The organism is Hymenobacter glaciei, from assembly GCF_039539585.1.
In the GTDB taxonomy this organism is placed as follows: domain Bacteria; phylum Bacteroidota; class Bacteroidia; order Cytophagales; family Hymenobacteraceae; genus Hymenobacter; species Hymenobacter glaciei.
The window spans coordinates 57,672-173,014 of record NZ_BAABDK010000033.1; the positions used below are offsets into that span (position 1 = coordinate 57,672).

The window sequence follows — 115,343 nt, forward strand, 5'->3', positions numbered from 1 at the left end:
AAACGAGAAAATGCTGGCCGTGCCGGCCCTGGCCGACCTCGACGAGCGCCGGTACGGGGTGTTCCTGCGCTCGGTGCGCCGGGCTTCGGAAATTTACCGAGCCGAGAATATTCCGCTGAAAACCGACATCAGCACCAAGCAGCAGCAGTACGCCGCTACCGTGGGCGCTATGAACGTGACCATCGACGGCGAAGAGATGACCTTGCCCCAGGCTGCCGACCGCCTCAAAAGCCCCGACCGCGCCGTGCGCGAAGCCGCTTGGCGCGCCATTCAGGCTCGCCGTCTGCAGGATGCCGAGCCGCTCGACGCCCTGTTCAGCGAGCTCATCGGCTTGCGTACCCAGGTGGCGCTAAACGCGGGCTTCGCGAACTTCCGCGACTATATGTTTGCAGCCCTGGGGCGGTTCGACTACACGCCGCAGGACTGCTTCGACTTCCACGCCGCCATTCGTGAAACAGTGGTGCCGCTGATTGACGACTTCGACCTGGAGCGCCGCCAGGACCTGAACCAGCCCGCGCTGCGGCCCTGGGACCTCGACGTGGACCCCAGCGGCCAGCCCCCGCTCAAGCCCTTTGGTACTGGCGAAGAGTTGCTGGAAAAGACCATTGCTGTTTTCCAGAACCTCGACCCTTATCTCGGCGACTGCCTGCGCACCATGCGCCACATGGGCCACCTCGACCTCGAAAGCCGGAAAGGCAAAGCGCCCGGTGGCTACAACTACCCATTGGACGAGACGGGCGTGCCGTTCATTTTTATGAACGCCACCAGCTCGCTGCGCGACGTGGTAACGATGCTGCACGAGGGTGGCCACGCCGTGCACAGCTTCCTCACGCGCGGCCTGCCGCTGGGTGCCGACAAGCACCCGCCGTCCGAAGTGGCCGAGTTGGCCTCGATGAGCATGGAGCTGATGAGCATGGACCAGTGGGACGTGTTTTTTCCGAACCCCGATGACCTGCGCCGGGCCAAGAAAACCCACCTCGAAAGTGTACTCGAGACCTTCCCGTGGGTGGCCACCATCGATAAGTTTCAGCACTGGATTTACGAAAACCCGCTGCACACCCACGAAACGCGCCACCAGCGCTGGGTGCAGATTTTCGACGAGTTCAACCAGCGCACCGTGGACTGGCGCGGGCTAGAAAGCTTCAAGCCCTATTTGTGGCAAAAGCAACTGCACCTCTACGAAGTGCCGTTTTACTACATCGAGTACGCCATGGCGCAGCTCGGAGCCATTGCCGTGTGGCGCAACTACCGCCAGAACCCGGCCGAGGGCCTGGCTGCCTACAAGCGCGCGCTGGCGCTGGGGTACACTGCGCCCATTGGTCAGATTTATGCTGCCGCCGGCATCCGTTTCGATTTCAGCACCGAGTACCTCCGCACCCTCGCCGACTTCGTGCGCGCCGAAATGGAGGCGTTGTAGGTAGCAATTGATTCAGTAAACAAAAAAGCCCCCGACTCTATTAAGTCGGGGGCTTTTTTGTGAATCGTGTGGCTGCTATGAATGGCTGCCCGATGTAGAGGTTGTGGTGGTCGGATTATTGTTACCGCACTTGCCACGCGGGCGCGGGTCGTGGTCTTTGGAATGTTCGCAGGATGCCAGTGCCAGGCTGGTGAGCAGCACTGCCGGCAACAGCCGGCGAAAAAAAGTAGCAGTGAGCATAAGGCGAAGCGGTTAAGTGAAAGCCTGATTGGCTGCGACTTAAAGATAATCCCAGGTCTGATTTTCTATCCGCTCTGGCAAATAAATATTTGCTGGCTACTTCGCGCCAATCGTGAACAGGGGCAGTGGCTTCATCTCGGCGTACTTGCCGCCCAGCGACTGCAACTCGGTCTGGTGCAGCTGTAGGTAGTTGTTGTAGCGTTTGGCCGCGTCGTCGTAAATAACCCGAAACCCGACTACGCCCGCGTCGAGCTGCTGAATGCCCTCAACAAAGTTGCGGGCGTTTTCGGTAGGTGCACCGCCATCGGGAGCGGCTACGGGATAAAGCGCATTAAGCAGCGAGTCCTGGGCCGTGTCGTACTGGTCAATCAGGGCGGAATTACTCATGGTGGCCTGGTCGTAGCGCCGGGCTTTGAGGCGGGCATTGGCAGCTTCCAACGCTTTAAGCTGGGGCTCGGCGCGGCCAGGCTGGCCGTGCAGCTCGCGCAGCAGCAGGCGGGTGAGGGCCAGCTTCTGGTCGTCGCTTTCCACCATGTTGCGCCATTTCACATCAACCGAGTCGCGCAGAATAGCGAGCTGCGTTTTGGCCGCGGCCGCAGAAGCAGGGCTAACGGTGACGTTTTTGGTATTGTCGCGCTTGCAGGAAGCAGCCATGCCCAGCAGCAGCACGAGGCCCAGACCGGCCGATTTCAGCGAAGAAGCAAACGAAGTAGCAGGCATAAAGCGAAAAAGTGAAAGCGTGGCCGGCAAAGCTACACGGGCTTAAACTGCTCGAACAATTGGCGGCAGTCGTAGCAGTAGTGCACAGCCCGGCACAATGTAGCCCCAAACGGCGTGCGCAGCTCGGTATTGTGCCCGTGGCAGTTGGGGCACTCGGCATATTCCAAAAAATCGAGGTCGAACACCACGTTGCCCAGCACCGGTGGCGGCGACAGCTTGTGCTGCCGCAGCGCTTCGCGCCCAGCGTCCGAAATCATGTCCGACGACCACGCCTCGCGCAGGCTGATATCGACGTGCACCTGCTCGATGCCGTGCTCACGCAAGGTGCGCTCCACGTCGCGCTTCATGTAGTCCATGGCCGGGCAGCCAGCGAACGTGGGAGTGAGGTGCACCGACACTGCGCCGCTGGCCTCGTTAATGTCCACGCCGCGCACTACGCCCAAATCAACCAGCGAAATCGTGGGAATCTCGGGGTCTTTCACGGCTTGGAGCCAGTCGAGAATTTGGGCTTTGGTTAAGGTGCTGGTCATTTTCAGGGATGGTTTACCAGTCTGCCGTGGGGTCCAGCCGGAATACTTCGGCCATCTCGTCCAGCAGCGGCTGCAGATGCTCGGTATGCTGGCCGTGGCGGCCGCCCAGCACGGGCGTAACCGTGGTGAAATCGGGCAAGGTCAGGGCTGTTTGGCCCAGCACTTTCGTGATGCTTGTCAGCCAGCGGCTTTGCAGCTCATCTTCACCGATAAACAGGCCTGAGCTAATGATTTCATCTTCCGCCTCTGTTTTCTCGAAGATGCCCAGCGCATAAGGCAGCGTGAAATTCAGCGCCACCTGCATGCGTTCAATGGCTTCATCGGTGGCGGTGCCGAGGCGCTTTATCCAGGTGTTGGCGTGCAGGGCGTGGTATTTCAACTCGCCGCGCAACTTACGGGCCACCTGGGCCAGGGGCTCGTAGCTGCTCGTGGCCAGCGCTTCGAAGCGGAGCAGTTCGGCGTGGTCGAACAAGAAGTGACGGGTGAGGCTGAAATCGTACTCGCCGATGGGCAGCTCCACCAGCTGGCAGCTGTGGAACTGTGGCGCGTTGCGGGTGAAGGCTACGGTGTCGGGCTCGGCTTCGCCCAGCGCGTGCAGCAGGCCGTATAGTTGCAGCGAGTGCCCGAGCTTGTCCTGGGCCATGCTCGAGAAAGCAATGTCCTCTTCCAGAATCGGCCCGAGGCCATTCCATTCCGAGTTGCGGTGGCCAAGGATGAGCTGGTCGTCGGCCAGTCGGTATAAAAGGTCGAGTTTGGGATCCATAAACTACGTTTGCGGGTTTTCAGCCTTGAATTTTTCGATGCGGTCCTGCACCTTGTAGGCAATGGCGTCGCGGTATTTCTTCTCGGTGGTCGTGGCCCAAATGTCGCGGTCGTCGTCCTCAGAGCACAGCACATCGGCCGAGCGCACGGCCCACACATTCGCCACCGGGCGCTGCTCGCCAAACACGGCCTTGGCTGCCTGCAGCGCCTCGGCGGGCGAAGCGGCGCGCACCTTGCCCACGTGCTGGTGAGCCTTGCCGCGCTTTTTCAAATGAAAAATGTCGTAATCCTCTTCACCAACGGCATAAGCAGCTTCTTGCTGTACCGACTCATCCACTGGTACGGGCGCAGCCGAGCGGGGCAGGAGCGGCAGTGTATCATACGCCGACTCCGTGTCGCCCACATATTCCGTTACAGTAATGGCCGAAGTCGGCACTACCCATAGGCCGGTGCAGGCGAAACGCCGGCTGTACTGCTCCTTGGCAAACAGAAACGCCAAGTCCGGCTCCGGGGCGTGTACCGGACCCACGTACACGAAGGGGGCACCCTCCTTTTTCTGGTGGAAGGCTTCGTAGGTCTCGAACTGGTCGAGGGCCGCCTTGGCAGCCGCCGGAGCGGTTTCCGGCAGGCCCAGGCGGTTCATGCGCGGGTCGAGGGAGTGTATCACTATGAGCAATTAAGAATGAGCAATGAACAATTCAAGGGTTGCGGCCCTGAGTTGCTCATTGCTCATTGTTCATTAATAATTGATTAAGCCAGCGGGCGCACGTACTGGCGCTCGGTTTTGCTGGCGCTGAGCGCGCGGCGCACCCAGGCACCGTTTTCCTCCGCGGCGCGGCGCACGGCCAGGCGCTCGGCGTTGCAGGGACCGTCGCCGTTAATCACGCGCTTGAAGTCCTCCCAGTCGGGCTCGGTGAACTCCCACTGGCCAGTTTCCTCGTTTTTGCGCAGGTTGGCATCAGGCAGGGTGAGGCCAATTTCCCAGATTTTCGGCACGTACATGTCGAGGAACTGGTTGCGGCACTCGTCGTTGCTGGCCATCTTCACCTTCCAGCGCATCAGAATTTCGGTGTGTACGGACATCTTATCGCTCGGGCCGAAGAAGGTCATGATGGCAGGCCACCAGCGGTTTAGGGCAGCTTGCATCATCTGGCGCTGAATGGGGGTACCCGTGGCCATGTGCACTACGGCATCGTGCCCGTATTTCAGGTGGAAGGCTTCCTCGGCGCAAATCCGGTCGAGGGCCCGGCAGTAGGGGCCGTAGCTGCCCTTGGCGTTGGCGAGCTGGTTCACAATGGCGCCGGCGTCAATCAGCCACGAAATCACGTTTGAGTCGGCCCAGGTAGGGGTGGGGTAGTTGAAGACGTTGGAGTACTTGCTCTTGCCGTTGATGAGGTCGACCAGCATCTGCTCGCGGGTTTTACCCAAGGTTTCGGCGGCCGAGTACAGTAGCTGCGCGTGGCCAACTTCGTCCTGCACTTTAGCCATCTGGGCCATTTTGCGGCGAAAGCCGGGCGCGCGGGTAATCCAGGTGCCTTCGGGCAGCGAGCCAATGATTTCGGAGTGCGCGTGCTGCTCAATCATGCGGGTGAGCTGCTTGCGGTAGAGGGCGGGCATCCAGTCGCCGGGCTCAATCTTCTCGCCGCGAGCAATGCGGGCCTCAAACTCGGCCAGCAGGATGGGGTCTTCGTTTTCCAGGCCGGTGGTGGCGGTGCTGGGCAGGTCGTGGGTGCTGGCGGAACCGTACATGATGATAAAGTTGAAGTGAGAAGTAAATCGTAAGTAGCAACAGGAGAGAACTCTCTTTACTTATTTCTTGCCCTCGAGCCCTTGTAGAAGCTGTTCGGCTAAGCGGTGGGCGATTTCGTCGGGTCCGAGATTGCCGTCGGGACGGTACCAGCTCGGTAGCCAGTTCAGGCTGGCTAAAAGGGTGAGGGCAGCAAAGGCAGCATCGGGCGTATGCATTTCACCCGACGCTACGCCTTGGGCAATCAAATTGCGAAAGCCGGCTTCGTAACGGTCGCGCAAAGCCAGAAACTCGGTGCGGGCCGGCTCACTCAAATGCCGCCACTCGTGCAGAAAGACGGCCGAAACGGCACCGTCGCGGGTCAGGACCCGCACGTGGGCTTCAATGGCTTGCCGCAGCTGCGTGGCCACGGGAACCGAGGCGTCGGCCGTGGCTTGGTCGAAGCTGGCAAAAAAATCCGAGGCCAACCCAAAGCACACGCGGTGCAGAATTTCCTCTTTCGACTTGATGTGCGAGTATAGACTGCCGGCCTCCAGGCCCAGCGCCGTGGCCAGCTCGCGCATGCTGGTAGCCGCATAGCCTCGCGCCCGGAACAGGGCCGTAGCCGTGCGGTCAATCTGGGTTTTGCGAGAGCGGGTGGCGGTGGAAGGCGTCATAATCAGGCAACAAAGGTATGCTTCCTAACGCTCGTTAGCAAAAAAAAGTTGTCCTTCAAATTAATCCCTCAGTCTCCGGGAAAACGTTTGCGTAGCGAGGTGGCAACCGCATGCAACAGAACCTTACTAGCATGTATCTTTGCACAGCATCGACTTTCCCCATCAGCAATTATGAAAAAGCATTACCTGTTGTTCTCGGCCGCCCTTTTGGTTGCCGGTGCTGCTCATGCCCAAGGCACGGAGCTCTTCTTTTCTGAGTACGACGAAGGCTCGCACTCCTCTGGTACGGTATACGGTGGGGCTTCGTCGCCTTCGACCGGTAGCGAGCGGGCCATTGAGATTTACAACCCCACCACGAGCACGGTTAACCTGAACCCGTACTCGGTGCGTCGTTATTCCAACGGCAATCCCAACTTCACCGAAGAGGAGCGTTTGTTCCGCAGCAATGCCACGCAGCAGCCCGTCGGAACCAACACCCTGCCCCGGGCCTCGACCTTCGTGCTGGCTTCGGGCGAATCAACCCTGCCAACCATTCGCACCAAGGCCGACCAGTTCAGCGCGGGTCATGCGCCGCAGCCCATTGCCGGCAACGTCCTTTTTGGTGGCGGCACGATTTACTTCAACGGCAACGATGCCGTGGCACTGGTGCGCTATCCCAGCGGCACGGCTGGTGTGGGCACCGGAGTTATTATCGACATTATTGGCGTAATCGGGCAGAACCCCCCCAACCGCAACGGCACGACTTCGCCCGAAGGCAACTGGCACGGCACCAACGCCCTTGACCCGCCTTTTGGCACGACCACCTTCATTCCGGACGTAGCCTCAGAAAACATGTCGCTGATGCGCCGCCCGAATATTTCGAGAGGGGTGCGCAGCACAACGGCTACCGTGTACGGCCCGGCTCCTTCCGGCCTGTATGTGAGTGGCTACAACATTGCCGATGAATGGGTTGCCTACAGCTATGCAACTCCTCCCGGCACTTCAACTACCAACGCCGCTGGCCAGTCGTACGACCGCCTGGGCGAGCACCTCGACTACACGGGTCCTAGCGGCGTCTATAACGCCACGCTTGGTACACTGGCTAAGTTCGACGCCAACATCAGCGTGTACCCCAACCCCGCCCATGGTTTCGCCACGGTCGAGATTAAGGATGCCAAAGTGGGCCGCGTAGTCGTGCTCAACAACCTGGGCCAGTCCATTGGCGCTGAAGCCAAAGGCACAGGCCAGGAGAAACTCACGCTGAACATCTCGGCCCTGAAGCCCGGCATGTACTTCGTGCAGATTCTGAGTGCCGACGGCCAGACCAAAATCTACAAGGAACTGGTGGTGCAATAAGCAGCGGCCACCAGCGAGTTGAAAAAGGAGGGAAGCAATTCCCTCCTTTTTTTGTGGGCGTACTTTTGCGCAGCAATTGTCGGATGCTCCGGCCGGTTACCCAGCTGCTCAACGCGAAGCCCGATGTGGACAATTGCTTGCGAATACCTGATAACAATATCCTTATGTCCGAGAAACTCACGCCACTTAATGCCATTGGCGAATTTGCCCTCATCCGCCGCCTGCAGGCCGGCATCAGCACGCGCCAGCCGGGTACGGTGCTGGGCATTGGCGACGATGCGGCTATTATTCGCCCCACGGCTGGCCAGGATGTGGTGATGACCACCGATTTGCTGGTAGAAGGCATTCACTTCGACCTGTCCTTCTGCCCGCTACGGCACCTGGGCTACAAGGCCGTGGCCGTGAACGTGTCGGATGTGGCGGCTATGAACGCGCTGCCCACGCAACTGGTCGTCGCTCTTTCGGCCGGCCCGCGCTTCACCGTCGAGGCCATTGAAGAGTTGTATGCCGGCATGCGCCTGGCCTGCGAGGCCTACAACGTGGACCTGGTAGGGGGTGACACCACCGCCAGCCGCGGCGGCCTCACGCTGGGCATCACGGTGCTCGGCGAAGTGGCGGCCGGCGAAGCCGTGCGCCGCAGCGGTGGCCAGCCCACCGATTTGCTTTGCGTGACGGGCGACCTGGGCGGCGCTTTCCTGGGCCTGCAGGTGCTGGAACGCGAGAAACAGGCCTTTATGGCCGACCCCGAAACCCAGCCCGAACTGGCCAACTATGAGTACGTAGTGCAGCGCCAGCTGCGTCCGGAGGCGCGGCTCGATATTGTGCACGAGCTGCGCGAGCGAGGCATCCAGCCCACGAGCATGATTGATATTTCGGACGGGCTGGCTTCGGAAGTGCTGCACCTGTGCACGGCCAGCGGCACGGGGGCGCGGGTATTCACCGAGTTTCTACCCCTGGCCAACCCCACCCTTGAGGCGGCCGCCGAGTTCAACCTCGACCCTCTTACCTGCGCCCTCAACGGCGGGGAGGATTACGAATTGCTGTTCACGGTGCCCGTAACGGACCACGAGAAAATCAAAAACCACCCCGACATTACCATTATCGGCCATCTCACGGACAAGTCTGATGGTACAAACCTGGTAACTAAAGCCGGGCAGGCTGTGCCCTTGCAGGCGCAGGGGTGGACTAGCTTTTAACGACTTAACTGGGCCGGTATTCAACCTTCTGGGGGTGCTACCGTTTAGCCCGGCAGGCGGCCGCTTCCGGAACTGGCACGCTCCTTGTCAAGCTTTAGTTACGTTCCGAGTAACTTTTCTCATTCTCTAATGACTTCGGCCATGAATAAGCTTCCCTATTTCTTCGCACTGATTATCCTGCTTACCTCATTTCACGCTCCTGAAGCCCGCGCTCAGTGGAGTCCTCAGGCTAAAGGTGCCGTTATTGGCGGCTTGGGCGGAGCAGCCGCTGGTGCCATCATCAACAAGCGCAACCGGGCCGTGGGCGGCGTAGTTGGTGGCGTGGCCGGTGGTGCTATTGGTTACGGTGTCGGCAAGCACATCGATAACAAGAAGAAGCAACGTGCCGCCGCTGCGGCCCAGCAACGCGCCGTAGCCGCCCGTGAGGCCGAGTACCGCCGCGAGTTGGCCCTGGCCCGCAACCGCCAGACCACCACAACCACCCGTACTACGCAAACAGCCTTGGTGCCCGCTAATAGCCTGATGGCCTCGAACGCCATGGCTGGCGGCATGCAGCCCGCTACCATGCCCGCCACCTCGAACACCGCTTACCTGCCCAATACTTCGTACGGCGATGCTTCGCATCCCTACGGCACGTCGGAATACCGTCGGAAAAGCTGGTAATCCCCGTTTTTGCTTAACCTTGCAACCCCTGGGCACCCGTGCCTGGGGGTTGATTGTTTTAGAATGCTTGCCGCGGTGGGTGATGGCGCCCACCACAATTTTTTCACCAATTCCCCGGATGTATGAAATCCCTTGTTTGTAGTGTGCTGGTGGCTGCTGCCGCCCTTACCTCGTCCTGCTCGAAAGCGCCTGCTGATACGGCCAACGTGCAAAACCTGAACCGCGACTTTATTAACGCCTGGAACAGCCGGGATTCGGGCAAAATTACCGGCATGATAGCCGACGACATCACCTTCGTGCAGGGCAATGCCCACTGGAAGGGCAAGGACGAAGTTGGTCAGAAGTGGGTGAGCGCCACGATTCCGACCATCGCCAACCTGAAAACCAGTGTGAGCAGCAGCAACACCGACGACAACAGTGCCTACGAGGCCGGTACGTTCTCGGTAGATGTGCAGCCCGCCGGCCCCGGCCAGCCCGCTGGTTTCGGCGAAGGCAACTACATTTTCCTTTGGAAGAAAGCTGCTGACAATACCTGGAAGCTGAGCTACGCGCAGCTGGAGGATTTGCCGGTGCAGCGCCGGAATTAGGAACTGAACAGGTAGTGCTTTAGCACAAAACTAGGACGTCATGCTGAGCGAAGTCGAAGCATCTCTACTGCGAAAGTAATTATATACTTCAGCGGTAGAGATGCTTCGACTTCGCTCAGCATGACGTCCTTCTTTATGTTATTATTTAGGCCCGATTTAATCTTCTGGGTAAGGCACGAACACGAAATTCGTGAATTCCTTATCGAGCACGAAGAGGCAACAGAACTCGTCGGCGTCTTTGTAGGTGGCCTGGAAGGCTTCGACGCCATCGACGTCGATGATGCCTTGCTGCACGAACAGTTCGAGGTAGCTGGCGAAAACGTGCCAGTCCAGATTCAACTCATCGGCATTGACTAGGAGGCCGCCGAGGGGAACTTCCTGCTTGGCAAACACGAAAATGGGGTATTTGCTGAAGTCGCCCTTGCGAATCTGGGAAGAGGCTTCGAGCAGGGTGTCGCACACGACGACAAAATCCTTGGTGATGGTGCCGAGGTATTTGCCGTTGAGTTCGGGGTCGTTGAAGTAGTCCATGAGGGAGTGAATCGTTGTTCAGCATCTGTCATCCTGAGCGGAGCGAAGGACCTTATTACGTATGGGAAGCTTTTAGGTGTGAATAAAAAGCCACTCGGGATTAGTAGTGGCAATTAGCGCGTCTTTTTTCGCTCGCGTCCAGCCTTTCAATTCCTTTTCGCGGGCAATGGCGGCGTTGCTGTCAGGATATTGTTCAATGTGAATCAGGTTGTAGCAGAAGTAGCGGCCGGCAAAAGTTGCGGCTGAACCTCGGTTGGCGTAGTGCTGGGCCATGCGCTCAGCAATGTTGTTGGTGATGCCGATGTACAACACCTTTTTGGCGGGGTTGGTGGTGATGTACACGTAGTAGGGCATAGCCTGCTTAAATTGAATCGTCTGTCATCCTGAGCGCAGCGAAGGATCTTATCGCGTTTGCACCGTTTGAAATTACTGCAAACTGTTCAGCGGTGATAAGGTCCTGCGCTGCGCTCAGGATGACAGAAGTTACCTGTTCCACCTACTTCAACTCCAACGCCACCACATTCTCCACGTGGTGGGTGTGCGGAAACATATCCACTGGCTGGACGCGGGTGACTTTGTAGGCGGCATCGAGCATCTCTAGGTCCCTGGCCTGGGTGGCGGGGTTGCAGCTGATGTAGACGATGCGGGGAGCGCGCAGCTCCAGGAGGCGAGCGACTACGTCGGGGTGCATGCCGGCGCGGGGCGGGTCGGTGATGAGGACGTCGGGGCGGCCGTGGTGGGCGGTGAACTCGGCCGTGAGGATGTCCTTCATGTCGCCGGCGAAGAACTCCATGTTGGTGATGTGGTTGATTTCGGCGTTGACGTGGGCGTCGGCTACCGCCTGCTCCACGTACTCGACGCCAATGACTTTGCGGGCCTGGTGGGCCACGAAGCTGGCGATGGTGCCGGCCCCCGTATAGAGGTCGTACACCAGCTCATCGCCCTTGAGGTCGGCGAAGTCGCGGGCCACTTTGTAGAGCTGGTGGGCGCCTTCGGAATTGGTTTGGTAGAAGGACTTGGGGCCGATGCGGAAGCGCAGGCCTTCCATTTCTTCCTCAATGTAGGGCTTGCCTTTGTAGGTCACCACTTCGAGGTCGTGGAAGGTTTCGTTGCCCTTGCTGTTGAGGACGTAGTTGAGGGAGGTGATGCCGGGGAACTTGGCATAGAGGGCGTCGAGCAGGGGCTCGATGCTGTCGTGGGGGCGGTAGCACTGCAGAATCACCATGATTTCGCCGGTGCTTTGGGCGGTGCGGATGATGAGGTTGCGCAGGTTGCCGGTCTGGCGCACCATGTTGCCGAACTCGAGGCCGTGCTCGCGGCCGTAGTCGCGGATGAAGAGGCGGATTTCGTTGCTGGGCTCGGCCTGGAGGTGGCAGTGCTGCACGTCGATAATCTTGTCGAAGCGGGCGGGGGTGTGGAAGCCCAACACGTTGCGGTCGAAGGTCTGGGTATCGTCGTCGATTTGCTCCTGGGTGAGCCAGCCGTTGTCGCTGAAGGTGTATTCGAGCTTGTTGCGGTAGTAGGTGCGCTGGGGCGAGGACAGGATGAACGGAATTTCGGGCAGGGCCACTTTGCCGATGCGCGTGAGCTGGTCGATGACCTGCTGCTGCTTGAAGTGCAGCTGCGAATCGTAGCCCAGGTGCTGCCACTTGCAGCCGCCGCAGGTGCCGAAGTGCTGGCAAAACGGCGTGGTGCGCAGCTCCGAATATTTATGAAATGCCGTGGGCACAGCTTCGAGGAAGTTCTTTTTGGCGCGGATGATGCGCAAGTCCACTACATCGCCGGGGGCCACCTGCGACACGAAGATGACGAGGTTGTCGAGGCGAACCATGCATTTGCCTTCGGCCACCATGTCCTGAATCAGGATGTTCTGGAGGGCGTCGGCGGGTAAGTTTTTAGAAGCTTTGGTGATTTTGCGGGACATAACGAGCGAGGCAGTAAGTCTGCAAAGGTACGCGGCCGGCGGGTGGCCTACGGCACGGTTCGCAACCACTTGGGACCGGTTCGGAACCGGTCCCGAGTGGTTGCGAACCGGTCCTGAGTGGTTGCGAACCGGTCGCAGGTGGTGTGGAACCGGTCGCGAGTGGTGTGGAACCGGTCACGAGTGGTTGCGAACCGGTCCCAAGTGGTTGCAAACCGGTCGCAAGTGGTTGCGAACCGGTCGCAAGTGGTAGGGAACCGGTCGCAAGTGGTTGCGAACCGGTCCCGGGTGGTTGCGAACCGGTCCCGGGTGGTTGCGAACCGGTCCCGGGTGGTAGGGAACCACTTGCGACCGGTTCCCTACCACTTGTTGCAACAAAAAGGCCTCCCGAAACCGGGAGGCCTTTGATTGCGCGTAATTAACGAGGGGCTACTTCACTACCTCAAACCAGTTCTTGCGGGTGGTACCGTCGGGTAGGGTGAGGAGGTAGAAGTAGTTGCCGGCGGCGAGGCTGTCTTCCTGGCCCCAGTCGTTCTGGTAGTTGGTGGTTTTGTACACCTCGCGGCCCCAGCGGTTGAAGATGGCGAGTGTGTTGCCAGGGTAGAGCTGGATGTTATCAATCACCAGCACATCGTTCTTGCCGTCGCGGTTAGGCGTGATGATGTTGTAGGTGCTGATGGCATTGGCGAAGTTCGCCGCTGCCTCGTTCGAGTTAGAGCGCAGGGGCGTAGCATCGGTGCTCACTGCCACTACCCGGAAGTTTTCGGCGAAGCCCATCCCGGTGGCCGTGCGGCCGGGGTCGGTATTGGTGAGGCTATAGGTGCGGGCGCTAGCGGGCAAGGTAGTCAGCAGGGTGCTGGTGCCGTTGTCGAGGCGGCGGTAAATTTCGTAGCTCTTCACCGCAAATCCTACGTAGCCGTTCCAGGCAAGCGAAACACTGCCCTGGTCGCGGCCGCCGGGGCCAGCCGTGGGCGTGGCCGCTAAGCGGATGGTCTGGGCCACTGTCGTGGGAACCAGGGTACCGCAGCCGTTGGTGAGGTCGAGCTGGTACTCGTAGGAGTTGGCGTTGGCATCCACCGCGTTGTTATCGGTGAAAGTTGTGGCCGAGGCAACCACCGTGCCCACCGAAGCGAAAGCTGCACCCGAGCCTGCCACCCGGCGCAATACCCGTACCGGGTTGGGCGTGTTGGCGCTGTTGGGCGCACTCAGCGACACGATGACGCGGCTGTTGCTGGTGGCATCGACCGATACATTGGTGAGGCTGAGCGTGGGGTTGTCGGGCAGAATGGGGCGGGTGGTAGCCGGGCCGGCGCACAGGTTAGGCGTCGCGCTCACTTCCACGGCACTCACCGAGTAGGGGCCGGTGGGGTTGAAGGTGATGGTAACCTGCGGGCCGGTGCCGCCCGTCGTTACGGCGCCGCCCACTACCGTCCACTGGTAAGTAGCGCCGGCGGTAGGGTTGGCAATGGCGTACTGCTGCGGCGTGGCGGTGTTGCACACGAAGCCCGAGCCCGAGATAACCGGGGCCACCGGCAGCGGCGCCACCACAAACTGCGTGGTGTAGCGGGGGCCTACGCAGCTGCCCGGGGCGGCCGTGGTTTCCTGGGCCGTGAGGGTGTAGGTGCCGGGCGCGGGCAGGGTGGCCAGCGTGCGGGTGTTGCCCGTGCCGGCCAACGTAGCCCCGTTCAGCTGGAACACGTAGCTGGAGCCGACAAAGCCGCCGGGCAGGCTGAACGTGGCCGGGCCACTGCCCACGCACACCCGCGGCGGCGCGGTAATGGCCAGGTTGGTGCGGGGCGAGGGGTTGATGTTCACATACAGCGTGTCGGACATACCGCGGCAGATGCCCCCCGAAGGGTTGCTGGTTTCAATGGCCACAATCTTGCCGATGGTGGGCACCAAAACCGGGGCCCAGCTCACCGTCACGGTGTTGCGGGTGCTGCTCACCTGCGTGCCACCCACGATGGTCCAGGAGAAGGACGAGCCGTTGGCGAACGTGCCGCTGGTATAGGTGTAGGGTCCATCGGCCTGGCACACGGCGCGCGGCAGCGGAGCCACGGCCACAATATCGCCGGGGCCAGTGGGCCGCAGCGTTTGCAGGCGCTGGTTGATGATGACTGGCAGCACGGTCGTATCCGAAGAGCAGCCCTGCGCGTTGAAACGGTACACCTTCACGGCGCCGCTGGGGCTAGCCCCCAGCCAGTCGACGGTGATGCTCGGGGTGCCCTGCCCGCTGGCCACGTTGCCACCTACCACAATCCAGCGGTAGTCGGCCGCGGCCGGGTTGGGAACCGAGTAGGCCACACCCGTAACGGTAGGACACACCGAAGTCGGACCCACGATGGACTCAGCCGCCGGCCGCGGGTTGATGGTAATGACCACCACATCGGTGCTCACGCAGCCGTTGGCGGTAGTGGCCGTCACGGTATAGGTGCGGGTGATGGGCAGGGCCGTGGTGTTGCTCGCCGTGAGAACCGGCTGGGCAGCAGTCGCGCTGCTGAGGCCGGTAGCCGGGCTCCAGCTGTAGGTATAGCCGGTGCGGGCCGGAGTGCCCAGCTGCAGGGTTTTGAGGTCGCACACGGCGGCATCGGGGCCGGCATCGGCTACCGCAGCGGGGTTCACGGTTACCGTCACGGCGGCGGTGTTCACGCAGCCGTTGGCCGTGGTAGCCGTCAGGGTGAAGGTGTAGGTGACGGGGGCATTGGTGGTGTTCACCTGCGAGAAGGTGGGGTTGGCCACCGTGGTGCTGCTCAGGCCAGTGCCCGGGCTCCAGCTATAAGTATAGCCAGCCACGGGGGCTGCGCCCAGGGTAATGCTACCACCCGAACACACCGCCTGGTTGGTGCCGGGGGCCGGCACTGCTGCCGGGTACACGCTCACCACCACGGTATCGCGGGCGAAGCAGCCATTAGCAGTAGTAGCCAGCAGGATGTATTGTTGGGTGATGGTCGCGTTGGTGAGGTTGGCCAGCGTCACGGTCGGGTTCAGCACCGAGGCGCTGCTCAGGCCAGTGGTTGGGCTCCAGGCGTAGGTAGTACCCGCCACGGCCGTTCCCGTGCCAATGGTGGTGGCTACGTTCGAGCAGGTGGCTTTATCCAGCCCGGCCTGCGCCACGGCGGCCGGATTAATGGTAACGGCAACTGCACTGCTGGCCGTGCAGCCATTGGCCGTAGTGGCTGTGAGGGTATACGTCACAACCAGCGGCGTACCGGTCAGGTTGGGCAGCGTCAGCGTAGGAGTGGCCGAAGTGGCGCTGCTCAGCCCGGTGGTGGGCGTCCAGGCATAAGTGGTTCCGGCAATGGCTGGCCCCGTACCGATGACGACGCCCACGTTCGAGCAGGTTTGCTTGGCCAGCCCGGCATCGGCTACGGCAGCTGGGTTAATGGTTACCTCAACAGTGGCCGAGCCCACGCACCCGGCGGCGGAGGTCACGGTCAGGGTGTAGGTGCGCACGATGGGCGCGCCGGTGGTATTGGTACCGGTCACGGTGGGGTGCAGGCTGGTTGGGTCGCTCAAGCCAGTAGTGGGGCTCCAGCTATAAGTCGAGCCAGCCACCGGCGCGGCCGTGCCGCCCAGTGGGGCCGAGGTGGTGCCCGAGCAGAAGCTGATGGCCGGGCCGGGGTTCGCCACCACGGCCGGGTTCACGGTGATGACGACCGAAGAAGTGGCCGTGCAGCCGTTGGCGTTGGTCGCGGTCACGGTGTAAGTAGCGGTGATGACCGCGCCGCTGGTGTTGGGCAGCGTCACGGTAGGCTGGGCAGTGGTGGCACTGCTGAGGCCGGTGGCCGGGCTCCAGGCGTAGGTATAGCCGGGCAGCGCGGGCGTACCCAAAGCCACCGACGTCACCCCCGAGCACACGGCCACGGCGGGGCCGGCATCAGCCACGGCGGGCGGACTCACCGTTACGCGCACGGTACCCACGCTGCTGCAATTGGTTCCCACGCTCACGGTTAGGGTGTACACCTGCACGTAGGCCACGCCGGTCGTGTTGGGCAGCGTCACGGTGGGGTTGGCCACGGTAGCGCTGCTCAGGCCCAGGGCCGGGCTCCAGCTATAGGTGGCGCCGGCAATGGGCGCACCACCCAGTGGGGTCGAGGTCACATTGGGGCAAATGGTGCGGTCAGGTCCGGCATCGGCAGTGGGGGGCGGGGCCACCGTCACCGTAATGGTGGCCGTGGTCGAGCAAGTGCCGTCGGTGCCCGTCACGGTGTAGGTGGTAGTGGCAGTGGGCGAAACCGTAATGCTGGTGGCGGTTGACGTCTGGCCGCCCCCAGTCCAGCTGTACGTCAGGCCGGTTTGGCCCACCACCGTCAGCGTGGTCGAAGCACCCAGGCAGATAGTCGGCGCGGTTGCCGACACCGTGAGGGCCAGCGGGCGGATTTCCACGTTTTTGAAAACCGAGTCCGTCAGGCAGCCTTTGGCCGACACCCCTTTGAGCGAGATGCTGCCAGTGGTGGCCGTACCGGGCCAGGTCACGTTGATGCTGGCGGTGCCCTGGCCGCTCGCAATGGTGCCGCCGGTTACGCGCCAGCGGTACGTGGGCGAAGCCGGGCCAGTAGCGGTGTAGGTGCGCACCGTGGTGCGGTCGCACACCGTAGTCGGGCCGCTGAAGTCGGCGGGGGGCGCCGCGCGGTTCACGGTAATGCGGAATACATCAGAAGTTAGCTTGCCGCCGCAGCCGTTGTCGCGCACGGTCACGCTCAGGTCGTAAGGCGTAACGCGGCCGTTGCCGCAGGCCGAGTTGAACACGAACGTGCCCGACACCGAGCCCGTGCCGGTGGCCGTGGCCGTACCCGTGAGGTTGCCCGACTGCACCGTGCCCTGGCTGCCGTTGAAGGTGGCATTGAACGGGCCGCTGCCGTCGAGCAGGGCACTGTTCACGGTCATTACCAGCGGGTGGCCGCCGGTGGCCTGGGTGGCGGTAATCGGTATGCTCAGCGTTTCGCCCTCTTCGATGGTGTAGTTGCGGGGGGTGGTAACCGAGGGCGGCAGCACCGGCGGCGGCGTGGGCGGGCAGGTCGATACAACCAACTGCAGGTCGCGCCGGGTGGTGCCAATCAGCACCTCGCGCCCGTTGATGGTGCGGTATTCTGCCACATCCACGGCCACGCCGTAAAGACCATTGGTTTTGGCCCCGTACTTGGCAATGCCCGTGTTGGCGTTGATGATGGCAAAGTTGCCGGCGCCTGGCCCAAACGGAGCGGCTCCACTAAAGCCTGGGTAGTAGGGTACCGGCTGCGGCAGCGGCGGAAACGAGCCCGAGTTGTAGGTGCCGTAAGGAGTGCCAAACGAATACACCAGCCGGTCGCCGTCGGGGTCCACGGCACTGTTGAGCGATATGGTGGTGTCGTTCTGGCACACAATGGCCACCGCCGTATCCGAAAACACCGGCGAGCGGTTGTAAATCAGGGGGGGCGCCATGCTCACGTACAGGGTGAGGGGCACGTTGCCCCCACTGCCGCCGCTGGGATTGTTGATGTTGGTGAGCGTGTTGTTGCGGGCGGCTACCATAAATACCGCGTAGAAGCCGTCGAACGAAACCGGCAGGTTCACCGTCTGCACGTACTTGCACAAGTAGAACGGCTGGCTAGGGCCCTGCACGGCGCAGCCCGCCGGCGTTGGTGGCGAAATGGGCGGGGGGAAGTTCTGGTTGTTGGGGGCCACCGGCGAAATGCGCGGAAAGCTCAGCGACGTAATGCGGGCTCCCGTGGTGCGGTTGTAAATCTCAACCGGCGCCGTAAGTGGAGGCAGTGCCACCCCCGCACCAGGATTGTTATAGAACAAGCCATTGCTGTAGATATTAACCGTGATTTCGTACCGGAAAGGAGTGCCGGCGGGGCCGTTGGCATCGAGGTAGCGGTAGCTCATCTCGCCGCCGAGCAAGTGCGATGCTTGAGCCAGTTGCCCGGTAGCGAGCAGCAACACCAGCAGCAGCAACGAATCCCGCAAGCGCCGTAGTAAGGTTGGGAACATAAATAAGAATGAAGGGGGAGAGGGAGATTAATTGCAGGGTTGAGGCCGGCTTCAAGTTGATGGATTCGGGCCCGGAGCTGCGACAAAGCCACGCACTGCTCGTTTACGAGCCCGAATTCACCAACAAAAACAGTAGCGCGGGAAGGCTATTGGCGCACCACGCGGCGCGTAGCGGTCTGGCCCTGGGCATCGCGCAGCTGCAGCACATACACGCCGGCCGGCAGGGTGCTCAGGTCGAGTTCAGCCTCGGCCGGGCTCAGGCGCAGGGCGGTGCGCAGCACCACGGCTCCCAGCAGGTTGCGCACTTCCGTCGTGTACAGGCCGGTGGCACGGGCGTCGGTCAGGGCCAGGCGCAGGCGGCCATCCAGGGTGGGGGTGGGGTAGAGGCTGAGGCTGGGCAGGGCCAGCTCGCTTCGGGTGGCCAGGGGCTGCACGCGCAGCAGGTAGTCCTCTACCTCGGCGTTCAGCAGGTTCACGCTGCACGGGCTGGGCACGTTGGCGTTGGAATTGGCCTGCACCAGCACCCGCATGCGGGTGCTGAAAGTGCGGGCAGGGGTCGTGAACGAGCCCGAGAACGAGCTTGCAGTAGTGCCATTGCTGCTAACGCCGGTAGCCACCAGCTCGCTGCTATCGAATATACCGTTCTGGTTCAGGTCAATCCAGACGGCGGTGCGGTGCACCACATTCGCATTGGTTACAACCGTGAAGGGCACCGTGGCCCCGGGCGCTACCGTAATGGGCGTGGCCACATAATTGCCATAGCCGCCCGCACTGTTGCCCGAGGCATTCACGTAGCTCACCGAAGGCACGCTCACGCCTGTAATCCAGAACGGGCTGGCCTGCGACTGGCCCCCGGGGCTGGTGGGCCCAGTACCGTTGGCGCTACAGTAGGTGAGGCAGGGCACCTGCACGCTCACGGCGTTCAGGCGCGTTACCGACGCCGTCCCGAAGCTGTTGGTCGCGGCCAGCGTCACGTTGTAGGTGCCGGTGGCGGCATATTGGTGCGAGGGGTTTTGCAGGGAGCTGGTGGGGGTGCCGTCGCCAAAGTCCCACACCCACGAGGTGGGCAGGTTGGTGCTGAGGTCGGTAAACTGCACCGGGTTCACGCAGCTGCCCGCCACGTAGTTGCTGCTGAAGTTGATGATGGGCGGCAGCGTGTTGGCGCGCACGATGACGGTGTAGTCCTCGGCCTGGCCGCTTACCGGGTTGGCACAGGGCCCCGTGGTGTTGCCAATGGCATCGGCCACCACGCGCAGGCGCAGGGGCTGGTTGAGAACAACGCCCGTGGACAGGTTGAGCGTGGTAGTAGCCCCCGGCGAGGCCGTGATGGCGCTGCTGTAAATCTGCTCGGCCGTGGTTAGCGTGCCGTCGTTGTTCTGGTCGAGGTACACCCGAATGTCGTGCGAGTTGGTACCCCCCGTGGTGATAATCATCTGATAATTGACGCCCACAGTCAGCTCGGTGCGCTGGGTGCAGGTAAAATTCTGGTAGCCCGCGCTGCCATCGGCCGAGGTGTTATCGATGGTGTTCAGCCGAAAACGGATGATGCCGTAGTTGGCAAAGTAGCTCTGGGTTTGAGGGGTGCAGCTGGCAGCCACGGGCACCGTGGTGTTGTAGGTGATGCTGGTGGCCGCGCTGGTGGTGGTGCCGGCGGCATTGGTAGCGGCCAGCGTTACGGCGTAGGTGCCGGCCGTGGCGTAGCAGTGGTTGGGGTTCTGGGAGTTGCTGGTGGTGCCGTCGCCGAAGGTCCAGGTCCAGCTGGTGGGAGCATTCTGGCTCGCATCGGTGAATTGCACGCAGCCGGTGCAGGTGGTGGTGGCATTCACGGTAAAAGCCGCTACCGGCGGGCTCGCGTTGGCCGAGAGGCGTACGCTGTAGTCCTCATCCTGCGAGTATTGCGGCGTCGAGCACGAAGTCGGAATGATGCCGTTGCCAAAGTCGGCGGCCACGCGCATGCGCAGGTTGGTATTCAGTACCGCGGTAGCTGGCGGCGTGAAAGAACCCGTGTGCAACGTGGCGTTGTCGGAACTGAAAACCAACTCCCCCGCGCCAACGAAGGAACCGTCGTTGTTGTAGTCAATCCAGACGCGCACGTTTTCTCCCACGTTTGGCCCCGTGCGCACGCTGATGGCGTAGGGCTGGGCCACCGTCAGGGCTGCGTTTTTGGTGCAGCTGTAGTCTTTGAAGCCTTCGCTGTAGTTGGCCGTGGTATTGTTGATGAGGTTGTTGCCGACCGTCACGTTAATAATACCCATGCCAAACCCCGAGGCTTGGCTGCTACTGGCATTGCCCGGGGTACAAACAGCAGCAATGGGGCAGGTGGTTTGTGCCTGCGCCGTGCCCATAGCCAGCACTATTGCCGCCAGAACCGGCCAGCCCCGCAACCAAGAACGTAGGTGTAAAGTCATATCAACCGTAAAGAAAAAGATAGGATTCAGTGGTTAAATGTAAGCACAAACCGACGACGGTGAGGTGCCAATCGGCGGTTGCGGCGGGGAGGTTGGCCAGCGTGCTGGCCGTTTTGCAGAGAACCGGCCCTAACCCGGCCTGCCGGGTTTGGACCACTGCCAGCGCTCAGGGTTTAGAGGCAGGCCAGCCACGCAGCAAAAATCGCGCCTTAGCGTCCTAAATTTGCCCCGCAACCAGTTCTGTAATTTGGCCGGGCGTGTCCGGCTTTTTGTTTTTATGCCCGCATTCACTGTACTCATCACCGGCGGCACTTCCGGCATTGGCCGGGCCTGCGCCCTGGCCTTTGGCCGGGCCGGCTATCACGTCGCCATCACCGGCCGCGACGAAGCCAAGCTCGCCGATACCGCCGCCGCCCTTACCGCCGCGGGCATCGCGAACCTGGCCATCCGGGCCGATGTGGGCGACGAGGTAGCGGCCGAGCGCGCCGTGGCCGAAACCGTGGCCCGCTTCGGCGGCCTCGACGTGCTGCTCAACAACGCCGGCATTAGCATGCGCGCCCGCTTTCAGGACGCCGACCTCGACGTCATCAAGCGCCTGATGCAGACCAACTTCTTCGGTACTGTTTTCACCACCAAGTTTGCCCTGCCGCATTTGCTCAAGAGCAAGGGCAGTATTGTGGGCATCAGCAGCATTGCGGGCTACCGCGGGCTGCCGGGCCGCACCGGCTACTCGGCTTCCAAGTTTGCCATGAACGGCTTCCTCGAAGCCCTGCGCACCGAGTTGCTCGACCAGGGCGTGCACGTGCTCACGGCCGCGCCGGGCTTCACGTCCTCCAACATTCGGCAGACGGCCCTGGCCGCCGACGGCTCGTCGCAGGGCGAGTCGCCGCGCGACGAAGGCGCGATGATGAGCAGCGAAGCCGTGGCCGACGAGATTCTGAAAGCCGTGCGCAACCGCCAGCGCACAATGGTGCTCACCGGCCAGGGCAAGCTGGTGGTTTTTCTGAATAAGTGGTTGCCCGGCCTGAGCGACAAGCTGGTGCTGAACCATTTTCGGAAGGAGGAGAAAGGCGTGGACGTGGGGTAGGGGACTGCTGAAGAGCCCCAGCGGGGCGACATATCGGTAGCAAGTGAATTAGAAAGGAAAGTCAAAAGCCCCAGCGGGGCGGCACTCGTTGCAACGAGTGCCGCCCCGCTGGGGCTTTTGATAACGTAAAAGCTGCTTGATTCTACCAATATGCCGCCCCGCTGGGGCTTGCTACCGGTTGTTTGCTCCTACATCGTCGCTTTCTGCGCGAGCTTCACGGCCTCGTACAAATCCACTACGCCGCCGCTCACCGAGAGGGTCGAGAAGTCGACCAGCTTTTCGCCGCCGGGCGTCTGCACCTTGGTGTGGTGCACCTGCGCCGACTGCATGATGATGCGCTTGAGGTCGGTGGCCGTGAGCTTGGGGAAATACGACTTAAGCACCGCCGCCACGCCGGCCGTGACGGGCGAAGCCATGCTGGTGCCGCTTTCGTTGCCGTAGGTGCTGCCGGGCAGCGTGCTATAGATGTTCACGCCGGGCGCGAACACGTCCACACCCTTACGGCTGTAGTTGGAGAAATCGGCGGTGAGGTGCGAGTTGTCGACCGGGCCCGAGGCGCCCACTGTTAGCAAGTTGGGAACGGTGGTTTTGTTGAGGTAAAACGAGGCCGGGTAGTTATCGGACACGTCGAGGTTGCTGTTTTCGTTGCCGGCGGCGTGCACCAGCAGCACCCCTTTCTGGGCGGCGTATTTGTAGGCGGCTTCCACGGCCGCGCGCTGGGGCGAGAACTCCTTACCGAAGCTCATGTTGATAATCTGGGCGCCGTTGTCCACGGCGTAGCGGATGGCGTTGGCCACGTCCTTGTCGCGCTCGTCGCCGTCGGGCACGGCCCGCACCACCATGATGCGCACCGGGTCGGGCGCCAGGCCCTGAATGCCGAGGTTGTTGGTGCGCACCGCCGCAATAATGCCCGCCACGTGGGTACCGTGCAGCGGGTCGGGCCCGTGCAGGTCGTTGTTGCCGTAGCTGCGCTGGTTTACATCGTTGGCGTTGTCCTTCACGATGTCGGCGCGTGGGTCGAAGGCCAGGTTGAGCGAGTTGTCGAGCGTGCTGCGCTCATCGGCCATTTCCTTGTCGAAAATGACCTGCGCAGCATCCGTATCGGCCGCCCCCACGCCGCGCATCATGGTGAGCATGTTCTGGGTGGCGCCTTGCAGCGTGGGGTCGTCGAAGTGGGCGTTGCGCAGCGCCGTGGTGTCGAGCTTGTCGGTGTGCAGCTCCTGCTTGAGCAGCTTCACGAGCATGGCGAGCTGCGGGGCAAACGACTGCATGTTGCGGCCGGTCTCCTGCGCCTCTTTCACCCGTACCTTATACACTTTTTCGGCTTTTTGATAAAGCACAAAATCGACTTTGTCGGCGGGCTTCACCGTTTTGGCGGTAACTCCCTTGAAGCGCTTGCGGCCGGCCGCCACAATGCGCGTCATCTCCAGGGTTTCGGCGTTCACGTTGCGACCGTCGGGGCCGCCGAGGAAGTTCCAGCCGTGCACGTCGTCCACGTAGCCATTCTTGTCGTCGTCGATGCCGTTGCCGGGGATTTCGCCCCGGTTGGTCCACAGCACGGGCTTCAGGTCGACGTGGGCCGTGTCGATGCCCGAGTCAATCACGGCCACCACCACGGGTGTCGCAATCAGGTTTTTGAGGATTTCCTGGTAGGCGCGGTTCGCGCCCACGCCGGGCACGTTATCCAGCTGCGGGTCCTTGAGGTACCATTGGGCAGCGCTCAGGTCGCCAACGGGCGGGGTGGCAGTGGTCGAAGGCGCGTTAACCGATTGGGCCTGGGCCAGGGCCGGGCCAGCCAGCAGTGCCACGGCAAGCGACCAGCGGCGGAAGGGGGGTATCGTCATGGGCAAAAGGGGCGCGGCCATGCAGCCGCGATGGTGGGAAGTGAACCGAAGTCGGCACAAAGGAAGTTCGGCCACGGCAAAGACGGCGCCAACCGGGCCATTGTTGCGCCCAGGGCCGGTCCGACCGCCCTAGGCGGTCTGACCGGTTGAAGAGGAGGGCGTCGTCGTGCGCATTCCCCAGGATTCTTCATTCACTCATCTTTTTCACTTCACCCGGCCATTGTTGCGCGCGCCCAGGGCCCGCCGGTCCGACCGCCCTAGGCGGTCTGACCGGTTGAAGAGGAGGGCGTCGGCGTGCGCATTCCCCAGGGGTTCCGTTATTCACCCATCGTTTTCACGTTAACCGGTCAGCCCGCCTAGGGCGGTCAGCCCGCCTAGGGCGGTCAGACCGGCGGGCGGCGGCTAGCGGCCGTGCACGCGCGTCGGGTCAATCAGCATCGCCGATTCCCGCCCAAATTCTGCTGGGTTGGTGGGCAAAGCCAGCAGCGCATGCCCCAGCTCGCGCTGGTAGAGCGTGCCGCCACGCAAGCCCGCATAATCGCGGTACGACGAATACGGCCAGTCGGCCAGCGCGGGGGCAAGGCCAGCGCGCACCGGGTTCTGGTGCAGGTAATGAAAGCAAACGGCCGGGTAGTTCGCTTCGCAAAAGGGCCCGTCGAGCAGCTTGCCTTTCGTTTTGGGCTGGAACACGCTCCCCTGCCGGCCCAGCTCCACATTCAGGCCCTGGCCATAGCTGCTGAGCAGCCGGCCAATGCCGCGCGACAGCGGCTGTGTGGTGGTGCTGGCCGAGCCCGGCGTGGGCAACGTGCCGGCCGCCGTGGGTTGTAGCAGCAGATGAAAATGGTTCGGCATCAAGCAATACGCCAACAAATTTGCGTGTGGCACGATGGTACGCCGCACCAGCCGCAGAAAATGATGGTAGTGCTCCGGCCTGAAAAACAGCTGCTGCCCGTTGTTGCCCCGGTTGTACACGTGGTAGAGCGAGTCGGCTTCGTAGTGCATGATGGCGGTAGACAAGGTGTCGTTGCCCCGGTCCGACCGCCCTAGGCGGTCTGACCGGTTAAAGGTGTCGTTGCCCCGGTCTGACCGCCCTAGGCGGTCTGAACGGTTGAAGGGAGGAAATAACCCACGAAATATAGCAGAATCCCTCACTCGCCCATCGTTCTCCCTTCAACCGGACAGCCCGCCTAAGGCGGTCAGACCGCCGGCCCCACCACCACCAGCAGCAGGGCATCTTCGGCGGGGCGCGTGAGGCGCCAGTAGCGGCAGAGGCCGCGCTCCTCCCAATCCACAAGCCGCCGCGCGTGCAGGTGGCCGGCCGTGCGAGCGGCCCCGCGCACCCCCAGCGCAGCGGCCTCGGCCAGCGCGGCAGTGGTGCGCTCGGGGTGTTGTATCAGGGCCAGCAGCATCCGGCTTTGGCGTAGGCGGGCGCGTTGGTCGCGCACATTGTGGGTGGCTAGCAGCCACGCCGCCACGCGGGCCTGCACGGCGGCGGGCTCCTGACTCAGGGGCGGCGGCGGGGGCGGGTTGTCACGCTCGGCCAGCCGGCGGGCAAAGGCGTCAGACAGTTTTTCAGCCATACCGAAGTAGTTAGAACCGGCTAATCAGCCAATTCAAAGACCAAGCTACTGCTTATCCAGGCTGAAATGCGATTGGTCAGGAATAAATTAATAATTGTCGAGACCAATTACAATCTTCTAGAGAATAATCAACGGATTATTAGGACTAATTTGACATCTACTAGGTACAATTCACTAGTTGCTAAGTCTGATTCACTACTTGTCAGGTATAATACACTACTTGTCAGGTCTGATTCACTTCTTGTCAGGTATAATATACCATTTTTCAGGTCTGATTTACCATTTGTCAGGTCTAATTCACTGCTCCGAACGTATCGCCTCGCCCCCTCCCTCTCCTTTTCGGAGAGGGGGAGTTCTCGTACTTAGTGCGACTGGCGCTCTTCTCCTTTTCGGAGAGGGCCGGGGGTGAGGCGCGATGCCCGCACGCCATCCGGTAACTTCACGGCCTCAACCCAGGTTTCCCGCGCATGATTCGCTCCCTCCGCCCGCTGCTGATGGTGCTAGTGGCTGCGCTGCTTCCTCAAGTGGCTTTTGCCACGGCACAGGCGCCGGACCTACTGCTCTACCACGGCGATACCCTGCTCCTGCAAACCAATCCGCTGGAGAAATGGCTGGAGCAGCAACCCCAGCGCCCGGCTGAGCTTCGAGGCAACGGCTCCACGGCATGTTGGCGCGGGTATGTTGCTACTTGGTTACTGAAGGATGACCACCTGTTCCTGTTGGCAGTGCAGCCCTGCGGCGGCTTGCCTCTGGCCGCAGCGGTGCTACAAAAGTGGTTTCCGCTGGAAGACCCTCACCGCATTGCCGCCACCTGGGTAATGGGTCGGCTGGATGTGGTGAAGGGCAAGCTGGTTCGCTACGAACACTTGGGCTACGGCTCTATTTACGAACAAGACTGGCTGCTGACCTTTGAAGCCGGGAAGCTGGTGGGGCAGCAGCTTTTCACCACCAGGGGCTGCGAAATGGCTGAGCCACCAGGCGGGGCCCGCACCTTTAGCCAGCGCCTGAGCCAGGCTGTGGCATGGGCCCGCGTGCCGGCGATGGCCCCCGGAAAGCCGCGCCGGATGGTGGCCATCGAGTTTCAACCGGACAGCACCAGCCGCCACTGCCGGGTGCGACTGGCGAAAAGCGCCGGCGCGCCCTACGACTCGCTGGCAATGGCCGCGGCGCGCCTCTTGGCCGCTGCCAATTGGGGCACTTGCTACCGCTGGGGCCGCTGGCAGCCGTTCCGGTGGACGGCACCCGTCTTCTTCGATGAAGCCACCCGCCGGAGGCAGCGAGGGCAACGCCGGCCCACCCGGTAACTTCACGCCCTCAATCCCGGTTCCTCCGCTCATGCGCCTTCTTTCACGCCCCGTCGCTGCCCTCGCGGCATCCTTCCTTCTTCATTCGGCATTCTTTATTAAACCTGCGTTTGCGCAGGCGCCCAAAACCTACACCTCCTCCGAAATCCTGCTGGGCCTGAAGAAGCTCAACGTGCTGGGCTCGGTGATGTACCTCGCCGCCCACCCCGACGACGAAAACACCCGCCTCATTGCCTACATGGCCAACGAGCGCCTGCTGGAAACCAGCTACCTGAGCTGCACCCGCGGCGACGGCGGCCAGAACCTCATCGGCCCCGAGCTGCGCGAAGGCCTCGGCGTGATTCGCACGCAGGAGCTGCTGGCAGCCCGGCGGCTCGACGGCGGCCGGCAGTTCTTCACCCGCGCCAACGACTTCGGCTTCTCGAAAACCTCCGACGAAACCTTCCGCATCTGGGACCACGAGCAGGTGCTGGCCGACATGGTGTGGGTCATCCGCCAGCGCCGGCCCGATGTGCTCATCACCCGTTTCCCGCCCGATGCCCGCGCCGGCCACGGCCACCACCAGGCCAGCGCCATCCTCGCCGCCGAAGCCTTCGACGCCGCCGGCGACCCCAAGCGCTTCCCCGAGCAGCTCCAATACGTGCAAGCCTGGCAGCCCAAGCGCCTGCTCTGGAACACCGGCAGCTTCTTCGTGAAGCCCGGCGAAAACATGGACGGCTACCTTAAGCTCGATGCCGGCGGCTACAACCCACTGCTGGGCCAGAGCTACGGCGAAATCGCGGCCCGCAGCCGCAGCAACCACCGCAGCCAGGGCTTCGGCTCGGCCGCCCAGCGGGGCGAGGCGCTGGAGTATTTCCAGCCCGTGAAAGGCGACAAAGCCACCAAAGACCTATTCGAAGGCGTGGACCAGACCTGGAACCGGGTGACCTGGGGGGCTAAATTTGGAAAGATGGTTGAGGAGCTAATCCGAGCCTATGACCCGAGCAACCCGAGCGCAAGCGTAGCGGGGCTGCTGAAGGTGCGGACATTAATGATAAACCCTGGAGCGGCCGTAGCTGATTATTCCTCTTCCTGCTTTTATAGAGAGAAGCGGAAAGAGGTTGAAGAATTAATTAAGGCTTGTTTAGGCCTTCATGTAGAAGCATCAGCGGAGCAAAGCAGTATCACTACGACAGACTTGCTAAAAGTAAAATGGCAACTAGTAAATAGGTCAAAAATCCCTGTTACGCTGAATTTCGCCAGGTATTATGCTACCAACGACTCCACCGGTGAAGTCAGTGCTACTAGTGATGTTGGGAAGGTTGACCCAGTAGTTAAACCCGGGGAATCTGTTGGGCAGGAAGATTCTTTTACTTTGACATTTAAACTGCCCGTTCCCATTTCACAGCCATACTGGTTGAGGAATTATGGGACCATAGGGATGTATAAAATTCCTAGGCAGTCTTTGGTAGGACTAGCCGAAAATCCACCAACCGTTCGGCTTGAGTTCCACATCAGTTTTGATGAACAAAACAAAAACGTCGTAGCCTTTTCCGTTCCCGTCCAATACAAGCACACCGACCCCGTGCTGGGCGAGCTGTACCAACCGCTGGCCGTGGTGCCGCCCGTGGCCGTGAACCTGCCCGCCGCCCGCGCCTACGTCTTCGCCGATGCCCAGCCCAAGACCGTGCCCGTGACCCTCAAAGCCGGCCGCGCGGGCGTGGCCGGCACGCTGGCCCTCACCCTGCCCCCCGGCTGGACCAGCACCCCCGCCCGCCAGTCCTTCGCCCTCGCCACCAAAGACGCCGAGCAAACCGTGGAGTTCCGCGTGCAGCCCGGGCCGGCCGCCGCCCCCGGCAAAACGGAGCTACGCGCCGTGGCCACCGTCGACGGCCAGGCCTACAGCCGCGGCATCCAACAAATCATCTACCCCCACATCCCCACCCAAACGCTGTTTCCTGAAGCCGTGGCCCCGCTCGTGAAGCTGGAGTTGCGCAAGCGCGGCCAGAACGTGGCCTACCTCATGGGCGCCGGCGACGAAGTGCCCGAAGCCCTGCGCCAAATCGGCTACAACGTGACTCTGCTCGAGGCCAAGGACCTCACGGCCGCTAATTTGAAGAAATACGACGCCCTGATGGTTGGCATTCGCGCCTACAACACCGTCGACCGCCTCAAAACCCAGCAGCCCGAAATCCTCAAATACATCGAAGCCGGCGGCAACGTGGTGGTGCAGTACGTGGTGAACCGCGGCACCGTAATGCCCGAAATCGGCCCGTATCCGATGACGCTTTCCAACGACCGGGTAACCGTGGAAGACGCCCCCGTCACGCTCTCGAAACACCCGCTGCTGGCCGCCCCCAACAAAATCACCACCGAGGATTTCAAAGGCTGGGTGCAGGAGCAGGGCTTGTATTACCCCTCGAAATGGGACCCGAAATACCAGACCGTCATTTCAAGCAGTGACCCCGGCGAGGCCCCCAAGGATAGCGCCATCCTGGTGACGGACTACGGCAAAGGACACTACATCTACACCGGCCTGTCGCTATTCCGAGAGCTGCCCGCCGGCGTGCCGGGCGCCTACCGGCTTATTACGAACATGATTTCCTACGGGAAGGAAGTGGCGCAGTAGAGCGGGTAATAGCGTCTGTTTAGAACGTCATGCAGAGCGCAGCGAAGCATCTCGCGTGCTACCACTAATCATTAACGATTGAGTTACTGCCCCACGCGATATGCTTCGCTGCGCTCTGCATGACGTTCTTTTGTGTTTTGAATTATCATTCTTAGGCTTTCCAGCCTCTTGTTTCGACCATAGTGCTCACAGTAGAAAAAATCGGCGGTACTTCGATGACCGCCTTCGCCGACGTTCTGCAGAACATCGTCTTCCACGGCCGCGAAGGCCAGGCCCTGTACAACCGCATTTTCGTGGTGTCGGCCTACGCCAACGTGACCAACTGGCTGCTCGAAAACAAGAAAACCGGCGACCCCGGCGTGTACCACCGCATCACCCAGAACCAGGAGTTTCGCTCGGCCCTGCAAGACGTGGCCGACAAGCTGAAGGAACTTAATAAGCATTACGAGCCACTGGGCCTCGATTTGGTCGTGGCCGATGCCTTCATTCAGCAGCGCATCGACCAGGCCCAGACCTACCTCGACAGCCTCGTGAACGTGCTGGCCTCGGGCTACGTGAACAGCAGCAACATTCTGCAGGCCGCCCGCGAAATCTTGGCCTCGATAGGGGAGGCGCACTCGGCGTTCAACTCCGTCAACATCCTGCAAAGCCGGGGCGTGCAGGCCACGCTGGTCGACCTCAGCGGCTTCGACGACGCCCAAGCGCTGACCATCGACGAGCGCATCCGTCAGGCCTTTGCCGATATCAATTTCGCCAACACCATCTGCATTGCCACCGGCTACACCAAGGGCACCGAGGGCATTATGCGCGAGTTCGACCGGGGCTATTCCGAAGTCACCTTCAGCAAAATCGCCGTGGCCGTGCGGCCCCAGGAGGCCATTATTCACAAGGAATACCACCTGTGCTCGGCCGACCCCAACCTGGTGGGCGTGGACCAATGCCACCCGGTAGGCTTCACCAACTACGACGTGGCCGACCAGCTCGCCGATGTGGGCATGGAGGCCATTCACCCCAAAGCCTCGAAGCCGCTGGAGATAAACGCCATCGACCTGCGCATCAAAAACACCTTCGAGCCCGAGCACCCCGGCACGCTCATCACCCGCGACTACATTTCGCCCACCAAGCGCATCGAAGTCATCACCGGCACCGACAAAGTCGTCATCATCGACATCCACGACCCCCTCATGGTGGGCGCCGCCGGCTTCGACCTGACGCTGATGCAGGTGTTCTACGACCTGGGCGTGAGCTACATCTTCAAGGCCACCAGCGCCAACAGCATCTCGCTGCTCATCTGGGAGAAGGACCTGCGGCCGCAGCTGCTGGCTGCTCTCGAGGCCAAATACGAGAATATCACGGTCGAAAAATCGGCGCTCGTCTGCCTCATCGGCTCCAACATCGACGAGCCCGGGCTGCTGGCCCGCGCCGCCGGCGCCCTGGCCGATTCCGGTATCAACATCCGCAGCGCCGGCTTCGCCCTGCGCAAGGTGAACATTCAGTTCATCGTGGGCCGCGAAGACTACCAAACGGCCATCATCGCCCTGAACCAGGCAGTAGGGTAGAAACGTAGCGCGGACTTTTAGTCCGCGTCCCCGCGCCGTTAAAATCCGTTTACCCGACCGAATGGCACGGGTACGCGGACTACACAGTCCGCGCTACAGTCGCGCTACTTTCGCTTCATGACGCTTCGCCAGTTCCTGCTCTTTACGGCCATTTCGTTGCCGGCTTGCGCCCTGCTCATATTGTTCTTAGACCAGCCGCTGGCCGGCTTCATCCACGGGCATTTCACCTGGGCCACGCCTTTCTTCGCCGCCCTCACCGCCACCGCCGACCGAATTCACGAGGCGCTGATGACGCACCTGCTGGGCCTGCCCATCATCTTCCTGGCGCTGGGATTAGCTTTTGCCATCGGTCGCTATGCGCTCAAACGGCGCGGGGCCACGCTCTTCCTGGTCCTGCTGCTCACCCACGAGTTCAGCATGGTGCTGGCCAATGTGCTGAAAGGCGCGGTGCACCGCCTGCGGCCGGAGGTGCAGTTCGGGGCCGGCTACACCGGCACGGGCCTGTGGGCCGAGACGCCGCACAACGACTCGTTTCCGTCGTACCACACCGCTGTTTATTTCAGTTTGTTCTGGCCGCTGGCGGTGGCGTTTCCGAAGTATCGGGTGCCGCTGCTGGTGCTGCCGGCGTTCATAGCGCTGGGCCGGCTGGTGCTGGGCGCGCACTACCTCAGCGACGTATGGTTTTCGCTGTGGCTGGTGGTAGCGCTCACGTTTTTGTTCGGCCGGCTGGACAAGCCGCGTCAATTAGAACAGGTGTAGAGACGCGACCCTTCGCGTTTCAGGGTTGAACGACCGGAGCCTCATCGTTCGCCGGTGCGCTGGCGTCATCGTTCAACGCGGAGACGCGATGGGTCGCGTCTCTACAACCCAGCGGGGCCAGCCGGCCTGATAACGGGGTGGGCCCGGCAACCCCACTTGCCCTTTACCGTTCAGCCCCAACCGGCGCGTGCCGGCCCTCACTTTTGCATGAATAAACACCGCTTACTCCCGGCCGCTATGCTGGCGCTGTTCCTGTTTGTAACGCTGGCGGCCTGCACCACCACCAAACCCGTAGCCAACCCAAAGCTGGTGGTGCTTGGCCACGCTGGTTCTGGTTTCTATACGCCCATTAGCCCGTTCAACTTCCGGCCACCGAGTAGCTGGCGCGGCATCCGGCGCGCCCTGCTGCGCGGGGCCGACGGCGTTGAAGTTGACCTGCAAATGAGCCGCGACAGCGTGGTGATGCTCTACCACGACCAGAAAATGCAGGACGGCAGCACCGGCACGGGCTGCATCAGCGAGCGTACGGCGGCCGAAATCGTGCAGGCCCGCTACCGCGGCGGCTTCCCCTACGACCTCATTCAGAAGGAGCGCCCCATTAGCTTCGATACGCTGCTGGCCCGTCTCAACCGCCGGCCTAGCTTCCCGTTCATCCACCTCGATTTGCACGAGGACGACCAGTGCCTGCCCGCCGGCCACCAGCACGACCGCACCCCGCTGCTGGTGCGCCAGATTGCCCGTAGCCTCGCCCGCTACCACGTGCCGTCGGCTAAAGTCCTCTTCGTTACGCAGGAAGGCCCCACCGTGCGGCTCGCTCGCCGGGCCATACCGGGCGTGCGCGTCGGCCTCGAAATTGCCTCCGATGAATTTGCCTTCGGCCTGAAAGTGGCCAAAACCGAAAAGGTGCACACCATCGTGCTCGATGCTGACCGGGTGACGCCCGAACAAAGCGCCCAGGCCCACGCCGCCGGCTTCACGGTGGTGGTGTTCGGTGGCCGCTCGCCCAAGGACCTGCGCCGCGTGCTCGAAACCAAGCCCGATGAGATTGAGGTAGACAACGTGAAGCGCCTGCTGCAAATGCAGGGCCGGGGCGGGAAGTAGGGCAGGGGAGCGCCCGGAGGAACGTCGTGCTGAGCTTGTCGAAGCATCTCTACCGCTTCCGTTTGTCATCCTGAGCTTGCGAAGGACCTTATCAGGTTAGCACGATTTGTTCACTGGGGAAAAAATGCTTCCTTCGTCAGCATGACAACGAAGCGGTAGTAATGCCTCGACTGCGCGGACGCCAGACAAGCACGACGGGCTTTTGAGCAATGCCAGCCAATTTGAAACCGGCTTCTACCTTTACCGCGGTACTCCCCCTCAAATCCTGCGCTGCATGAAATCAACCTTACTAGTTGCCGCCCTACTCGGTGCGGCCACAGCCCTGCCGGCGCTCGCCCAGCAGTCCGGCCCGGCCTACCCCGTGTTGTCCGAAGGCGAAAAAGCTCGCTACGCCACCCTCATGGCCGATACGGCCTACATCAAGGAGCACTACAAAAAGACGGAGCACCAGGTGGCCATGCGCGACGGCGTGAAGCTCTACACCATTGTGTACGCGCCGACCGATGCCGACAAGGTGCGCTACCCCGTTATGCTCAACCGCACGCCCTACGCCATCGGGCCCTACAAGTCGGCCCGGATGAAGCTGAACCTTGGCCCCAGCAGCGAGATGATGCACGAGGGCTACATTTTCGTGTACCAGGACGTGCGCGGGCGCTACATGAGCGAGGGCCAGTTCATCGACGTGCGCCCCGAAAAGGAAGTCCACAAAGGCAAAACCGACGTGGACGAGGGCACCGACACCTTCGACACCATTGAGTGGCTGCTGAAAAACAAGCAGGCGCCCAAAAACAACGGCCGCGTGGGCCAGTGGGGCATCAGCTATCCCGGCTACTACACCGCCACCGGCCTGCTCGCCCGCCACCCCGCCCTGAAAGCCGCCTCGCCCCAGGCCCCGATTGCGGACTGGTTCTGGGACGACTTCCACCACAACGGCGCGTTTTTCCTGCCCCACGCCTTCAACTTCCTGGCGAGCTTCGGCCTGCCCCGGCCCGAGCCCACGCCCACCGGCAACCCCGGCTTTAAGCACGGCACGCCCGACGGCTACGACTTCTTCATGAAGATGGGCCCGCTGAAAAACGCCGATGCCCGCTACTACAAGGGCCAGGTCGCGTTCTGGAACGAGATGATGCAGCACCCGAATTACGACGAGTATTGGCAGGCCCGCGACCTGCGCCCGCACCTCAAAAACCTGCAAAAGGGCACGGCCGTGCTCACCGTGGGCGGCTTCAACGATGCCGAGGACTTGTTCGGCGCGCTCAACATCTACAAGAGTATCGAGAAGCAGAACCCCGGCCTGCGCAACGGCCTCGTAATGGGCCCGTGGGTGCATGGCGGCTGGGCCCGCGGCTCCGGCGAGCTGGTGGGCAACGCCGCCTACGGGGCCGCGCCATCGTACTACTACCTGAAGGAAATTGAAGCTCCGTTCTTCAAGTCCTACCTCAAAGACGGCCAGCCCGCCAACCTGCCCGAAGCCACCGTGTTTGAAAGCGGCACCAACCAGTGGCGCACCTTCGATGCCTGGCCGCCCAAAGCCGCGCAGGATAAAACCCTCTACTTCCAGCCAGGCGGCAAAATTGGTTTCGAGCAGCCCGCCACTGGCACCGAGTTCGACCAGTTCCTGAGCGACCCGGCCCATCCCGTGCCCTTCTCCGAAGCCACCACTGTGGGCATGACCCGCGAGTACATGACCGACGACCAGCGCTTCGCCAGCCGCCGCCCCGATGTGCTCACCTACCAGACCGACGTGCTCACCGGCCCGCTCACCCTGGCCGGCCCCATCCAGGCGCTGCTGCAAGTGGCCACCACCGGCTCCGATGCCGACTGGGTCGTGAAAATCATCGACGTGTACCCCGACGACACCCCCGACAACCCCCGCCTCAACCCCAACGTGCACCTCGGCGGCTACCAGCAGCTGGTGCGCTCCGAGGTGATGCGCGGCCGCTTCCGCAACAGCTTCTCGAAGCCGGAGCCCTTTGTGCCCGGCCAGGTTACCGCCGTGCCCTTCACCGTGCAGGACCTGATGCACACCTTCCAGCCCGGCCACCGGCTGATGGTGCAGGTGCAAAGCACCTGGTTCCCGCTCGTCGACCGCAACCCGCAGAAGTACGTCGACAACATCTACAACGCCGAAGAGTCCGATTTCCAGGCCGCCACGCACCGCCTCTATTTCAGCCCCGAACACGCCTCGCAGCTGGTGCTGAAGGTGCTGCCATAGCGGCTCGGGCGACGCGGCGTGAAGTTGCTTGTTGTTGCGAGTTGAGGGCAGCGCAACCCGGCAATCTGTCCTTCCAAAGCGACCAGCCTAGTGAGGTAACAACCTCTTTTTTAAACGCAAAAAGCCCCGACACTGTGCAGTGTCGAGGCTTTTTGGTGTGAGAGCGGGTCTGGTTTTGACAGGACGGATTGCCGCGTTGCGCTGCGCTCGTATCCGCTTCCTGCTTCTTGTAAGCCGCGAGGGTAGCCAGTGCGCACAACCACCAATCATACAGCGGCTGAACTTCCTGAAAACTTGCGGATTATGATGTTAAATGGCGATTATTTTATATATTAGTGTAAGTTATCAATTAACCTTAATCCTATCAGTTATGAACGACCAAACAGCCCTGATTACCGGTGCCTCAAGTGGTATCGGTTTCGAACTCGCCCGTTGTTTCGCCCGCGACGACTACCGGGTGGTACTCGTGGCCCGCCACCTCGATGAGCTCAAAGAAGCGGCCCGGCTGCTGCACCAGGAGTTTGGCGGCGTCGACGTCGTGCTGCTGCCCTTCGACCTTTGCCACCCCGATACGCCCGCCAAGCTCTACGCCGAAACTGCTGCGCGCGGGCTGCAGATTGACGCGTTGGTGAACGATGCCGGCTTTGGCGAAACCGGCTACTTCACCGATACCGACCTGGCCACCGAGCTCGCCATTATCCAGGTAAATGCCACGGCCCTCGTGCAGCTGACCAAGCTTTACCTGCGCGACATGGTGGCCCGCAACAGTGGGCGGGTTCTGCAGGTCGGCTCGTTGGCTTCCTTCACGCCCAGCCCGTGCCAGGCCGTATATGCCGCCACCAAGGCCTTTGTGCTCAGCTTCACCGAGTCGGTGCAGCACGAGCTTAAGCAGCAGAAATCGGCCGTGACCATGACTGTGCTTTGCCCGCCTCCTACCGCTACCAACTTCTTCCAGGTTGCGCACGCCGAAAACACCCGCGCCGCCAACCACACGGTATCGGCGCGCACCGTGGCCGAAAATGGCTACGACGTACTCATGGAAGGCGGCGCCCGCAGCTTGCCCACCATGAGCGCCAAGCTCAACTTTTTCACCAGCCTCGTGCTCCCCGATTCCATGCTGGCCACCATCATGAACCACCAGCTGCACCCGGTGTATAAATAGAAAAAAAGAAGGCTGCAACGTAAATGCTGCAGCCTTCTTTTTTTTATTAGTAATCAGGTAATTACACACAGAATGGTCGTGCATTGCCTGAACATGGGGCGAATGTTTACTTGCCCATCTTCTTGGCTTCCGCCATCAGCTCCTCGTTCATTTTCACGTACTCGCCGTTGGGCGGTGTGGCGGCCAGGGCAGCCTTCTTCGACGCTTCAGCGGCTTTGGTAGCGCCGGCGTAATCCTTCATTTTCAGGCGGATTTTGGCTTCCGTGTTCAGGTTCCAGAACTTGGTGGGCTCGGCGGCGTTGGCTTTTTCCATCCAGGCCAGGGCCTGCTTCAGGTCCTTGTTGTTGTCGAGGTAGTACACGGCGGCGGCGGCCAGGTCGCCGGGGGCGGGGGTAGCGGCTTTGGTGATTTTCTCGTCAATCTGGGCCATTACCTTGGTGTCCACATCGGCGGTTACCTTGAACTTGGCGCCGGTCATTTCCCACTCCAGGGCCACGTTGGCGGTGCCGGGGGTAATATCGGTGAAGTTGATGGTGAAGGTTTCGACCTTGCTGGCCACCTTGTAGGGCTTGATAGTGAAGCGAGCCACGTCTTGGTCGTCCTTGAAACCGTCCACGTCGGCACCCTGCTTCAGGCTTTTGTTGAGCACCACCAGCCACTCCGTCTTGTTCGGGATGGTGTAGAGGCCGTACTCGCCGGCGGCTACTTTCTTGCCCTCAATCACCACATCGTCCGAAAACTTGATGCTGGTGGTGGCATTGGCGCCCGTGCGCCAGCGCTTGCCAAACGGCACCACCGTGCCGAAAATGGTGCGCGCCTTCACGCTTGGTCGCGAGTATACAATGGTGATATCCGTGAGACCCACGCGCTGCATGACGGTGCTCTGGGGGCTGGCGGCGGGAGTGCGGATTTGGGCGTGGGCGGCCGGGCTGGCCAGCAGGGTAACAGCCGCTGCAACAGCGACGGAGAAACTTGCGAAGTGCTTGCTCATTAGTGAGGGAGAGGTGAGTTATGTTATTGTGGGGCTAAAAATACGAAACCCACGCTTGGGGCGCGGGTTTTGAGGAATGACAGAGTAATTATCATCGCTGCATCTGTGCTAGCTGCGTCACCAAGTCAACTCGATTAGGCCCTTGCCCTTCAAGCAATGCGGTCAAATGATTAACCGCACTCATTTTGGCTTCCGAATCAATTCGGACTGCTATTCTCATCGGCCCATGTGTCGATGTGTTGGCAAATTCTCTCGCTTTACCAATACACTCAACCAACTCTTTTTCGTCTAATAGAGACATTTTATTCAGTTGACTTGGGCTATTACGCCTAGAAACGGGCTGTTGCAGATAATATGGAAGGCTTTCCACATTAATTCTTAACAATGGAATTTTAGCTAGTTCCACCAATTGAGTAGAAGTAAGGCTGACGTGATGCTGTAAGGCAACAGCTTTAATCGCTGCCGTTTGAATTGCTGGAGAAGTGACCGAAAAAGCCAGTTGGTTTTTCGCTGTAAGGCTAATGACCACTTGATGATAGTCAGCAAGCTTGCAGTGCCAAGTGGATGAGGAGGGAAGATGCTCAGAAGCTACTACTTCATCGGTCGGGTTGTGAAAATGTCCCAACAGGAAGAAGCTCACAAACAACAGCAGAACGCCAGCAAGTGGCGCAATGTCCGGCAACGAAATTCTTCGCTTGCTACCTGAATGAGTTCTGGATTTCACAAAAGTCATCTCCTAAAATAATCACGGCCCTTGCTCCGTGAAATCTAAGGAAGCAAGGGCCGTAATTGTGTGTTTATAAACCAAATGTTACGTCAGCTCAAACTGTAGCCGCAGCAGGTTAGCATAGAGCCCGCCTTCGCGCTCGCTTAGCTCCTCATGGGTGCCGGCCTCCACGATGCGGCCACCGTCAATCACGAGGATTTTATCGACTTTACGGATGGTGGAGAGGCGGTGGGCGATGATGAGGCTGGTGCGGTGCTCCATTAGCTCATCGAGGGCGCCCTGCACCAGCTTTTCGCTTTCGCTGTCGAGGGAGGACGTGGCTTCGTCGAGAATGAGGATGGCGGGGTTTTTCAGGATGGCGCGGGCAATGGCCACGCGCTGGCGCTGTCCGCCCGAGAGCTTAATGCCGCGGTCGCCCACCACCGTATCGAGCGCTTCGGGAAAGGCCTGGATAAACTGCCAAGCATTAGCCCGCTCGGCAGATTCGATGATTTCAGCGTCGGAAGCGCCTGGCTTGCCGTAGGCGATGTTCTCGCGGATGGTGCCGCCGAATAGCAGCGTTTCCTGCGGCACAATGCCAATGTGGCGGCGCAACGCCGTAAGGTCGTAGTCCTGCACATCGTGCCCGTCCACGATGATGCGGCCGCCGCTGAGCGGGTAAAACTGCATCAGCAAGCCGGCGATGGTGCTTTTGCCCGCGCCGCTGGGGCCGACCAAGGCAATTTTCTCGCCCGCTGCAATGTGGAAGTTGATGTCCTTGAGTACCGCGATGTCGGGCCGGGTGGGGTAGCGGAAAGCCACGTGCTCGTAGCGGATGTCTCCCTGAATACGGGCCGGCGTGAGTCCCACTGCTGGCTCGATGTGCGTAGGCTCGGGCGTTTCGTCCAGAATTTCGAGGATGCGCTCCGACGCACCGAGCGTGCTCTGTACCTTGCCATACATCTCGCCGAGGCCCGCGATAGACGCGCCGATGAAAACAGTGAAAAGGAGAAATGTTAGCAGTTGGTCCACTTCGAGGTGGTCGGGGCCCGGATTATAAACCAATGTAGCGGCTCGCCACAGAATGAGAATAATGCCTCCGGTAAGGCCGATTATGACAAACGACACGAAGCCGCCTCGGAAGAGGTTACTGCGCAATGCTACTTGTACTGCTCGGTTGAGTGCCGTGCCGTAACGCTGGGTTTCAAAATGCTCATTGGTGAAAGCCTTCACCGAGTTAATAGCTTGGAGGGTTTCTTCTACAATGGTGTTAGTAGTAGCTAGCTCCTGTTGGGTGCTACGGGCTAGTGTACGAATTTTACGGCCAAAAATGCCTGCTGCCAATACAATAGGTGGAAATGTCGCCAGCATAAACAGCGACAGTTTTGGCGACACCACCATGATGGCGGTGATGCCAATAACGAGCGTGAATACCTGACGGAATAGTTCAGCAATGGTGAGCGAAAACGTTTCCTGAATCTGAGCCACGTCGGTCGTTATGCGCGAGGTGATAGCCCCTACCCGGTTCTGCTCAAAGAAAGGGATGGGTAACTGCACGAACTTAGCGTATAGCGCCTTGCGGATGTCGCGCACTGTGAACTCGCTTACTTGCGTAAAAAACCAGATGCGCCCAAACGAGAAAAGGCCCTGAAACACAATAATAACAAACAGCAGCATCGCAATGCGGCCTATTCCCAACTCTATGCCGTTGGGCAATATGAATGGTTTATGACTAGCTGCGCCGACGAGTTTGCCGGCTAGCCACGGAAAGGCCATAAACGTGCTGCTACTAAGCACTAGCATCATCAGGCCCACGGAGAACAGGCCTTTGTAAGGCAGGACGTAGCGGAAAATCCGCAGGCTGCGCTTGAGTGATTCCTTGTTTACTTTCGGTTTGGGCAGGTCGGCGGCGAGTGCATCGCCGCCGCTGGTATTGAGTCCACTACGGGCCATCGGGTCTTATCTAATTCTGCTAATTATAACGCGGCAATTTCGGCCGCCGGGCATGCGGCACTGGTAAAGCGCCGTCGAGAGGTTCAGGGAATCAGACCGTCATGCCTCGGCTACGCTCGGCATGACGGTCTTCTATCAGGTTGTTCGCTTATTGGTGCCGGCCGCGCGCGGGCTGGCGGCGCACCTGCTCCACGTGCATCACGCCGGCCGCGCCGAAGGGCACGGGCAACTGCACCAGCACCGGCAGCGGGTGGCCGCGGCGCATGGCTGGCTGCCAACCTGAGAGCAGGGCCACTACGCGCAGGGCCTCGGCGTCGCACTCGGGTGAAAGGGACTGGGCCACCACGGGGTTGCTGATGCTGCCGTCCTCATTTACGGTGGCGTTCACCAGCACCTTGCCGCTGACGTTGTTGGCTCGGGCAGCGGCGGGGTAGTTGATGTGTTCGAGGAAGAACAGGCCCATGGATTGCTCACCGCCGGGGTACACGGGGGCGCGGTCGGGCCGATTGGCGGCGGGGTTGCGCTGCACCTGCATCTGGCCGGGCTTGAGGATGATGGTTTGGCCGGTGGCCGGAGCGGGTTGCTGGGCGTGGGCAGTGATGCCGGCCAGCAGCGCGAGGGGAATAAATAAAATCTTCATAAACGAAGGGAAAGCAAAGACAGGGCCGGAGGTGCGTCGGCACCGCCACCCGGTAAAGCAGCAGACGAATAAGTCGCCGAAATACTCAACCCCGGACTACGCCGTCAGGTTCGCCGGAGCCACGGCCGCATCGGCTGGGCGCGAAATGAGCAACAGGCCGAGGTACACCAGCGCGCCGTTCAGCAGCAGGATTTCGAAGCCGAACTTGTAGCCGTTCAACCACTCCTGCGAGTGCGTCACAATAAGGAGCGTGAGGCTGACGGCGGCCACGCAGGTGGGCAGCACCAGCCGGTCGCGCAGCTGCCGGTGGGTGAGGATACCGAAGGCGAACAGGCCCAACAGCGGCCCGTAGGTGAAGCCGGCCGCCTTGTACACGGCATCAATCAAACTCTGCTCGTTGAGGACCCGGAAGATGAGGATGATGACAATGAGCACCACCGACCAGCCCAGGTGGGTGAGCTGGCGCATACGCGTCTGCTTCGCTTCGGGGTATTGGGTGATGTCGAGAAAGTCGATGCAGAACGAGGTGGTGAGCGAAGTCAGGGCCGAGTCGGCAGAGGCGTACGTAACGGCGATGATGCCCAGCACGAAGATGATGCCGGCCGTGAGCGAGAACTGCGTGGTGGCTAGGAAGGGAAACACCTTGTCGGTATCGAGGGTGCCTTTGAGATTGAGAAGCTGGGGCAACTCGGCCAGCTTGAGGCCGCGAGCAGCGGCGTACTGGTACATGAGCACGCCCAGTGTGAGGAACAAGATGTTGACCCCCACGATGACCGGCGTGAACCAGAACAGGTTCTTCTGGGCTTCGCCGAGGCTGCGGCAACTCAGGTTTTTCTGCATCAAATCCTGGTCGAGGCCAGTCATCACGATGGTGATGAACATGCCCGAGGCGAACTGCTTCCAGAAGAATTTATCGTCGCGGAAATCGGAGAAATACACCTGCGACATCGGGCTGTCGCGCACCGAGCTGATGAGCTGCTTGAAGGAATAATTCAGCGCATCCGACATGAAGTAGATGCTCAGGGCCACGCAGCTCAGCATGGCCAGCGTCTGGAAAGTGTCGGTCCAGAGAATAGTTTTCAGCCCGCCCTTGAAGGTGTAGAGGTAGATGAACAGGATGCTGACCACTACCGTCACCTCAAACGGCACGCCCATCGCATCGAACACCGCCAACTGCAGCACGCCGGCCACCAGGTACAGCCGCAGAGCCGAACCCAGCGACCTGGAAATCAAGAAGAACAAGGCACCAGTTTTATAGCTCCAGTAGCCAAAGCGCTGCTCCAGATACGAATAAATGCTCACCAGCCGCAACCGGTAGTAGAGTGGCAGCAGCACGGTGCCAATTACCACGTAGCCGGCCACGAAGCCCAGCGCCACGGCCAGGTAGCTCCAGCTTTTGCCGTACACGTTGCCCGGCACCGAGATGAAGGTGACGCCCGAAAGCGAGGTGCCAATCATGGCAAACGCCACCATGTACCACGGCGCGTTGCGGTTGGCCACGAAGAAGCTTTCGCTGGTCGCGCCCCGCGACGTGAGCAGGGCAATGATGATGAGAACGACGAAGTAGCCCGCAACCAGGCTCAATACTAAAGTTGGCGACATTTTCTAGCGGTTAGCTATTGGCTGTTAGCTGTCCGCTTTTATAGCGACAGTGCAGCAGTAAAGCGCAAAGCTAACAGGTAGCTGCCCGCGCATCGGCAGCTTCTTTATGTCGTAACTGGCCGCGCCGGGCCAACGGGCTAATCGAGCTACTGCAGCCGCCGACTAAACAAGCTCTTTAACGTCCATTTGGCGCGCTCCGGCAGCGACGGCTGGCGCACCGAAAAGACGCTGGGGTTGCTGGTGGGGTTTAGGTGCAGCACCGCATCGTGCTGAAGTGGGCCATCGCTCTGCAGCGGGAGGGGCCATTCGTCGGTCGTCATCCCAACGCTCATAAACTGAATTTTGGCGGCTTCGGGCAACGCTTTGGCATCCGGGAGGAGCAGCTCATAGCGGCCTTCTGCATCGGTCGAAATCCCCACCTGCGTGCCAGCCAGCAGCACCGTCGCAAAGGGCATCGGCTCAGGCTTGCCCTTGTCAGAAACGAACGTTACCGTTCCGGTAAGCTTGCGCCCGCCCGACGTTTGGGCCATTGCCGGGATAACGGCCGACAACGCCAGCGCCAGCGTGGTCGCTGCCGCCAGTTTGGCGCAGGCGTTGGGCGGGGACACCTGGCCCCAGTGTTTTAGCTGGTCGGGCGTGTACATGCCGCAAAGGGCGTTGCCGTGCTCGGCCTGGGTGCGGGCAATGGTTGGCCAGGCCATGCCTGTAAAGTCATAAATCTCCTTGTCGCACTGCCCACAAAGGCGGCCGTTGGCCGTGGGCTGCATCTCGAGCCAGGGTTGCCCGCAGGGCTGGGGCTTGGGTAGGTTATGCATTTCTGGAAGAAGTATTGACCCGCGAGTAGCAGTCAGCGAAAGGAAAATTGAAGCCAACAAATTACCACCAATAGGCAGCTCTGTCTGGCCCTCTACCGATGCAGGCAGGGCGCAAAATGCACACATTCCCAAACCAAAATCTACTCCCAGTCCTGCCAGCGCATCACCTCGCCCACAGCAGGCGCGTGCAGTTCGCCGCGCAGCATGCCACCGGCCGCCACTTCCCTGATTTGGCGCAGGGGTTCGGAGGCGGGCTCATCGGCCAGGTCGAAGGTGCCGTAGTGCATGGGCACGACGTGGCCGGCGCGCAGCACGTTGGCAGCTTTGGCGGCTTCGTGGGGGTTGACGTGGCTTTTAGCCATCATGTAGGCGGGCTTGTAGGCCCCAATGGGCATCAGGGCGATATCGATGGGGCCGAAGCGGGCTTCAATGGCCTCGAAATGCTCGGCGTAGGCGGTGTCGCCGGCGAAGTAGATGAGCCGGTCCTGCACCCGAATCATGAAGCTGCCCCAGAGCACCTGGTTCAGGTCGGCCAGGCCGCGGCGGTGCCAGTGGGCGGCGGGCAGGTAGGTGATTTCCAGCGGTGAATCGGGGCCGAGGTCGTACTGCTGCCACCAGCCGGCTTCTTGCACCGGCAGGGCCGGAGCCATGCCGCGCAGCAGCGGGGCCATGCGCAGCGACGACAAAACCCTCATTTGTGGATTCTGGGCCGCCAGCAACTGGATGGATTTTTCGTCCAGGTGGTCGCGGTGCCCGTGCGAAAGCAGCAGGTAGTCGATGCTGCGAATGGCCTCGGGCTGGCAGGGCAGAGGGTGGCGGTGCCGCAAGCCCCGCGACGAGAAGAGGATGGGGTCAAACAGCAGCGATACGCCCGCCGCACGCAGCAAAAAGCTGGAATGGCCCAGCCACACCAGTATGTCGTCGGTGGAAGAAAATGCTGCTGCGCAGTCCACCACTTCCGGGGCCCAGGTGTCGCGCTTCTTTTCCTCCTTCTGCGGGTTGGTCGAAAGCTGCCACTTCAGCACTGTGCCAAAGCTGGGTTCAAACAACTCCTCGCCGTTGGCGAATTCGCGGCCAAACAGCTTGTTGCCGGGGTAACCGGGCCGCACGGTAGGCAGCGCCTCGTTGCGTAGATAGGAAATGCGTTTGGCCATGAAGCAGGAATGGGGTTAGCCCGGGGAACTAAAGAAACGGGCTGGTGGCGCCAGTGTTTTAGGTAGGGGCGGGGCTTGCCCCCGCCCGTTGTTGGACAGAATCGTCGTACTAGTGCGAATAGCGGGCGGGGGCAAGCCCTACCGGGTACGACCCCGCCCCTACATGCAAAACGCCCTACCGGCAGCCGGTGGGGCGTTTTAGTCCACGTAAATTAGCGATTACTTCGGCAGCGTCAGCAAATAGCCGATGGTGAAGTTGGCATCCCAGTCGAACACGAACTGCTTGCAGCCGGTGGCATCGGCAATCGACTTGTAGATATTCAGGCCGGCTTTGGATTTGGCGTTGTCGAGCTGGTAGGCGCTGGGGGCGTCGAGTACGGTGTAACGCTCTTTGCCCTTGCGCACTTTCTTGGCCATCTCAAACGGCACCCCGCCGATGATGAAGCAGGTGGCCCGCAAATCGGCTGGTATCTGGTTGGCTTTGTCCTTCACATCGGTTGCCACGGTAGCATCGGCAGTGCCTTTCTCGAAGTATTTGGCGCCGTAGGTTTCCACCGACTTAGGCTGGCTGCCGTCGAGCCACGAAATTTTGGTGTTGCCCGAGCCAATGTCGGCCACGAAGGCGCGGTCGGCAAACGAGGCCGGCAGCACCGAGCGCAGGCCCAGCACACCCTCTTTTTCGGGCGTTACGGTGTTCACCACGTAGCCCAGGCCCTTCAGCACCTTCACAATTTTGCCCGTGCCTTCGGCCTTCAGCGCGCCCGAGCTCACCACGAAATGAATGTCGCGCCCGCCCACGCCAAAGTCCAGCATCTGGGCAATGTAGGCCTTCAAGCCCTTGCGGATATCGTCTTCGGTGGCCATGTTCTCCATCACCAGGCTGTTGCCGAAATCGGCTTTTTCCAGCTTCCAGGTGCGGTTTTGGTCAATGCGGACGATGAAGGAGTTGAAGCCGCTGGCGCCCAGCTCCACCACGCCCTTCAGCTTGCCGTCGACGGGTGCGGGCGCATCGTACGTAAAGGCTGGCGTGGCTCCGGTGGCCGCAGCAGGCCCGTAAGAACCGCTGTTGGAGTCGTTGTTGACGATGGTATCAACCGGGGCCGTCGTGCTGGCCGAGGTGCGGGCCGCGCGGCCCATATCCTCGTTAGTAGCCGTGAAGCGGCGGATACCGAAGTATAGGCCGACGAGAATGATGGCCGCGATAATGGCCTTGCTGGCAAAAGTGAGGCGCATGGTGAAAGCTGTAAAAAGTGGGTGAACATGCTTGGCGAGTGCAATGTTACACGGAAGCTAGCACAGGCCCACGCCATGCGTGCTATTGCCCTCAACGCTTAGGTCTTCCGGATTTCCTCTTTCAAGTGTTCAATCAGCTGCACAAATTCCGGCTTGGCCTGAATGCCGTGCTGCCAGGCCAGGCCCATCTCGGCCAGGTTATACTGGTGCTGCTTGCTGATAGTGGCCCCAGCCAGGCACTGGCCGGCCGCATCGCGCTCGGGCCCCAGCAGCCAGAGTGTATCCGAGAGGGCGGTGGTGGTGGCCAGGTCGTGCGATACGATAACGACGGTATTCAACTCGTCCGAAGTTGTGACTTCCACAATGATTTTCTTCACCTCGTCAATCATCGCAATGTCGAGACCGGAGAAGGGCTCGTCAAGAATAATGAGGTGCTCGGAGCACAGCAGCTGCTGGGCAATGGCCGCCCGCTGCCGCTGCCCGCCCGAGAGCTGGGCCGGGTACTTGCGCCGATGCGGGGCCAGGTCAAAACGGGTCAGAAAGTCTTCGGCGCGGGCTTTGGCTTCGGCTGGGGCGTGCTTGCGGCCAGCGGCCACCAGCAGGTTGTCGAGCAAGGTGCGGTGGTTGAACAAAGGGTAGCGCTGCTGCACTAAGCCCACATCGCCGGGGCACACGGGCCGTTGCGGGTCGGCTACCAGCACGGTGCCGGTACTCGGCGGCAGCAGGCCCGCGATGATGCGGCACAGCACCGACTTGCCGATGCCCGAGCGACCGTAGAACCCCACGACCTGGCCCTGGCTCACGCCGGGCCGCACCACGTTCAGTACATCAAGGCTGATGTCGCGCAAAATGACTTCGCCCCCAAACTGCATCGAAACATCGCGCAGCGTCAGAATAGGCTCTTTGTAGATATGGTCCGCCATTATTTTGCCGCCGTGAGCGCGGAGTAGGGAAAGAACATGCGGCGTAGGAATTCAAACACGTAGTCCTGCAAGGCGCCGGTGGCCAGAATGACCAGCTGAATGGCGACGACTCCATCCAATTTTATGTAGCGGTTCTGCTTGTAGAGCAGCAGACCAATGCCGCCCTCGGACTGGTAAAGCGTTTCGACGAGCGTAATCATGGTCCAGATGATGGCAAAGTTCTGGCGCACGACTTCGAGCATCTCGTCGAGCTTGCCCAGCACCACGACTTCGTAGAAGCTGCGCCACTCGCTCATGCCCAGGGTGCGGGCGTGGTCCATTTCCTCCTGGGTGGTGGTCAGGATTACGCTCGTCATGCCCGTCACCAGGTACACCGTAGCCCCGAAGATGAGGACCGAGAGCTTGACCTGGTGGCCCGAATTGAGCATCAGGGCCATGAAGAAGGTGAGGCCCGTGAGGGTGAGGTAGCGCATCTTGCTGGCCGCGTAGGCGATGGGCCGGAAGAAGGGCAGCGCCGTGAGGTAGGAGATAACCAGTGCCAAAACCGTGGCAATGCCCAATGCACCCAGTGCCGTGGTCAAGCTGGCCCATAACTCCTGAATCAGCCCCTGCGTCGTCACCAAACCCTTGAAGGCCGTGACAACCTCACCCAAAGTGGGGAAAAGCTGTAGTGGATAAAATAGCCACAGTAGGAGTAGCAGGAGCACCTGCACCGCCACCATGGTGAGAAACACCGAAGGCCGAGGCTTGGCATTGGGGGTAAATAAGTCTTTAATCATGGAATGGAAAGGGAGGAAAGGAGCGAACTAAAAACGTCATGCTGAGCGCAGCCGAAGCATCTTTACCGCTGTACTAAATCTGAATTAGTTGCGCGGCAGAGATGCTTCGGCTGCGCTCAGCATGACGTTCTGCAAAACAAGCGGCCGGGGTTAGTTGCCCAGCACAATTTCCACGCGCCGGTTTTTGGCTTTACCAACGGGGCTGCTGTTACTAGCCACCGGCTCGGTAGCGCCGTGGGCATACACCTGAATGCGACCGTCGGGGAAAGCGCTGCTGCTCTTGCGCTCCAGCCACTGGCGCACGGCCATGGCGCGGTCCTCGCTCAGCTGCTGGTTGGCTTGCGGGTCGCCGGCGTTGTCGGTGTGGCCGTGCACGGCCACTTTCAGGCTGCCAGCCACTACCAAGTCATCAAATAACTGGTTCAGCTCCTTCGTGGCCGAGGGCGTGAAGGTGCTCTGGCCCGAATTGAACTCGATGTTCCAGGCGCGCTTGCTCACGTTCTGGCGGATTTCGTCGCCGGCGGCAAACTTCTGGGTTTCGGCCGGGGCCACCGTCTTGCCCTTGTATTTGGCCTGCAGGTTTTTCAGGGGCGTCAGGTCCAGCATTTGGTCGAGGGGCACGTAGGTGGGCAGCTCCTTGGGGTAGAGCTTACTCTGCACGTCGCCAAAAGCCTTGTACACCGAGGCATAGATGTTGGTGCCGCCTTCGTTCAGACCAAAAAGGGCCAGGTTATCGCTGAAGTTGAACACCTTGCTGCCGCCCAACTCCACCACCTCGCCGTTGCGGTCGGCCTCGCTCACGCCTTTGTAATACTTCAGCCAGTAGGCGCCGGGCTTGTCCTTGTCGCCATACACTTCAGACGAAATATCGGCGGCACGGGTCAGGGCTTCGGGATGCGATTTCACCTGGTCGCCGGCTACGGCGTGGGCCATGATAATGCCTTCTACTTCTTTTTGGTGGGCGTCGTACCAGCGCTTGGTCGTTACCATGATGTTGGGCATCTGGTTTGAATACTCCTTGGTGCTCACGATTTTCACCAGGCCACCTTTCTGCTTGGCAATGTTCACGTCGCCGGGCGTCCAGGTGGCTACGGCGTCGGCCACCACGTCGATTTTTACGCCGGTGTTCTTGCCATCCACAATCTTGTCCCGGCTTTCGGGCTTGCCAAGAATGTATTTTTCAGCCGCCACCAGGAAGTCGCTGGCCGACATAAAGTTCACGGCTTGCGGGTCGTAGGTGGTTTCGTCAGGGTTCACCTTCAAGCCGTTGTCGGCGCACCATTTCAGGGCGATGTTCTGGTCGCCGTCGCGCAGGTAGCAGGCCACAGTTTTGCCTAAAGCCAGCTTGGGGTTATCGAGCCATTCTTTCGGGCCCATCAGCTTGTCTTCGCCGAAGGATTTGCCCACCGAATAGGGGATAATCTGCAACTGCGTACCGGCCTTCTTCAGCTCATCCTGCACAGCCGAGAAGCCGGGCAGGCCGTCGCCCATGATGCTCACAATTAGGCCCGGCGTGGCGGGGTTGTTTTGCAGGTCCGCGGCGTTTTTCACCAAGTCGGCCTGCATTTTCGATACGTCGTCTTGGCGCACAATCTGCATATCCAGGCCGTTGGCTGCCATAGCTGAGCCAGTGGTGGAGCGGGGGCCACCGTTGGCCAGCATGCCGGCCATCTGGCTGTTCCAGGCCATTACTTCCCACACCACCGGGGTGCCTTTCTCGGCTGCGCTGCTGCCGGGCAGTGGTGCAAGCGGCACTACCGTATTTACGCCGTTGCCGCTGGTGGCCTCTGGTAGCTCAATTGAGTTGAGCAACACCGACTCGGTAGTCGCCTTTTTAAACAGCAGGTTGCTGGATGTGAGTTTGGTGATGCCGAAATACAAGCCCGCAAGGACAATGATGGCAATGAGAACTTTACCGCGAGTGGTCATTTATGAAATGTGAAAATGTGTAGAATGTGATGAAGGTGGAAATGGGTAGATGCAGCAAGGGCGAGAATAGCCGGTTTAGAACCGCTATTACCGCCCTTCCCACATGCTCACCTTCTCTTAGTCTAGGAGCTTGCCGTAAGCGTCGTCGGTGGCCTGGCGAGTGGGGGCCGCGTTCATGCGCACCGGTGCTTCGTTGTCCATAATGGCGCTGAACTCGCCCTTCTGATACTTGTCGAGCAGGCGCTGTCCTTTCTCGCTCATCACGCCGTTCTGGATGTCCATCTCTTTCACGAACTCCTGGGAGTAGCGCATGGCCTGCTTGATTTGGCCGAGCTGCTGGGCCATGTCCTGGGCCACGCGGTCGGTGGCCAGGTCGAAAAAGTACTTCTTGTCGGGGTCGCCGCGCAGGATGTTCATCGCGGCCCGCATGCCCGAGCTGGTGCGTTTCACCAGCGTGTATTCATCTTTCAAGAGGTTGACCTTGAACTTGCTGCCGTCAATCTGGCGCAGGGCCGCCTTCAGAATCTGGCGCATCACCAGGCTCACGTTGGCCGTGGTCGTGGCCATCGGCTGCAGGCGGCGGTTATAGTCTTCGAGTTGGGCAGCGCGGCTGGCGTAGCTCTCGGCGCTATCTTTCTCGCCCTGGCGCAGGGCCGAGTCGGCCAGGCCCAGGTACTCCTGCATCTGGGTGCGGTTGGCGTCCATCTTGCGCTTTACCAGCTCGCTGGCGCCCTCAATGTGGCCAACTTCTTCCTCCATGTTGCGGGCCTCCTTCTCCGTATTCCGGATGTAGTCCTCCATAATGCCGATGGGGTCGGTGTTCACAAACAAGCTGGCGGCCGTGCGAAAAATGCGCTGCCCCAGGTACCACAGCCCGGTCTGAATGCGCTTGTTCGTGGCCAGCAAAAACAGCACGAACAGCACGCCCAGGCCAATGCCCAGCTTCACGGTATCGAATACGATGTCAATGAGATAGGGCAGAATCTGGCCCCAGTAATACACACCCGCGCCAACCAGCGCGGCTACGAAAACCCAGCCAGCTACTTTCTCGGGTTTTTGCCACGACGGCAGGCCATCGGCGGGTGAAGGCGGGCCTAGTAAAGGAGTATTCATGATGCAGAAAAAAGTAAAGAAGGAGCCGACGCTTCGCCGGCTAAGTGGACTATTGCCTTATTTAGCGGTATTCAAAAATGCCTCCGCTGCTTTGCGGTGGGCCTGCAGGTCGGCGAGCGCAGCCGAATTAGCCAACTCGTATGAGGCCAGCGCGGCTTGCGTTTTCTGGCGCTCTTCGCCCAGTTGCTGCTGGGTTTGCAGCAACTGCTGCTGCTTGGCCTGCAGCTGCCGGGTGAGGTCGGCCAGGTCGGCGGCCAGTTTTTTCTCCTGGGCTGCTAGTTGGGCCACGGGGCCGGGGGCGGCTCCGGGCGTGTTGGACTCGCCCATTTTTTCTCGGTGGCGGGCCAGCACTTTGTCGCGGTCGGTAACCAGCGCCTGCTCAAACTGCGCGGCCGAGGCCAGTAGGGCAGGCATGGTGCCGCCGTTCACGGCCGAGAAGGCATTAAAAGCCGTTTGGTACAGCATCGGGCCGCTCAAGCCGGCGGCAGCCATGCTTTTCACCATTTTCATGTAGGCCCCAAAATCCTTGCCGTCGCCAGCCAGCAGGCCGGCAATGTGGTCGAGGTGGCGCTGCTCGGCCTGCACTACAGTTGGGGCATTAAAAGTGGCCGCAGGTTGTGCCGCAGGAGCTGCCGGTTGGCTAGGAGTGCCGTAGGGAACAGTAGGAGGAGTAGTCGTGGCACTGGTTTCCTCCTCGGACTCGATAAAAAAATCCTTGGCCGCGTTGGTGAGTTTATCAAAAATGGGCATAACGGTAATTTGAGAAGGGAGTTAGGACATTAATCAAACCGGCCATAAGCGCTTTGGGTAGCACCAGAATCTGGAAATCGCCCGCCAAATCATCCAAAAGTAAAGATATTATGTTGTTCATCGGTTAAGATTCCCGGTTGAGCTGGCGATAATCAGTTGGCTCCTGCCCGAAAATCCCGCACAAGGGAGCAACTTAAGGTTTCGGCCCCACAAGCGGCCGGCCCAGAAATGCTCCCAGCAAAAAGCCCCGGCAGGCCAGCCCGCGTAATGCAGAGCCGGCCCGCCGGGGCCATTATTTTACGATTAGAGGATTAGTTGGAGGCCTGCGGGGCCAGCCAAGCTTCGCGCAGGGTTTTCTGAGCAGGAGATAGCACCATTTTCTCTACCGATTCCACGGGTTTCACCTGCACGGTAGGGTCTTCGGCCAGGATGAGCTGGGTGGTGCGTTCGGCGCCACCCCGGGTTTTCACCTTCACGAATACGACGTCGCTGGGGGAGTGCTTGTGCAGCACGGCGTCCATGTCGCCCCGGCTGTGGAGCTCCTTGCCGTCGAGCACCACAATCTGGTCGCCCCGGTCGATGCCCGCTTTGTACAGGCCCGAGCCAATCTGGGTGTTGAAAGCTACGATGCAGCGGCCTTCGTCATCAAACTCGACCTGGTTGGGCAGCGCCGCGCCAAGCGCCCGCGTCGGAATCACGGCCAGGCCGGCCACCAGCAGGTTTTCGGTGAAGCGCGGGGTTTCGCGGCCGTAAACGTACTGACGGAAGAATCGGTCGGCAAATACCGTATCCTTGCTTACTTCGCCCAGTACGCGCTGCAAATCGCGGGTGGTGTAGGGCGTTGTAGGCGCGTAGTTGTTCTGCTTGCTGCCAAACTGCTGCCACATGGCCTGCATAAACTTGTCGAGCGAGGAGCGGTGGTGCTGGCGCAGCTGCATATCGAGCACCAGGGCAATGCCCGCGCCCTGGTCGTAGTACGACAGGCTGGTGTTCACCACGTTCATGGGGGCCCCGCCTTGGCCGGCACCGTCGGTGAAAGCGGCCTGGCGGCTCATGTCGATGGCCGAAGCGTAGCGCGCACCGGGGCTGTTCTGGCGCAGGTTCACCCACCGGCTGATGTCGTCGAAGAATTCCTCGTCCTCAATCAGCTTGGCGCGGCGCAGGGCCAGGCGGCCATAATACTGCGTGAAACCCTCGGCAAACCACAGGTTGTCGCTCATGTTGGCGCGCTGAAAGTCGAAGGGCTCCAGGTCCGCCGGCCGCAGGCGTTCCACGTTCCAGGCATGGAAGAATTCGTGCGCCACGGTGCCCAGGTTTTTGGTCGCGTCCTCGTCTTTCAAGGTGCGGGGGCTGGTAAGCGAAGTCGAGTTGCGGTGCTCCATGCCATCGCCGGTAGCTTGGCTCAGGTAATCGGCTACGAAGGTGTAGCGGGCAAAGTCAAATGTTGGAAGCGCACCAAAAATGGCTTTTTCTTCCTTCACTACTTTCTGAACCTTCTGGGCGAAGGCATCCATTTCGGCGGCCGGGCCCTGGTACAGCATCGCCAGCTCGATGGTCTGGTTGCCTTCCTGCCAGGTGCGCACCTGCTGGGCACCCAACGACACGGGGCTGTCCATCAAATACTGCAGGTTGGGCGCGGTGAAGACGTTTTTGTCCTCGCTGGGGCGTAGCTGGGTTGCTACTTTCCAAGCTGGTGGCACCTCAAACTTCACCTCGGCCGCCCGGTCCTCGAGGCCAGTGGCGTAGCACAGCGTGGCGGGCAGGTTCAGGTGGGCGTGCTGCTGGTCGATGCCCGCAAACGTGCCGTCGGTCTGGTCGCCGTAGAGGGTATAGCTGAAGACCACCGTGCCGTCGGCCCCGGGGGTCACGTCCCAGCCATAGGGGTCGGGGCGGTTCAGGGGCAGGGGATGGTTGGCCCCATCGGTAGCCACCACGTAGTACACGTTCTTGGCAAAATCATGCACGGCATAGCGGCCGGGCGAGCTGCGGGCCATCCGCACGTGCAGTGGCCCCCGGGGCACACCCGCAAACGTAGCCGTAACCTTGGCTTCGTGGTGCACGGCGTTGGGGAAAGACAGCGCGTAGCGCACCGGCGCACCTGGCGCTTTCGTTTGAGCCGCCGCCGTGCCCAAACCCAGGCAGCAGGCAATGCCAGCAGTAATAATGTGTTTCATAGGGTAAATTATAGCACAATAAGTAAACAGGCCACAAGAAAGGCCGGACAGACAGCGTAAAGTTGCGGAAAATTTACAATACAACCGCCGTTTACGTCCAAAAATAACGGACAGAGAACGTTAAAATTATGTTTTTGTGAATGCTCGTTGTAATATGGCATATCCAAGCCGGCTGCTTACTCACTGAAACACCACCGCTTCGGTGGCGCCACGGTAGAATTGCCCCATGGCTTCTCCGCGCAGCCCCTGCGCCGCCATAGCCGCCGCCAAATCGGGCAGTTCACGGGCCCGTAGCCGGGTGGTAAGCCGAAAAAACCAGAACATGGCCGCCAGCAACAACCTTCGCCAGCCCCGGCGCGCCGGGCGGAAGTCGGCCAGAAGCCAGCGCCCACCGGGACGTAGGGCCGTGTGCAAACGGCCCAAAGCATCTGGCAAATCGGCTGTAGCGATGCAGTCGAGTACAAAAAATGTGAGTATCGCATCAAAGGCCTCGCTCGGAGCTAGGGCCACTTGTGTACCGTGCCGGAACTCAACCTGGGCCAGCTGGGCCAGACTGAGCCGCGCCCGCGCCCGGACCAGCATGTGGCGGGAGGCTTCGAGGTAGAGCACCGTGGCGGCTGGGCAAAGGCGCAATACCTCCACCAGAACCCAGCCCGTGCCGCCGCCCAGAATAAGCACATGTGGTGCACCAGTGGGCAACCCTGCTAGCGCGGCCCGTTGCGTATTGCGCAGGGCCGGACCAAACACCAGGGCCACCAAGGCATCGTAGCACCACGCCACGCGGTCGAAACCGGTGAGGGTGGGAGCAGCAGTGCCCGGTAAGGGCGGGCCAGCAGCGGGAGGAAGCACTGTGAAATCGAAAAAGAAGAAAAAAAAAGCCCCGGCAAGTAACTGAGAAACAATTGCCGATAGCCCGAAACAGCTGCGGGAAGTGAAAAAAATAGTTGAAAGGTTGCGCAGCCGTAAATCAAGACTGTATCTTTGCAGCACCAAAAGGCCGCTACCCACTGGGCGGGCGGCTTTTTAGCCCAGCATGCGCTTGTGGCGAAATTGGTAGACGCGCTGTCTTCAGGCGGCAGTTCCGCAAGGTGTGGGAGTTCGAGTCTCCCCGAGCGCACGTACAAAAAGCCAGTCCTAAAGGGCTGGCTTTTTTATTTTTGCCCTGGCTCCCACTAGCAGAGCAGCGAACAGCCAGCCATCAGTTTCGTATCGGGCTTATGAATCGTTTTACGTCGCGCCTGCTGGCGTTCGCAGGTTTGCTTACTGTGGAGGTCATTTTTGCGACCGTGTTGTTCGTGGTTGCCTTCGTATTGTTCTTTTATATGGCGCGAGTCGTATTTGTGCACCATTCGATGGCCCTCGATACCTGGGCATCGGATATGGTGGACGGCTGGCAGCGAAACTGGCCGGGCTTACACGGGCCCGTCCGGTTTGTCACATTCTTTGCATCACTGCCCTTTTTGCTGCCAGCCAGCATCATCGGGCCGCTGCTGCTGTACCGGGCCGGGCATCGGCGCGAAGCCAAAGAACTTGTATTGGTAATGGCCGGAGCCGTCCTGCTCAACCAGTTGCTTAAGCTATATTTTAACCGGCCGCGGCCCGCCAATGCCGTGCTGCGCACTTTCGGGCTCAGCTTTCCGAGCGGGCACGCCATGCTGGGGCTTACCTTCTACGGCTGTCTGGCCTGGCTGCTGGCCCGGCACTTTGGCCGGCCGGGCTGGGCGGCCCCGCTGCTGCTCTGGGCAGGCCTTATCGGTCTAACGCGGGTGTGCTTGCACGCCCACTATGCTACCGATGTGCTGGCCGGTTTTGCGGGTGGTGCGGCTTGGCTGGTGCTTTTCCGTTCCGGCCTCAAGCTGTTCTGGAAAGAGGAGAAAGCAGTGCTGGGCGAAGAGATTATTTGAAAGTAAAGGTTGTCTGAAAATGAAGAACGTTATGCTGAGCGCAGTCGAAGCATCTCTATTGCGAGAATAATTACTGTTGCGGTAGAGATGCTTCGACTGCGCTCAGCATGACGTTCTGTATCGTTACAGCTGCACCCGCACGCGCAAAGCCAGCAGCCCCTTTACACCCTGCAACTCCTCCAACTCCAACTCCTCCACGCCGGGCTCGAGCAGGCCACGGTCTTGCAGGTAGTCGATGTACTCGTAATACTCCACGGCCTCACGGCTTTGCGCGTACACCAAAGCAATGGTGCCGGGTTGGGTGAGGCGCTCGCCAGTGCCCTGCACGGTGGCTTTGTCGATGCGCTTCTTGATGATTTCGTAGCGGATGTTATAGGCTCCGTCCACATCGAACTGGCGTTCATCCTGCCGGAAGCGAATGCTCAGCGGCTGGCCATGAATGAGGATGAGCTGGGTAGTATCGAGCGGCACGGGTAGCGTGGGCTTGAGGGCGGCGGTACGGCGGGTGATTTCCACCATCGTCAATAACTGCCACAGGCGCAGGTTTTTTAGGAACACCAGGTCGAAAGGCTTGTCCTGCACCAGCGTGCTGCCCACGTAGATGTTGAACTCCACGCCATCGGTTTTGTAGCGCTGGAAATAGTGCGGAAACATCAATTGCGCCTTATCTTCTTCCTCGTCGAGGTAGTCGCTTACGGCATCGTTGAGCGTGGTCACGCTCAGCTCAAAATCTTTGCGGCGCTTGTAGAGGATGCCCAGCCGCGGGTCGATGTTCTGCCAGTAATTGGTAATAACCGGACGCAACTCGGTGGTATGCGTGGCCAGGTATTCGAACAGCGGCTCTACCTCGCGCTTCAGCGAGTCGTAAATGTTGGCTTCGTCGCCCGTGAGCAGGCCCTCGCGCAGGCGCTTCAGATTTTTGGTGACGTAGAACTTCAACTCGTCCAGAATGGGGAGCTGCTGGTACTCTGAAGCCTTTTTCAGTACCTTATTGGCCAGCGTCAGGTGCTCCATCAGGTCGCCCTGAATGGCCTCGTTGCGTACCGTGCTGCTGCTCCGAATATCACAGGAGCCGTGCAGCGGGTACACGTCTTCGAACACAATGGCCTCCATCTCCGCCGTCCGGTTGCCCTCGTCGAACTGGGCCAGCAGGTTGCGGGCTGCATCGGTAAAGCGCCACTCCATGGTGGGATGAATAGCGGTAAACTTCTGCTGCACAATAGCCTGCACGCGGGTTTGCTGGTCTTCGGCGTTGCGCTTTACGGCCACGGCAAACAGCGGCACGAACTGCGCCACTTTGTCCATGTCGAATTCATCGAGGCCGCCACCGTCGGGCGTGCCTAGCTCCAGCAGGCCCACGGTGTCGTTGCCATAGGGCAGCAGGGCCAGAATGGCCGACCGGATGCCCAGGCCCATAATCTGCTGACGCAGGTCGTCAGGCAGGTCAGAATTCGCCACATCCTTAAGCACCAGCGGCTCGCGGCTGCTCAGCAGGCGGTGGTAAATCTGGCGGAAGCTGCTATCGGCGGCCTTGGTCTGCACCTGCTTGGTGAGGAAGCTGTGGTTGATTTTGCGCCCGAAGTCCATAAAGGCCTTCTTCTTCTCGTCGTAGGCCGCAATGCCGAGCTGCAGTGCTGGCTGGGCAAACAGTACCCGCAACTTCTCCTGAATTTGTTCGAAGCGGGCCGGCGTTTGCAGCACGTCGCGCTCCAGCAGGTCATACTTCAACTCAGAAAGAATTTCCTGCTCGGTTACGTCGGTCAGGCGCAGTACGTTGAAGCCTTCCAGCTCGAAATGCTCGGCCGGCAGTATCGCCTGCCACACTTCGGGCCTGTGGCGGTTGTGCAGCAGGGTTTCGCGCTGTTCATCGGTGAGGGTAGGGGCCTCGCCCAGCACCCGCACGCGCACAAACGTCGAGTCGAACCCCACGCTGTAGTGGCGATAAAGACCAATTTTGTAGTCGGGCACCGTGAACACAATGGCGCCCAGGGCGGGCAGTTCGGTGCCGTATACGCGGTGGAGCACCAGCTGGTAAGCCATCAGGCCGAGCTGCCGGTCCATGGCTGCCATGTTGATGTTAAGCGGCTGTTTCACTAGGCCATCCTTGTTCAGCATGATGTCGCGGAACAGGCGGGTGGCAAAAAAGCTGCGCCGCTGAAATGGCCCCACTGCCCCGCTGATGTCCGTAGCCAGCGAAGCCGGCGGAAACACGGCCAGCATTAAAGTTTCTATTAAATCGCAGTGCTCCTCCAACACCTTGGGCTCGGCCACCGGGTGGGTTATCCACGCCGCCTGGGCCACTTGCTTTCCGACGGCCTGTGCCAGCAGGGCTACGCCGGCGTTGGCCGACTGCTCCCGCTCACGCCAGTATTCGACCAGGGGCGCGAGGCTAAGGGTTGTACGAAACGGAAACGCCGGGGCGGTTGAAGCCGCCGCTGCCGGAGCAGCTGCGGCTACTCCCGAAACAGAGTCAATAGGAGTGGAGGCAGTAGCCATACAGGAAATTGGTTAACGCGGGCGACCTTCTGGCCATCATTTACTATACGAGGCGCAAGCCTGGGGCGACTACGGCTTCGTAACGATGAGGGCCTGTACCTGCCGTAAATCGGTATAAGTGACAGCCTTTAGCGAGTCGGCCGCAAGCCGGGTAAGGGCAATTTTGCGCGAATTGGTGTAGCACGTGCAGCACCCGTTGCCTTCGAAGCTACCGCCCAGCTTTATCTGGTCGATGAACAACGCCACTTGGCTGGCCTTTCGGGTGCCATTGGGGTAATAGCGCACCACATACCTGAAAGTATCGAGGCGGGCGCTGCCAAACTGACCAAATGGCGCCGTGTTGTTAATAAGCAAAGCCTCGTTGGCGGCCAGCTGCGCGGCGGTGCGTGGCAACGTCACGGCTTCGGGCTTGGGCAGCACCGCCGCCGGGTTCTTGAGGTCCGGACGCAGGTAGCGCACCAAAAGCAGCGTATCAAGGTCGGTCGCCAAAAACTTCTGGCCGAACACAATCCGAATAGCATCGGCCTCGGCTTCGTTGGGGCAGTCGCACACGTTGTTGGCGCAGCAGCCTGCGAGCAGGGCTCCAAGGCTAGCCAGGGTCGCCAATCGGGAAATCAGAGGTAAAGCCATCAGGGGCTAAAGTTAAGGCCCGCCGCCGCCACGTGCCCAGATGGAGCCAATGGAAGCAGCGGGCCTAAAGAGAATTCGCCTACTTAGGAACGCGGGGCTTAACGGCCGCCCGTAGCCGACGACGAGGCAGCTGGAATAGTTGGGTTTTCTACGGTACCACCGGCCAGCAGCAGCGGGCGCAGGCGGGCAGTAGCGGTATCGAGCTGGGTGCGAATTTTGGCCATGGCTCCGCGCAAGGCAATGATATCGGCCAGGCGGGGAGCGTCGGTCTGCGAGTAGCCGTGGTACATGGCCACCTTCACTTCCGAAGTGCCTGTACCATCGTACGAGCCAAGCAGGTTGCCAGCGGCATCGCTCACCTGCACTTCGGCTTGCAGGGTGGTTTTATACCACTCCAGCGGCACCCCTACCACGGCTGGCAGCAGGAACGTGAGCACCTGTGCGCCTTGCAGGCCGCGGCCAGTGCGCAGAGTTTTCACCTTTTTTACCACCAGTTTGGCGTAGCCGTAGGTGGCCGAGTCGGTGGGCTCGGTCAGGTTGATGCGGCATTCCTGCTGGAACAGTTTGAGCGGGTCTTCGGGCAATGCGCCGTCGTTCATGGCCAGGGGGCCTTGGTCGGCCAGAATTTCCAGCGGGGGCAGGCGGTTGGCAATGGCTGCCGTGGGCGTGCTCTTCATCTGGTTTTTAACCGAAACGCAGGAGGCAGCTCCCAACAGGGCAGGCACCAGCGCCACCACTGACCATTGACGAATCATTTTCATATCTTGAAGGTAATAGAAAAGCCCGATAAAAAGAAGAAAAGCAAAAATTGTCTTATATCCATACGAAACCCCGCTGCAGGGTTTCTAAGGCTAAATTACGGTATTAATCTGGTGCTACAGCCATTTTCCCTGAATATTCCACAAAAAAAGGTGTCCGGACTAACCCCGGGCACCTTTTTTTTGTTCAATTTCGCTATTGGCACCTGATTACTCAGCTGCTGGGTCCGGGCCCACGTAACCATCTACAAACTCACCCTCCCAACGCGCCACCACAGCCGAGGCAAGGCAGTTGCCGAGCACGTTTACGGCCGTGCGGGCCATGTCCATCAGGGCATCAATACCCAGGATAATAAACACCGGCCACGCCGGCAAGTTGAACGAAGCCACCGTGGCGAGCAAAATAACGAGCGAGGCGCGCGGCACGCCGGCCACGCCCTTGCTGGTGAGCATGAGCGTAAATACCATCAGCAATTGCTGGCCGAAGGAAAGGGGCACGCCCGCCGCCTGGGCCACAAACACGGCCGCCAGCGACAGGTACAGCGTAGTGCCGTCGAGGTTGAAGGAATAGCCCGTGGGCATCACAAAGGCCACGATGCGGCGGGGCACGCCAATGCCTTCCATGGCTTCCATGGCCCGGGGCAGAGCGGCCTCCGACGACGTGGTGGCAAAGGCAATGCTTACCGGCTCGGCCACGGCCGCGATGAAACGGCGCAGCGGCAGGCGTGCAAATAGTGCCACCGGCAGCAACACTACCAGCACAAAGGCGATGAGCGCCCCATATAGGGTTAGCAATAGCTGCAAGGCATTCAGCAGCGGGGCGAAGCCCATTTTGCCGACCGTGTAAGCCAGAGCGCCTCCCACACCGAGCGGCGCGAAGTACATCACCACGTTGGTGAATTTGAACATGACTTCCGACAGGCTTTCACAAAAGTCGAGCATCACGCGGCGGGGCCGCTCGGGGGTGAGGGCCAGGCCGATGGCGAACAAAATGGCGAAAATTACAACCTGCAGCACCTGACCTTCGGCCACCGACTTGGCAATGTTCTCGGGAAAAATGTGCAGGATGATGTCGGCTGCTGTCTGCGGTGGGGCGGCGGCCAGGGCCTCTTCTTTCACACCCACGCGGCTGATGCCCACGCCGGCTTTGGTGAGGTTGATGGCGCCCAGGCCAATAAAGAGTGCAAACGTGGTGACGATTTCAAAGTACACCAGGGCTTTTATGCCCATGCGGCCCACTTGTTTCAGGTCGGCGTGGCCGGCAATGCCCACCACCAGCGTGGCGAATACCAGCGGCGCGATGATGGTTTTAACGAGACGCAGGAAGGCATCGCTGAGGACTTTCAGGCTCATGGCTACGCCGGGGGCATCGTGGCCGAGCTCGATGCCGACCAGCATGCTCACCACAATCCAGAGCGTAAGGGAGCGACGAGGGGCGGCAGCTGCGGCAATAGCGGCCAATGCGAGCCAGCGCGCCGCAACTGGTAGCGCAGGCGGCAGGGCGGTGTTCAGCACCGTGAGGATGGCAGCCAGAATAACAAGAACGACGGCAATGAGGAGTAAGCGTGATTTAAGCATGCGAGGGTGGGAGTACCAGAAAAACGAATTACGAGCCTAAAGAACGGCATTATCCGCCCAGCCAACGCCATTTGCCCTGAGGAGTCTGCTTGGTAGGGGCCAAAAAAATGCCCCGTGCGCGTGGCACGGGGCATTCGAGGGCAGCTAAGTTTGTAGGAAGTACTTACAGCGACAGCAGGTAACCGATGGTGAAATTGGTGTCGTAGCCGAACACGAACTGCTGGCAGCCGGTGGCTTGGGCCAGGGCCTGATAAATATTCAGGCCCGACTTCATTTTGGCGCCACTCAGCTGGGTGTAGTCGGAGGGGGCTTTGAGTACGGTGAAGGCCTCCTGGCCCTGGCGCACTGCCTTGGCCAACTCATAGGGCACCCCGCCGATGATGTAGCAGGTGCCGCGCAGGTTGGCCGGAACCTGAGCCGCTTTGGCTTTCACCGCCGCAGCCACGGTTGCATCGTCCACGTTCTTCTCGTAGTATTTCGAGCCGTAGGTGTCTTCCACGCGCGGCTGCCCGTTGGCGTACCACGATATCTTGCTGTTGGCCGAGCCCATGTCTACCACAAAGCCTTTGGTAGCGTAGGCGGCAGGCAGGGCGGCGCGCAGGCCCAAGGTGCCTTCGCGCTCGGGCGTCACGGTGGTTACCACGTATTTCAGCGCTTCCAGGCCCTTCACAATGCGGCGGGTGTTTTCGGCCATTGCTGCGCCCGAGCTTACCACGAAATGAATGTCGCGGCCGGGTACGCCAAAGTCCAGCATCTTACCGATGTAGGATTTGAGGCCGGTGCGGACGTCTTCTTCGGTAGCCATGTTCTCCATTACCAGGCTGTTGCCAAATTCTGCTTTCTCCAGCTTCCAGTTGCGTTTGTCATCGACGCGGATGATGAACATATTGAAGCCGCTGGCACCCAGTTCGACCACGCCACGCAGCTTGCCATTCACTGGTGCTTCGGAGCGGTAGGAGAACGCGGCGGCGGCCGGAGCGGTAGCCACGGAGGCCGCAGGAGGAGTAGCTGCTACGGCGCGTGGTGCGGGTGCGGCCGGTTTGGGAGCAGCAGGAGCGGAGCTGGCTATGGGCACCAGGCTGGCAGTGGCATCGGCCGGCGGGGCCACATTGCTCGGCGACTTCTGAATCAGCTCACCGTTCAGGCTGAGCAGGTCGCCTTCCTTCAGGTGCACCCGGGTGCCATTGGCCAGCACCATCGACTGGGTGCGGTACTCTACTCGGCTGCCATTGGGCAGGGTCACGTCCTTGTCCAGCACTTTGGTCGTGGTGCCGGTTTGCACCACCATCATTTTGTTTGCCACCGTGAACCAGGGCAATGAGCCATTGGCAGCCTGTGTGTTACGCTTTTGAGCGCTGAGCGGGGCAACAGTTGCTGTGAGCAAGCCGGCTGCCAGCACCAAAGAAGAAAGGAACGGAGATTTCATAGTTGCAGAAAACGTAAAAGTGAAATTTATTAGCGGAAAAGGGTAAGTTCGACTGGTGCAAATGTATTATCGGATGAAGCTTTTTCATCTTTTGGTCAGTGATAGACATGAAATAATTGTTGGAGTACTAAGCTGGGTCGTTCAACGCCGGCATTTTCTCGGCGAATGGCAGCAGCAGGGTTTGTTACTTTCTGCCCGTAGCCGCGTACTTCACGCAACAAAAGGCCTCCGCGTGGAGCCCTTGGTTTTAATCTACATCATGCCCATCTGGTCGATAACGCCCTTGATGCTGCCCCTGCGGTACACCTGGAAAATCTCCCGCAATGCTTCCAGCAGCAAAACCAATATGCTGGTGAAAGTCGCTGGCAATGGCAACAGCGGCCAGGGCGAGGCTGCACCCAACGTGCGCTACGGCGAAACCCCTGAGCTGCTGCAGCAACAGTTTGCGACGCTGCAAGAACATGGCCTGCCCGATGTAGCCACTTTAGACGAATTAGATGCCCTACTCGCCGCACACCCCGCAGCCCATGCCCTGAGCTTTGCCCTGGAGGCTGCGCTGGTGGAGTGGCTGGCTGCCTGCGCCGGCCAGCCGGTATGGCAGTATTTGGGCGTACCCGCACCCGCCCCAACGGCGGCCACTGCGTTTTCGCTGCCAATTATGGAGCCCGGTGCGGTAGCTGCTTTTCTGAGTACGCAAAACGCGTCCCGCTTTCAGCTGCTCAAAATCAAGGTAAACGCGACCGAAGGGCTGGACTTGCTGCGCGAAGTAGCCCGCGCCCTGCCCGGCCACCCCTTGTTGGTAGACGGCAACGAAACCTGGCCCGATGCCGACGGCGTGCTGCAATTTCTGGAGCAGGCCCGCGCCCTGCCCGGGCTGCACCTGCGCCTGCTCGAGCAGCCCATGCCCGCTGCCTGCGCCGCCGACTACCGCTACCTGCGCCCCCGCAGTGGGGTACCGTTGCTGGCCGACGAGTCGGTGACTGATTCCGCCGATTTTGCGGATATCGCCGAGCAATTCCACGGGGTGAACGTGAAGCTGATGAAAGCTGGGGGTTTCCGGCGCGGCATCGACCTGCTGCGGCGCACCCGCGCGCACGGCCTGCTGCCCATGCTGGGCTGTATGGTTGAAACCACCGTTGGCATTGCCGCTGCCCTGCAAATTGGCAGCTTGGCCGATGTGCTCGACCTCGATGGCTTTCTTATCATACAAGACGAGCCCTTCGGCCTCGTGACGGAGGCCGAAGGGCTCTTGCAATTGCGGGCGTAGCCGGAGCAGCTTATTTCACCGGCGCGTTCAGCTGCGACTCGAGGTCGGCGAGCTGGGCGTCGATGGCTTTGGTATCGGGCAAGTCGCTCCGGCCCTGGCTAAGCAGGCTGATTTTCTGGTTTAGCAGCTCGATTTTTTTGTTAAGCATGGACACGCGCTGGGCGGGTTCGGCGTAGCCAGGGCCGCGCTGCACGTACTTCTCATACGTGGCGCTGGGTGGGGTGGGGGCAGCCCCTTTGGCGGCGGCTGCACTGCCGGGCGTGGCGAATACTACCCCGCCATCGGCGCGTACATAATCGCCCTCGCGGAGGGTTATTTTTTTGCCCTTGGGGTTAATCTTGTCAGCGGGCATTTCGACGATGCCGTTTTTATAGTTGATTTTGACGCCGCTGGCGAGCTTCACGTTTTGGCTGAGTGCCGTAACCTGGCTGCCGTCGCGCTTTACTACTTCGCCGTTCTGCATTACAAACCGGGTGCTGGCCGTAGTTTGCACCGGAAAGCCACCGTCTTGAGCGGCAGCGAAACGAGGGGTGGCGGTGGCCAAAACAGCCACCAGCAAAAATATTCCGAAACGTTGCATAGCAAAAAGGGGAAGGTGAATGCAGCAGCCTACGAAGGTTGGCGAGGTTTTGGCCATGCGCCAGCCAGATTCAATAAAAAATAGAAATTTGTAGGAACAATGTTGCGACATTAAATGTAGGTACATATATTTGCAGCCGATTCCAGTATCATCTATGCGCATCGAAGACGAAATCAAGCAGCCCATCTTTCGCAGCGAGCTCCAGAAGGCTCACATTAACCTGATTTTTACAGCAGGATGGTTGCAGCTCCGGCAGGCCACGGCGTTTAAGTGCTTCGGCCTGACGCTGCCGCAGTTCAACATTCTGCGCATTCTGCGGGGGCAGCACCCGTTGCCCGCAACCGTGGCGCTGCTCATTGAGCGCATGCTCGACAAAACCAGCAATGCCTCGCGCATCGTGGACCGCCTCGAAGAAAAAAAATTAGTGACCCGCACCGTGTGCCCAGCCAACCGTCGGGCCGTCGACATCCGAATTACCCCGGCCGGCCTGACGCTGCTCGAGCAAATTGATGCGGCGGGCGTGGACCAGGTTTCGGGCCTGTCGCAGCTCGAAGAAGAAGAACTGCGCCAGTTAAACCACCTGCTCGATAAAATCCGCTCAGCAGACTAGCTCCTGACAACTAAAATCACCCCCAGCTTTTCCTCCTCTTACCTTTTTTCAATTCCTTTTGTCATGAAAAAATTCCTCCTGCCTGCTCTGTTCGCTGTTGCCGTACTGGGTGCTGCCCCCGCAGCCACGGCTCAGAAAATGAATAGCGCCAAGATGGCTACCAACGCTCCCGCTTACGCCCTGCAACCGCAGCTGAGCACCTTGGGTTGGGAAGGCAAAGCTGTGACGCACGGCCACAACGGTACCATGCAATTTGCTTCGGGCGAGCTCTTGGTGAAAGGTAACGCCGTAGTGGGCGGCACGGTAACCGTCGACATGAAGACCATGAAGGCAACTGATATCAAGGATGCTGACAGCCAGGGCAAGTTTGTGGGCCATATGAGCAGCGACGACTTCTTCGGCGTGGAGAAATTCCCCACCTCGACGTTTAAAATCGTGAGCATCACGCCCATCAAAGGCGCTGCTGCAGCGGCCGACAATGCCACCATCACTGGCGACATGACCATCAAGGGCGTGACGCAGCGCCTCAGCTTCCCCGCCAAAGTGGGCGTGAAGAACGGGGTGGCCGCCGCAACCGGCAAAATGACCATCGACCGCACCAAGTTTGGCCTTAAATACGGCTCGAAGTCGTTCTTTGAGAGCATCGGCGACAAGGCTATCTACGACACCTTCGACCTGACTTTCAACGTGATCGCCAAGAAGGCCTAATTGCCCAACAGCCAGTGGACTTTGGCCACTTGACTGTTGAAATGAAAAAGCCCGCCGGATTCGGCGGGCTTTTTTTATTCGGGAATCTCGAAGGTGCGGGGCAGTTCAAATTTGAGATTGTGGCTCTTTTTGCGGCGGTGCAACTCGCTCAGAATATCGTTTAGCTCGGATTGATATTCGACCCATAGGTCTTCGTGCAGGGATTTGAGGATGAGGGGCGGTAGCTTGGATGCGAGGCGCGCTGTGGTGTTGTAGAAACCATCCCACACACTGTCGAACTGGCCCGAAAAGTTGTCGATGCACTGCCGCAGGATGTACACGAGCAGGTCAATTTCGAGCTGCTTGTTTTTGGTGATACGCCGGGCGCGGGCGGCCTCCTGCACACTGGCGCGCACGGCCTTCACGAGGCTGCGGTTGAGGAGGCGGCCGGTTACGGCCACGTTGAACAGCTCGTGAATGCGGTCGGCGGTTTCTTCCTGAATCTGGCCCAGGGTGATGTCGGCCAATAGCTCGAAGCGGAAAGTTTCGTAGAGCTCGGCGTCGCGGCGCACGGCGCGCAGCAGCAGGGCTTCCTTCTCGGGCTCGGACAGGCGCTTGAGGGCTTTTTTGAAATCGGCGGACGGAACGGGCATAGATGAGGCAAAGGGCTGAGCCGGCGGCAGGGGCGCGGCGGCACAAAATTGGGGCGAATCTGACGAAACGAAACCGCCGCCGACGGGGTTATAATAAGCTGCCCCACGCGGGGTTTCCTGCGTAAATTTGCCCTATGAACACGCGTCCGCAAATTGACTACGATGAAGACGTTCTGCTGCTCGAAGAAGCGGTAGAGCTGCGCAACCTGGTGGTGTACAACGATGACATCAACACCTTCGACCACGTCATCAAAACTCTGATGGACGTGTGCGGCCACCAGCCCGAGCAGGCCGAGCAGTGCACGCTGCTCATCCACTACAAGGGCAAGTGTGCCGTGAAAGTGGGCACCTATGAAGAGCTGGAGCCCATGTGCACGGCCATTCACGACCGCGGCATTTCCGCCGACGTCGTTTGATAGTATAGCTGTCATCCTGAGCGGAGCGAAGGACCTTATCAGGTCAGAGCGATATGCAATGACTTCAATCGTTGCGTTCGTGATAAGGTCCTTCGCTCCGCTCAGGATGACAAACGTTTTCAACACTTTTCCTCCTGAATGGAATTTCCCTCAAAACTGATTGAAAACGCCGTGGGCGAGCTTTCGCGCCTGCCCGGCATTGGCCGCAAAACGGCCCTGCGCCTGGCCCTGCACCTGCTGAAGGCCGAGATGGACACCACTGCCTCGTTGGCCGAAGCCCTGGCCAAAATGCGCTTCGAAATCACGTACTGCAACACCTGCCACAGCATTTCCGATGCGGAGGAATGCGGCATCTGCGCCAACAAGCTGCGCGACCACAGCCTCGTGTGCGTGGTGTCGGATGTGCGCGACGTTATCGCCATCGAAAACACCGGCCAGTATAAGGGCGTTTACCACGTATTGGGCGGCGTTATTTCGCCCATTGAGGGCATTGGGCCTTCCGACCTGCACATCGATTCACTGGTGGCCCGTGCTTCGGGCGAAGACTCGGAAGTGCGCGAGGTGATACTCGCCATCTCGCCCACCATGGAAGGTGACACCACGGCTTTCTACCTCTCGCGCCGCCTGCGCGATTTGCCCAACGTGCACATCAGCACCATTGCCCGTGGCATTCCGATGGGCGGCGAGCTGGAATATGCCGACGAAATTACCCTCGGCCGTAGCATCGTAGACCGGCTGCGGCAGGCGTAACTGTCATTACGAGCACAGCGCGGCAATCCGTCCTCTCTGAGCGACTACCCTAAATAATGTGAAGGCCCGGCTCTGGATAGAGTCTTGTCCTTGCCCAAAACGGCGGTTGTTGCTCCGGTCCGACCGCCCTAGGCGGTCCGACCGGTTATTGGCGGGACAGAATCGGGGGTTCTTCAACCGGTCGGACCGCCTAGGGCGGTCGGACCGGCCCGGTCAAGTGCCGCCAGCAGGCAGGCAAAGACTCTTTACCGCTTCGGGCGCGGCTGGCATGCCTAAAAGTGGAATTGTAAAGGGGCCGGACTGGTCGGGAGTGCTCAAAGCAGCTTTCGCAAGCACTCCTGCCGAGTCCGGACTGCCTAAAAGAGGAATTTTAGGCAGTCCGGCCGAGTCTGTACCCCTTCAAATTCCTCTTTTAGACGCTCCTGACCCGGTCGGACTCCTTAAAATAGCTCTCGCAAGCCGGCGCGGCTTAATTTCGCCCTTCGTGGTGAAGCTCTCCGTTATTATTGTCAATTACAACGTCTGCTATTTCCTGGAGCAGGCGCTGCTCTCGGTGCGGCGGGCCGTGGAGAAGCTGGCACAGCCGGTAGAGGTATTCGTGGTCGACAATAACTCGGCCGACGGCTCGGTCGCCATGGTGCGGGCGCGCTTTCCAGAGGTTATTCTCATTGCCAACCACGACAACCCGGGCTTCTCAAAGGCCAACAACCAGGCCCTGCGCCGCGCCACCGGCCAGTACCAGTTGCTGCTGAACCCCGACACAGTGGTGGAAGAAGACACTTTCCGGGCCTGCTGCGACTTCATGGACGCGCACCCAACCTGCGGCGGCTTGGGCGTGAAGATGCTCGACGGCCAGGGCCACTTCCTCCCCGAGAGCAAGCGCGGGCTGCCCACGCCGGCCGTGGCGTTCTATAAAATGTTTGGGCTGGCCAAGTTGATGCCGAAGTCGCGCACCTTTGGGCGCTACCATCTGGGCTTTCTCGACAAGGACGAAACCCACCAGGTGGAGGTGCTGAGCGGGGCGTTTATGCTGCTGCGCAAGGCCGCGCTGGATGAAATCGGCCTGCTCGACGAAGACTATTTCATGTACGGCGAGGACATTGACCTCTCGTACCGCCTCACGCAGGGCGGCTGGCAGAACTATTATTTCCCCGGCACGCGCATCATCCACTACAAGGGCGAAAGTACCAAGCGCACCAGCGTGAACTACGTGTTCGTGTTTTACCGGGCCATGGTCATTTTTGCCCAGAAGCATTTCGCACCGGGCCGGGCGGGCCTGTTTTCGTTGCTGATAAACGCGGCCATCTGGCTGCGGGCGGGCGCCGCCGTGGCCGAGCGCCTCCTGCGCCGCACCGCGCCCCTGCTCTTCGATGCCGGCCTGATTTGGGGTGGTATGTACTGCCTGAAAACCTACTGGGAGCGCAACCACAAGTTCGTGCCCGGCGACTACCCGCCGCAGTACATGGCCGCGGCCGTGCCGGCCTACATTCTCGTCTGGCTCACTTCGACTTATCTAAGTGGGGGCTACGACCAGCCGGTGCGCACCTCGCGCATTGTGCGGGGCGTGGCCGTGGGCACGCTCCTGATTTCGGCCGCTTCCAACTTCCTCGACGCCTGGCGCTTCTCGAAAGCCCTCATCATTCTGGGCGGCGTATGGGCCGTGACGGCGCTGGTGGGCCGGCAGCTGCTGGCGCATTTCCTCAAATACAAAAACCTGCGCCTGAGCGAGCGGCACCAGAAAAACATTGCCATCGTGGGCTCGGGGCCCGAAAGCCAGCGCGTGCACCAGCTGCTGGAAGCTGCCCACGTATCAGCCCGCGTGATAGGCTACGTGAGCGTGCTGCCGGAAACGCCCGAGCCGGTGGCGGCTGAAAAAGCTTCTTCGCCGGTTCGCCCATTTGCCCATTCGCCCATTGGCGAAGCCTTGGGCGAGCTGCGCCAACTCGCCGACATTATCCGGCTGTACGCGTTGAATGAGCTGATTTTCTGCGGCAAGGACCTGCCCGCCAGCCAAATCATTGCCCTGATGCTGAGCCTGCCGGCCGACCCGCCGGTGGCCTACAAAATTTTGCCCGAGGACAGCCAGTACATCATCGGCAGCAGCAGCAAGGATGCGCCCGGCGACTACTATACCCTCGACATCGAGCTGAACCTGAACCAGCCCCAGAAAGCCCGCGCCAAGCGCTTGGTTGACTTGCTCAGCAGCGCCGGCCTGCTGCTGCTGGCTCCACTGCTCATCTGGTTTCAGCCCAACAAAGCCGGATTCCTGCGCAACTGCGTGGCCGTACTGCTGGGCCAGCGCACCTGGGTGGGCCTGCGCCACACGCCGGCCCCGGCCCGTACCGTGCCGGCCGTGGTGTCGCCAGCGGATGCGGCCAACGCCGCCGCGCCGCTCACCGAAGTCACGAAGCGCCGTCTGGAGCTGCTCTACGCCAAAGACTACGAGCCCGGCATGGACCTCACCGTGCTCTGGCGCTGCTGGCGGCAGCTGGGGCAGTAAGCAGCAATGTAGCGTGGACCCTGCGAGTCCGCGCCAAGCAGGAACTGTTCGGCCTTCCGGCAAGCTCGGACTCGCAGAGTCCACGCTACTGGGCGGCCGTCTTACCTTTACCCCGCATTCACCGCTGCTCTTCATGTCTGATACCGCTACGTCCGCTCTTGTTTCGCCGCTTTCCGACCGCCTGCTTGCCATGACCGAGTCGGCCACCATTGCCATGGCCAAGAAGGGCCGCGAGTTGGCCGCCAAGGGCGTCGATGTCATCAACCTCAGCTTCGGCGAGCCCGATTTTCAGACGCCGCAATACATCAAGGACGCCGCCAAAAAGGCCCTGGATGACGGCTACACCTTTTACACGCCCGTGCCCGGCATCCCGGAGCTGCGGCAGGCCATCTGCGATAAGCTGAAGCGCGATAACCAGCTTGATTTCCAACCTACCCAGATTGTGGTGAGCACCGGCGCCAAGCAGGCCCTGGCCAACGTCATCCTCAGCCTGGTGAATCCGGGCGATGAAGTCATCGTGTTTTCGCCGTATTGGGTGAGCTACGAGGAGATGGTGAAGCTGGCCGGCGGCGTGGCTGTGCCACTGGTGGGCACCCGCGAAAACGACTACAAGGCCACCGCCGCGCAGCTAGAGGCGGCCATCACGCCCCGCACCAAGCTCATTATGTATTCGTCGCCGTGCAACCCAACCGGCGCCGTGTTCAACCGCGCCGAGTTGAGCGCCATTGCCGAGGTGCTGGCCCGTTACCCGCAGGTGTACGCCCTGGCCGACGAGATTTATGAGTACATCAACTTCGTGGGCGAGCACGTGAGCCTGGCGCAGTTTCCGGCGGTGGCTGACCGGGTTATCACCGTGAACGGCTTCTCGAAGGGCTACGCTATGACGGGCTGGCGCTTGGGCTACCTAGCGGCCCGCCAGGATATTGCCACTGCCTGCGACAAAATGCAGGGCCAGATTACATCGGGCACTTGTTCTATCACGCAGCGGGCTGGGGTGGCCGCGCTGGCCGGTGGCCGGGCATCGGCCGATGAGATGGCCGCTGCCTACCGCCGCCGCCGCGACCTGGTTTTAGAACTGGTGCAGGACATTCCCGGGCTGAATACCCCCACGCCCAGCGGGGCCTTCTACATCTTCCCCGAGGTGTCGGCCTTCTTCGGCCGCACTGCGCCCGATGGCAGCACCATCCGCAATTCCTCCGATTTAGCGCTGTTTATTCTGAATAACGCGCATGTATCGTCGGTGTCGGGCGAGGCATTTGGCGCGCCGGAGTGCCTGCGCTTCAGCACCGCCGCCGCCGATGACAAGCTGGTCGAGGCGTTTCGGCGCATCAAGGTGAGTCTGGCGAAGCTGGCGTAATTAGTTAATCAGAACGTCATGCAGAGCGCAGCGAAGCATCTCGCGGGCTCAAGTAAATCCAATCGATTGAGTTAGTTAAAGTCCGCGAGATGCTTCGCGGCGCTCTGCATGACGTTCTTTTTAGCGTCGTAAATTCAGCGAAACCTTGCCCGAAACTTCCCTCACCGACCTGTTCAACGACTTCAATAACCTGTGCGTCCTCATTATTGGCGACGTGATGGTGGATGCTTACGTGTGGGGCCGCGCCACGCGCCTTTCGCCCGAGGCCCCCGTGCCGGTGGTGCACGTGGCCCGCACCGAAAACCGCCTCGGCGGGGCCGCCAACGTGGCCCTGAACGTGCAGGCCCTGGGCGCTACGCCGCTGCTGTGCGCCGTGATTGGCACCGATGCAGGCGGCGACCAACTACTGCAACTGCTGCACGAGCGCGACCTACCCGCCGACGGCCTCATCCGCAGCGCGGCACGGCCCACCACCGTGAAGCAGCGCATCCTGGCTCACGGCCAACAGCTGCTGCGCATCGACTCGGAGATTGAAACGGACCTTAACGCCGAGGAAGCTGAGCAACTGCTGGCCGCCTACGACGACCTGCTGGTCCGCGCCGATGTGGTGATTTTTGAGGATTACGACAAGGGCGTGCTCAGCGAGGCCGTCATCACCGAGTGTATTGCCCGTGCTCGGCAGCATGGCATCCCCACGGTGGTCGACCCCAAGAAGAAGAACTTCCTGGCTTACCGCCACTGCACGCTCTTCAAGCCTAATTTGAAGGAACTGCGCGAGGGGCTGAAGCTAGAGTTTGGCGAGCCCAACACTGACCGCGCCGGCTTCGAGGCTGCGGTAGCCCGATTGCGGGAGGAACTCACGCCTGAAATGGTGCTGGTAACGCTCTCCGAATACGGGGTATTTGCGCAGCAGGCAGCGGAGAAAACCTACCTGCCGGCCCATCTGCGCATCATTTCCGACGTGTCGGGCGCGGGCGACACCGTCATCAGCATCGCGGCGCTGTGCGTGGCGCTGGGCCGGCCGGCGGCCTTCACGGCGGCGCTGGCCAACCTGGGCGGCGGGTTGGTGTGCGAGCAGGTGGGCGTGGTGCCCGTGGAAAAGCAGCGGCTGCTGGAAGAAGCGCAGGAAGCTGGCTTATAGCAAACCGAATTGCTCTGCTTCACGCTGCTATTTGTTCCAAAAGCTGATGCTGTTCCTGCCACTTGATTTCGGTGAAAACCTTGGAATAATGGGTAAAGAAGTCTACATGTTTTTCACTGCCTTCAAATAAATAGCAGCCTTCGTCGCAGTTGTTAAGAAAGATTAATGCGCTGGCATCAAATTCCAGTTTGATGCCAAATAATAATTTATGGTCTAGAGGATGACCATCTGCAAATCCCATATGGATTTGTTGTAACTCGCTTCCAACCAATTTCTGCATATCAGATTGCTCGGATACTAGGGAGATATATCCAAAGTAGTTTGGAACGTAAGCAAGCATATCTGCTACGTTTACAACTTCGTAGCAAATCTGTTCGGAATCGTTTGTTATATAGACGAATAGCCCAGTAGCGAGCGAAGAAAATTGTAGAAGCAAGCCCAGCGGCTGAGATTCAACAGAAGCATCAGGGTCGGCGCTAATAGGCCATGCGCCACTTGCTGCCTCAGGGTCGTAAATCGGGTAATCCAAGCGATAAATATTTTCTAGTATCATCCGCTTGTTTTCTGATGAATAAAATTAACATAGCAGTGCTAAGCCTTCTTCAGAAACTCGGTTTTGAGCACCATGGTGCTGCCACCGGCGCGGCCCTCAATTTCGGCAGCGCTGTTGGTGAGGCGGATGTTTTTGACCAGCGTGCCGCGCTTAAGCGTGAGTGAGGAGCCCTTTACTTTGAGGTCTTTGATGAGGGTAACCGAGTCGCCTTCGGCGAGTAGGGTGCCGTTGCTGTCTTTTACGTCCATGAAGGAGAGAAATGGGGAATCGCCGACGCGATTATTCGGGGTTGAACAGCGTCATCTTCTCAACTCGCCATCCATCGTAGGCGGCAATGCCGTGATGGGCGGCGAGCTGGTTAAACACCAGGTTGCGTTCGTGTAACAGCGCGGGAGTCAGTAGTTCGGTTTTGCTCATGAACAGCGTCCAGGGTTGGCCTTCTTCGACCTGGCCGATGTACTCGTTCGCGTAGCCTTCGTCCCGCAGCTGCTCAAACAGGGGGCGCAAGGGAGCCATTTGCGCATCGGTGAAATAATAGCACCATTTCAGCGGAGCGGAGGTGTCGAAGCCACTGGCCTGCATTTGGGCGAAAAGGGCAGTGATGTGGTCGAGGCTGGAATCCATGCAGAGAAGGGTGGTGGGAAGGTGAGCTACCCGCAGTAAGCCTTCACCGTTTCCACAATGATGCGGGCATTGTAAGTAGCTAAATGCGGTTCAATCGTCGTTCTTATAGAAATTTCCCTCAGCGTAGAGGTCGAAATCGATTTCAAGATTTAGCGCCGCCATGCGTTGGATACATTCTTTATCGAGATGTAGGCCACCGAGCATGGTATTGCCATTGTGAAAGACGGAAATAACACGGAGGTAGCCTTCCGCTTGGTCGACCAAGGAGCGTATTCCGGCAGAGTCATGCTCTAGGAAAGTGAGAAGTTGCTTGAGTTGCACTTCAAATTCGCCGGGACCGGGATGTGGTTCAAATTCAACAGAACTGTACTTGCGGAGCGCACCGCCAAATCTTCTTTTTTCGCCTTTATTCCAGCTATCCGTTGGCTTGAGTTTGGTCAGCTCCAGAAGCTGCTTAGCGTCCAGGGTATCCGATGTAGCATGGAAAGATATTCGATTCCATTCCTGGGTCCAGGCCCATTCTGCATCAAAAGGAGACGTGGCCAAGGAAATGGAAATTGCGAGATAAAACTTTTCGCCTTCGACCACGAAATAGACAATTGCTAATTGGTCGTCCTCATGAAGCGTAATAGCTGCGACTTTAGGATTCCCTTCTGCAAAAGCTATTGCGTGAATTTTCAGAAATTGCTTCGTTACTCCTAATGCAGGTTGCTCAATTTCTGCAACAGCAGCGGCAATTATAAAGGCGTTATCCAGCACAATTACCCTCGCCAGGCCTTCACCGTTTCCACGAAAACGCGGACGTTATCGGGATTGGTGTCAGGGTAGACGCCGTGGCCGAGGTTGGCGATGTGGGGGCCGCCGGCAAACTGGCGCAGCATGGCTTCGGTAGCGGCTTTTACCTGCTCGGGAGTGCCGTAGAGGGCGCAGGGGTCGAGGTTGCCTTGCAGGGTTTTGTTACCGGCTTGCAGGCGCACCTGGGCGGGGTCCTGGTTCCAGTCGAGGCCTATGGTGCGGCAGGGCGTGGCGGCGAACTCGGGCACGGCCCACCAGGCACCTTTGGCGAATACCGTGACGGGCACGAGCGGGGCCAGCGCCTCGGTGATTTCGGCGATGTAGCGGGCCGAAAACTCGGTGTACTGCGCGGGCGGCAGAATGCCGGCCCAGGAGTCGAACACCTGCACCACCTGCGCGCCGGCTGCTACCTGCGCTTGCAAGTAGGCAATGGTGGTAGCGGTGATTTTGGCGAGCAGGCGGTGGGCCAGCACTGGCTCTTTGTAGAGGAAGCCGCGGGCTTTGCTGAAGGTCTTGGAGCCATGTCCTTCAATCATATAAGCCAGGATGGTGAAGGGCGCGCCAGCAAAGCCGATGAGCGGCACCCGGCCGTTGAGGGCTTTTTTGGTGATGCGCAAGGCATCGAGCACGTAGCCGAGGCCATCTTCGGGGTCGGGGATGCGGAGCTTATCAATGTCGGCCGCCGACTTGATAGTGGTGGGGAACAGGGGGCCGCGGGCTTCCACCATTTCGTAAGGCAGGCCCATGGCGTCGGGCACCACCAGGATGTCGGAGAAGATAATGGCGGCATCCACATCGAGCGCGTCGATGGGCTGGATGGTGACTTCAGCAGCCAGCTCGGGGGTTTCCACCAGCTCTTTGAAACCGGAGAGGCGGGCGCGCAGGGCGCGGTATTCGGGCAGGATGCGGCCAGCCTGGCGCATCAGCCAGACGGGGGTGCGCTCGGTGGCTTCGCCCCGGGCGGCACGCAGGAAAAGGTCGTTTTTCAGCATAAGGAAGCGCAAAGGTACGCCGGGAGGGGTTGCGTTGCCGAATGGGGGTTTATTGATGACGAATGCCGTTTTACCGTTGCTAAATGCTGTTGTGGTAAAGAGTAGGGTACGACCCTGCACGCTACCTGAAATGGGCCGGTTACTTTCCAAATTGCCGCAGGTTGTACGTGAAGCTCAGCAGGAAATACCGCTGCAATACGACGCTGCGTACGTCTTCAACATAGGTTTCGGTGGTGTTGCGCACGAGGCTGCGGTTCTGGTTCAGCAGGTCGTGCACTTCAAGCTTGAGCTCGCCCTGCTGGTTGGCGAAAAACTGACGGGCCAGGCCTACACTCCAGAGCACCAGGCGCGGGTTGTAGCCGGCAGTGCGGCCGGTGCTGCTGGTGGCCCACACGTCGGAGGTGAGCACAAAGTGGGCGGGTAACTGGTAAAACACGTCGCCGGTAAGGGTTTGAGAAAAGTAAGCGCTGTTTTGGGTTGGCAGGCGCGAGTAGGCCGCCGCCTGGTACGAGGCGTTCAAAGCAAGATTGAATTCGAGTTGCTCGGTGAAGGAGGAATGTACGCTAGCGCCCTGACCCAGGCTCCAGGTGCGGCTGGTGTTGGGCAGCCCGTTCACAAAGCTTGGGCTGCGGACGAGGCTGGCATTGGTGGTCAGGTTGACGTTGAGCTTGTGGGTAGCAAAGCGCTGGCCCAGCGACAGGAAACCAGTAAGGCTGTAGTAGCCGTCGGCGTTCACGGGGCGGGTGGCTTGCACGCCGCCCGGGCTGAAAGCGGTAGCCGCCACAATGCGGTTGTCGACGCGGCTGCCGTTGAGCAGGCCAAACACGCTGCGGTTGGTAGCCGGGCTGAACTGCGAGTAGGTAGCGACTAGCGACTGCACGTATTCGGGCCCCAGATTGGGGTTGCCGACCTCGATGCTGAGCGGGTTGGTATTGTCGCGCACGGGCTGGAGCTGAGCGGGCGTGGGCGCATTCAGCCGGGTGCGGTAGTTGAGGCGCAGCGTGCGGTTGGCCCGGCCAGTGTAGCTGAACAGCGCGTTGGGCAGCAAGCGGCCGAAGCTTCGGAACACGGTGGTATTGGCGGTGAGGTTGTGCACCTGTTGGGTGGCCAGCTGGCCATCGAGCCCAAGACCCACGGTGTAGCGCAGGCGCTTTTTTTGCAGAGTGAGGCCCGCCCGCTGGGCCTGGTAGCGGCTGGCGAATTCGTTGCTCAGGCCGGGGTTCAGGCGGGTGTACTGGCCGGTGGCTTCGTCGAAATCGGTGGTGCGGCGGCGGCCCTCGCCCCGGCTGTCGGTGAAGGTATAATGGCCTTCGAGCTTGGTGCGCAACGAGAGCGGCTCGGCGTAGGAAAGCGTGAGGGCGTGGGTGCGCGCGGGCGTGGCCTGCTCAATGCGCTGGTTGAGTACCTGCGTGGTGGGCGTGCCGCTGGTATCAAAAAAACGGTTGGTGGCCTGGTTGTAGGCCGTGGCATCGGGCCGGCTCAGCGTCGAGTTGAGGTTGGCTGAAAACGTGCGGCCCAGACGCGCAAACTTGCGCATGAGCAAGGCATTGCCACCAGCCGTGCCAGTGGTGCCCACTGCGTCGTACTGGCTCTGGCCCTGGTTGAGGAGGCGCGCCCCGCTGCTGGATTGCTGCTCATTGAAACGGCTCAGGGTATTGGGCTGCCAGGTAGCGTAGGGCGTGAGGCGCAGCGAAGTCAGGGAGTCGAGCCCGTAGTCGAGCCGAAAATTGAAGCGGTGGCTGGTGGTGCTGTTGCGCTCGCGCACAGCCTGGTCGGTGAGCAGCGGCGGCCCCACCTCGCCGCCGGGCAGCGGCAAGCCCGCGGCGTTGCTGCGATGGATTTGCTGGTCGGTGGTTTCGGTGGTGCGGCCGGCGAGGTAGCTGGTCGCTACTTCGGTATGCTTGCCCCAGGCGTCGCGGTAGTTCAGCCCCACGGCCCCAGCCGCGGTAATGCTGGTGGGCTGCGGGTCGGTGCCTTTGGCAGCAGGGTTGCTACCCTGAATCCGCATGGTGGGTGCGCCAGTGCCGGGGCTGTTTTCGGTGGGGGCGGGGCTGCCATCGGCCGCGAAGCCCGGCTCGTTCACGTTGTTGGCCATTGCCAGGGCCGAAAACTGGCGGCCGTTGTTGAAGCGGTTGAGGCCCAGCTTGCCGTCGTAGCGGCCATTGGTGCCCAGGCCCGCGCCGTTGGCCCCGAAATAGCCTTTGCGCTTGTCGCGCTTGGTAACGAGGTTGATGGTGCGCTGGCGGTTGCCGTCGTCGATGCCCGAAAAGGCGGCTTGGTCGTTCTGCTGGTCGAACAGCTGCACCCGGTCGATGATGTCGGCTGGCAGGTTGCGGGTGGCCATTTTGGGGTCGTCGCCGAAAAAGGGCTTGCCATCAACCAGCACCCGGTTCACGGCTTGGCCTTGGGCCCGGATGCTGCCATCGCGGGCTACTTCCACGCCGGGCAGCTTCTTCAGGAGGGCTTCCACGGCCGCGTTGGGCTGGGTTTTGAAGGCGCGGGCATTGAAGTCGAGGGTGTCGCCCTGCACGCTCACCGGAGCCAGGTTCTGGGTCACCACCACCTCGCCCAACTGCCGGGCCAGCGGGCCGAGGCGCAGGGTGCCCAAATCGGCGGTGGGTTGGGTTTCCATCAGGCTCACCAGCCGGAACCGGGGGCGGTAGCCCAGCGGCGTTAGTTGCACCAGGTAGCCGCCGGGAGCCAGGTTGCGCAGGGCAAAACGGCCGTCGCCATCAGTGATGCCAAAGCTGACGTAGCTTGAATCGCGGGCCAGCAGCAGGGTTACCGAGGCTTCACGCAGGGGCTTGCCGGAAGTCGAGTCGGTCAGCAAGCCACTGACGGCGCCCGGCCGGCGAGGAGCCTGCCCGTAGCCGGCCCGAGTCAGGCCCACCAACAGGCCAAGAAGCAGGAAGAAACGCATGGATTCCTAACGGCCTTCGCCCTCTATCATGCGCTGGCGAAAATCAGCCTGAGCTTTGGCGCGCAGGTCTTTTAGCTCCGCGGCGGTTACGAGCTGCGCGGTGCCCGCGGGGCGCACTTCCGTTTCCGCCACGGCTTTCAGGTCGACTTTGGTGGCCTGGTATTGCTCTTTTTCACCTTCTAACTGCAGCACCACACCCTTCTCCGGCATCAGTTCGCGCACCGGCGAGTAGGTGAAGGGCAGGTCGGTAGTGTACCAGACGGTGTAGGTGTCCTTCTGGTAAGGTACGGTGGCTTTGTGGCAGGTGTAGCCGGCGATTTTGCGGGTTTGAGAACTGAGTATCCAGCCGCTGGGAGCCACAAAGGGCGCGTCAGTGCGGTAGGTTGTGGTGGTGTTGTCCTTCGATACGGTAAGGACGGTGGCCACAGCTCGGCCAGCCAGGTCGACGTACGTTATTTCCTCAAAAGGTGCCTTCAGTACCGTGGTTTGCGGGATGCCGCCGCCTCCATTTACGGCAGTAGTCATGGTGCGCAGGGCCCCGCTCTCGCGCTTTTCCCTGGCATAGCTGCCGGCAAAGGCCAGGCTCATGCTCGTGGTGCGCGTTTCCGGAATATCGGCGGGGAAGTCGGGGCTGCCGGGCTTCACCACCTGGCCATTGACCACCACGCGAATCTGGCTGGGGTCAATGCGCTTGGTTACTTCGAATTGAATCTGGCCGCTGGCCTGGGCTTGGGCCGAGCCAGCCCCAAACAGGCCAGCGAGCAGGAGCAGAATCGGGAGTTTTTTTGCAACGTTTTTCATGGTGATGCGGTGTTTGATTGAAGGCTGCAAAGCACCGGCATAGCTTTGTAAACTACAGTTATACTGTGTTAAATAGTGTTAACGGCGGCCGGGGTGGCTTGGGGAGATGTACTTTTGGACTCCCCTGGCCGTCATGCCTCGGCTGCGCTCGGCATGACAGTCCGGACTCCTTACTTGTAAAAAACACTCAGCATGAAACGCCGCCTCCGCTACATTTTTGGGCTTATGGTGGTGTGCATGGTGGGCATCAATGGCTTCCAGGCCTACTGGCTTTACACCACTTACCAGCTTACCGCCAGCCAGTTCGTTCGCACCGTGCGCGATGCTCTGGCCACCGTGGTGCAGCGCCAACAGGTAGCCGATGCCCGCCAACTGATGCAGCAGCCCGGGTCGAAGCACCCGCAGCGCGTCATCTTCCGGCACTACAACGATGCTGATGGCGGCTCCTTCAGCAATGTGGTGGTGATGCCGGCGCGCCCGGCCCCACCCGATTCGGCCCGGCGCTACCGGGCCAGTAGCCAGAAAGTGCGGATGATGGTGCGCCGCTCCGGGCAGGCTGTGGCCGATACCTTGGTCCGCACCATTTCCAGCCTGCTTATCCGCGACTGGGCCGGTGGGCGAGGGGTGAACCTCAAGCAGCTCAGCGCCGCCTACCACACCGAGTTGCGCCAGCGCGACACCGATGCAGATTTCGTGCTCGATACCCTGCGTTCGGGCCTGGCTACTGCGGACCGCCCCGGGGCGTGGGCAGCTGGCTACACCCTGCTCACGCCGCCGGTGATACTCAATCCGTTGGTCGATTTGGAGGTACGGGCCGCGTTCCAGCCACCCACGTTCTTCGTGCTGCGGCGCATGGGCGGGCTGCTGGCCGGTTCGGCGGCGCTGCTGGCTCTCACCACCGCCTGCTTCTGGCTGATGCTGAGTACCATTCTGCGCCAGAAGAAACTCTCCGACGTCAAGAACGACTTCATCAACAACATGACGCACGAGCTGAAGACGCCCCTGGCGACCGTGTCGGCGGCCGTGGAGGCACTGCAAAACTTCGGCGCGCTCCACGACCCTGCCAAAACCCAGACCTACCTCGCCATCTCGCGCACCGAGCTTCAGCGCCTGTCCGACCTGGTCGAAAAGGTCCTTAACATTGCCGTCGATGAGCGCCAGCCGCTGGAGCTGGCTCCCGAAGCCGTGCAGCCCGCCGCCTTGGTGGCCGAAATTGTGGCCCGCCACCAGCTGCAAGCGGCCAAGCCCGTGCAGTTCGAAGTGCAAGTCGACGCAACTGCTGTGCACTTCGACCGCCTGCACCTGGGCAACGTCCTCAACAACCTCATCGATAACGCCATCAAGTACTCGCGGGAGGCCGTTACCATCACCATTCGGGGGCGGCAGGAGGCCACCGGCTGGCACCTGAGTGTGGCCGACAATGGCCCCGGCATCGACCCTGGCTACCAGGAAGCCATTTTCGACCAGTTCTTTCGCGTGCCCACCGGCAACCTGCACAACGTGAAAGGCTTCGGCCTCGGGTTGTACTACGCGCGGCAGGTGGTGGAACGCCACGGCGGCCGCATCGCCGTGCGCAGCGGACTGGGGCAGGGCAGCGAGTTTGCGCTTTGGATTCCGCAGGGGTGAAGGCCGTCAGTGTTTCAGAACGCCATGCCGAGCGCAGCCGAGGCATCTTGCTGGCATTGTAATCACGATTGAATCACTACCACACGCGAGATGCCTCGGCTGCGCTCGGCATGACTGCTATTAGTTAACTCTTATGCCCACCATCCTCCTTGTAGAAGATGAGCCTTCGCTGGCCCTCATCGTGAAAGACAGCCTTGAAAGCCGGGGCTTTCAGGTTGATTTTGCGGCTGATGGCGAGGCCGGCCTGCACCAGTTCCGGCAGCAGTGCCCCGACATTGTAGTGGCCGACGTGATGATGCCCAAGCTTGATGGTTTCGCTTTGGCCGGACATATTCGGCGTGAAAATGCCACCGTGCCCATTCTGTTCCTCACCGCCCGCTCGCAAACTGCCGACGTGGTGCAGGGATTCGAACTGGGTGGCAACGACTACCTGAAAAAGCCTTTCAGCATGGACGAGTTGATTGTCCGCATCCGGGCGCTGCTGGCCCGGGTGCCGGCAGCCGCCGCGCCGGTTTGCCTGCTCACCATCGGGCGCTACCAGTTCGACCATCCCAAGCAAAAGCTGCGCCTTGGCCCGCAGGAAACCGACCTTACCAACCGCGAAGCCGAACTGCTCAAACGCCTCTACGACCAGCGCAACCAAGTACTGGAGCGTACTACTGTGCTGCGAGAGCTCTGGGGCGACGACTCCTTTTTCAATGGCCGCAGCCTCGATGTGTTCATCACCCGCCTGCGCCGCTGCCTGAAAGACGACCCGCAGGTGCAGATTGTAAACATCCGCGGCATTGGGTACAAGCTGATTCTGTAGGTAGGCGAATGGTTAAATCCCTTCATGCAGAGCGCAGCGAAGCATCTCGCGTGCTACCACTAACCAAGCTTATTAAATATTGCGCAGGTATGCGCAGAAATTACAATTGAGTTACTGCCCCGAGCGAGATGCTTCGCGGTGCTCTGCATGACGGGCTTGGGCTAAAGCCTACTTCGTCAGCCCCGGAAACAGCACGCCAATGGCCGACGCCAGAAAGTTGACCCCAATGGCCAGGGTAATAAAGCCCATGATGCGCGACATGGCCGCCATGCCGGGCTTGCCCAGCACGCGGGTGAGGCGTAGCGAGAAAATCAGGACGATGAATGCCGCCAGCGCCACCAGCACAAAGCCAGCCACGGTCATGGCCTTATCCACGTAAGTGGGCCGAATCAGGCCGATGCAGATGGCCATGGAGCCCGGGCCAGAAAGCATGGGCATGGCCAACGGCGTGAAGCTGATGTCGTCTTTCTGCTTGCTTTCTTCGAGAGCTTCGGGGCCCACGCGGTCGCGGTTAGCGCCGGGCGTAAGCAAATCGAACGCCGAACGGATAAGCAAAATGCCGCCCGCGATGCGCAGGTGCTGGATGCTGATGCCGAAAAAGTTGAGGATGTACTGTCCGCCGAAAAAGGCCACGCTCAGAATGGCCACCATGTAGATGCAGGACCGCAGGGCCGTACGCGCCCGCTCCGAAGCCCGGTCGTCGGCCGTGAGGGTCAGAAAAACCGGCATCGCCCCGAATGGATTGACGATGGAAAACAGGGTGGTGAAGGTGGCAAGCAGAATTTCCATGGGGCGTAAAGGTAAGAGCGGAAGCTAACCGGGTGGAAATGTCCTATTTTGCCGTCATATTACGGCCGGGTGGCAAGTTGCCGCTCATTTCAGGTATTATTTCCCGCTTCGATTTCATGTTTCCAGATTCTCCTGCTTCCACCGCTGCCAGCGGCTCGGCCGACGACCGGCCCACCACCGAAAATCCCATCGTGGGCATCATCATGGGCTCGAAATCGGACCTGAAAATAATGTCGGCCGCCGCCGATATTCTGCGGCAGTTCGGGGTGCCCTACGAAATCACGCTGGTGTCGCCGCATCGCACGCCGCACCGCATGGTGGAGTACGCCGAAAGCGCCCGCAAGCGCGGCCTGCGCGTGCTCATCGCCGGTGGGGGTGGGGCGGCCCACCTGCCGGGCATGGTAGCGGCCTTCACCAACCTGCCCGTCATTGGGGTGCCCATCAACAGCACGCTGTCCATTCAGGGGCTCGATTCGATTCTGAGTATGATTCAGATGCCGACGGGTACGCCCGTGGCCACCGTGGGCCTCGACAACGCCGCCAACGCCGCCGTGCTGGCCACCCAAATGCTGGCCATCGGCAACGCCCGACTAGCTGATTCGCTCGAGAAATACCGCAACACCCTCAAAGACCGGGTTATGCGCACCATTGAGGAACTCCGCAAGGGTGGTTTTCAGGACGACGTGTAGGGCTGCACAACTAAATAGCTGTAAAAACGTCCTGCTGGACAAAGACGGGCCGAAGGACGTTCTTTCGGTTCATGCCTCTTTGCCCACCGCTCTGCGCCAATTCCCACCCATTCTCCCTAAATGCCCACATTTTTATCTGCGCTTTTAACCGCCGGCCACTGGGCAGTGTGGATTCTCGGCGGGGCCGGCCTGTTGGTAACGCTGCTTCCCATTTTCCGCCAAACGGCGTGGTGGATTCGCATCTGCGACTTTCCGCGTCTGCAAATCGTGGCTGCGCTGCTCCTAAGCCTTGGGGCGGCGCTGCTGCTGCCTTCCCCTCGCAGCTTTAGCAATAGCCTGTTTGTGGTGAGCCTGGCGGTGGCCGTGGTGTACCAGTTTAGCCGCGTGTGGCCCTACACACCGCTACATAGCAAGCAGGTAGCCGATGCCAGCCGCCCGGCCGATGACAACGACCACCACATCAGCCTGATGGTGGCCAACGTGCTGATGTACAACCGCGACGCTTCGCGCTGCCTGGGCCACATCCGTCACCTGAGCCCCGATGTGGTACTGGCCGTTGAAACCGACGACTGGTGGCTGAGCCAGCTGCAGGGAATCACGAAGGATTACCCGTACACCTGCCACGCGCCGCTGCCCAACACCTACGGCATGCTGGTGTTTTCGCGCCTGCCGCTCATTGAGCCGCAGATTCGGTACATTCTTGACCCCGATATTCCGTCGTTTCACGGTTGCGTGCGCTTGCCCAGCGGCCTCACCGTGAACATGCACTTCCTGCACCCCAAGCCGCCGGCCCCGCAGGAGTCGAAAAACAGCGCCCGCCGCGATGCCGAGCTGCTGGTCGTGGGCAAGGTTATTCAACACCACGACGGGCCCACCATTGTGGCTGGCGACTTCAACGACGTGGCCTGGTCGCATACTTCGGAGCTGTTCCGGCGGCTCTCGCGCCTGCTCGACCCGCGCATCGGGCGTGGGCTGCTGCCCACCTTCCACGCCGACTACAAGCTGCTGCGCTGGCCCCTCGACCACGTGTTTCATTCGGCCCACTTCCGCCTGCAGGACCTGCGCCGCCTCACCCACATCGGCTCCGACCATTACCCCATCTACATCCGGCTCAGCTACGAGCCCAAGGGCTGGCAGGAGCAGGAGAACCAACTCGAAGCCGCCGACGACGACGACCACCAGGAAGCCGATGAGAAGATTGAGGAAGGAATAGAGGACGTAGCCGAAGAAGTTGGGTAAAGCCTCCGTTTCCCAAGTCAGCCCCAGGCTAAAGCCCAACAAAAAGCCCTCGGCGCACGCGCCAAGGGCTTTTTGTTATAAATAAACGTGCTGACAGCATTGCCTTGTTGTAGCTGCCGCCGCACAAGCTATTTTTTGGTGGTAGCACGTTTAGCGGTAACCAGCTCGGCCGGCGTAAAGCTGGCGGCCGGCATCTGGCGGCCGTTGGACCCCAGGTACTGCGGACGAATTTCCACCACGAGGCGGCGGTTAGCGCCCGTGAAATCGGTGAAGCCGGCGGCAAAAGCGGCGGGCGTGCTGCCGTTCAGCTGCTCAGGCTTCACATTCATGTCGATGTTGATGGGCAGCGTTTCGATGGCGCTGGCTTCGAGTTGGGTGTCGACGCCGGTGCTGCCGGCGGTGAGTTCCTTGCCATCGAGCAATAGCTTGTAGTCGAGCTGCTTGAGCTGCACACTGGTTACGCTGGGGTTGCGGGCGTACACACGCATCTTGAGGTGCAGGGGCAGACTGCCGGCCGCCAGCGCCGTTTGCAGCTTCGCCTGCTGGGCCGACGGCACATCCGACGCCTCACGCACGAACAGAATGTCCTGGCCGCCGAGCTTGGCTTCGTCCACGAAGTTGAGGCGGTATTGCATCTGGGTATAGGCCTCGTTCTCGAGGGCCTCTGCCGAGACCTTTTTACCGCTGGGTTTATCTTTCACTTGTTCGCTCACGCTGCACGAAGCAGCCGCAATGAGCAGGGCACCTAGAGCCAGTGCGCGGGTGGTAAATGGGAGAGCCGAAATTGATTTCATGATATCAGGAAGCAGGGCAAAAAGAAAAAGAAGCATAATGGCCCAGCTTGTGCGTGCTTACGCGAACGAGCGGCCAAAGGATTGCAAAGCCAGCGCAACGGCTAAATATTGAGCTTAATGCGAGCAACCAGCAGCAATAGGGCCATTACGAAGCCTAATAGAATAATGCGAAAGCCATGGGCGCGGTCGGCCGCAGAATAGGCCGGGCCCTGGGTACCATCGAGCAGCTTTTTCTTCGCGTACAACAAATTCAGCCCAATAATGATACCGATAATGCCGCCCAGGCACGCCAGCAGGTACCCCGCAATGATGGAGACTTTTTGGCTGGCTTCGGGCTTGGTGAGCTCCACGGCGCGGTATTGCCGCAGCAGGCGTACGGTATCGGGTGTTACGTCGCGGCCCCGTTGCCGCAGAATGCGGCCCGCCAGCGCTACATCGTAGCTGTTCCACTCGTCGCGCTTCAGTATCACTTCAAACAGCTCATCGTCGGCGAAACCGAAGAGGTAATGGCTGGGGTCGGCATTGGCGGTCAACTCTTCGCTGGCCTGGTCTTCCAGCTCGCGGGCTGCCTCAAAATCGGCGGGTTTTAATCGCACCACAAAACGGTTTTCCGTTTCATTAAAGGCCATCTTCGCGTCATACACCGGTTTATCAAAACCAGTCTCGAACAAGACCTCATGCTTAAAGAGTAATTCAATCAGCGGCTGCGCTGCTTCGGGAGAAATGAATGACTGATATTGTTTAAATGCACTCATGTAGCCCAAAGGAAGTTTAAGGCCGCTAGTTAGCCGATTTTTCCCAGGAAATTCACATGGTCGCCCTTATCGGTGGCAGTGAGGCAATAAAAAAGGCCGGAAGCTCTCGCGTCCGGCCTTCTCAGTGCTGGCAATAATCAGGAATTATTTACCGTCAACTTCTTCGTAGTCCACATCGGTTACGTGGTCGGCGGGCTGGCCCTGGCCGTTGTCGCCTTGCGGCTGACCGTCGCCACCCGGCTGGCCACCTTCGGCACCGCCAGCGGCGTACATCTCCTGCGAGGCAGCCTGCCAAGCGGCGTTGATGGCCTCCATGGCGGTGTCGATGCGGGCGAGGTCTTTGGCTTCGTGCGCCGATTTGAGGTCGGCCAGCGCACCTTCGATGGCGGTTTTGTTGCCACCGCTCAGCTTCTCACCGTACTCTTTCAGCTGCTTCTCGGTCTGGAAAATCATCGAGTCGGCGGCGTTCACCTTGCTGATGCGCTCGGTTTCGGCTTTGTCCGACTCAGCGTTGGCGGCGGCTTCGTCGCGCATGCGCTTGATGTCGTCCTCGCTCAGGCCGCTGCTGGCTTCGATGCGAATTTTCTGCTCTTTGCCGGTGCCTTTGTCCTTGGCGGTTACGTTCAGGATGCCGTTGGCGTCGATGTCGAAGATTACCTCAATTTGCGGCACGCCACGGGGTGCGGGTGGGATGCTGTCGAGGTGGAACTTGCCGATGGTGCGGTTCTGGCTGGCCAAAGGGCGCTCGCCTTGCAGCACGTGAATTTCTACCGAAGGCTGGTTGTCCGAGGCCGTCGAGAAGGTTTCCGATTTCTTGGTCGGAATGGTCGTGTTCGACTCGATGAGTTTGGTCATTACGCCGCCCATCGTCTCGATGCCGAGCGACAGCGGGGTCACGTCGAGCAGCAGCACGTCCTTCACTTCGCCGGTCAGTACACCGCCCTGGATGGCAGCACCGATGGCCACCACTTCGTCGGGGTTCACGCCTTTGCTGGGCTTCTTGCCGAAGAACTTCTCCACTTCCTCCTGGATGCGGGGGATGCGGGTCGAACCACCCACGAGGATAACCTCATCGATGTCGCTGGTGCTCAAGCCGGCGTCTTGCAGGGCTTTTTTCACCGGGTCCATCGAGCGGCGCACGAGGTCGTCGGCGAGCTGCTCGAATTTGGCGCGGCTCAGTTTCACCACCAGGTGCTTGGGGCCCGAGGCCGTAGCGGTGATGTAGGGCAGGTTGATTTCGGTTTCGGTCGAGCTGGAGAGCTCTACTTTGGCTTTCTCAGCAGCTTCTTTGAGGCGCTGGAGGGCCATCGGGTCGGAGCGCAGGTCGAGGCCTTCGTTGTCCGACTTAAACTGGTCGGCCAGGAAGTTGATGATGACCTGGTCGAAGTCGTCGCCGCCGAGGTGGGTGTCACCGTTGGTGCTCAGCACTTCGAACACGCCGTCGCCCAACTCCAAGATGGAGATATCGAATGTGCCACCGCCTAGGTCGTACACGGCAATTTTCTGGTCCTTGTGCTTTTTGTCGAGGCCGTAAGCCAGGGCAGCGGCGGTGGGCTCGTTGATGATGCGCTTCACGTCGAGGCCGGCGATGGCTCCGGCTTCTTTCGTGGCCTGGCGTTGGGCGTCGTTGAAGTACGCGGGTACCGTGATAACGGCTTCGGTTACGGTCGTGCCGAGGTAATCCTCAGCAGTTTGCTTCATTTTCTGGAGCACCATGGCCGAGATTTCCTGCGGCGTGTAAGTGCGGTCGCCGATTTTCACAGCCACGGTGTTGTTGGCACCAGGCGCGAGCTGATAGGAAACGAGCTTCTGCTCCGACGACACTTCGCTGAAGTGGCGGCCCATGAAGCGCTTGATGCTGGAAATCGTGTTCTGGGGGTTGGTCACGGCCTGGCGCTTGGCCGGGTCGCCCACTTTGCGCTCGCCCTTACCCCCGTCGAGGAAGGCGACGATGCTGGGGGTGGTGCGGCGGCCTTCGCTGTTGGGAATTACAACGGGTTCGTTGCCTTCCATTACGGACACGCACGAGTTGGTGGTGCCGAGGTCAATGCCGATTATTTTGCCCATGAGGTGGGTGTGTTGGTTATAAAGTGGAATGTGTCAGGTTAGAGGCAGCCTTTCAGCCGCTGACCCACGATTACAAGCAACGTACCAGCATGCATTTGGTGACAAACTGTCACCGATTGTCGGCCTGCGCCTATGTTTGGCGACGCGGTGGCCGGTTTTGGTTTGATAGGGTAGGGCAGGCCTGACAGGGGTGCAGAGAAGGTAAGCCAGTTTCTGCGCTATTTGCACGAGAATTGGATTTTAATTACTCAAATCCCAAACCTATAATTAGTAGAAAGTCTGTGGCGTCAAACGTACCAATAGTGAAGCAAGTGGCTTGGATTTCAATAATTCCTCAGCTTGCTATTTTATTTCTGATTGGACTGATTTGGTATTTGTGCGGAGCAGAAAACCCGGTATTCCCAACAGCGGCTACTTATCTCGGACTAGGATTCATGCTCAGAAATATTGTTGCCAAAGACCATAGAAGAGGCATGCAATTAGTGAAAAAGCCTGCCTATATGGAGGCAATTCCATTTTTTGAATCGAGTTACCAATACTTTACAGCAAATGCATGGGTAGATAAGTACCGCTACTTAACCCTGCTAAGTTCATCGGGCATGTGTTATCGAGAAATGGCGCTATGTAACATAGCATTTTGCTACAGCCAAATTGGAGAAGGTCAAAAAGCTCGGGCATACTATCAGCGAGTTTTGGAAGTCTATCCAAATAATGGGTTAGCACAAACCGCGCTTCGAATGATGGAGTCGGTTGAAAAACAGGCAGAATAATGCGTGATTGCCAAAGGGCAATTTCTTGCAGAAGAAACGTCTGCGTCTGCCGCTCCCAGTAGACTGAATAGTGCTTCCAGCACGGCTCGTGGCCCATGCCGGGGAAGTCGTGGGGGCTTTGTGTCGGCTATGCCATGGCCATGCTTAAATAAGGGTAAGATATTATATGGCAGGCGTTACTTTCGGATACGAAACCCTTTCCCTCCATGCTAAACATCCTTCTGCCCAGCCTGCCATACGAGCGCGCCATCGACCCGATGTGGCAAGATGAAATGGAAACGGCTCAACGTCAAGGGTACAACGTTTGCCTCTTTGATGCTGAGCAGGAAAAGATATACCGGCAGCCCAATGCGCAATGGCCCACGTTGTACCGTGGTTGGATGCTGACGGCGAAGGAATACGAGAAACTCGAGCGACTAACACCGCTGCTGGTACCCGCTGCCATGTATTTGACTTCGCACCAGGCCCCGGGTTGGTATGCTGCGATTGCGGAATTTACGCCGCGCAGTCAATTTGTGAAGGCAGGCGCCGCGCGGGAAGCCATTGCAACATTACTGAGCCGCGACGGGCGTTGTTTTGTCAAGGGGCTGAGCAAGTCCTTTGGAGATGATTCTATCATTCATTCCGTGGAAGAATTTGACAGCTTGCTCAGTAAACATACTGTAGCAACTGGTGAAGAGCTGTTCTTGAGAGAGGCCGTGGAGTTATCGAATCAGGCTGAGCGTCGGTTTTTCGTGGTCCAAGGCAAAGCTTTTGGAGTAGATGGAAGTGAGTTTCCTGAGGAATTAGCGCCTTCCCTTGTGGCTTTGCAAAGCCGGTGGTTTTACACCGTTGATGTCGCTTTTCAAGCTGACGGCAAGCCAACAATTATAGAAGTCGGCGACGGGCAAGTCTCCGATATCAAAGAGTGGTCAGTTTCTGAGCTATACAAAACGGCGATAGCCCGTTTGACTGATATCAACTCGTCGATTTAGAAGCGCTTAACGCTGCTGCCCCAATCAACAGCTTAGCGCTTTTGCTATACCTCGCAGCCCACACCGGCGAAATGGTGGTTCACACTTTCGGAGCGCGAGAAGGGCAGAAAGCCCAACGGTGTAGTGCCTTGTTCTGTACCTTCGGCTATATATTGATTTGCACAGTGGATGGAGATAACTGTGCATTTGCCTTCCACGGTCTACCAACAGAGCGCGGCAAAGCCTGCCAATTAACTGGCGTTAAGCGCTGAAAAGGCTGGTTTTTCGCCACTGCTCAACTCTCTACTAGTTTGTTTTTCGATTAATGGCTACCGAGATAAAAGCAATTAAATGCCCGCAGTGCGGCAGCCCACAGAAGACAGAAATTAAGCCCGGAAGCTTCCGCTGCAGCAGCTGCCAGACAGACTACTTTCTGGACGATGACCGGCTCACCATTCAGCACAACCACACCTTCCATCTCCCCGCGGCACCTCCGCCCGCGGCCCGCCTCAGTCCCCTTGTGCGGGGCGTGCTGGCGGCGTTGGCGGTAGGCGTGGCCGGCGCGGCCCTGCGGCTTGTGCCCGGCGGTACTGCCGTTTCGGACGGGGGCGCTTCCGACCTGTCCAGCGCCTCTGGTTCCCAGTACTATGGCCGGATAGAAAAAACGGTGCCTCTGGCCGGGAGTGAGGGCCAGCCGGTGATGCTGGTAGTGGCCAGCCAGAGCTACAATCAGGAAGGCGATAAGGCTAAAAACGGCCCTTACGTGACGTTCTATGACCCACTCAAGCACAAGGAAATTGATACGGAGCGGCTCGACGTGCCGGCGGTCTCGGCGGTTGACGTGGAAGCCCGTACTTTCTCCGACGGCCGGCAGTACGTCATTGTCAATAAAACCACGCTGTTTGTGGTGGACAATGCTGCGCTGAAGCTGGTGGAAGCCGGCAAGCAGTGGTTTGAGCGGCAACCGGTGTTGCGGGCTGGTTTGGCCAGTATGGAGTTTGTGCCGCAGTCTAACGGTGACGGGCTGGCCCTGCTCACCAACGACGGCAAGAGCCTGTTTTACTACCCGCTGGTAAACCGCATCTACACCGAGACCGAACTGGACGCCGCGGACGACGGATTTGCCAATCTGCTGCCCGGTGCCACGCTAAAAACGTCCTACACCTTTACCAACCCCACCTCTTCCTGCAAAGGCACCCCGGTGAAGCTGCTGCAAATCAAATTCAAGGACAACGGCGGGGGGCCGAAGCGCCTCTGTGAAAACGTGATGTGCTCGCAGGTATCTACGGGCACCGACCCGAACACCGGGGCAACAGCCTACCGGAACGAGGACATAAGCGGCCCCGAATACTACCGTGTTACGTCGTACCGCGACTTCACCCCCGGCCGCCTCTACTTCAAGCCCAGTTTTCTCTATGCCGATGCGCAAAGCGTGCTGATTGCGTCCCGCGCGACGCCTGCGCCGGAAGCGCCCCTCAACCTGCAATGCCTGGACCCGGCCACGGGACAAGTGCGCTGGACTGCTCCGCTGGCTAAGCTAGGGGACCCGTACGTGCTGGAGCTGGTGGCCTGCAAAGGCGGCTTTCTGGGTTCTTCTTCCTATGGGACGGCCGGCTTTGTAGTCAGTACAGACGGCAAGGTTATCAGCCGCTTCGACCTCAAATAAACCACCACCATGGGTTTCAAAAACTTTCTGAACGCGCAGTTTGCTTCCGTAATTGAGTGGCCCAACCAGGCGCCCGAGTTGCTGGTGTACCGCTACCCGGCGCCCACCGCCGAAATCAAAAATGCCAGCAAGCTGCTGGTGGCACCGGGCCAGGGCTGCCTGCTGGTATACGAGGGCCAAGTGACGGCCGTGCTGACCGAGGACGGCCTCTACCCGCTCGCTACCGCCAACCATCCCTTCATTACCGCCCTGCTCAAGCTGCGGCAGGGGGCTGAAAGTGAGCACAAGCTGCGGGTGTATTTCTTCCGGCAAGCCGAAGTGGTGAGCCAGGCCTGGGGCACGGCCACGCCCGTGAAGTACGTGGACCCCGTCTATGGCTTCCCCGTCGAAATGGGCTTGCACGGCAGCTACTCGTTTAAAATCGTGGATGCCCAGCGCTTTTTCACGGAGATTGTGGGCTCGCGCGATGCCTACACAGCCTCAGAAGCCCGCGCCCTGATACAAGCCCGCGTTGGGCAGCACATAGTGGTGGGCATTGCTACGGCGGCCCTTTCCTGCCAGGTTATCGACGCGCAGCTGGCGCAGCTATCGGAGACGTTGCGCGGCGCCCTAAATGCCGAATTTGCGGACCTGGGCTTTCAACTGACCGATTTTAAGCTGTCTGGGACGGCGTTTGACAAAGACACCCAGGCGCGCATCAAGCAGATTGCCGATGTGCGGGCGGCCACCCTGGCCGCCGCCGAGGGTTCCCTGAGCTACGCCGAATCGGAAAAGCTACAGGCCCTGCGCGATGCTGCGCGCAACACCGGTGGCTTGGCCGGCGTAGGCGCCCAGCTGGGAGCCGGCCTGGAGCTTAGCAAAGCCTTCGGCACCGCAACCGATGCGCCAGACCCCGTGGCGCAGCTGCAAAAACTAAAGCACCTGCTCGACGAAGGTATTATCACACCCGAAGAGTTTGAAGCGAAGAAAAAAGAGTGGCTAACCAAGCTGTAGAAGCTGTTTCGGAAGCTGGCACAACCTGATAGAACGATGTAGAGACGCGACCCATCGCGTCTCGGCGTTGAACGATTCACCCAAACGGCGTGGAGGCCGAGACGCGATGGGTCGCGTCTCTACATCGTTCTGCTTTCTTCCTAAATAGCTTCATACAGCCAGGCTACCAGGCGTGGTGCAGTTGGCGAACAGGCTGCCCGGTAACCTTCTGCCAGTGAGGCAAACCACGTTATTGCGCGTCGGCTGGTAGAAACCCCTGAACCTGCTGTTGCCAATCGGCGGCGTAGCGCTTCCAATATGGCTCGTGGCCCACGCCGGGGAAATCGTGGCGGGCTTTAGGGCCGGCTAGATGGGCGAAGATGGCATCGGTTTCGGCGCAGGTTACGCGTGGGTCGGCAGTGCCCCAGAGCAGGAGCGTGGGCGTGTGAATTTGGGTGGCGTAGTGCTCAGCGTTGAGGCCGAAGGCCCAGAACCCGTTTTGCGCGCCGCCCCAGAACACCAGCAAGTCAGCCATCGGGAAACCCGGGACGTGCATCGATTCGAAGCGGTTGTAGGCCGTTTGGCGCATGTTGCCGTAGGGGCATTCCAAGATGTTGGCGTCGGCTCGCACCCCCAATTCGGCCTCGGCCCGCATAATGGCTACGGCCCCCATGCTCACGCCGTAAAGAATCAGGGTTTGGTGCTTATTCCCGGGTTGCTGATATCGGGTGGAATCGTTCAGCCAGCGCACGGCGGCAGCTACGTCGTCGGCCTCGCGGTAGCCCACGGTGGTGCGGAAACCGGCCGAGTTGCCGTTGCCGGCTTCATCAACGAGCAGCACATTGTAGCCCAAGCGGCGGAAGTAGCCAGCCTCGTGGGTGAGGTGCGACTTGCTGCTGGTGTACCCATGAAACAGCGCCACCGTGCCCCGGCTGCGGCCAGAATCGGGTCGGGCGTACCAGGCTTCGAGCGGGCCATTGGGGCTGGCGATGGTTACGGTTTCGACCGGGAAGCTGGGCGTGGGTCCGTTCAGCGGCTTGGGGTTGCGGATGCCGGTGAGCAATAGCCAGAGCTTCTGGCCGGAGCCGAGCTGTTCGGGGTTGGGCGAGTGCAGGCCGGGCTCGTTGGAGAAATGCGTGAACCGCCAGGCGTGAAAAAACGCCACGGCGTTCATGGCCCCAAATGCGGCGAGCAAGACCAACAGAAGCCAGCGACGGTGGGAGCGGTTCTTCATTTCAGGCTCAGAAACGCCGGATGGTACCGCTTATTTTGCGCAGTAAATCCACTTCTGCCGCCGTCAGCTCGCGCCATTGGCCGGGCTGCAGCTCGCCCACACCCAACGGGCCAATGGCGGCGCGCACCAGCCGCAGGCAAGGCAGGCCCACGGCTGCGCACATCTTGCGCACCTGCCGGTTCATGCCCTGCGAAATTTGAATTTCCAGCCAGCCGGTGGGAATGCTGGCGCGGTAACGGATAGGGGGCGTGCGGGGCCAGAGGTGCGCCGGCTCGGGCAGTTCGGCAGCTTCAGCGGGGGCGGTAAGGCCTTCTTTTATCTGCACGCCGCGCCGCAGCTGCTGCAACGCGGCCTCCGAAACGGTGCCTTCGACCTGTGCCCAGTAGGTTTTCGGGACTTTGAACTTCGGGTCGCTCAGGCGGTGCTGCAGCTGCTTGTCGTCGGTGAGCAGGAGCAGGCCTTCGCTGTCGAAATCAAGCCGACCCACGGGGTACACGCCGGGCACAGCCACAAAATCCTTGAGCGTGGCGCGGCCGTGCTCGTCGGTGAACTGGGTGAGGACTTCGTAGGGCTTGTTGAGCAGGATGTAGCGCATGCCGTCGTGTTAAATATGAACGTCATGCTGAGCTTGCCGAAGCATCTCTAGCGCGTAAGTAATCGATTTACTCTTGAGACTTGTTCCTAAATACTGAAAAGCACCAAATTGGCGGTCATGCTTCATTTTACGTCCGCGCAGTCGAAGCATCTCTACCGCTTCGTTGCACCGATTGGATTGCTTACGCGGTAGAGATGCTTCGACTGCGCTCAGCATGACGTTCTTTTTTTGTTTTTTCTTATTGGGGAACAAATCTTTGCAGTAGAGATGCTTCGGCAAGCTCAGCATGACGTTCTATCTATTCGTTTTCTACTGCCACCACCGCTCCTGGGGCAGCGCAGCCCCCAAAGTTACCGGTTCGCCCAAATGCGGGGTGGTGATTACCTGACCGAGCCGCGCGGCTTCGGCAGTAGCGCGTTTCACGGGCTCGTTCCAGGGGTGCAGCGACTCGGTGAACGCGCCCCAGTGCACGGGCAGCATCACGGCGGCGCGCACGTCGCGGGCGGCCTGCACGCTCTGCTCGGGCTTCATGTGGATTTCGGCCCAGCCCTTGTTGTACTGCCCGCACTCAACCACAGCCAAATCGAACGGCCCGTACTGCCGGCCGATGGTGGCGAAGTGCGGCCCGTAGCCACCGTCGCCGGTGTAAAAAACGCGCTTGCTGGCGCCCTGCACCACCCACGAGCACCAGAGCGTGGAGTTGCGGTTGGTGAGGCCACGCCCCGAAAAGTGGCGGCTGGGCGTGCAGCGCAGCGTGATGTTGGGCAGTGTCACGCTGTCGCCCCAGTTCATTTCGGTGATGCGGTTGCGGGCCACGCCCCAGGCGCGCAGGTGCGGGCCAATGCCCAGCGGCACGTAAAACTGCCCCACCTTGTCCTTTATTTTCTCGATGGTTTCGTAGTCGAGGTGGTCGTAGTGGTCGTGCGAAATGAGCACGGCGGCGATGTAGGGCAGCTTTTCGGGCGTGATGGCCAGCTCCGGGTTGTAGCGCTTGGGCGTGGCCCAGCTCACCGGGCCCATCTTCACGCTCAGCATGGGGTCGAGCAGGATGTTCTGGCCCGCGATTTCGAGCAGACTGGCCGAGTGACCGAACCACGTCACGCGCAGTATTTCGGGTGTTTTGCGGACGATGGCCAGCGAGTCGAGCGGCTGCTGGGGCAGCGGGCCGGGCGGCTTGGCATCAGCCGCTTTGCGGAAGAAGAAGTTCCACATCACGCCCACCGTGCTGCCACCCGTGAGCTCCCGGGTGGGGAGCAGGTTCCTGAATTTGCCTTGTTGGTAATGGCCCGACTTCGCGTAGGCGGCTTTTTCCTGGTCAGTGGGCGTGCCACCCAGTTGCGGACTGAGGCTGGTGAAAGCCACCACTGCTAGCAGCAGAGAGCCGAGAATGGAGCCAGTAGTCACAAGGAATTTCTTGAAGGGTTCACGCATAAATTAAGGTCGCGGAGCAACTTTGCCGTGGGCCAGCGCCACGATGTCACGCACTTCGAGCACGGGTTTGGAATAGCCGAAGTCAGCCGCGTTAATCATCGCCCGGCCCACCTCCTGCATGGTGCTCACAAAGTCTGGGGCCAGTTGCCGGGCCAGCGGGTAGAGCCAGGCAATGGCGCCGTACCACTTCAGAATGTTGCGTTGGCCGGCTGTGGCCTTCATAAAGCCCGGCCGGAACATGTAGGCCGCCCGGAAGGGCAGGGCCAGCAGTTGGTTCTCGGTTCGTCCCTTCACACGGGCCCAGTGCTGGCTGCTTTTTTCGCTGCTATCGGTGCCGGCGCCGGACACGTAGATGAACGTCATTTCCGGATTGAGGCGCACCATGGTTGCCGCCACCGCCAGTGTCATGTCGTGGGTGATGCGCTCGTACTCTTCCTTCGAAATGCCCACCGACGACACGCCCGCGCAGAAAAAACAGGCGTTGTAACCCGTCAGCTGGCTTTCGACGGCGCTTAAATCGGCTAGCTCAGGCACCAGCAGTTCGCGCATTTTGGCGTGGGTGCGGCCGGTAGGCTTGCGCGTGAGCACCAGCACGTACTCCACGGCGGGGTTTTGCAGACATTCGAGCAGGACGCCATCGCCCACCATTCCAGTAGCCCCGGTTAAAATGACACGTCGTTTCATCTGCGGTTCGGTAAAGTAGGAGGGAGGACGAACGCTGCACGCTTTTACCTTACCAGCATGCTATGCCGCGCCGCGCGCAATGCAGCTTAACGAATGGCTCGTAATGTGACTATAGATAAAAATCCAGTTAAAAAGATTCTCTACGGGCCATTACAGGCTGATTGGGACTGGAAAACCCGGTGTAACTGCCCAAAAACCGTTGGTAATTAAGAATAAACCTGGTGTATTCGGTAAAAAACTCAGTGTACGCGACCAAATACTTACTGTACGCGAGCAAAAACCTCGTGTACGCGAATAAATACTTGGTGTACAAGCGCAAAAAATGCGTGTACGGCAGCAGAAACATCCGGTAAATAGGAAAAAACCTCGGGTGAGCGACCTGCTACTGGCTGCGTCCGGCCCGGGCGCAGCCGTGAATTCCGGCTGCGCCGCTACACGCTGCCCGAATACTTGCGCACGGCCCACTCCACCGTCAAAAAGCCGAGAATGACGAAGAAAATCCACTTGAGATTTATCAAATCCTTTAATTCCTCTTCGGCCGTAATCACGGGCTTGTAATTGGCTTTAATGATGTCCTGCGCGAGCTTATCCAATTGCGAAGGATAGTAGAGTTGCGAGCCGCTGCGGCGCGAAAGCTGCGCCAGCAAGTTGTGGTCGGCTTTCGATTCCAGCGCTTCCAGCGGTTGCGCCTGCACCAGCAGCTCGCCGGCATCCTGCTGAGGCTGGCCGCCGAGCGTGGCGCGCGCCTGGTACTTATAGAGGCCGGCCGGCAGCGGGCCCAGGTGCAGGGGCGAGCCGTCCTCGGCGTTGGCGAACGAGAAGCGGCGGGCCTGCTGCTTGGCATCCGTCAATATCAGGTCGATTTTCTGGTTATACAGGCGTTCGAACACCGCGTTATACGTCTCCGCACCCAGTGTCACGTCGTCCTGCGTGCCGAAAGCATCCTGCGAGGCGTACACGTCGAGGCGCTTTTTGTTGGCATTCTGGGTAAGGAGCTGCAGCGTGCGGATGATGAGCCGGTCGTAGGCTTCGGGCTTGTCGTCGTGCTCCACCGCCTCGCTCAGGCGCCATTGCCAGCTGCCATCGGTGAGCAGCGTGGCCTGGCGGCGGTCGGCGGGGCCGCCGAACACCAGCAGCGGCTTCTGCGTGCCCACGCGGCCCACTTGTTGCCACAGCGCGGCCTCAGCCCCAACGCCCAGGCGGTAGTCCCCAAACGGCACCGGCGCCGGCGGATACTGCGCAAAGCGACGGGCCGATTCTTCGTCGGTGGCAAAGCGCGCGAAGCCGGGGTTCGGCACGGGCGTCACGTCATCCGTCTGTGCCCCGCGCGGCTGAATGCTGAGGCCTGCGCCGAGCTGGTTGTAAGCCGCCAGGTCCGATTGCGCCCCCAGAATGTAGAAGGCGGGCGTTTTGCGGGCCTTCACCTGGGCCAGTAGCTCATTGCCCAGGCCGTCCTGCGCGGGCAGCTGGTGCAGGATGGCCACGTCGAAGTCGGCATCGGCTTTCAGCGGGTTTATGCCAGGTAAGGCTAGGGTAAGGTCGAAGTTGTCGTTGGCCAGAATAGCGGCCCGCAACGCTTTCAGGTCCGGGTGCGGCGCAGCGCCGGCCAGCAACACCCGCAGCTTGCCCTTCACAATCTCGATGAAGGCCGTGCGGGCGTTGTTCAACTCGGTAAACTCGCCGGGTTGCGGGGCAATGAGGACTTCGTAGCGCCGCTTGCCCGGCGCCGGTGCCGTAAGTTGAAAGGTGGTGCGCACCCGGCGCCGGCCAGCAGGCAGGGCCACGCGGCGGCTGTCGAGCACCTTATTTCCCTCGCGCAGCTCCACCGTGGCCGCGCCGCCCGCGTAGCCTTCAAAGCCTAGTTCGGCTTCGATGGGGAATTTATTGCCGCTGAACGCCACGCGGTTGTAGGTGAGGCCGGTCAGGCGCAGGTCGCGTTTGGGAATGGTGTCGCCCACTGCTACGCTGTAAATCGGGAAGTTAAACTCCGAATAGGCCGGGCTGCGGCCCTGGTTCGCAAGTCCGTCGCTCACGAGCACCACCCCGGCCAGGTTGCGGCCATCGTAGGCGTCGCGGGTGCCGGCCAGCAGTTGGTCGAGGTCGGTGGTAGCAGCAGAGAAGCGCAGCGAATCGGGCCGGGCCGGGCGGGCCGGCGAAGACGTTAGGGTGCGGGTTTCGACGGTGAAGCCCTTGCCGCGCAGGGTTTCGGCCAGCCTGGCGAGGCCGGAAGTAGCCTGGCCCAACACATTTTTAGGCGTGAATAGCTCGACCGACTGCGAGTTGTCGACGGCCAGCACCAGCGTGGGCTGCTCGGTGTGGGTGGTCGTGGTTTTGATGAACGGGGCCAGCAGCAGGTAGCATAAAAAGCTCACTACCGTGAAGCGCAGCGCGGCCAGGGCGTAGTTGCGCTGCTTGCTCCACGGGGCTTTGGCCGAGTATTGCAAGGCCGCGTAGCCGGCGCCCACGGCCAGGCAAAGCAGGATAAACCAGGAAGAATATTGAGTGGTCAGCAAACGAAAGTCGGATTGAATCAGCGCTAAAGGTCGGCCCGCGCCGCTAAAGTTGCAGCCGGTTGCTGGTTCAACGGTTGAGCACCGTCACCAGTTCGGGGCTGTTGAAGATGCTGACCGGCGAAATAACGGTTTCGTTCAGCGGCAGCTGCTTGCCATACCGCTCCCGCAGCTTGGCCTGCACCGCGGGGTGGCTCAGGTCGAAATCGCGCAGGTGCTGCAGTTGCCCCAGCCGCCGGTGCAGCCCACGCTCATACACTTTCCAGATGAGCTCGGAGCAATAAATGCGGTCGTCGGACCAACCAAAATACAGGTCGTAGCTATGCCCCAGCAGGGGCTGCCCGGCCGTTTTCAGGCGGGCCAGGGCGGCGGGCGTAAGGGCCTTGGCCGCATCACGCAGCCGCTTGGTTACGAAGTGGCCGCCCTGGCCCCGCGCCACCCAATCGGTCAGCGGCGTCAGTTTCACCGGCTGCACGGCTTCAAATACTTGCCACTGGCCCGCCTGCTGGTACACGATGCCGCAGTGGCTCCAGACCGAATGCGTGGCCAGTTGAATGGCCTGGCTTTGGGCCGATTGCGAGGTGTGGAAAATCAGGTCGCCGTCGTGAAGCTGAGGTGCGATTTGAGCTATTGCATCTTCAGCGGCGCGGTGGCTTTGGTAGCGGAGCAGCTTGCGATGCAGGCGCGGATAGGCAGCGATGGTAAGGCCGGTGAGGAGGAGAAAGGGTAGGAGGAGCCAGCGTTTCATTACTCAGTTTCTTCTACTTCCTCATCTTCGTCTGGGTCTTCCCAAGTTTGCCAATCATCATCAATAGTTTCACGCCACGCTGTCCAACCGTATTTGAGTTGGAACAACTCATTGAGTGAAGCGTCCCGTTTTATAATGTGTTCGAGGCAAACAACTTTAAGGTCTGCTACATCTGTGGTAGTGTCGCACAGAAACTGCCAATCACCGTCGCTATTGTGTGCAACTCGCAAGATGGGGAAGCCCTCCAAAACTTGGCGAGTTGTATACACGCCTAAATTCCGGTCTTCTCGAAACTTGAAATCATTGTCCCGGTCCAGTAGCGGTTGACCGACCTTCCAATCAGGATTGAAGTCCTCATCCCAAGGGTAAAACGCCTGTTTATCCGGCCACACAATTTGTAAAGCTGGAAAATCCCAGCTTTTATAAAACCATGCTGCATAGCCAAAATAGTACTGATAACGCGCTTCGTCAACGGTTAAAAACCGTACATCAAAGCCTTCCAGAAAATCAGGATACCCAACGTTAGGGTCGGGCTTAGGCTGCTTATCCAGCAGCTTTTTGCCCTCCGATAGCACCGAATGAAGTAAATCTAGGCCGAATCCAAAGCAAATGAGCTCGGGATACCCAAACGTTTTGTATAGCCCAATTGTGTAAGCAAAACTAGGCGAGTAGCCATCGCCGTTAAACAAAGCAATGTGGAACCCGTGCTCCTTCACGTCGCTGAGAATACGCTTTTCAGCTTCAGCATTGTGAGCTTTATGTTCTTCCGGCGAGGCCATACTTCCTAAATTATGTCAGCATTCCGCCATCCACCTGCAACACTTGGCCGGTGATGTAAGCCGAATCATCCGAGGCTAAAAACGCTGTGGCCTTCGCTACATCCTCCGGGCGGCCGCCGCGTTTGAGCGGAATGGCCTTGCGCCACTCATCCACCTGCTTGGGGTCGAGGGCATCGGTCATTTCGGTTTCGATGAAGCCGGGGGCAATGGCATTGCAGCGAATGTTGCGCGAGCCCAGCTCCAGGGCCACCGATTTGGTGAAGCCGATGATGCCGGCCTTGCTGGCGGCATAGTTGGCCTGCCCGGCGTTGCCTTTCACGCCCACCACGCTGGTCATGTTGATGATGGAGCCGGCCTTGGCGCGCATCATGGGCTTGGTAGCGGCTTTGGTGAGGTTGAACACGGATTTGAGATTCACGCGAATCACATTGTCCCACTGCTCTTCGCTCATGCGCATCAGCAGGCCGTCCTGCGTAATGCCGGCGTTGTTGACGAGGATGTCGAGCTTGCCGAAATCGGCCACTACGTCGTTTATCAGCTGTTCAGCCTGGGCGTAGTCGGAGGCATCGGAGCGGTAGCCTTTTACCTTCGAGCCGTGGGCAGCCAGCTCGGTTTCGAGGGCCTGGCCCTTCTCGACGGACGACAAATACGTGAAGGCGACATCGGCGCCGAGCTGGGCAAAATGCGCCGCGATGGCGCGGCCAATTCCTTTGGAAGCACCCGTTACGAGGGCCACTTTTCCGGTGAGTGTGTTGGTCATGGGGCAAAAGTAGCACGCAGCCTTTGCTGCGTCCCGTGTGCGCCGTGGGTACCATAACGGGCCAACGATTAACGCAGCAAAGGCTGCGTGCTACTTTCGTCCCAGATTATGCTTCATCACGACATCTGTATTTTGGGCGCGGGCCCTGGCGGGGCCGCCGCCGCCCTGCACCTGGCCAACGCTGGCCAGGTCTGCCTGCTGCTGGACCGCGCCGCGTTCCCGCGCGACAAAACCTGCGGCGACGCCCTCAGCGGCAAGGTCATCAACGAGTTGAAGCGCATCGAGCCCGGCCTGCACGCCAAGCTGGCCGCCTCGCCCATCCAGATTCCGAGCTGGGGCATCGACTTCATCGCGCCCAACGGCCGCAAGCTCGCTATTCCTTTCAAGCCCCAGTTCGACAAAGCCACCGACCACACCGCCGGCCATGTCGCCAAGCGCATCGACTTCGATAATTTTCTGGTCGAAGAAGTGCGGCAGCGACCCGAAATCGACTTTCGCGAAAACGTGGACGTGGCCCGCACCGAGCGCACCCCCACGGGCTGGCAGCTCTTCGACAAAGCCGGCCAGGAAATCGCCACCTGCCGCCTGCTGCTGGTGGCCAACGGCGCGCAATCCGACTTTGCCCGCAAAGTGGCCGGCCACGCTCTCGAGCCCGACCACCACTGCGCCGGCCTACGCACCTACTACGAGGGCGTGAGCGGCCTCAGCCCCGACAACTTCATCGAGCTGCACTTCATCAAGGATTTCCTGCCCGGTTACCTGTGGGTTTTCCCGCTGCCCAATGGCCAGGCCAACGTGGGCGTGGGCATGCTCTCGAAGGCCGTGGCCGATAAGAAGGTGAACCTGCGCCAGCGCCTCGACGAGATTCTGGCCACGCATCCCACGCTGGCTCCGCGTTTCGCTGGGGCCACGCGGCTGGGCTCCGTCAAGGGCTTTGGGCTGCCACTGGGCTCGAAGCGGCGGCCATTGTCCGGCGCGGGCTATTTCTTGCTCGGCGATGCCGGCTCGCTCATCGACCCGTTCTCGGGTGAGGGCATTTCGCACGCCATGGTGAGCGGCCGCCACGCCGCTATCTGGGCCGCCGAAGCCGTGAAAAAAGCCGACTTCAGCCCCGAATTCCTGAGAAACTACGACAAGGCCGTGTACAACCGCCTCGGCCAGGAGCTACGCCTGAGCCGCGTCATGCAGCGGCTGCTCAACTTCCCCAGCCTATTCAACATCGTGGCCAACCGCGCCGTGAACAACCCCACGCTGGCCGAAACCCTGTCCATGATGTTCATGGATTTGGACCTGCGCGAGCGCCTGCGCAAACCCAGCTTTTACTTCAAGCTGTTTTTCGGCGGCAAGTAGAAGAAAGCCCCGCCAAAAAAGCCCGGCATGCTAAGCGAAGCATGCCGGGCTTTTTTTGGACAAGCATTGGCCAAAGCCAATTACTTCTTAGCCGGCATCGGGCGCGGGGTGCGAGGGGCCGGGGCGGGCTTGATGGGCGCTTTGCCTTCGTCGGTGCCCACGTAGCGGCGCAGGGTCTTGGCGGCTTCGGGGTTCAGCTTAGCGGCGCGCTCCAAGTCGCGACGTGCTTCCGAGAGCTTATCAAACGAGGAGTAGCTGATGCCGCGGTACTCCCAGGCATCGGCGTAGGTCGAATCGAGCTGGATGGCGCGGCTAAAATCGGCCACGGCAGGCTTGTACTGATACATCTGCATTTTGGCTACGCCCCGGCCGAAGAACGACTCCTTGTCGTCGGGCCGGTATTTGATGGCCGTGGCGAAATCAGTGGCAGCCGCTTTGTACTGCTTCATCATCAGGCGGTTCACGCCCCGGTTGTAATAGGCGTCGGGGTTGTTGCGCTCGTACTTGATGGCGGACGTGTAGTCGGGCAGGGCGGATGCGTACTCCTTCAGGTAGCTTTTGGCCTTGGCGCGCTTTAGCAGGGCCGCCGCGTCCTTCGGGCGGGCTTTGAGCGTGGCATCGGCGTCGGCGAGCATCTGGCGGTAGTCGGCCGTGGCCAGCTTCTTCTCTCGGGCGCGCTCGGCCGAAGCCGCCGCCGCCGACAGGGTATTAGGAGCTGCTCGGTCGGCGGCCAGCGCAGCCGCGATGGCGGCATCGGACGCAACCGCAGTAGCCGGCGTGGCGGCAATGCCGCTAGCCGCGCCGGTGGTGCGCGCATCAGGGGCGGTGGTGGCAGCGCCGGTTGAGTCGGACCTGGAGGCAATCGAAACGGCCGGCATGCTTATCGACTGGCTGGTATTCGAGGGCTTCTCCTTTTCCTTGACGGTGGTAGCGCAGTTGCTGAGAAAAGCCAGCAGCCCAAGGGCCGCCAGGGGCGAGCGGAAACGTGATTTCATGGAGTTCAGATGTGTGAAGCCCGGCCGGTAGCATCGGCGGCGGGCGTTATACGGGAAAGGCAGAACAATAGCTGCGCAGGTGCAACGCTTGCAAGTTAGCGCCGGGCAGGGCACCGATAGCGCGCAGTGCGAAGGCGCGGCTATCTTTGCGCCAGAATGAAAAGAGCCGGCCGCCGGTTCCTTTTTTACCATCTCCTTTTGAAAATTTATGGCATTGCAATTTGATTTGGTCGTGGTCGGCAGTGGCCCCGGCGGGTACGTAGCTGCTATCCGGGCTTCGCAACTGGGTTTGAAAGTGGGCGTTATCGAGCGCGAGTCGCTGGGCGGCATCTGCCTCAACTGGGGCTGCATCCCTACCAAAGCCCTGCTCAAAAGCGCGCAGGTGTTCGAATACCTCAACCACGCCGCCGACTATGGCCTCAAGGCCGAAGGTGTGGGCTACGATTTCGGCGCCGTAATTGGCCGCAGCCGCGGCGTGGCCGACGGCATGAGCAAGGGCATCAATTTCCTGTTCAAAAAGAATAAGATTGAAACCGTCATGGGCACCGGCAAGCTGCTGGCCCCCGGCAAAGTGGAGGTGACCAAAGCCGACGGCAGCAAGGAAACGGTGGAAGCCAAATCCATTATTCTGGCCACCGGCGCTCGCTCGCGCGAGCTGCCCACCATGCCCGTCGACAACAAAAAAATCATCGGCTACCGCAAGGCCATGACCATGGAGCAGCTGCCCAAGCGCCTGGTGGTAGTGGGCTCCGGCGCCATTGGCGTCGAGTTTGCCTACTTCTACCGCACCATGGGTTCGGAAGTGACGGTGGTGGAGTACCTGCCCCGCATTGTGCCCGTGGAGGACGAGGAAGTATCGCGCCAGATGGAAAAGTCCTTCCGCAAAATCGGCGTGACCGTGCTCACCAGCGCCGAAGTAACCAAGGTGGACACCGCTGGCGAAGGCTGCAAAGTCACCATCAAAACCGCCAAAGGCGAGCAGGTAATTGAGTGCGACGTGGTGCTGAGCGCCGTGGGTGTAACCACCAACCTCGAAAACCTCGGCCTCGAAGAGCTGGGCATCAACGTGGAGCGCGGCCGCGTGTTGGTCGATGACTTCTACCAGACCAACGTGCCCGGCATCTACGCCATCGGCGACATCGTGCCCGGCCCCGCGCTGGCCCACGTGGCCTCGGCCGAAGGCATCATCTGCGTCGAGAAAATTGCCGGCCACCACCCCGAGCCGCTCAACTACCAGAACATTCCCGGTTGCACCTACGCCTCGCCCGAAATTGCCAGCGTGGGCTACACCGAAGCCGAAGCCAAAGCCAAGGGCTACGACGTGCTGGTGGGCAAATTCCCGTTCTCAGCCTCGGGCAAAGCCAGCGCCGCCGGTGTGAAAGACGGCTTCGTAAAAGTCATCTTTGACAAGAAATACGGCGAGTGGCTCGGCGCCCACATGATTGGCGCGAACGTAACCGAGATGATTGCTGAGGTAGTAGTAGCCCGCAAGCTGGAAACCACCGGCCACGAAATCATCAAGGCCGTGCACCCGCACCCCACCATGTCGGAAGCCATTATGGAGGCCGCGGCGGCAGCTTACGGCGAGGTAATTCACCTGTAGAATTTACCCATTGAAAACGCAAAGAGGCCCGGCTGAATCAGCCGGGCCTCTTTGCGTTTTTGGCTTTTTTAAATCGGCTACCTTGCTGCTGCAATAAATGTTTTGAAGATGAATTCCACTGATAATATCCTGCTCTACCAAGCACCCGATGGGCAGACGCAACTTGAAGTTCAACTGGACCAGGAAACGGTGTGGCTGACGCAGGCGCAGATGGTTCAGTTGTTTGATGTCTCAAAGAAGACAATCAGCGAGCACATTCAAAACGTTTTTCGGGAAGGCGAATTGACTTCGGAAGCAGTTGTCCGGAAATCCCGGACAACTGCTTCCGACGGAAAAAGCTACTTGGTGCAGGGCTATAACCTTGATGTCATTATCTCCGTCGGCTATCGGGTGAAATCTCTGCGCGGCACGCACTTCCGTCAATGGGCCACCGGCATCCTGCGCCAATACCTGGTGCAGGGTTATGCGCTGAACGAGAAACGCCTGCGCGAAAATGCCCGTCAACTGGAAGACCTCAAGCGGCTGGTGCAACTTCAGGGCGAAGTAGCGACCAACCAGGAATTAACTTCTGACCAGTCGGCTGCGCTGTTGCGGGTGCTGGGCGACTATGCCCGCGCCCTTGATGTGCTCGACCAGTATGACCACCAGCGCCTGCAGGTGCGCGGCACGGCCACCGAGGAGTCTTTTGAGTTGACGTATGAAGCAGGTTTGGAAGCCGTCGAAAGTCTGCGTATCCAGTTCGGCGGAAGCCCACTGTTTGGGCGGGAAAAGGATGCTTCTTTTCAGAGCTCTGTACGGACAATATATCAGAGCTTTGATGGTGAGGATTTATACCCGAGTGTGGAAGAAAAGGCTGCCAATCTGCTGTATTTCGTAGTGAAAAACCATTCGTTTTCGGACGGCAATAAGCGCATTGCGGCTTTCCTGTTCGTATGGTTCCTGGACCGAAATAGATGCCTATACCACGCCGACGGCACCCGTCGGCTGGCCGATAATGCGCTGGTGGCCCTCACACTGCTCATCGCCGAAAGCAAGCCGGAGGACAAGACTACAATGGTAACGCTGGTAGTGAACTTGATTAATCAGGACAATTAATAAAGTTGTGATTTGCAGTAAATCAGTCATTTAACTAGTGCATAATAGGGCTGCTGCCGAATGAGAGCCTGAGCTTGCTGCGGTGAAAGTGCATCGGTACTAAAATCGGCCACTCCTAAACCTGCTCCGAATACATTAACCCGCCATCGGTCATTTTCTGGTTGTGCCTTTGGAAGGCGATGTACGGTTTTTCCACTGGCATCCAAAGCTTGCTTCGTGGCAACTTTGCCGTGGTGTTGGATGCAGAGTTGGATGTAGCGTAGTTGAATTTTAGAGTTCTCGGCTTCCACGTTTGCTAGGAATGGGGCCAGAGTGCTTATCGCCTCCGGTAGCCGCCCTAGTTTCTCAAAAGCATGAGAAACTAGGATACTGATGTTGACATTGGCGGCGTAGTATTCGTTTAGGTCGGAGATGCCTCCATTGTCAAAGCCTAATTTTCGTTTCTGCCAATCATCCTGATAGAAGCCAATGGCGGCGCGGTAATAGCTGGTTGCCTGGGCCTGATTCCCGTTGGATTCAGCTTGAATGCCGTGCTTTAGTAGTGATATTAGCTTGTCCGGGATGCAGACTGGAAAGCCCTGTTGGAGGTAGGTAAAAATTCCCGTTTCAACTACCGTAGTATCCAGTCGCTTATTCACAATAAACAAGCTGTCATGTCGCGTAAATGATGTGTCGGCGAAGTAATATAGCTTCTCTAATTCGCTGCAATCATCGCATTCCGGAAACCGGAGGTCCGGTTTTACAGCTGCTGCCCGGTGTTGAGGAGTGCAGGACACAAGCCAACTACAAACAACCAGCAACAAGTATGGAGCTTTCATGCCTTAAAGAAGCGGCTAATTCTGCACTGTGTCCACCGATTCCGCCGGCCCAGCTGCCGGTTTCCGCTTCCAGCTCACCAACCACACGCCCAAGAAGATAAGCGCCGCTTGGCCGGCCTTGCCCCAGGTGAGGTGGTCTTTGCCCAGGGCCACGGCGATGAGCACGGCCAGCACTGGCTGCGGGTAGATGTACACGCCCAGCAGGGCAGGGGAGGCGTATTTCAGCGCCCAGTTGTTCAGCAGATAGGCCAGGATGGTGAGGAAGACCACCATGTAGCCGATTTCGAGCCAGATGTAGAGCGGGAAGTGGGCGTAGTCGGCCGTCAGGGCATCGCGCCAGCCAAACGGCACCGCAATGAACGCACCCACCAGAAACACCCGCGCCAGTACCGTAAAGGCGTGGTACTTGCGCATCAGCGGGGCTGAGAGTACCAGGTAGATGCCGAACACCGTGGCGTTGGCCAGAATGAACAGGTTGCCCAGCGTGGCGTGGGGGTACGCTGCTGCCTGCGCGTTGCGTCCCAGAATGAGCAAACCCGCACCCACCAGGCCCACGCCAATGCCCAGTACGCGCGTCAGCGTAATTTTCTCTTTGAGCAGAATGGCCGAGGCAATGACCACCACAATGGGCGCGATGGTTTGCAGCAGCGACGCGCTAATGGGCGAGGTGAGGTTGAGGCCCGAAAAAAAGAGCAGCTGGTTCACGCCAATGCCCAGCACCCCGCAGGCCAGCGCCCGCAGGTTATCGGCCCGGCCGATGATTTTATCCTGCGGAGCCACAAAGTATTTGATGACGGCGAAGAACAGTGCCGCCCCCACAATGCGCAACGTAACGATGCCAAGCGGCCCCATGTACTTCGGCATCACGTCTTTCGAGAGCGAATAATTGGCGGCGTAGATAAGGGCAACGAAAAAGAGAGCCGCGTGCACGCGGAGGGAATTGCGCATGGTAATGAGGTAGGTCGTTGCGCGAAGTAGCGCGAACTTTGTGGTTCGCGTCCCCCGCGCCTGCTGACTGGCCCGCGCCAGAATCGTTCGGGGACGCGAGCTACAAAGTTCGCGCTACTTCCCATGACTTCCCTCTTCCCCGACGACGAACCCGCCGCCTTCACCCCGGCCGCTGTGCCCGGGCCCGATGCGCCCCTGGCCGAGCGCCAGCGCCCCCGCCGCTTGGTCGACTATGCCGGCCAGCAGCACCTGGTGGGCGAAACCGGCGTGCTGCGCCGCTACCTGAACTCAGGCCGGCTGCCCAGCCTGATACTATGGGGCCCGCCCGGCGTGGGCAAAACCACCCTGGCCCACCTGCTGGCCAGCGAATTAAAACAACCCTTTTCGGCGCTCTCTGCCATTAATGCGGGCGTGAAGGACGTGCGCGACGTGATTGAAAAGGCCAAGCGGCAGCGCGGTACCGTGCTGTTTATCGACGAGATTCACCGCTTCAGCAAGGCGCAGCAGGATGCGCTGCTGGGCGCAGTGGAGTACGGCACGGTTACGCTGATTGGGGCAACCACGGAAAATCCTTCGTTTGAAGTCATCCCGGCCTTGCTCTCGCGCTGCCAGGTGTATGTGCTGGAGGCGCTGAGCGCTGATACGCTGCGTGGGCTGGTGCAAAAAGCGCTGACCGAAGACGAGGCGCTCAAGCAAAAGAAGGTCGTCCTCAAAGAAGACCACGCCCTATTGGCCCTGAGCGGCGGCGATGCCCGCAAGCTGCTCAACCTGCTCGAAATTGTGGTGCAAAGCACGACGCCCGATAAAAAGGGCGTCATCCAGGTGACCGATGCGGTGGTGCAGGAAGTGGCCCAGCGCCCGCTGGCGCGCTACGACAAGGGCGGCGAGATGCACTACGACGTCATTTCGGCCTTCATCAAGTCCATTCGCGGTTCCGACCCCAACGCGGCCCTTTATTACCTGGCCGTGATGCTGGAAGGCGGCGAAGACGTGAAATTCATTGCGCGCCGCATGCTCATTCTCGCTTCAGAGGACATCGGCAACGCCAACCCCAATGCCCTGATGCTGGCCATCAGCTGCTTCCAGGCCTGCACCGTCATCGGCCTGCCCGAATCGGACCTGATTCTGGCGCAAACCGTTATTTACCTGGCTACTTCGGTGAAAAGCAATGCTGCCTACATGGCTATTCGCGCCGCGCAGGCCGAGGTGAAGGCCAACGGCGTGCACCCGGTGCCGGTGCCGCTACGCAACGCCCCCACGCGCCTGATGAAGCAGCTGGGCTACGGCAAGGAGTACGCCTACTCGCACAACGGCGAAGGCAACTTCGAGGAGCAGGAGTTTCTGCCCGACGCGCTGAGTGGCACCCGTTTCTACGAGCCCGGCCGGAACGCCAGCGAGGCCAAGATTCAGGAGCGGCTGCGCGGCTGGTGGGGCGAGAAGTACGGCTACTAATTCGGGCAGGCTGGGTTGGTTCGGCTGGGCCGCCGCAGGGAATGGCCGCCTATTCCTTGAGCAGGCGCAAGGCAAAACGCGCGCCGCCGCCCTGCCCGTGGAGCAAGAATACGCCGGGCGGTAATTCGGCCAGGCTCAGCCGGTGGGTTTGCCCTCCAGACAAGGCTAGGCGGCGTACCGTGCGGCCGGTCGCGTCGCAAATAGCCACCTCGTAGCTGCCGGTTGGCAGCGCCCGCATGTCCAGCGTACTCATGGCTGAAGCCGGGTTGGGCCACAGCGCAACAGCGTGCGTGGCCGCCGGCCAGGCCGCCAGCGGGGCCGCCCCATTCACCCGCAGTAACACCACCGAGGTGAAGGGGGCCAGCACCAGACTGCCGCTGTAGGAAGCGTTGCGAACGTCGACGTACCGCATGCCTGCGGGCAACGCCACGGTGCGCGCCACCGCCGTGGCGTTGTACTCGAAGCGGACAGAGTCGGCGAGGCTGGCCGGGGCCAGGGTGGCTTCCCGCACCGTCACGTTGTCGACCCACACGGTGCGGTTGTCTTCGGGCGTTTGCAGGAGGGCAAGCGCGTTGGCGTGGGCGGCCGTGGTTAGTAAGTGCAGCTCGTAGGCCCGTGCCGTCGGCGTAAGCTCGACCACCTGGCGGCTGGGGGTGAGGTCGGCGTAGGCGTTGCTGCCCTGTATCAGGAAAACCTCCAGCAGCTTGGTGCCGGCCGAGCTGCGGGCATCGAAGCGCAGCACGTAGTTCTGGCCCAGCGTTACGCCGCCCACCGAAGCCAGCGCCTGCATGGGGCCACCATTCGGCGCAGCCGCATTGCTGGCCATGCGCAGGCTGCCGCCGCTGCCCAGGGCATTGGCATTGTCCCAGGTAATAACGGGGCTACCGGCCGAGGAAGAAGAGCCCCAGTTGTTGATGCCCGTGGTGAAGGAGCCGTTGGCTATTTTCTCGGGGCTAATAAAGCTCTGAACGCGGAACGGCCGGAACCGCACCGGGCTTCCCACCGAGCCAGCATCCTGGTTGAACCGGGACTGCCATTCGCCGAGCGTGTAGTTCTGGTTATCGTAGCGGATGTGCAAGGCATTGCTGAACGGCTGCGCGTAGTAGTTGCCGCTGAGGGTGCCCAGCTGGGGCAGATTGGCGAGCAGCACCCGGTAGTCGGCTACCAAGGCATCGGGCCGGGTGCTCACCAGCACGTTGTTCTGAACGGTGTGGCCCGTGCTGGCGCAGGAAACGGCCGCGGCAATGACCAGTTGGGCCCCGTTGTTGAAGCTGGTGTTGCCGCTGACCGCAACGTCGCTGTTGCCGTGGAGGTAGATGCCGGCGTAGCCGCATTCGGCCACGGTGTTGCCCTGCACCGTCACGTTGCGCGTGCAGTCGTCGAGGTAAATGCCGTTTGCGGGCATGAACGTTTGCCCAACCGCTCCTTCGGGCGCGCCCACCCCGTTGAGGATGATGTTGTCGGTGATGCGGGCATTGACGTTGTTGGCGGGCGGGGCACCGTTGTAGGTATAAATGCCCCCGCCGTCATCTTTCGTCAGGCAAAAGTTGCTTATCAGGTTGCGCGCCACGCTGATGTTGCTGGTGCCGAAATACGCCAGGCCCACGTAGCCGCAGCTGTCCAACGTGTTGTTTTCGAGCGCCACGCGGTTGCTGTTGCTTATCCCGAAGGTGTAGTACTGGCCGTCGCCGCCGAGGCCCCGGCCCGGCACCACTCCCGTGTTGCGCACGGTGTTGTTGCGAAAGGTGAAGTCGGTGTAGCTGTCCACGCTCACCGCGTTGTTGTTCACGCCCCGAATAAGATTGTTTTCCAGGAGTACGTCGCTGCCGCTGCCGCTCAGCAAAACCCCGTTTTCGTCGGCTCCGAGTATCTGCATGCCCCGCACCACTAGGTGCGAAACGTTCGTGCCTTCGAGGGCAATATGGGCCGTCTGCGCAATGGTCAGGTTTTCGAGCGTGAGGTACTGCTGGTTGCGAATAACCACGCCCGAGGGCGCGGCCGTGGTGGCCGACAAAGCGCCATCGGCCGGGGCAGTGGTGGCATAGAGCCGCAAAGTGGCCCGGGCCGGGTAGTAGTACCACTCGCCGGTCTGGTCAAGGGTTGCGGGGTGGTTTTGGAGAAAGAACCCCCAGCCATCGGGCAGCCCGCCGCTGGTGTAGAAAGGGCTTTCGAATGCCCCCAGCGTGAGCGTAGTGCCGCTGTGCCCGGTTACGGGGGCGCGGTCGAGCACCCAGCGAATGCTGCGCACCACGGCCGTGGCTCCCGTCCAGTTACCGCTGAGCTGGGGGGCCGTCAGGCCGGTGTTGCCGCTGTGCGAGGCAATGGTAAGGTAGCCTTTGTTGGGCGCGCTCAGGTTGGGGTGGCGTCCCAGCGGCAGGGCCCGCCCGTTGGGTGCGTAAAGGTCGGTTACGGCCGTTCCGGCGGCGCAGGGTGCTTCCCACAGGTTGGGGCCCGCGCTAGTCCAGCCGTTCAGGGGCGTGCTGCCGCTGAGCACGGGCGCCGCGGCGGTGGCCGGCCCGAAGGCGCCAAACGTGAGGGGCGCACCGCTGGTGCCCGAGCGGGTGATGGCCAGCTGCCCGCGGAAAACGTCGCCGCGGCGGAACAGCACTTGGTCGCCGGGCTGTAGCAAGGGCATGGCCGCATCGAGGCGAGCCAGGCTTTGCCAGGGAGTAGTCGCATTCTGAGCTTGAGCAGCCGTGTTGGCGTCGTTGCCAGTGGCAGCGACGTAATAAGTTGCTGAGCGGGCCGGCAGTCCGCCCAGCAGCAAGGCTGCGAGTATAAAGTGTTTCATGCGAAATGAAAATTTATCGACAGTTAAGTAAACTATTGCAAGGAAATAATAGAAGTAAGCCCTGTAATGCCTGGAAATTTACGGCGATAAAAAGGAGCAAGTAGCTTGGTCGTGCGTCTTTCGCCAGGGCCGGCCTATTTTTACCCAGTCATCTTATCTTTTCCATTCATGCGTCAATTTTTCAAATTTGTGCTGGCTACCATCGTTGGTTTGCTCGCGTTTAGTTTTATCGGTTTCCTGATTTTCGCGGGCATCATCGGCGCGGCGGCCAGCAGCGACGGCAAGAAGGAGGTAGCCGCCAACTCGGTGCTCGAACTCAAGCTGAATGAGCCCCTGACCGAGCGCGGCCGGGGCCGGGAGTTCGGCCCGTTCGGCGGCAGCGGCTCGACCGGGCTTATCGAAATAAAGGAAGCCATCAAGCGGGCCAAAACCGACGGCGACATCAAGGGCATTTTGCTGAACTTGGAGTTCGTGCAGGGCGGCATGGCCTCGCTGGAAGAAGTGCGCGACGCGCTGCTCGACTTCAAAAAATCGGGCAAATTCGTGGTGGCCTATCACGAGGTAAGCTCCGAGAAAAGTTTTTATCTGTCGTCGGTGGCCAATGAGATTTACCTGCACCCGCAGGGCACGCTCGAATTCAACGGCCTGAGCTCGGAGGTAATGTTCTACAAGCGCCTGTTCGACAAAGCCGGCATCGAACCCTACATCTTCCGGGTGGGCTCGTTCAAGAGTGCCGTAGAGCCGTTTTTCCGCGAGAACTTTTCCGATTCGGCCCGCTACCAGACCGTGTCGTTCCTCAACTCCATCAACGGCTATATGGTGAAGCAGGTAGCCAAGTCGCGCGGCATCGCCCCGGAGCGCCTGAAAGTCATTTCCGATTCGATGCTGGTGCACAACGCGCCCGACGCGCTGCGTTTGAAGATGGTGACCAAGCTCGGCTACTTCGATGAAGTGCAGGACTACATGCGCGGCAAACTAGGACTGGCCAAAGATAAAAAGCCCAACCTGGTGAGCCTGAGCGACTACAGCGACAGCGACGATGCCGACGAAAAAGAAGGCAACACCAGCGGCAACCGCATCGCCGTGATTTACGCCGAAGGCGACATCGTAACCGGCAAAGGCTCCGACGATAACATCGGCAGCACCAAGTTTGCTGAGGCCATCCGCAAAGCCCGCCTCGATGACAAAGTGAAGGCCGTGGTGCTGCGCATCAACTCGCCCGGCGGCTCCTCGCTGGCTTCGGACATCATCTACCGCGAAGTGTCGCTGACTAAGAAAGTGAAGCCGATTATCGCCAGCATGAGCGACGTGGCGGCTTCGGGCGGCTATTACATTGCCATGGCCTGCGACACCATTGTGGCCCATCCAAATACCATCACGGGCTCCATCGGCGTGTTTGGCGTGCTGCCCAACATTCAGCCGCTGCTGGCCGATAAGCTCGGCATCACCGTGGACCGCGTGACGACCGGCAAGTTCTCCGACCTGCCCACCATCACCCGCCCGCTCACCGATTTCGAGAAGCGCACCCTGCAGGGCGAGGTAAATCACATCTACGCCGACTTCACGAGCAAGGCCGCCCTGGGCCGCCATATGCCCGTCGAGCGCCTGCGCCGCATTGCCTCGGGTCGCGTCTGGAGCGGCATCGAAGCCAAAAACAATGGCCTGGTCGACGTGCTGGGCGACTACCAGGATGCCCTAAACATTGCTGCTGCCCGTGCCCACCTCAAAGCCGACGATTACCGGGTGCAGCGCCTGCCGCGCCAGCGCTCGTCCTTCGAGGCCCTGATGGCCCGTTTCGGCGGCGACGACGCCGAGGTGAAAGCCCGTGCCATCAAGGCCGAGCTGGGACCGCTGTACCCGGCCTACGCCCAGTACCAGCAGCTGCTCCAAATGCGCGGCGTGCAGGCCAAACTGCCGTATTCGCTCGAAATCAAGTAAAACATCAAACAGCCGTAGCGCGAACTTTGTAGTTCGCGTCCCCGAACAAGTCGTTGCAACGGCGAGGGGACGCGAACTACAAAGTTCGCGCTACATCATTCCAGCCATTGCTTATGCTCTCCCACCTTAAAGAAGCCGCTTCCTACATCCAGACCAACTCGCAGAACTTCCAGCCCACCATCGGTATCATCCTCGGCACGGGCCTTGGGGCGCTGGCTAGAGAGGTTGAAGTCGAGCACGAAATCAACTACGCCGACATTCCCCACTTCCCGCTGAGCACCGTTGAAAGCCACGCCGGCCGATTGTTGCTGGGCCGCATGGGTGGCAAAAAAGTGGCAGTGCTGCAAGGGCGCTTTCATTACTACGAGGGCTACACCATGCAGCAGGTGGCCATGCCAGTGCGGGTGCTGAAGCTACTGGGCATTAGCCAGCTGCTGGTGAGCAACGCGGCCGGCGGGCTAAATCCTGAGTTTAACCTTGCTGATTTGATGCTGATTGACGACCACATCAACCTGCAGCCCGGCAACCCGCTTATCGGCGCCAACCTCGACGAGCTGGGCCCGCGCTTTCCCGACATGTTTGCGCCCTATGACGCCGACCTGCTAGCCCGCGCCGAAGCGGCCGCCGCCGCGCTGGGCCAGGCCGGCACCACCCGGCGCGGCGTGTACGCCAGCGTGCCCGGCCCCATGCTCGAAACGCCCGCCGAGTACCGCTACCTGCGCACCATCGGGGCCGATGCCGTGGGCATGAGCACCGTGCCCGAAGTGATTGCCGCGCGCCACCTGGGCCTGCCCGTGCTGGCCGTGTCCGTCATCACGGACCTGTGCGCGCCTGGCCACCTCAAGCCTGTGGTGCTGGCCGACATCTTCGCCGCTGCCGGAGCTGCCGAACCCCGCCTTACCGCCCTGATTAAGCAGGTGGTGAAAGGACTGTAGTACCTGCTTTAGCTTGTGCCTGCCGGTACGTGCCAGGTGCTGCTGAAAAAGCAAAAGAGGCCCGGACGGTATGTCCGGGCCTCTTTCGTGGAAAATGGTTGGCAACTACATCTGCGCCGAAAAGGTGCGCTCTTCGGTTGCGCCGTTTTTATTCATGAAGCTGTAGCGTAACTCGGTGGCCGAGAGGTTGGCTACGGTGTAGTCGGTGCTAGTGCCTTTGTTGTCGGTGAGGTGCAGCACAGTGTTGTTGGTCATCAGCATCCAGGTGCCGGGATACGTGCTGCCATCGGACAGAATTTTCTGGGTATACGTACCATCGCTGCGGAACGTGAGCGAATACTGGTCTTTGATGTTGGCGCCGGTGCCGGTAACCTGGCCGGCCTCTTTCACCTGGTCGAGGCGCCAGCTGCCGGTAGTGAGTTGCTGCGTAGCCGTCATGGTAGTGGGCTGTGGCATGGCGGGGGAGTCTTTTTTGCAGCTGCCGAGGCTGATAGTAGTCAGCGCCAGGGCAAGAAGGGTGAAGCGGAAGGAGTTCATGGGAAAAGAAAAATGTGAAATTGGATGAGTGATGACCAGTAGATGCGGCACTGCTGGTAATGGTTGCCTGGGCCGTCAGCTATTTGCTGAGCTGGCTATTTCTCCAGCACTTTGGTGGCCCTGGTGCCGCTCAGCACCGTGAAGATGCCCACGCCCCCCTGCACGTTGCTGTAAATGGTCGAAGGCTGCGCAAACGGGTTGCCGTTGGCCCCGCGCGCATCGCGCACCGACTGCCGGAAGCGGTAATAGGCAATGTCGGTGTGGTAGAGCGTGGCCGTCACAGTATCGCCCGGGAAAAAGCGGTAGCTGGTGCCCAGCACAAACGGCTGGCCGTTCAGCAGCCGGTCCTGCACCGATATATCCACTTCCGGCGATTTCAGCAGCGCCCCCTTGGCGGGGTTGCCCTTGTGCAGCTGCAGCCGGTAGCAGTCGTCGGGCGAGGCCGGGTCGCGAAAGTTGGTGAGGAAGTAAGCCTTGCGGTTTGTTCCGGTCTTGTCGTTGAACTTGTATTCCACCGAATCAATCGGAATGGGAGCTAGCATGGTCGTGGTTCCCGTAATCTGGCGGCCCTTGGTGTCGCGCACATCAATTTTAAACACGTCGCCGGCCTTGGCCACCAGCGGGTCGCGGCCAATGTGCGAGTGGAATTTCTCGCCCGAAGCCGTATCAATCAGGGCGTTGTAGTTGGGTTTGAAATCGAGCGCTATCAGCCTCCCGTTGGGCATAGTCAGCGTCACGGTTACGTCGGTGGGCACCTGGGGCAGCACTGCGCCCAGGTAAGGGACCGACGTGGTGACGGCCAGGTTGGGCACCTTGCCGGGCTCGAGGTAACACTCTACCACCAACTCGGCCGAGTAAGTAGGCAGCGGCACGTTGATGTCGTTCTGCAGCTTGCCGCAGCCGGCCA

At 60.2% G+C, this 115,343-nt stretch carries 98 protein-coding genes and 1 tRNA gene (2 of these 99 cut by a window edge); 37 read left to right on the forward strand and 62 right to left on the reverse strand.

Annotated features, from left to right (window positions below; all coding sequences use genetic code 11):
• Nucleotides 1–1,417 carry the 3' portion of a M3 family oligoendopeptidase gene (locus ABD837_RS21925; protein WP_345058884.1) on the forward strand. 326 nt of this gene lie to the left of the window's left edge, so 1,417 of the gene's 1,743 nt are visible here — the last part of the coding sequence; its start codon lies off the left edge, out of view; its stop codon occupies nt 1,415–1,417.
• A 75-nt stretch (nt 1,418–1,492) separates the two neighbouring features.
• Here the strand turns inward: ABD837_RS21925 and ABD837_RS21930 are convergent, their stop codons facing one another.
• The 7 genes from ABD837_RS21930 to ABD837_RS21960 form a co-directional block, all read right to left on the reverse strand.
• Nucleotides 1,493–1,657, reverse strand: a complete 165-nt coding sequence (locus tag ABD837_RS21930; RefSeq protein WP_345058886.1) for a hypothetical protein — start codon at nt 1,655–1,657, stop codon at nt 1,493–1,495.
• A gap of 96 nt (nt 1,658–1,753) precedes the next feature.
• Complete coding sequence (locus tag ABD837_RS21935) at nt 1,754–2,377, reverse strand: hypothetical protein (RefSeq protein WP_345058888.1); 624 nt, start codon at nt 2,375–2,377, stop codon at nt 1,754–1,756.
• A 32-nt stretch (nt 2,378–2,409) separates the two neighbouring features.
• Entirely contained in the window at nt 2,410–2,907 is a 498-nt protein-coding gene (gene paaD, locus ABD837_RS21940; RefSeq protein WP_345058890.1) for a 1,2-phenylacetyl-CoA epoxidase subunit PaaD, read from the reverse strand.
• Between the two features lie 13 nt (nt 2,908–2,920).
• Nucleotides 2,921–3,670, reverse strand: coding sequence for a 1,2-phenylacetyl-CoA epoxidase subunit PaaC (gene paaC / locus ABD837_RS21945; RefSeq protein WP_345058892.1), 750 nt, complete (start codon nt 3,668–3,670; stop codon nt 2,921–2,923).
• A gap of 3 nt (nt 3,671–3,673) precedes the next feature.
• Complete coding sequence (locus ABD837_RS21950) at nt 3,674–4,336, reverse strand: phenylacetic acid degradation b (RefSeq protein ID WP_345058894.1); 663 nt, start codon at nt 4,334–4,336, stop codon at nt 3,674–3,676.
• An 83-nt stretch (nt 4,337–4,419) separates the two neighbouring features.
• Nucleotides 4,420–5,418, reverse strand: coding sequence for a 1,2-phenylacetyl-CoA epoxidase subunit PaaA (paaA, locus tag ABD837_RS21955; protein WP_345058896.1), 999 nt, complete (start codon nt 5,416–5,418; stop codon nt 4,420–4,422).
• 60 nt (nt 5,419–5,478) lie between these two features.
• Nucleotides 5,479–6,072, reverse strand: coding sequence for a TetR/AcrR family transcriptional regulator (locus ABD837_RS21960; protein ID WP_345058898.1), 594 nt, complete (start codon nt 6,070–6,072; stop codon nt 5,479–5,481).
• 171 nt (nt 6,073–6,243) lie between these two features.
• Between ABD837_RS21960 and ABD837_RS21965 the strand changes: the two genes are divergently transcribed.
• The 4 genes from ABD837_RS21965 to ABD837_RS21980 all read left to right on the forward strand — a co-directional run bounded on the left by ABD837_RS21965 (nt 6,244) and on the right by ABD837_RS21980 (nt 9,853).
• Nucleotides 6,244–7,407: a T9SS type A sorting domain-containing protein gene (locus ABD837_RS21965; protein WP_345058899.1), complete on the forward strand. Its 1,164-nt coding sequence runs from the start codon at nt 6,244–6,246 to the stop codon at nt 7,405–7,407.
• A 164-nt stretch (nt 7,408–7,571) separates the two neighbouring features.
• A complete protein-coding gene (gene thiL, locus ABD837_RS21970) occupies nt 7,572–8,603 on the forward strand; it encodes a thiamine-phosphate kinase (RefSeq protein WP_345058901.1) in 1,032 nt (343 codons plus the stop codon).
• Between the two features lie 141 nt (nt 8,604–8,744).
• On the forward strand, nt 8,745–9,266 hold the full coding sequence (locus ABD837_RS21975; RefSeq protein ID WP_345058902.1) for a glycine zipper domain-containing protein: 522 nt from the start codon (nt 8,745–8,747) through the stop codon (nt 9,264–9,266).
• 122 nt (nt 9,267–9,388) lie between these two features.
• Entirely contained in the window at nt 9,389–9,853 is a 465-nt protein-coding gene (locus ABD837_RS21980) for a YybH family protein (protein WP_345058903.1), read from the forward strand.
• A 156-nt stretch (nt 9,854–10,009) separates the two neighbouring features.
• Here the strand turns inward: ABD837_RS21980 and ABD837_RS21985 are convergent, their stop codons facing one another.
• The 5 genes from ABD837_RS21985 to ABD837_RS22005 form a co-directional block, all read right to left on the reverse strand.
• A complete protein-coding gene (locus ABD837_RS21985) occupies nt 10,010–10,384 on the reverse strand; it encodes a hypothetical protein (RefSeq protein ID WP_345058906.1) in 375 nt (124 codons plus the stop codon).
• 72 nt (nt 10,385–10,456) lie between these two features.
• Entirely contained in the window at nt 10,457–10,738 is a 282-nt protein-coding gene (locus ABD837_RS21990; protein WP_345058908.1) for a GIY-YIG nuclease family protein, read from the reverse strand.
• Between the two features lie 142 nt (nt 10,739–10,880).
• The gene (gene rlmD, locus ABD837_RS21995) at nt 10,881–12,308 is read right to left on the reverse strand and encodes a 23S rRNA (uracil(1939)-C(5))-methyltransferase RlmD (RefSeq protein ID WP_345058910.1); all 1,428 of its coding nucleotides are present in this window, start codon (nt 12,306–12,308) and stop codon (nt 10,881–10,883) included.
• Between the two features lie 426 nt (nt 12,309–12,734).
• The gene (locus ABD837_RS22000; protein ID WP_345058912.1) at nt 12,735–18,278 is read right to left on the reverse strand and encodes a T9SS type B sorting domain-containing protein; all 5,544 of its coding nucleotides are present in this window, start codon (nt 18,276–18,278) and stop codon (nt 12,735–12,737) included.
• A 146-nt stretch (nt 18,279–18,424) separates the two neighbouring features.
• On the reverse strand, nt 18,425–20,686 hold the full coding sequence (locus tag ABD837_RS22005) for a GEVED domain-containing protein (protein ID WP_345058914.1): 2,262 nt from the start codon (nt 20,684–20,686) through the stop codon (nt 18,425–18,427).
• 277 nt (nt 20,687–20,963) lie between these two features.
• Here ABD837_RS22005 and ABD837_RS22010 point away from each other — a divergent pair, with 277 nt between their 5' ends.
• Nucleotides 20,964–21,773 (forward strand): SDR family oxidoreductase, encoded by an 810-nt coding sequence (locus tag ABD837_RS22010; RefSeq protein ID WP_345058916.1) that lies wholly within the window; start codon nt 20,964–20,966, stop codon nt 21,771–21,773.
• Nucleotides 21,774–21,961: 188 nt separating this feature from the next.
• Here the strand turns inward: ABD837_RS22010 and ABD837_RS22015 are convergent, their stop codons facing one another.
• The 3 genes from ABD837_RS22015 to ABD837_RS22025 form a co-directional block, all read right to left on the reverse strand.
• On the reverse strand, nt 21,962–23,617 hold the full coding sequence (locus ABD837_RS22015; protein ID WP_345058918.1) for a S8 family peptidase: 1,656 nt from the start codon (nt 23,615–23,617) through the stop codon (nt 21,962–21,964).
• Nucleotides 23,618–24,019: 402 nt separating this feature from the next.
• A complete protein-coding gene (locus ABD837_RS22020; protein WP_345058920.1) occupies nt 24,020–24,634 on the reverse strand; it encodes a transposase in 615 nt (204 codons plus the stop codon).
• A 179-nt stretch (nt 24,635–24,813) separates the two neighbouring features.
• Entirely contained in the window at nt 24,814–25,197 is a 384-nt protein-coding gene (locus tag ABD837_RS22025) for a hypothetical protein (protein WP_345058922.1), read from the reverse strand.
• 467 nt (nt 25,198–25,664) lie between these two features.
• On the opposite strand from ABD837_RS22025, the gene ABD837_RS22030 reads away from it, so the two are divergent.
• From ABD837_RS22030 to ABD837_RS22060, 7 genes are all read left to right on the forward strand, one after another.
• Nucleotides 25,665–26,501 carry a hypothetical protein gene (locus tag ABD837_RS22030; protein WP_345058924.1) on the forward strand — a complete coding sequence of 279 codons (837 nt, stop codon included), beginning with the start codon at nt 25,665–25,667 and terminating at the stop codon, nt 26,499–26,501.
• A gap of 31 nt (nt 26,502–26,532) precedes the next feature.
• On the forward strand, nt 26,533–29,109 hold the full coding sequence (locus tag ABD837_RS22035) for a PIG-L family deacetylase (protein WP_345058926.1): 2,577 nt from the start codon (nt 26,533–26,535) through the stop codon (nt 29,107–29,109).
• Between the two features lie 182 nt (nt 29,110–29,291).
• Complete coding sequence (locus tag ABD837_RS22040; RefSeq protein ID WP_345058928.1) at nt 29,292–30,668, forward strand: aspartate kinase; 1,377 nt, start codon at nt 29,292–29,294, stop codon at nt 30,666–30,668.
• Between the two features lie 117 nt (nt 30,669–30,785).
• Nucleotides 30,786–31,427: a phosphatase PAP2 family protein gene (locus ABD837_RS22045; protein ID WP_345058930.1), complete on the forward strand. Its 642-nt coding sequence runs from the start codon at nt 30,786–30,788 to the stop codon at nt 31,425–31,427.
• Between the two features lie 207 nt (nt 31,428–31,634).
• Complete coding sequence (locus ABD837_RS22050) at nt 31,635–32,528, forward strand: glycerophosphodiester phosphodiesterase (RefSeq protein WP_345058932.1); 894 nt, start codon at nt 31,635–31,637, stop codon at nt 32,526–32,528.
• A gap of 274 nt (nt 32,529–32,802) precedes the next feature.
• On the forward strand, nt 32,803–34,743 hold the full coding sequence (locus tag ABD837_RS22055; protein ID WP_345058934.1) for a CocE/NonD family hydrolase: 1,941 nt from the start codon (nt 32,803–32,805) through the stop codon (nt 34,741–34,743).
• 370 nt (nt 34,744–35,113) lie between these two features.
• Nucleotides 35,114–35,905 (forward strand): SDR family NAD(P)-dependent oxidoreductase, encoded by a 792-nt coding sequence (locus ABD837_RS22060; RefSeq protein ID WP_345058936.1) that lies wholly within the window; start codon nt 35,114–35,116, stop codon nt 35,903–35,905.
• A 106-nt stretch (nt 35,906–36,011) separates the two neighbouring features.
• On the opposite strand, the gene ABD837_RS22065 is transcribed toward ABD837_RS22060, so the two are convergent.
• The 15 genes from ABD837_RS22065 to ABD837_RS22135 form a co-directional block, all read right to left on the reverse strand.
• Nucleotides 36,012–36,896: a DUF2911 domain-containing protein gene (locus ABD837_RS22065; RefSeq protein WP_345058938.1), complete on the reverse strand. Its 885-nt coding sequence runs from the start codon at nt 36,894–36,896 to the stop codon at nt 36,012–36,014.
• A gap of 91 nt (nt 36,897–36,987) precedes the next feature.
• Nucleotides 36,988–37,629, reverse strand: a complete 642-nt coding sequence (locus ABD837_RS22070) for a hypothetical protein (RefSeq protein ID WP_345058940.1) — start codon at nt 37,627–37,629, stop codon at nt 36,988–36,990.
• Nucleotides 37,630–37,707: 78 nt separating this feature from the next.
• Complete coding sequence (locus ABD837_RS22075) at nt 37,708–39,555, reverse strand: ABC transporter ATP-binding protein (RefSeq protein WP_345058942.1); 1,848 nt, start codon at nt 39,553–39,555, stop codon at nt 37,708–37,710.
• Nucleotides 39,556–39,703: 148 nt separating this feature from the next.
• The gene (locus ABD837_RS22080; RefSeq protein WP_345058944.1) at nt 39,704–40,195 is read right to left on the reverse strand and encodes an energy transducer TonB; all 492 of its coding nucleotides are present in this window, start codon (nt 40,193–40,195) and stop codon (nt 39,704–39,706) included.
• Nucleotides 40,196–40,291: 96 nt separating this feature from the next.
• Complete coding sequence (locus tag ABD837_RS22085) at nt 40,292–41,797, reverse strand: sodium:solute symporter (RefSeq protein WP_345058945.1); 1,506 nt, start codon at nt 41,795–41,797, stop codon at nt 40,292–40,294.
• A gap of 146 nt (nt 41,798–41,943) precedes the next feature.
• Nucleotides 41,944–42,612, reverse strand: a complete 669-nt coding sequence (locus tag ABD837_RS22090; RefSeq protein ID WP_345058946.1) for a carboxypeptidase-like regulatory domain-containing protein — start codon at nt 42,610–42,612, stop codon at nt 41,944–41,946.
• A 140-nt stretch (nt 42,613–42,752) separates the two neighbouring features.
• Nucleotides 42,753–43,766 carry an MBL fold metallo-hydrolase gene (locus tag ABD837_RS22095; protein ID WP_345058947.1) on the reverse strand — a complete coding sequence of 338 codons (1,014 nt, stop codon included), beginning with the start codon at nt 43,764–43,766 and terminating at the stop codon, nt 42,753–42,755.
• Nucleotides 43,767–43,985: 219 nt separating this feature from the next.
• Nucleotides 43,986–44,999, reverse strand: coding sequence for a hypothetical protein (locus ABD837_RS22100; RefSeq protein ID WP_345058949.1), 1,014 nt, complete (start codon nt 44,997–44,999; stop codon nt 43,986–43,988).
• Between the two features lie 98 nt (nt 45,000–45,097).
• Nucleotides 45,098–45,922 (reverse strand): ATP-binding cassette domain-containing protein, encoded by an 825-nt coding sequence (locus ABD837_RS22105; protein ID WP_345058951.1) that lies wholly within the window; start codon nt 45,920–45,922, stop codon nt 45,098–45,100.
• Nucleotides 45,922–46,701 carry an ABC transporter permease gene (locus ABD837_RS22110; RefSeq protein WP_345058953.1) on the reverse strand — a complete coding sequence of 260 codons (780 nt, stop codon included), beginning with the start codon at nt 46,699–46,701 and terminating at the stop codon, nt 45,922–45,924. The genes ABD837_RS22105 and ABD837_RS22110 overlap by 1 nt, the downstream gene beginning before the upstream one ends.
• A 150-nt stretch (nt 46,702–46,851) precedes the next feature.
• Nucleotides 46,852–48,630: an OmpA family protein gene (locus ABD837_RS22115; RefSeq protein ID WP_345058955.1), complete on the reverse strand. Its 1,779-nt coding sequence runs from the start codon at nt 48,628–48,630 to the stop codon at nt 46,852–46,854.
• A 117-nt stretch (nt 48,631–48,747) separates the two neighbouring features.
• Nucleotides 48,748–49,743: a PspA/IM30 family protein gene (locus ABD837_RS22120; protein WP_345058957.1), complete on the reverse strand. Its 996-nt coding sequence runs from the start codon at nt 49,741–49,743 to the stop codon at nt 48,748–48,750.
• A 57-nt stretch (nt 49,744–49,800) separates the two neighbouring features.
• Nucleotides 49,801–50,493 carry a hypothetical protein gene (locus tag ABD837_RS22125; protein ID WP_345058959.1) on the reverse strand — a complete coding sequence of 231 codons (693 nt, stop codon included), beginning with the start codon at nt 50,491–50,493 and terminating at the stop codon, nt 49,801–49,803.
• A 311-nt stretch (nt 50,494–50,804) separates the two neighbouring features.
• The gene (locus ABD837_RS22130; RefSeq protein WP_345058961.1) at nt 50,805–52,667 is read right to left on the reverse strand and encodes a M61 family metallopeptidase; all 1,863 of its coding nucleotides are present in this window, start codon (nt 52,665–52,667) and stop codon (nt 50,805–50,807) included.
• Between the two features lie 180 nt (nt 52,668–52,847).
• Nucleotides 52,848–53,516 (reverse strand): class I SAM-dependent methyltransferase, encoded by a 669-nt coding sequence (locus ABD837_RS22135; protein WP_345058963.1) that lies wholly within the window; start codon nt 53,514–53,516, stop codon nt 52,848–52,850.
• Between the two features lie 186 nt (nt 53,517–53,702).
• Between ABD837_RS22135 and ABD837_RS22140 the strand changes: the two genes are divergently transcribed.
• Nucleotides 53,703–53,784 (forward strand) — tRNA-Leu (locus tag ABD837_RS22140).
• Nucleotides 53,785–53,884: 100 nt separating this feature from the next.
• A complete protein-coding gene (locus tag ABD837_RS22145) occupies nt 53,885–54,571 on the forward strand; it encodes a phosphatase PAP2 family protein (protein ID WP_345058965.1) in 687 nt (228 codons plus the stop codon).
• Between the two features lie 123 nt (nt 54,572–54,694).
• Here the strand turns inward: ABD837_RS22145 and ABD837_RS22150 are convergent, their stop codons facing one another.
• The 5 genes from ABD837_RS22150 to ABD837_RS22170 all read right to left on the reverse strand — a co-directional run bounded on the left by ABD837_RS22150 (nt 54,695) and on the right by ABD837_RS22170 (nt 61,459).
• Nucleotides 54,695–57,067, reverse strand: a complete 2,373-nt coding sequence (locus ABD837_RS22150; RefSeq protein ID WP_345058967.1) for a GAF domain-containing protein — start codon at nt 57,065–57,067, stop codon at nt 54,695–54,697.
• 69 nt (nt 57,068–57,136) lie between these two features.
• The gene (locus tag ABD837_RS22155) at nt 57,137–57,697 is read right to left on the reverse strand and encodes a hypothetical protein (protein ID WP_345058969.1); all 561 of its coding nucleotides are present in this window, start codon (nt 57,695–57,697) and stop codon (nt 57,137–57,139) included.
• A gap of 98 nt (nt 57,698–57,795) precedes the next feature.
• Nucleotides 57,796–58,458, reverse strand: a complete 663-nt coding sequence (locus ABD837_RS22160) for a hypothetical protein (RefSeq protein WP_345058971.1) — start codon at nt 58,456–58,458, stop codon at nt 57,796–57,798.
• A gap of 207 nt (nt 58,459–58,665) precedes the next feature.
• Nucleotides 58,666–60,033, reverse strand: a complete 1,368-nt coding sequence (locus tag ABD837_RS22165; RefSeq protein ID WP_345058973.1) for a dicarboxylate/amino acid:cation symporter — start codon at nt 60,031–60,033, stop codon at nt 58,666–58,668.
• Nucleotides 60,034–60,196: 163 nt separating this feature from the next.
• Nucleotides 60,197–61,459 carry a DUF6799 domain-containing protein gene (locus tag ABD837_RS22170; RefSeq protein WP_345058975.1) on the reverse strand — a complete coding sequence of 421 codons (1,263 nt, stop codon included), beginning with the start codon at nt 61,457–61,459 and terminating at the stop codon, nt 60,197–60,199.
• 259 nt (nt 61,460–61,718) lie between these two features.
• Between ABD837_RS22170 and ABD837_RS22175 the strand changes: the two genes are divergently transcribed.
• On the forward strand, nt 61,719–62,726 hold the full coding sequence (locus tag ABD837_RS22175) for an enolase C-terminal domain-like protein (RefSeq protein WP_345058976.1): 1,008 nt from the start codon (nt 61,719–61,721) through the stop codon (nt 62,724–62,726).
• Between the two features lie 10 nt (nt 62,727–62,736).
• On the opposite strand, the gene ABD837_RS22180 is transcribed toward ABD837_RS22175, so the two are convergent.
• A complete protein-coding gene (locus ABD837_RS22180; protein ID WP_345058977.1) occupies nt 62,737–63,306 on the reverse strand; it encodes a DUF6799 domain-containing protein in 570 nt (189 codons plus the stop codon).
• A gap of 154 nt (nt 63,307–63,460) precedes the next feature.
• Here ABD837_RS22180 and ABD837_RS22185 point away from each other — a divergent pair, with 154 nt between their 5' ends.
• Together ABD837_RS22185 and ABD837_RS22190 are read left to right on the forward strand one after the other, a co-directional pair.
• A complete protein-coding gene (locus ABD837_RS22185; protein WP_345058979.1) occupies nt 63,461–63,916 on the forward strand; it encodes a MarR family winged helix-turn-helix transcriptional regulator in 456 nt (151 codons plus the stop codon).
• A gap of 63 nt (nt 63,917–63,979) precedes the next feature.
• Nucleotides 63,980–64,624 (forward strand): YceI family protein, encoded by a 645-nt coding sequence (locus tag ABD837_RS22190; protein ID WP_345058981.1) that lies wholly within the window; start codon nt 63,980–63,982, stop codon nt 64,622–64,624.
• 74 nt (nt 64,625–64,698) lie between these two features.
• Here ABD837_RS22190 and ABD837_RS22195 read toward each other — a convergent pair whose 3' ends face one another.
• Nucleotides 64,699–65,256 carry a hypothetical protein gene (locus ABD837_RS22195; RefSeq protein ID WP_345058983.1) on the reverse strand — a complete coding sequence of 186 codons (558 nt, stop codon included), beginning with the start codon at nt 65,254–65,256 and terminating at the stop codon, nt 64,699–64,701.
• Between the two features lie 134 nt (nt 65,257–65,390).
• On the opposite strand from ABD837_RS22195, the gene ABD837_RS22200 reads away from it, so the two are divergent.
• From ABD837_RS22200 to ABD837_RS22220, 5 genes are all read left to right on the forward strand, one after another.
• On the forward strand, nt 65,391–65,672 hold the full coding sequence (locus ABD837_RS22200) for an ATP-dependent Clp protease adaptor ClpS (protein WP_345058985.1): 282 nt from the start codon (nt 65,391–65,393) through the stop codon (nt 65,670–65,672).
• Nucleotides 65,673–65,810: 138 nt separating this feature from the next.
• Nucleotides 65,811–66,422, forward strand: coding sequence for a recombination mediator RecR (recR, locus tag ABD837_RS22205; protein ID WP_345058987.1), 612 nt, complete (start codon nt 65,811–65,813; stop codon nt 66,420–66,422).
• Between the two features lie 484 nt (nt 66,423–66,906).
• Complete coding sequence (locus ABD837_RS22210) at nt 66,907–68,922, forward strand: glycosyltransferase (protein ID WP_345058989.1); 2,016 nt, start codon at nt 66,907–66,909, stop codon at nt 68,920–68,922.
• A 133-nt stretch (nt 68,923–69,055) separates the two neighbouring features.
• Nucleotides 69,056–70,279 carry a pyridoxal phosphate-dependent aminotransferase gene (locus ABD837_RS22215; protein WP_345058991.1) on the forward strand — a complete coding sequence of 408 codons (1,224 nt, stop codon included), beginning with the start codon at nt 69,056–69,058 and terminating at the stop codon, nt 70,277–70,279.
• Nucleotides 70,280–70,424: 145 nt separating this feature from the next.
• Nucleotides 70,425–71,420 carry a bifunctional heptose 7-phosphate kinase/heptose 1-phosphate adenyltransferase gene (locus ABD837_RS22220; RefSeq protein WP_345058993.1) on the forward strand — a complete coding sequence of 332 codons (996 nt, stop codon included), beginning with the start codon at nt 70,425–70,427 and terminating at the stop codon, nt 71,418–71,420.
• A 19-nt stretch (nt 71,421–71,439) separates the two neighbouring features.
• On the opposite strand, the gene ABD837_RS22225 is transcribed toward ABD837_RS22220, so the two are convergent.
• From ABD837_RS22225 to ABD837_RS22255, 7 genes are all read right to left on the reverse strand, one after another.
• Nucleotides 71,440–71,973: a hypothetical protein gene (locus ABD837_RS22225; RefSeq protein WP_345058995.1), complete on the reverse strand. Its 534-nt coding sequence runs from the start codon at nt 71,971–71,973 to the stop codon at nt 71,440–71,442.
• 38 nt (nt 71,974–72,011) lie between these two features.
• Nucleotides 72,012–72,221 carry a zinc ribbon domain-containing protein YjdM gene (locus tag ABD837_RS22230; RefSeq protein ID WP_198068951.1) on the reverse strand — a complete coding sequence of 70 codons (210 nt, stop codon included), beginning with the start codon at nt 72,219–72,221 and terminating at the stop codon, nt 72,012–72,014.
• Between the two features lie 31 nt (nt 72,222–72,252).
• Entirely contained in the window at nt 72,253–72,597 is a 345-nt protein-coding gene (locus ABD837_RS22235; RefSeq protein ID WP_345058999.1) for a ribonuclease E inhibitor RraB, read from the reverse strand.
• A gap of 90 nt (nt 72,598–72,687) precedes the next feature.
• Nucleotides 72,688–73,356, reverse strand: coding sequence for a DUF4279 domain-containing protein (locus ABD837_RS22240; protein WP_345059001.1), 669 nt, complete (start codon nt 73,354–73,356; stop codon nt 72,688–72,690).
• 2 nt (nt 73,357–73,358) lie between these two features.
• Nucleotides 73,359–74,384 carry a uroporphyrinogen decarboxylase gene (hemE, locus tag ABD837_RS22245; RefSeq protein WP_345059003.1) on the reverse strand — a complete coding sequence of 342 codons (1,026 nt, stop codon included), beginning with the start codon at nt 74,382–74,384 and terminating at the stop codon, nt 73,359–73,361.
• A gap of 139 nt (nt 74,385–74,523) precedes the next feature.
• Nucleotides 74,524–77,304 carry an outer membrane beta-barrel protein gene (locus tag ABD837_RS22250; protein ID WP_345059005.1) on the reverse strand — a complete coding sequence of 927 codons (2,781 nt, stop codon included), beginning with the start codon at nt 77,302–77,304 and terminating at the stop codon, nt 74,524–74,526.
• A gap of 6 nt (nt 77,305–77,310) precedes the next feature.
• A complete protein-coding gene (locus tag ABD837_RS22255) occupies nt 77,311–78,105 on the reverse strand; it encodes a GLPGLI family protein (RefSeq protein WP_345059007.1) in 795 nt (264 codons plus the stop codon).
• Between the two features lie 192 nt (nt 78,106–78,297).
• On the opposite strand from ABD837_RS22255, the gene ABD837_RS22260 reads away from it, so the two are divergent.
• Together ABD837_RS22260 and ABD837_RS22265 are read left to right on the forward strand one after the other, a co-directional pair.
• Nucleotides 78,298–79,731 (forward strand): sensor histidine kinase, encoded by a 1,434-nt coding sequence (locus tag ABD837_RS22260; protein WP_345059009.1) that lies wholly within the window; start codon nt 78,298–78,300, stop codon nt 79,729–79,731.
• A 133-nt stretch (nt 79,732–79,864) separates the two neighbouring features.
• Complete coding sequence (locus tag ABD837_RS22265; protein WP_345059011.1) at nt 79,865–80,539, forward strand: response regulator transcription factor; 675 nt, start codon at nt 79,865–79,867, stop codon at nt 80,537–80,539.
• 168 nt (nt 80,540–80,707) lie between these two features.
• Here ABD837_RS22265 and ABD837_RS22270 read toward each other — a convergent pair whose 3' ends face one another.
• Nucleotides 80,708–81,328: a MarC family protein gene (locus ABD837_RS22270; protein ID WP_345059013.1), complete on the reverse strand. Its 621-nt coding sequence runs from the start codon at nt 81,326–81,328 to the stop codon at nt 80,708–80,710.
• 203 nt (nt 81,329–81,531) lie between these two features.
• Here ABD837_RS22270 and purE point away from each other — a divergent pair, with 203 nt between their 5' ends.
• Together purE and ABD837_RS22280 are read left to right on the forward strand one after the other, a co-directional pair.
• A complete protein-coding gene (gene purE / locus ABD837_RS22275; protein ID WP_345059169.1) occupies nt 81,532–82,017 on the forward strand; it encodes a 5-(carboxyamino)imidazole ribonucleotide mutase in 486 nt (161 codons plus the stop codon).
• Nucleotides 82,018–82,137: 120 nt separating this feature from the next.
• A complete protein-coding gene (locus ABD837_RS22280) occupies nt 82,138–83,256 on the forward strand; it encodes an endonuclease/exonuclease/phosphatase family protein (protein WP_345059015.1) in 1,119 nt (372 codons plus the stop codon).
• Nucleotides 83,257–83,384: 128 nt separating this feature from the next.
• Here the strand turns inward: ABD837_RS22280 and ABD837_RS22285 are convergent, their stop codons facing one another.
• From ABD837_RS22285 to dnaK, 3 genes are all read right to left on the reverse strand, one after another.
• The gene (locus ABD837_RS22285) at nt 83,385–84,050 is read right to left on the reverse strand and encodes a hypothetical protein (RefSeq protein ID WP_345059017.1); all 666 of its coding nucleotides are present in this window, start codon (nt 84,048–84,050) and stop codon (nt 83,385–83,387) included.
• 101 nt (nt 84,051–84,151) lie between these two features.
• Nucleotides 84,152–84,805, reverse strand: a complete 654-nt coding sequence (locus ABD837_RS22290; protein WP_345059019.1) for a hypothetical protein — start codon at nt 84,803–84,805, stop codon at nt 84,152–84,154.
• Between the two features lie 144 nt (nt 84,806–84,949).
• A complete protein-coding gene (gene dnaK / locus ABD837_RS22295; RefSeq protein WP_345059021.1) occupies nt 84,950–86,872 on the reverse strand; it encodes a molecular chaperone DnaK in 1,923 nt (640 codons plus the stop codon).
• A gap of 233 nt (nt 86,873–87,105) precedes the next feature.
• On the opposite strand from dnaK, the gene ABD837_RS22300 reads away from it, so the two are divergent.
• The 4 genes from ABD837_RS22300 (at nt 87,106) to ABD837_RS22315 (ending at nt 91,254) form a co-directional block, all read left to right on the forward strand.
• Nucleotides 87,106–87,642, forward strand: a complete 537-nt coding sequence (locus tag ABD837_RS22300; protein WP_345059023.1) for a tetratricopeptide repeat protein — start codon at nt 87,106–87,108, stop codon at nt 87,640–87,642.
• 206 nt (nt 87,643–87,848) lie between these two features.
• Nucleotides 87,849–88,616, forward strand: coding sequence for an ATP-grasp domain-containing protein (locus ABD837_RS22305; protein WP_345059025.1), 768 nt, complete (start codon nt 87,849–87,851; stop codon nt 88,614–88,616).
• Between the two features lie 304 nt (nt 88,617–88,920).
• Nucleotides 88,921–90,261, forward strand: a complete 1,341-nt coding sequence (locus ABD837_RS22310) for a hypothetical protein (protein WP_345059027.1) — start codon at nt 88,921–88,923, stop codon at nt 90,259–90,261.
• 9 nt (nt 90,262–90,270) lie between these two features.
• Nucleotides 90,271–91,254 carry an SPFH domain-containing protein gene (locus ABD837_RS22315; protein ID WP_345059029.1) on the forward strand — a complete coding sequence of 328 codons (984 nt, stop codon included), beginning with the start codon at nt 90,271–90,273 and terminating at the stop codon, nt 91,252–91,254.
• Nucleotides 91,255–91,483: 229 nt separating this feature from the next.
• On the opposite strand, the gene ABD837_RS22320 is transcribed toward ABD837_RS22315, so the two are convergent.
• From ABD837_RS22320 to fabG, 8 genes are all read right to left on the reverse strand, one after another.
• Nucleotides 91,484–92,467, reverse strand: coding sequence for an alpha/beta hydrolase (locus tag ABD837_RS22320; RefSeq protein WP_345059030.1), 984 nt, complete (start codon nt 92,465–92,467; stop codon nt 91,484–91,486).
• Between the two features lie 7 nt (nt 92,468–92,474).
• Complete coding sequence (locus tag ABD837_RS22325) at nt 92,475–93,062, reverse strand: pseudouridine synthase (RefSeq protein ID WP_345059032.1); 588 nt, start codon at nt 93,060–93,062, stop codon at nt 92,475–92,477.
• A gap of 309 nt (nt 93,063–93,371) precedes the next feature.
• A complete protein-coding gene (locus tag ABD837_RS22330; protein WP_345059034.1) occupies nt 93,372–94,493 on the reverse strand; it encodes an MBL fold metallo-hydrolase in 1,122 nt (373 codons plus the stop codon).
• A gap of 3 nt (nt 94,494–94,496) precedes the next feature.
• Complete coding sequence (locus tag ABD837_RS22335; RefSeq protein ID WP_345059036.1) at nt 94,497–95,177, reverse strand: NAD-dependent epimerase/dehydratase family protein; 681 nt, start codon at nt 95,175–95,177, stop codon at nt 94,497–94,499.
• 431 nt (nt 95,178–95,608) lie between these two features.
• Nucleotides 95,609–97,690, reverse strand: a complete 2,082-nt coding sequence (locus ABD837_RS22340) for a VWA domain-containing protein (protein WP_345059038.1) — start codon at nt 97,688–97,690, stop codon at nt 95,609–95,611.
• A 67-nt stretch (nt 97,691–97,757) separates the two neighbouring features.
• Nucleotides 97,758–98,435, reverse strand: coding sequence for a YiiX family permuted papain-like enzyme (locus ABD837_RS22345; protein WP_345059040.1), 678 nt, complete (start codon nt 98,433–98,435; stop codon nt 97,758–97,760).
• On the reverse strand, nt 98,435–99,214 hold the full coding sequence (locus ABD837_RS22350; protein WP_345059042.1) for a DUF4262 domain-containing protein: 780 nt from the start codon (nt 99,212–99,214) through the stop codon (nt 98,435–98,437). The genes ABD837_RS22345 and ABD837_RS22350 overlap by 1 nt, the downstream gene beginning before the upstream one ends.
• A gap of 10 nt (nt 99,215–99,224) precedes the next feature.
• Nucleotides 99,225–99,974 (reverse strand): 3-oxoacyl-[acyl-carrier-protein] reductase, encoded by a 750-nt coding sequence (gene fabG, locus ABD837_RS22355; protein ID WP_345059044.1) that lies wholly within the window; start codon nt 99,972–99,974, stop codon nt 99,225–99,227.
• A gap of 108 nt (nt 99,975–100,082) precedes the next feature.
• On the opposite strand from fabG, the gene ABD837_RS22360 reads away from it, so the two are divergent.
• Nucleotides 100,083–101,324, forward strand: a complete 1,242-nt coding sequence (locus ABD837_RS22360) for an NAD(P)/FAD-dependent oxidoreductase (protein WP_345059046.1) — start codon at nt 100,083–100,085, stop codon at nt 101,322–101,324.
• An 80-nt stretch (nt 101,325–101,404) separates the two neighbouring features.
• Here the strand turns inward: ABD837_RS22360 and ABD837_RS22365 are convergent, their stop codons facing one another.
• Entirely contained in the window at nt 101,405–102,319 is a 915-nt protein-coding gene (locus tag ABD837_RS22365) for a tetratricopeptide repeat protein (protein ID WP_345059048.1), read from the reverse strand.
• 208 nt (nt 102,320–102,527) lie between these two features.
• Here ABD837_RS22365 and lpdA point away from each other — a divergent pair, with 208 nt between their 5' ends.
• Both lpdA and ABD837_RS22375 read left to right on the forward strand, forming a co-directional pair.
• A complete protein-coding gene (gene lpdA, locus ABD837_RS22370) occupies nt 102,528–103,922 on the forward strand; it encodes a dihydrolipoyl dehydrogenase (RefSeq protein ID WP_345059050.1) in 1,395 nt (464 codons plus the stop codon).
• Nucleotides 103,923–104,030: 108 nt separating this feature from the next.
• On the forward strand, nt 104,031–105,017 hold the full coding sequence (locus ABD837_RS22375; protein WP_345059171.1) for a virulence RhuM family protein/type II toxin-antitoxin system death-on-curing family toxin: 987 nt from the start codon (nt 104,031–104,033) through the stop codon (nt 105,015–105,017).
• Between the two features lie 26 nt (nt 105,018–105,043).
• On the opposite strand, the gene ABD837_RS22380 is transcribed toward ABD837_RS22375, so the two are convergent.
• Nucleotides 105,044–105,835, reverse strand: coding sequence for a hypothetical protein (locus tag ABD837_RS22380; RefSeq protein ID WP_345059052.1), 792 nt, complete (start codon nt 105,833–105,835; stop codon nt 105,044–105,046).
• 15 nt (nt 105,836–105,850) lie between these two features.
• On the reverse strand, nt 105,851–106,783 hold the full coding sequence (locus ABD837_RS22385) for a DMT family transporter (protein ID WP_345059054.1): 933 nt from the start codon (nt 106,781–106,783) through the stop codon (nt 105,851–105,853).
• Nucleotides 106,784–106,906: 123 nt separating this feature from the next.
• On the opposite strand from ABD837_RS22385, the gene ABD837_RS22390 reads away from it, so the two are divergent.
• Entirely contained in the window at nt 106,907–108,235 is a 1,329-nt protein-coding gene (locus ABD837_RS22390) for a replication-associated recombination protein A (RefSeq protein WP_345059056.1), read from the forward strand.
• A 49-nt stretch (nt 108,236–108,284) separates the two neighbouring features.
• Here ABD837_RS22390 and ABD837_RS22395 read toward each other — a convergent pair whose 3' ends face one another.
• Complete coding sequence (locus ABD837_RS22395) at nt 108,285–111,026, reverse strand: right-handed parallel beta-helix repeat-containing protein (protein WP_345059058.1); 2,742 nt, start codon at nt 111,024–111,026, stop codon at nt 108,285–108,287.
• A 168-nt stretch (nt 111,027–111,194) separates the two neighbouring features.
• Here ABD837_RS22395 and sppA point away from each other — a divergent pair, with 168 nt between their 5' ends.
• Both sppA and ABD837_RS22405 read left to right on the forward strand, forming a co-directional pair.
• Nucleotides 111,195–112,964: a signal peptide peptidase SppA gene (sppA, locus tag ABD837_RS22400; RefSeq protein ID WP_345059060.1), complete on the forward strand. Its 1,770-nt coding sequence runs from the start codon at nt 111,195–111,197 to the stop codon at nt 112,962–112,964.
• 113 nt (nt 112,965–113,077) lie between these two features.
• Nucleotides 113,078–113,899, forward strand: a complete 822-nt coding sequence (locus ABD837_RS22405; protein ID WP_345059062.1) for a purine-nucleoside phosphorylase — start codon at nt 113,078–113,080, stop codon at nt 113,897–113,899.
• Nucleotides 113,900–114,004: 105 nt separating this feature from the next.
• Here the strand turns inward: ABD837_RS22405 and ABD837_RS22410 are convergent, their stop codons facing one another.
• Entirely contained in the window at nt 114,005–114,436 is a 432-nt protein-coding gene (locus ABD837_RS22410) for a lipocalin family protein (protein WP_345059064.1), read from the reverse strand.
• 95 nt (nt 114,437–114,531) lie between these two features.
• On the reverse strand, nt 114,532–115,343 hold the 3' portion of the coding sequence (locus ABD837_RS22415) for a DUF4249 domain-containing protein (RefSeq protein WP_345059066.1). It continues 46 nt past the right edge of the window; 812 of the gene's 858 nt are visible here — the last part of the coding sequence; the start codon falls outside the window, past its right edge — the gene reads right to left on this strand; the stop codon is at nt 114,532–114,534.

Coding starts and splice junctions, on each gene's coding strand:
- ABD837_RS21930 (WP_345058886.1), bottom strand. CDS start 1,657: ATGCTCACTGCTACTTTTTTTCGCCGGCTGTTGCCGGCAGTGCTGCTC.
- ABD837_RS21935 (WP_345058888.1), bottom strand. CDS start 2,377: ATGCCTGCTACTTCGTTTGCTTCTTCGCTGAAATCGGCCGGTCTGGGC.
- paaD (WP_345058890.1), bottom strand. CDS start 2,907: ATGACCAGCACCTTAACCAAAGCCCAAATTCTCGACTGGCTCCAAGCC.
- paaC (WP_345058892.1), bottom strand. CDS start 3,670: ATGGATCCCAAACTCGACCTTTTATACCGACTGGCCGACGACCAGCTC.
- paaA (WP_345058896.1), bottom strand. CDS start 5,418: ATGTACGGTTCCGCCAGCACCCACGACCTGCCCAGCACCGCCACCACC.
- ABD837_RS21960 (WP_345058898.1), bottom strand. CDS start 6,072: ATGACGCCTTCCACCGCCACCCGCTCTCGCAAAACCCAGATTGACCGC.
- ABD837_RS21965 (WP_345058899.1), top strand. CDS start 6,244: ATGAAAAAGCATTACCTGTTGTTCTCGGCCGCCCTTTTGGTTGCCGGT.
- thiL (WP_345058901.1), top strand. CDS start 7,572: ATGTCCGAGAAACTCACGCCACTTAATGCCATTGGCGAATTTGCCCTC.
- ABD837_RS21975 (WP_345058902.1), top strand. CDS start 8,745: ATGAATAAGCTTCCCTATTTCTTCGCACTGATTATCCTGCTTACCTCA.
- ABD837_RS21980 (WP_345058903.1), top strand. CDS start 9,389: ATGAAATCCCTTGTTTGTAGTGTGCTGGTGGCTGCTGCCGCCCTTACC.
- ABD837_RS21985 (WP_345058906.1), bottom strand. CDS start 10,384: ATGGACTACTTCAACGACCCCGAACTCAACGGCAAATACCTCGGCACC.
- ABD837_RS21990 (WP_345058908.1), bottom strand. CDS start 10,738: ATGCCCTACTACGTGTACATCACCACCAACCCCGCCAAAAAGGTGTTG.
- rlmD (WP_345058910.1), bottom strand. CDS start 12,308: ATGTCCCGCAAAATCACCAAAGCTTCTAAAAACTTACCCGCCGACGCC.
- ABD837_RS22000 (WP_345058912.1), bottom strand. CDS start 18,278: ATGTTCCCAACCTTACTACGGCGCTTGCGGGATTCGTTGCTGCTGCTG.
- ABD837_RS22005 (WP_345058914.1), bottom strand. CDS start 20,686: ATGACTTTACACCTACGTTCTTGGTTGCGGGGCTGGCCGGTTCTGGCG.
- ABD837_RS22010 (WP_345058916.1), top strand. CDS start 20,964: ATGCCCGCATTCACTGTACTCATCACCGGCGGCACTTCCGGCATTGGC.
- ABD837_RS22015 (WP_345058918.1), bottom strand. CDS start 23,617: ATGACGATACCCCCCTTCCGCCGCTGGTCGCTTGCCGTGGCACTGCTG.
- ABD837_RS22025 (WP_345058922.1), bottom strand. CDS start 25,197: ATGGCTGAAAAACTGTCTGACGCCTTTGCCCGCCGGCTGGCCGAGCGT.
- ABD837_RS22030 (WP_345058924.1), top strand. CDS start 25,665: ATGATTCGCTCCCTCCGCCCGCTGCTGATGGTGCTAGTGGCTGCGCTG.
- ABD837_RS22035 (WP_345058926.1), top strand. CDS start 26,533: ATGCGCCTTCTTTCACGCCCCGTCGCTGCCCTCGCGGCATCCTTCCTT.
- ABD837_RS22045 (WP_345058930.1), top strand. CDS start 30,786: ATGACGCTTCGCCAGTTCCTGCTCTTTACGGCCATTTCGTTGCCGGCT.
- ABD837_RS22050 (WP_345058932.1), top strand. CDS start 31,635: ATGAATAAACACCGCTTACTCCCGGCCGCTATGCTGGCGCTGTTCCTG.
- ABD837_RS22055 (WP_345058934.1), top strand. CDS start 32,803: ATGAAATCAACCTTACTAGTTGCCGCCCTACTCGGTGCGGCCACAGCC.
- ABD837_RS22060 (WP_345058936.1), top strand. CDS start 35,114: ATGAACGACCAAACAGCCCTGATTACCGGTGCCTCAAGTGGTATCGGT.
- ABD837_RS22065 (WP_345058938.1), bottom strand. CDS start 36,896: ATGAGCAAGCACTTCGCAAGTTTCTCCGTCGCTGTTGCAGCGGCTGTT.
- ABD837_RS22070 (WP_345058940.1), bottom strand. CDS start 37,629: ATGACTTTTGTGAAATCCAGAACTCATTCAGGTAGCAAGCGAAGAATT.
- ABD837_RS22075 (WP_345058942.1), bottom strand. CDS start 39,555: ATGGCCCGTAGTGGACTCAATACCAGCGGCGGCGATGCACTCGCCGCC.
- ABD837_RS22080 (WP_345058944.1), bottom strand. CDS start 40,195: ATGAAGATTTTATTTATTCCCCTCGCGCTGCTGGCCGGCATCACTGCC.
- ABD837_RS22085 (WP_345058945.1), bottom strand. CDS start 41,797: ATGTCGCCAACTTTAGTATTGAGCCTGGTTGCGGGCTACTTCGTCGTT.
- ABD837_RS22090 (WP_345058946.1), bottom strand. CDS start 42,612: ATGCATAACCTACCCAAGCCCCAGCCCTGCGGGCAACCCTGGCTCGAG.
- ABD837_RS22095 (WP_345058947.1), bottom strand. CDS start 43,766: ATGGCCAAACGCATTTCCTATCTACGCAACGAGGCGCTGCCTACCGTG.
- ABD837_RS22100 (WP_345058949.1), bottom strand. CDS start 44,999: ATGCGCCTCACTTTTGCCAGCAAGGCCATTATCGCGGCCATCATTCTC.
- ABD837_RS22105 (WP_345058951.1), bottom strand. CDS start 45,922: ATGGCGGACCATATCTACAAAGAGCCTATTCTGACGCTGCGCGATGTT.
- ABD837_RS22110 (WP_345058953.1), bottom strand. CDS start 46,701: ATGATTAAAGACTTATTTACCCCCAATGCCAAGCCTCGGCCTTCGGTG.
- ABD837_RS22115 (WP_345058955.1), bottom strand. CDS start 48,630: ATGACCACTCGCGGTAAAGTTCTCATTGCCATCATTGTCCTTGCGGGC.
- ABD837_RS22120 (WP_345058957.1), bottom strand. CDS start 49,743: ATGAATACTCCTTTACTAGGCCCGCCTTCACCCGCCGATGGCCTGCCG.
- ABD837_RS22125 (WP_345058959.1), bottom strand. CDS start 50,493: ATGCCCATTTTTGATAAACTCACCAACGCGGCCAAGGATTTTTTTATC.
- ABD837_RS22130 (WP_345058961.1), bottom strand. CDS start 52,667: ATGAAACACATTATTACTGCTGGCATTGCCTGCTGCCTGGGTTTGGGC.
- ABD837_RS22145 (WP_345058965.1), top strand. CDS start 53,885: ATGAATCGTTTTACGTCGCGCCTGCTGGCGTTCGCAGGTTTGCTTACT.
- ABD837_RS22150 (WP_345058967.1), bottom strand. CDS start 57,067: ATGGCTACTGCCTCCACTCCTATTGACTCTGTTTCGGGAGTAGCCGCA.
- ABD837_RS22155 (WP_345058969.1), bottom strand. CDS start 57,697: ATGGCTTTACCTCTGATTTCCCGATTGGCGACCCTGGCTAGCCTTGGA.
- ABD837_RS22160 (WP_345058971.1), bottom strand. CDS start 58,458: ATGAAAATGATTCGTCAATGGTCAGTGGTGGCGCTGGTGCCTGCCCTG.
- ABD837_RS22165 (WP_345058973.1), bottom strand. CDS start 60,033: ATGCTTAAATCACGCTTACTCCTCATTGCCGTCGTTCTTGTTATTCTG.
- ABD837_RS22170 (WP_345058975.1), bottom strand. CDS start 61,459: ATGAAATCTCCGTTCCTTTCTTCTTTGGTGCTGGCAGCCGGCTTGCTC.
- ABD837_RS22175 (WP_345058976.1), top strand. CDS start 61,719: ATGCCCATCTGGTCGATAACGCCCTTGATGCTGCCCCTGCGGTACACC.
- ABD837_RS22180 (WP_345058977.1), bottom strand. CDS start 63,306: ATGCAACGTTTCGGAATATTTTTGCTGGTGGCTGTTTTGGCCACCGCC.
- ABD837_RS22185 (WP_345058979.1), top strand. CDS start 63,461: ATGCGCATCGAAGACGAAATCAAGCAGCCCATCTTTCGCAGCGAGCTC.
- ABD837_RS22190 (WP_345058981.1), top strand. CDS start 63,980: ATGAAAAAATTCCTCCTGCCTGCTCTGTTCGCTGTTGCCGTACTGGGT.
- ABD837_RS22195 (WP_345058983.1), bottom strand. CDS start 65,256: ATGCCCGTTCCGTCCGCCGATTTCAAAAAAGCCCTCAAGCGCCTGTCC.
- ABD837_RS22200 (WP_345058985.1), top strand. CDS start 65,391: ATGAACACGCGTCCGCAAATTGACTACGATGAAGACGTTCTGCTGCTC.
- recR (WP_345058987.1), top strand. CDS start 65,811: ATGGAATTTCCCTCAAAACTGATTGAAAACGCCGTGGGCGAGCTTTCG.
- ABD837_RS22215 (WP_345058991.1), top strand. CDS start 69,056: ATGTCTGATACCGCTACGTCCGCTCTTGTTTCGCCGCTTTCCGACCGC.
- ABD837_RS22225 (WP_345058995.1), bottom strand. CDS start 71,973: ATGATACTAGAAAATATTTATCGCTTGGATTACCCGATTTACGACCCT.
- ABD837_RS22230 (WP_198068951.1), bottom strand. CDS start 72,221: ATGGACGTAAAAGACAGCAACGGCACCCTACTCGCCGAAGGCGACTCG.
- ABD837_RS22235 (WP_345058999.1), bottom strand. CDS start 72,597: ATGGATTCCAGCCTCGACCACATCACTGCCCTTTTCGCCCAAATGCAG.
- hemE (WP_345059003.1), bottom strand. CDS start 74,384: ATGCTGAAAAACGACCTTTTCCTGCGTGCCGCCCGGGGCGAAGCCACC.
- ABD837_RS22250 (WP_345059005.1), bottom strand. CDS start 77,304: ATGCGTTTCTTCCTGCTTCTTGGCCTGTTGGTGGGCCTGACTCGGGCC.
- ABD837_RS22255 (WP_345059007.1), bottom strand. CDS start 78,105: ATGAAAAACGTTGCAAAAAAACTCCCGATTCTGCTCCTGCTCGCTGGC.
- ABD837_RS22260 (WP_345059009.1), top strand. CDS start 78,298: ATGAAACGCCGCCTCCGCTACATTTTTGGGCTTATGGTGGTGTGCATG.
- ABD837_RS22265 (WP_345059011.1), top strand. CDS start 79,865: ATGCCCACCATCCTCCTTGTAGAAGATGAGCCTTCGCTGGCCCTCATC.
- ABD837_RS22270 (WP_345059013.1), bottom strand. CDS start 81,328: ATGGAAATTCTGCTTGCCACCTTCACCACCCTGTTTTCCATCGTCAAT.
- purE (WP_345059169.1), top strand. CDS start 81,532: ATGGGCTCGAAATCGGACCTGAAAATAATGTCGGCCGCCGCCGATATT.
- ABD837_RS22280 (WP_345059015.1), top strand. CDS start 82,138: ATGCCCACATTTTTATCTGCGCTTTTAACCGCCGGCCACTGGGCAGTG.
- ABD837_RS22285 (WP_345059017.1), bottom strand. CDS start 84,050: ATGAAATCAATTTCGGCTCTCCCATTTACCACCCGCGCACTGGCTCTA.
- ABD837_RS22290 (WP_345059019.1), bottom strand. CDS start 84,805: ATGAGTGCATTTAAACAATATCAGTCATTCATTTCTCCCGAAGCAGCG.
- dnaK (WP_345059021.1), bottom strand. CDS start 86,872: ATGGGCAAAATAATCGGCATTGACCTCGGCACCACCAACTCGTGCGTG.
- ABD837_RS22305 (WP_345059025.1), top strand. CDS start 87,849: ATGCTAAACATCCTTCTGCCCAGCCTGCCATACGAGCGCGCCATCGAC.
- ABD837_RS22310 (WP_345059027.1), top strand. CDS start 88,921: ATGGCTACCGAGATAAAAGCAATTAAATGCCCGCAGTGCGGCAGCCCA.
- ABD837_RS22315 (WP_345059029.1), top strand. CDS start 90,271: ATGGGTTTCAAAAACTTTCTGAACGCGCAGTTTGCTTCCGTAATTGAG.
- ABD837_RS22320 (WP_345059030.1), bottom strand. CDS start 92,467: ATGAAGAACCGCTCCCACCGTCGCTGGCTTCTGTTGGTCTTGCTCGCC.
- ABD837_RS22325 (WP_345059032.1), bottom strand. CDS start 93,062: ATGCGCTACATCCTGCTCAACAAGCCCTACGAAGTCCTCACCCAGTTC.
- ABD837_RS22330 (WP_345059034.1), bottom strand. CDS start 94,493: ATGCGTGAACCCTTCAAGAAATTCCTTGTGACTACTGGCTCCATTCTC.
- ABD837_RS22335 (WP_345059036.1), bottom strand. CDS start 95,177: ATGAAACGACGTGTCATTTTAACCGGGGCTACTGGAATGGTGGGCGAT.
- ABD837_RS22345 (WP_345059040.1), bottom strand. CDS start 98,435: ATGAAACGCTGGCTCCTCCTACCCTTTCTCCTCCTCACCGGCCTTACC.
- ABD837_RS22350 (WP_345059042.1), bottom strand. CDS start 99,214: ATGGCCTCGCCGGAAGAACATAAAGCTCACAATGCTGAAGCTGAAAAG.
- fabG (WP_345059044.1), bottom strand. CDS start 99,974: ATGACCAACACACTCACCGGAAAAGTGGCCCTCGTAACGGGTGCTTCC.
- ABD837_RS22360 (WP_345059046.1), top strand. CDS start 100,083: ATGCTTCATCACGACATCTGTATTTTGGGCGCGGGCCCTGGCGGGGCC.
- ABD837_RS22365 (WP_345059048.1), bottom strand. CDS start 102,319: ATGAAATCACGTTTCCGCTCGCCCCTGGCGGCCCTTGGGCTGCTGGCT.
- lpdA (WP_345059050.1), top strand. CDS start 102,528: ATGGCATTGCAATTTGATTTGGTCGTGGTCGGCAGTGGCCCCGGCGGG.
- ABD837_RS22375 (WP_345059171.1), top strand. CDS start 104,031: ATGAATTCCACTGATAATATCCTGCTCTACCAAGCACCCGATGGGCAG.
- ABD837_RS22380 (WP_345059052.1), bottom strand. CDS start 105,835: ATGAAAGCTCCATACTTGTTGCTGGTTGTTTGTAGTTGGCTTGTGTCC.
- ABD837_RS22385 (WP_345059054.1), bottom strand. CDS start 106,783: ATGCGCAATTCCCTCCGCGTGCACGCGGCTCTCTTTTTCGTTGCCCTT.
- ABD837_RS22390 (WP_345059056.1), top strand. CDS start 106,907: ATGACTTCCCTCTTCCCCGACGACGAACCCGCCGCCTTCACCCCGGCC.
- ABD837_RS22395 (WP_345059058.1), bottom strand. CDS start 111,026: ATGAAACACTTTATACTCGCAGCCTTGCTGCTGGGCGGACTGCCGGCC.
- sppA (WP_345059060.1), top strand. CDS start 111,195: ATGCGTCAATTTTTCAAATTTGTGCTGGCTACCATCGTTGGTTTGCTC.
- ABD837_RS22405 (WP_345059062.1), top strand. CDS start 113,078: ATGCTCTCCCACCTTAAAGAAGCCGCTTCCTACATCCAGACCAACTCG.
- ABD837_RS22410 (WP_345059064.1), bottom strand. CDS start 114,436: ATGAACTCCTTCCGCTTCACCCTTCTTGCCCTGGCGCTGACTACTATC.